The organism is Streptomyces sp. NPDC057287, from assembly GCF_042667905.1.
In the GTDB taxonomy this organism is placed as follows: domain Bacteria; phylum Actinomycetota; class Actinomycetes; order Streptomycetales; family Streptomycetaceae; genus Streptomyces.
Genome location: NZ_JBHUYV010000001.1, coordinates 261369 through 352310, shown reverse-complemented (window position 1 = coordinate 352310; position 90942 = coordinate 261369). Strand labels below are relative to the sequence as shown.

At 71.6% G+C, this 90942-nt stretch carries 68 protein-coding genes and 3 tRNA genes (1 of these 71 cut by a window edge); 34 read left to right on the top strand and 37 right to left on the bottom strand.

Annotation, left to right across the window (positions count from 1 at the left end; translation table 11 throughout):
- Positions 1-437: 437 nt before the first annotated feature.
- Positions 438-510, bottom strand: a tRNA-Arg gene (locus ACFUNE_RS01545).
- 317 nt (positions 511-827) lie between these two features.
- On the opposite strand from ACFUNE_RS01545, the gene ACFUNE_RS01540 reads away from it, so the two are divergent.
- The 7 genes from ACFUNE_RS01540 to ACFUNE_RS01510 all read left to right on the top strand — a co-directional run bounded on the left by ACFUNE_RS01540 (position 828) and on the right by ACFUNE_RS01510 (position 9660).
- On the top strand, positions 828-2471 hold the full coding sequence (locus ACFUNE_RS01540) for a dynamin family protein (RefSeq protein WP_383561027.1): 1644 nt from the start codon (positions 828-830) through the stop codon (positions 2469-2471).
- Positions 2468-4414 carry a GTPase gene (locus ACFUNE_RS01535; RefSeq protein WP_383561025.1) on the top strand — a complete coding sequence of 649 codons (1947 nt, stop codon included), beginning with the start codon at positions 2468-2470 and terminating at the stop codon, positions 4412-4414. The genes ACFUNE_RS01540 and ACFUNE_RS01535 overlap by 4 nt, the downstream gene beginning before the upstream one ends.
- A 155-nt stretch (positions 4415-4569) precedes the next feature.
- Complete coding sequence (locus ACFUNE_RS01530; protein ID WP_383561023.1) at positions 4570-4995, top strand: single-stranded DNA-binding protein; 426 nt, start codon at positions 4570-4572, stop codon at positions 4993-4995.
- Between the two features lie 233 nt (positions 4996-5228).
- The gene (locus ACFUNE_RS01525) at positions 5229-6668 is read left to right on the top strand and encodes a Cys-Gln thioester bond-forming surface protein (protein ID WP_383561670.1); all 1440 of its coding nucleotides are present in this window, start codon (positions 5229-5231) and stop codon (positions 6666-6668) included.
- Positions 6669-6875: 207 nt separating this feature from the next.
- The gene (ettA, locus tag ACFUNE_RS01520; protein ID WP_383561021.1) at positions 6876-8540 is read left to right on the top strand and encodes an energy-dependent translational throttle protein EttA; all 1665 of its coding nucleotides are present in this window, start codon (positions 6876-6878) and stop codon (positions 8538-8540) included.
- A gap of 5 nt (positions 8541-8545) precedes the next feature.
- Complete coding sequence (locus tag ACFUNE_RS01515) at positions 8546-8968, top strand: acyl-CoA thioesterase (protein ID WP_383561019.1); 423 nt, start codon at positions 8546-8548, stop codon at positions 8966-8968.
- The gene (locus tag ACFUNE_RS01510; RefSeq protein ID WP_383561017.1) at positions 8965-9660 is read left to right on the top strand and encodes a hypothetical protein; all 696 of its coding nucleotides are present in this window, start codon (positions 8965-8967) and stop codon (positions 9658-9660) included. Before ACFUNE_RS01515 ends, ACFUNE_RS01510 begins: the two co-directional genes overlap by 4 nt.
- A 14-nt stretch (positions 9661-9674) precedes the next feature.
- On the opposite strand, the gene ACFUNE_RS01505 is transcribed toward ACFUNE_RS01510, so the two are convergent.
- The 18 genes from ACFUNE_RS01505 to ACFUNE_RS01420 all read right to left on the bottom strand — a co-directional run bounded on the left by ACFUNE_RS01505 (position 9675) and on the right by ACFUNE_RS01420 (position 36713).
- The gene (locus tag ACFUNE_RS01505; RefSeq protein ID WP_383561015.1) at positions 9675-10631 is read right to left on the bottom strand and encodes an ABC transporter ATP-binding protein; all 957 of its coding nucleotides are present in this window, start codon (positions 10629-10631) and stop codon (positions 9675-9677) included.
- Entirely contained in the window at positions 10628-13399 is a 2772-nt protein-coding gene (locus tag ACFUNE_RS01500) for an FtsX-like permease family protein (protein ID WP_383561013.1), read from the bottom strand. The genes ACFUNE_RS01505 and ACFUNE_RS01500 overlap by 4 nt, the downstream gene beginning before the upstream one ends.
- Position 13400: 1 nt before the next feature.
- Positions 13401-16724, bottom strand: a complete 3324-nt coding sequence (locus ACFUNE_RS01495; RefSeq protein ID WP_383561011.1) for an FtsX-like permease family protein — start codon at positions 16722-16724, stop codon at positions 13401-13403.
- A gap of 159 nt (positions 16725-16883) precedes the next feature.
- Positions 16884-17288 (bottom strand): globin, encoded by a 405-nt coding sequence (locus tag ACFUNE_RS01490; RefSeq protein WP_383561009.1) that lies wholly within the window; start codon positions 17286-17288, stop codon positions 16884-16886.
- A gap of 84 nt (positions 17289-17372) precedes the next feature.
- The gene (locus tag ACFUNE_RS01485) at positions 17373-18830 is read right to left on the bottom strand and encodes an FHA domain-containing protein (RefSeq protein ID WP_383561007.1); all 1458 of its coding nucleotides are present in this window, start codon (positions 18828-18830) and stop codon (positions 17373-17375) included.
- Positions 18831-18941: 111 nt separating this feature from the next.
- A complete protein-coding gene (locus ACFUNE_RS01480) occupies positions 18942-20303 on the bottom strand; it encodes a VWA domain-containing protein (protein WP_383561005.1) in 1362 nt (453 codons plus the stop codon).
- Positions 20304-20481: 178 nt separating this feature from the next.
- Positions 20482-21840, bottom strand: coding sequence for a PP2C family serine/threonine-protein phosphatase (locus tag ACFUNE_RS01475; protein WP_383561003.1), 1359 nt, complete (start codon positions 21838-21840; stop codon positions 20482-20484).
- Between the two features lie 2 nt (positions 21841-21842).
- The gene (locus ACFUNE_RS01470; protein ID WP_383561001.1) at positions 21843-24587 is read right to left on the bottom strand and encodes a tetratricopeptide repeat protein; all 2745 of its coding nucleotides are present in this window, start codon (positions 24585-24587) and stop codon (positions 21843-21845) included.
- Positions 24584-25921, bottom strand: coding sequence for a hypothetical protein (locus ACFUNE_RS01465; protein ID WP_383560999.1), 1338 nt, complete (start codon positions 25919-25921; stop codon positions 24584-24586). The genes ACFUNE_RS01470 and ACFUNE_RS01465 overlap by 4 nt, the downstream gene beginning before the upstream one ends.
- Before the next feature lie 47 nt (positions 25922-25968).
- Entirely contained in the window at positions 25969-27003 is a 1035-nt protein-coding gene (locus ACFUNE_RS01460; protein WP_383560997.1) for a glutamate ABC transporter substrate-binding protein, read from the bottom strand.
- A gap of 11 nt (positions 27004-27014) precedes the next feature.
- Complete coding sequence (locus tag ACFUNE_RS01455) at positions 27015-28406, bottom strand: hypothetical protein (protein ID WP_383560995.1); 1392 nt, start codon at positions 28404-28406, stop codon at positions 27015-27017.
- Between the two features lie 232 nt (positions 28407-28638).
- The gene (locus tag ACFUNE_RS01450) at positions 28639-29613 is read right to left on the bottom strand and encodes an N-acetylglucosamine kinase (RefSeq protein ID WP_383560993.1); all 975 of its coding nucleotides are present in this window, start codon (positions 29611-29613) and stop codon (positions 28639-28641) included.
- On the bottom strand, positions 29604-30869 hold the full coding sequence (locus ACFUNE_RS01445; RefSeq protein WP_383560991.1) for a 6-phospho-beta-glucosidase: 1266 nt from the start codon (positions 30867-30869) through the stop codon (positions 29604-29606). Before ACFUNE_RS01445 ends, ACFUNE_RS01450 begins: the two co-directional genes overlap by 10 nt.
- 1 nt (position 30870) lies before the next feature.
- The gene (locus ACFUNE_RS01440) at positions 30871-31773 is read right to left on the bottom strand and encodes a carbohydrate ABC transporter permease (RefSeq protein ID WP_383560989.1); all 903 of its coding nucleotides are present in this window, start codon (positions 31771-31773) and stop codon (positions 30871-30873) included.
- Position 31774: 1 nt separating this feature from the next.
- The gene (locus ACFUNE_RS01435; protein WP_383560987.1) at positions 31775-32773 is read right to left on the bottom strand and encodes a carbohydrate ABC transporter permease; all 999 of its coding nucleotides are present in this window, start codon (positions 32771-32773) and stop codon (positions 31775-31777) included.
- Between the two features lie 11 nt (positions 32774-32784).
- Positions 32785-34125 (bottom strand): ABC transporter substrate-binding protein, encoded by a 1341-nt coding sequence (locus ACFUNE_RS01430; protein WP_383560985.1) that lies wholly within the window; start codon positions 34123-34125, stop codon positions 32785-32787.
- A gap of 127 nt (positions 34126-34252) precedes the next feature.
- Entirely contained in the window at positions 34253-35413 is a 1161-nt protein-coding gene (locus ACFUNE_RS01425) for an ROK family transcriptional regulator (protein ID WP_383560983.1), read from the bottom strand.
- 235 nt (positions 35414-35648) lie between these two features.
- A complete protein-coding gene (locus ACFUNE_RS01420; protein ID WP_383560981.1) occupies positions 35649-36713 on the bottom strand; it encodes a mechanosensitive ion channel family protein in 1065 nt (354 codons plus the stop codon).
- 316 nt (positions 36714-37029) lie between these two features.
- Between ACFUNE_RS01420 and ACFUNE_RS01415 the strand changes: the two genes are divergently transcribed.
- A complete protein-coding gene (locus ACFUNE_RS01415; protein ID WP_104785722.1) occupies positions 37030-37566 on the top strand; it encodes an HNH endonuclease in 537 nt (178 codons plus the stop codon).
- A gap of 28 nt (positions 37567-37594) precedes the next feature.
- On the opposite strand, the gene ACFUNE_RS01410 is transcribed toward ACFUNE_RS01415, so the two are convergent.
- Entirely contained in the window at positions 37595-40591 is a 2997-nt protein-coding gene (locus ACFUNE_RS01410) for a beta-N-acetylglucosaminidase domain-containing protein (RefSeq protein WP_383560978.1), read from the bottom strand.
- A gap of 306 nt (positions 40592-40897) precedes the next feature.
- On the opposite strand from ACFUNE_RS01410, the gene ACFUNE_RS01405 reads away from it, so the two are divergent.
- The 5 genes from ACFUNE_RS01405 to alc all read left to right on the top strand — a co-directional run bounded on the left by ACFUNE_RS01405 (position 40898) and on the right by alc (position 45906).
- Positions 40898-41230, top strand: coding sequence for a hypothetical protein (locus ACFUNE_RS01405; protein ID WP_383560976.1), 333 nt, complete (start codon positions 40898-40900; stop codon positions 41228-41230).
- The gene (malQ, locus tag ACFUNE_RS01400) at positions 41231-43378 is read left to right on the top strand and encodes a 4-alpha-glucanotransferase (protein WP_383560974.1); all 2148 of its coding nucleotides are present in this window, start codon (positions 41231-41233) and stop codon (positions 43376-43378) included. It begins immediately after the preceding gene.
- Positions 43379-43416: 38 nt separating this feature from the next.
- Complete coding sequence (locus ACFUNE_RS01395) at positions 43417-43629, top strand: hypothetical protein (RefSeq protein ID WP_329238607.1); 213 nt, start codon at positions 43417-43419, stop codon at positions 43627-43629.
- A gap of 82 nt (positions 43630-43711) precedes the next feature.
- Positions 43712-44635 (top strand): LysR substrate-binding domain-containing protein, encoded by a 924-nt coding sequence (locus tag ACFUNE_RS01390; RefSeq protein ID WP_383560972.1) that lies wholly within the window; start codon positions 43712-43714, stop codon positions 44633-44635.
- 122 nt (positions 44636-44757) lie between these two features.
- Positions 44758-45906, top strand: coding sequence for an allantoicase (alc, locus tag ACFUNE_RS01385; protein ID WP_383560970.1), 1149 nt, complete (start codon positions 44758-44760; stop codon positions 45904-45906).
- A gap of 153 nt (positions 45907-46059) precedes the next feature.
- Here the strand turns inward: alc and pepN (ACFUNE_RS01380) are convergent, their stop codons facing one another.
- Positions 46060-48636, bottom strand: a complete 2577-nt coding sequence (gene pepN, locus ACFUNE_RS01380; RefSeq protein WP_383560968.1) for an aminopeptidase N — start codon at positions 48634-48636, stop codon at positions 46060-46062.
- Between the two features lie 113 nt (positions 48637-48749).
- On the opposite strand from pepN (ACFUNE_RS01380), the gene ACFUNE_RS01375 reads away from it, so the two are divergent.
- Genes ACFUNE_RS01375 through ACFUNE_RS01365 form a run of 3 tightly spaced genes read left to right on the top strand, consistent with a single transcriptional unit; the run spans position 48750 to position 49861 of the window.
- Positions 48750-49262 carry a DUF1203 domain-containing protein gene (locus ACFUNE_RS01375; protein WP_383560966.1) on the top strand — a complete coding sequence of 171 codons (513 nt, stop codon included), beginning with the start codon at positions 48750-48752 and terminating at the stop codon, positions 49260-49262.
- 34 nt (positions 49263-49296) lie between these two features.
- Positions 49297-49521 (top strand): ribbon-helix-helix domain-containing protein, encoded by a 225-nt coding sequence (locus ACFUNE_RS01370; protein WP_383560964.1) that lies wholly within the window; start codon positions 49297-49299, stop codon positions 49519-49521.
- A complete protein-coding gene (locus ACFUNE_RS01365) occupies positions 49514-49861 on the top strand; it encodes a type II toxin-antitoxin system PemK/MazF family toxin (RefSeq protein ID WP_383560962.1) in 348 nt (115 codons plus the stop codon). Before ACFUNE_RS01370 ends, ACFUNE_RS01365 begins: the two co-directional genes overlap by 8 nt.
- Before the next feature lie 70 nt (positions 49862-49931).
- Here the strand turns inward: ACFUNE_RS01365 and ACFUNE_RS01360 are convergent, their stop codons facing one another.
- The 4 genes from ACFUNE_RS01360 to pepN (ACFUNE_RS01345) all read right to left on the bottom strand — a co-directional run bounded on the left by ACFUNE_RS01360 (position 49932) and on the right by pepN (ACFUNE_RS01345) (position 58318).
- Complete coding sequence (locus ACFUNE_RS01360; RefSeq protein WP_383560960.1) at positions 49932-50960, bottom strand: aspartate-semialdehyde dehydrogenase; 1029 nt, start codon at positions 50958-50960, stop codon at positions 49932-49934.
- 184 nt (positions 50961-51144) lie between these two features.
- Positions 51145-54453, bottom strand: a complete 3309-nt coding sequence (locus ACFUNE_RS01355) for a S8 family serine peptidase (protein WP_383560958.1) — start codon at positions 54451-54453, stop codon at positions 51145-51147.
- A gap of 144 nt (positions 54454-54597) precedes the next feature.
- Positions 54598-55605: a hypothetical protein gene (locus ACFUNE_RS01350; protein WP_383560956.1), complete on the bottom strand. Its 1008-nt coding sequence runs from the start codon at positions 55603-55605 to the stop codon at positions 54598-54600.
- Between the two features lie 124 nt (positions 55606-55729).
- Positions 55730-58318, bottom strand: a complete 2589-nt coding sequence (gene pepN, locus ACFUNE_RS01345; protein ID WP_383560954.1) for an aminopeptidase N — start codon at positions 58316-58318, stop codon at positions 55730-55732.
- A gap of 134 nt (positions 58319-58452) precedes the next feature.
- Between pepN (ACFUNE_RS01345) and ACFUNE_RS01340 the strand changes: the two genes are divergently transcribed.
- Positions 58453-59103 carry a DsbA family protein gene (locus ACFUNE_RS01340; protein ID WP_383560952.1) on the top strand — a complete coding sequence of 217 codons (651 nt, stop codon included), beginning with the start codon at positions 58453-58455 and terminating at the stop codon, positions 59101-59103.
- A gap of 57 nt (positions 59104-59160) precedes the next feature.
- Here the strand turns inward: ACFUNE_RS01340 and ACFUNE_RS01335 are convergent, their stop codons facing one another.
- Entirely contained in the window at positions 59161-59433 is a 273-nt protein-coding gene (locus tag ACFUNE_RS01335; protein ID WP_383560950.1) for a DUF3253 domain-containing protein, read from the bottom strand.
- A gap of 125 nt (positions 59434-59558) precedes the next feature.
- On the opposite strand from ACFUNE_RS01335, the gene ACFUNE_RS01330 reads away from it, so the two are divergent.
- The 3 genes from ACFUNE_RS01330 (at position 59559) to ACFUNE_RS01320 (ending at position 65778) form a co-directional block, all read left to right on the top strand.
- Complete coding sequence (locus ACFUNE_RS01330; RefSeq protein WP_383560948.1) at positions 59559-60932, top strand: MFS transporter; 1374 nt, start codon at positions 59559-59561, stop codon at positions 60930-60932.
- Entirely contained in the window at positions 60922-62394 is a 1473-nt protein-coding gene (locus tag ACFUNE_RS01325) for a pyridoxal phosphate-dependent decarboxylase family protein (protein WP_383560946.1), read from the top strand. Before ACFUNE_RS01330 ends, ACFUNE_RS01325 begins: the two co-directional genes overlap by 11 nt.
- Before the next feature lie 165 nt (positions 62395-62559).
- Positions 62560-65778 (top strand): penicillin acylase family protein, encoded by a 3219-nt coding sequence (locus ACFUNE_RS01320; protein WP_383560944.1) that lies wholly within the window; start codon positions 62560-62562, stop codon positions 65776-65778.
- Positions 65779-65903: 125 nt separating this feature from the next.
- Here the strand turns inward: ACFUNE_RS01320 and ACFUNE_RS01315 are convergent, their stop codons facing one another.
- Positions 65904-66545 (bottom strand): superoxide dismutase, encoded by a 642-nt coding sequence (locus tag ACFUNE_RS01315; RefSeq protein WP_383560942.1) that lies wholly within the window; start codon positions 66543-66545, stop codon positions 65904-65906.
- Positions 66546-66629: 84 nt separating this feature from the next.
- A complete protein-coding gene (locus ACFUNE_RS01310) occupies positions 66630-67700 on the bottom strand; it encodes a glycerophosphodiester phosphodiesterase family protein (protein WP_383560940.1) in 1071 nt (356 codons plus the stop codon).
- Positions 67701-67826: 126 nt separating this feature from the next.
- Between ACFUNE_RS01310 and ACFUNE_RS01305 the strand changes: the two genes are divergently transcribed.
- The gene (locus ACFUNE_RS01305; protein ID WP_383560938.1) at positions 67827-68288 is read left to right on the top strand and encodes a GNAT family N-acetyltransferase; all 462 of its coding nucleotides are present in this window, start codon (positions 67827-67829) and stop codon (positions 68286-68288) included.
- Between the two features lie 97 nt (positions 68289-68385).
- On the opposite strand, the gene ACFUNE_RS01300 is transcribed toward ACFUNE_RS01305, so the two are convergent.
- The 3 genes from ACFUNE_RS01300 to ACFUNE_RS01290 form a co-directional block, all read right to left on the bottom strand.
- Complete coding sequence (locus ACFUNE_RS01300; RefSeq protein ID WP_383560936.1) at positions 68386-69033, bottom strand: CatB-related O-acetyltransferase; 648 nt, start codon at positions 69031-69033, stop codon at positions 68386-68388.
- A gap of 37 nt (positions 69034-69070) precedes the next feature.
- Entirely contained in the window at positions 69071-70486 is a 1416-nt protein-coding gene (locus ACFUNE_RS01295) for an amino acid permease (RefSeq protein ID WP_383560934.1), read from the bottom strand.
- Between the two features lie 119 nt (positions 70487-70605).
- Positions 70606-71997 carry an amino acid permease gene (locus ACFUNE_RS01290; RefSeq protein ID WP_383560932.1) on the bottom strand — a complete coding sequence of 464 codons (1392 nt, stop codon included), beginning with the start codon at positions 71995-71997 and terminating at the stop codon, positions 70606-70608.
- A 258-nt stretch (positions 71998-72255) separates the two neighbouring features.
- On the opposite strand from ACFUNE_RS01290, the gene ACFUNE_RS01285 reads away from it, so the two are divergent.
- On the top strand, positions 72256-72849 hold the full coding sequence (locus tag ACFUNE_RS01285) for a biotin transporter BioY (protein WP_383560930.1): 594 nt from the start codon (positions 72256-72258) through the stop codon (positions 72847-72849).
- A gap of 200 nt (positions 72850-73049) precedes the next feature.
- Here the strand turns inward: ACFUNE_RS01285 and ACFUNE_RS01280 are convergent, their stop codons facing one another.
- A complete protein-coding gene (locus ACFUNE_RS01280) occupies positions 73050-74495 on the bottom strand; it encodes an amino acid permease (RefSeq protein WP_383560928.1) in 1446 nt (481 codons plus the stop codon).
- A 254-nt stretch (positions 74496-74749) separates the two neighbouring features.
- Here ACFUNE_RS01280 and ACFUNE_RS01275 point away from each other — a divergent pair, with 254 nt between their 5' ends.
- Together ACFUNE_RS01275 and ACFUNE_RS01270 are read left to right on the top strand one after the other, a co-directional pair.
- Positions 74750-75238 (top strand): ribose-5-phosphate isomerase, encoded by a 489-nt coding sequence (locus ACFUNE_RS01275; protein ID WP_383560926.1) that lies wholly within the window; start codon positions 74750-74752, stop codon positions 75236-75238.
- 75 nt (positions 75239-75313) lie between these two features.
- The gene (locus tag ACFUNE_RS01270) at positions 75314-76135 is read left to right on the top strand and encodes an Fpg/Nei family DNA glycosylase (RefSeq protein WP_383560924.1); all 822 of its coding nucleotides are present in this window, start codon (positions 75314-75316) and stop codon (positions 76133-76135) included.
- Between the two features lie 22 nt (positions 76136-76157).
- Here ACFUNE_RS01270 and ACFUNE_RS01265 read toward each other — a convergent pair whose 3' ends face one another.
- A complete protein-coding gene (locus ACFUNE_RS01265; protein ID WP_383560922.1) occupies positions 76158-77390 on the bottom strand; it encodes a GNAT family N-acetyltransferase in 1233 nt (410 codons plus the stop codon).
- 104 nt (positions 77391-77494) lie between these two features.
- On the opposite strand from ACFUNE_RS01265, the gene ACFUNE_RS01260 reads away from it, so the two are divergent.
- Positions 77495-78640, top strand: a complete 1146-nt coding sequence (locus ACFUNE_RS01260) for a PP2C family protein-serine/threonine phosphatase (RefSeq protein WP_383560920.1) — start codon at positions 77495-77497, stop codon at positions 78638-78640.
- A 114-nt stretch (positions 78641-78754) separates the two neighbouring features.
- On the opposite strand, the gene ACFUNE_RS01255 is transcribed toward ACFUNE_RS01260, so the two are convergent.
- Complete coding sequence (locus tag ACFUNE_RS01255) at positions 78755-79933, bottom strand: cation:proton antiporter (RefSeq protein WP_383560918.1); 1179 nt, start codon at positions 79931-79933, stop codon at positions 78755-78757.
- A 151-nt stretch (positions 79934-80084) separates the two neighbouring features.
- Here ACFUNE_RS01255 and ACFUNE_RS01250 point away from each other — a divergent pair, with 151 nt between their 5' ends.
- The gene (locus tag ACFUNE_RS01250; RefSeq protein WP_383560916.1) at positions 80085-80585 is read left to right on the top strand and encodes an HD domain-containing protein; all 501 of its coding nucleotides are present in this window, start codon (positions 80085-80087) and stop codon (positions 80583-80585) included.
- A gap of 48 nt (positions 80586-80633) precedes the next feature.
- Here ACFUNE_RS01250 and ACFUNE_RS01245 read toward each other — a convergent pair whose 3' ends face one another.
- Positions 80634-81797, bottom strand: coding sequence for an acyltransferase family protein (locus ACFUNE_RS01245; protein ID WP_383560914.1), 1164 nt, complete (start codon positions 81795-81797; stop codon positions 80634-80636).
- Positions 81798-82267: 470 nt separating this feature from the next.
- Between ACFUNE_RS01245 and ACFUNE_RS01240 the strand changes: the two genes are divergently transcribed.
- Both ACFUNE_RS01240 and ACFUNE_RS01235 read left to right on the top strand, forming a co-directional pair.
- Positions 82268-82462: a hypothetical protein gene (locus ACFUNE_RS01240; RefSeq protein ID WP_069172794.1), complete on the top strand. Its 195-nt coding sequence runs from the start codon at positions 82268-82270 to the stop codon at positions 82460-82462.
- A 114-nt stretch (positions 82463-82576) separates the two neighbouring features.
- Positions 82577-82924 carry a DUF1330 domain-containing protein gene (locus ACFUNE_RS01235; protein ID WP_383560912.1) on the top strand — a complete coding sequence of 116 codons (348 nt, stop codon included), beginning with the start codon at positions 82577-82579 and terminating at the stop codon, positions 82922-82924.
- A 61-nt stretch (positions 82925-82985) separates the two neighbouring features.
- Here the strand turns inward: ACFUNE_RS01235 and ACFUNE_RS01230 are convergent.
- A tRNA-Gly gene (locus ACFUNE_RS01230) sits at positions 82986-83059 on the bottom strand.
- Positions 83060-83236: 177 nt separating this feature from the next.
- Between ACFUNE_RS01230 and ACFUNE_RS01225 the strand changes: the two genes are divergently transcribed.
- The 5 genes from ACFUNE_RS01225 (at position 83237) to clpX (ending at position 87958) form a co-directional block, all read left to right on the top strand.
- Positions 83237-83313: transfer RNA gene (locus ACFUNE_RS01225), tRNA-Pro, on the top strand.
- A 150-nt stretch (positions 83314-83463) separates the two neighbouring features.
- The gene (tig, locus tag ACFUNE_RS01220) at positions 83464-84858 is read left to right on the top strand and encodes a trigger factor (protein ID WP_383560910.1); all 1395 of its coding nucleotides are present in this window, start codon (positions 83464-83466) and stop codon (positions 84856-84858) included.
- A 285-nt stretch (positions 84859-85143) separates the two neighbouring features.
- Positions 85144-85749, top strand: a complete 606-nt coding sequence (locus ACFUNE_RS01215) for an ATP-dependent Clp protease proteolytic subunit (RefSeq protein ID WP_383561667.1) — start codon at positions 85144-85146, stop codon at positions 85747-85749.
- Between the two features lie 67 nt (positions 85750-85816).
- Complete coding sequence (locus tag ACFUNE_RS01210) at positions 85817-86500, top strand: ATP-dependent Clp protease proteolytic subunit (protein WP_329228840.1); 684 nt, start codon at positions 85817-85819, stop codon at positions 86498-86500.
- A gap of 156 nt (positions 86501-86656) precedes the next feature.
- Positions 86657-87958, top strand: a complete 1302-nt coding sequence (gene clpX, locus ACFUNE_RS01205) for an ATP-dependent Clp protease ATP-binding subunit ClpX (protein ID WP_383560908.1) — start codon at positions 86657-86659, stop codon at positions 87956-87958.
- Between the two features lie 68 nt (positions 87959-88026).
- Here clpX and ACFUNE_RS01200 read toward each other — a convergent pair whose 3' ends face one another.
- Positions 88027-89037: a hypothetical protein gene (locus ACFUNE_RS01200; protein WP_383560906.1), complete on the bottom strand. Its 1011-nt coding sequence runs from the start codon at positions 89035-89037 to the stop codon at positions 88027-88029.
- Positions 89038-89174: 137 nt separating this feature from the next.
- Between ACFUNE_RS01200 and ACFUNE_RS01195 the strand changes: the two genes are divergently transcribed.
- Positions 89175-90942 carry the 5' portion of a valine--tRNA ligase gene (locus ACFUNE_RS01195; RefSeq protein WP_383560904.1) on the top strand. Its footprint extends 854 nt past the window's final position, so the window shows 1768 of its 2622 coding nt (coding positions 1-1768); its start codon is at positions 89175-89177; the stop codon falls past the right edge of the window.

Below are 90942 nucleotides of genomic sequence, written 5' to 3'. Positions count from 1 at the left end.
GGATCAACTACGCGGGTGACTCGCGGTCGAACGCCGAGATCAACTCCATCGGTGAGGACACGGGCACCTGCCCGCCGGTGAAGAAGTGAATCGCTGACGCCGAAGCGCGGGGCGCCGGCCGGACCGGTCGGCCACCGCGAAACCGTGACGTAGCCGGTCGGCCGTTCCCAGGCCCTTGATGTACTCGTTGATTGAGCTTGTTCTCCGGCACCGTGAACCGGAACCAGATCTCCGGGCTCGCTTCCAGGTCGGCCGGCTGCCCGAGACGCGTATCGCACCCGGAGCGCCCCGACCGGGGCGAGTGCGACGCCGCACATCTGTCACGGGTTCACCCTGCTGCCCGTTGTCGTGGGCGGTCAAGGCGCTTGGCGGACAAGCGATGTGCATCGGGCCAAGCAAAATCCTCACCGGCGTCTTCGCTGGTGAGGATGGGTTTGCGCCCCCGGCAGGACTCGAACCTGCGGCCAAGCGCTTAGAAGGCGCCTGCTCTATCCACTGAGCTACGGGGGCCGGGTGTCGGCCTGGTGCCCGGAAGGCGCTGGTTCAAGCCATCCGGGACCTTGCCGGGACAAGGATAGGGCTCAGATCACCTCGTCCCGGTTGCTTCACCTGCGTGGCACGATGTGGAGGTTCGGTGAAGCGAACCGATAATCGCAGGTGGGTGCGATTCATGCATCGCTTTTCGCGCCTCACGCCCCGGGTGTTGTGCAGTCGTTATGCCTGCGTCCCACTCGTCCCCTCTGTCCCCAAGGGTGGATCCGCCGCGCAGAGAGGCCTATACGCTTCAAAAAGGCGTCAAAATTGGGCATTCTTCACATGTGGTAACCATGGACGTACGGCCCCAGCTCATCGACGCACTTTCCGCCCTGCGCGACCGTGTCGCTGCCGTGCGTCTTCCACTTCCCCTGCCGGGGGCCCCGCGCGCCCGGCAGACGCGAACCGAACTCCTCGCCCAGCTCGACGACTACCTCGTACCCCGCCTCAAGGACCCCGAGGCGCCGCTGCTCGCCGTGATCGGGGGATCCACCGGCGCGGGCAAGTCGACGCTCGTCAACTCGCTCGTGGGATGCCGGGTCAGTGAGGCCGGTGTCCTGCGCCCCACGACGCGCACTCCCGTACTCGTCTGCCACCCGGACGACCACCACTGGTTCGCCGGTGTGCGGGTGCTCCCGCAGCTGACCCGGGTATGGCTGCCTCCGGGGCAGGTCACGGATCAGGACGGACTGGACCACCTCGGCGCCGACGGCGAGCGGGACGACGCCGTACTGCGGGTGGAGACCGCGGCGACGCTGCCCCGGGGGCTGGCGCTCCTGGACGCCCCCGACATCGACTCCCTCGTCGTGCGGAACCGGGTCCTGGCCGCCGAGCTCATCTGCGCCGCCGACGTGTGGGTCATGGTGACCACCGCGTCCCGGTACGCGGACGCCGTGCCGTGGCATCTGCTGCGCACCGCGAAGGAGTACGACGCCTCACTGGTCACCGTCCTGGACCGGGTGCCTCACCAGGTGATCGCCGAGGTGTCCCGGCAGTACGCCGCCCTGCTCACCAGGGCCGGTCTCGGCGAGGTGCCGCGCTTCACCATCCCGGAGCTTCCCGAGTCCGCGGGCGGCGGCAGCGGACTGCTGCCCACCACCGCCGTCGCGCCCCTGCGCGCCTGGCTGACCCACCGGGCCCAGGACCCGGCGGCCCGTCAGCAGGCGGTGGGACGGACGGCGTCGGGCGTCATCGACTCGCTCAACGTGCGGATGCCCGAGCTCGCCGGTGCGGTGGCCGCGCAGTACGCGGCGGCCGTGCGGCTGACCGGCGTCGTCGAGGAGGCGTACGGGAAGGAGCTCTCGCGCGTGAGGCGGAGGCTCCGGGACGGTGCGGTGCTCGCCGGCGGCGCCCGCACCCGGTGGCGCGGATATCCGCTCTACAGCAGTGCGGGTGAGCTGCTGGACGCCCTCGTGGAGAGTCTTGTGGCCCTGCTCCAGTGCGCCGTGGCGGCGTCCGACGAACAGATCCGCACGACCTGGCAGCGCGAGCCCGCCGCCGGGATGTTCCGGTTCGAGGACGCCGGCCGGGAAGCCGGCGGGTGGGGACCCGCCGAGGACATCCAGGGCCGTATCGGCATGGCCGTACGGCGCTGGCGGCGGGTCCTGGAGGAACTGGCCGAGGAGGAGACGCGGCTGCTCGAACGCAACGCCGCGCCCGACGCCGAGACCGTGGCGGCACTGCTGGCCGCAGCCCTGCTCGGCGGACGCCGTGCCAGGGGCGCCGGGGAGCAGCTCGCCGAGCGGATCGGCGCCCAGGGGGCGCTGCGCCTCCGTGACAAGGGCGGGGCGCTGCTCACCAGCTGTCTGGACCAGGTCATGCACGGCGAACGCGACCGGCGGCTCGCCCCGCTGGACGCGCTCGAAGTCGCCCCCGAGCCGCAGGCCGAACTCATTGCCGCGCTGTCCGTACTGCAGAAGGAGAGGTGGCAGCGATGACTGCCGTCACTGAACAGGGCCGGGACCACGGACAGGGACCGGAGAACGACGGCGTGGAGGAGGGCCGGGGGGACGAGGGGCGCCACTGGGACGACGGGCTGATCGCGCGCCGTGCCGCCGACGCCGTGCAGGACAACGGGGAGGGCGGGCAGGCCGTCCGGTCCGAGCCGGGGCCCCAGGACGAGCCCGGGCCGCAGGTCGAGGCGTACGGACTGCCCGGCAGCCCGTTGCGACCGCGGCTGGACGCGCTGCGTGAGCTGGTCGGACTCTCCCGCGCCCGGCTCGACGGCGACACCCTCGCCGAGGCGGGACGCGTGCTCGACGAGGCGTCGGCCCGCCAGCGGCTCTCCTCCCGGCACACGGTCGTCGCCATCGCAGGGGCCACCGGCAGCGGGAAGTCCACCCTCTTCAACGCGCTCGCGGGCGTCCAGATCTCCGACACCGGGCTCCGCAGGCCGACCACCTCGGCCCCGATCGCCTGCAGCTGGACCGACGGCGCCGCCGGGCTGCTCGACCGGCTGGCCGTCCCGGGCCGGCTGCGGCGCAGGCCGGTGCAGGGCGGCACGGCCACCGACGAGGCGCTCCAGGGGCTCGTCCTGGTGGACCTGCCCGACCACGACTCGGCTGCCACGGGCCACCGGGAGCAGGTGGACCGGGTCCTCGCCCTGGTCGACGCGGTGATCTGGGTCGTCGACCCGGAGAAGTACGCCGACGCGGCCCTGCACGAGCGCTATCTGCGACCGCTCGCCGGGCATGCGGAGGTCTCGTTCGTCGTGCTCAACCAGATCGACCGGCTCTCCGGTGAGGCAGCCGACCTGGTCCTGGACGATCTGCGCCGGCTGCTCGACGAGGACGGCATGGCGGTGGGGGAGCACGGCGAACCGGGCGCCACCGTCCTGCCCCTGTCCGCGCTGAGCGGGGCCGGGGTGGGCGACCTGCGCGAGCTGCTCGGCAGATTCGTCCAGGACCGCACGGCCGCGGCCCGCAGGCTCTCCGCCGACGTGGACGCCGCCGCCGCCCGGCTCCGGCCCGTGTACGTCGCCGAGGGCCGGCCGGGGCTGGGGGAGCGGGCCCGCGAGCAGTTCACCGACCGGCTCGCCGAGGCCGTCGGCGCGGCGGCGGCCGGGCAGGCGGCGGAGCGCGAGTGGCGCAGGAACGCGGGACGGGCCTGCGGGACACCCTGGCTGCGGCTGTGGCGCTGGTACGAGTCCACCCGGCAGCTGGGCGGTCTCGACCTGATGGCGCAGGCGCTGGCGCCGCCGGAGGAGGAGCTCACCGCGCGGCAGCGGGTGGAACAGGCCGTGCGGAAGCTGGCGGACGACGCGGTGGACGGACTGCCCGCCCCCTGGGCGCAGGCGGTGCGGGAGGCGGCGGTGAACGGGGCGAAGGGGCTGCCGGAGGCGCTGGACGAGCTCTCGCGGAACGCGCAGGCGGGGGCCGTCGGCCGGGGCCGCGGAGGCAACGGGGACACCGGATCCACGGCCCTGGGGACGGGAGGCAAGGGTGCGGCGAAGCGCGGCTCCGGTCTCCCGGTCACGGCCCCCGTCGCCGGTGTCCAGGGCGCCAGGGCCGCCAGGCCGCCGCGCCCGGCGTGGTGGCCCGCGGCGGTGCTCGCGCAGGCCTCGATGACGCTGCTTCAGATCTTCGGCGGGCTGTGGCTGCTCGGCCAGATCGTGGGCGTGATCGAACCCGGGCTGCTCGTCCCCGCCCTCCTCATGCTGGCCGGGGTGGTCGGCGGTCCACTCGTGGAGTGGTCCTGCGCGGCCGCGGCCCGCGGGCCCGCCCGCCGGTACGGGCAGGAGGCCGAACGGCGGCTCCGCGAGGCCGCCGCCGGCTGCGGCCGGGCCAGGGTCCTGGACCCGGTGGCGGCGGAGCTGGCGCGCTACCGCGAGGTCCGGGAGCGCTATGTGGCGGTGACGGAGTTGTCCACAACCGGCGGGTAATCCACAGGTCCCGGCAGGATTCCCGGTTCCCGTCCACCATGGTGTGCACGGGATCGGACAGACGCACCGGATCGTACTTCTTCGCACCGCATCGGTGCAGGGTGGACAGCGGGCCGGAAAGCGGACGGAATGTGGCAGGAATCGGGGGACGGGAAATGAACGAGACCTTGGTGACGCTGGTGGGAAACGCCGCGACGCCGGTGGACTTCCGGGAGACGGCGAGCGGATCGACGGCCAGATTCCGTTTGGCGGTGACGCCCCGGCGGTGGGACCGGGAGCAGCAGAACTGGGCGGACGGCCGCACCAGTTTCTACACGGTGTGGGCGCGGCGGACGCTCGCGGCGAATCTGTCCGGATCGGTCTCGGTCGGTGAGCCGCTCGTCGTGCACGGCCGTCTGAAAGTCCGCGAGGAGGAGCGGGACGGGGTGTGGAAGACCTCTGTGGACATCGAGGCCGTGGCTGTGGGGCACGACCTGACCAGGGGGACGGCCGCGTTCCGGCGGGTGGTCAGAGCCGATCCCACCCTTACGGCGCCTACGCATCGTCAGAAACCGGCCACAGAAATGGTATCGATGTCCTGAAGGAGAGGGGGCGCGCCGAACAGGGCGATAACGATTACGAGTCGGAATGCTTATGTGACGGCATGAGGGGGGATTCCTCTTCGCTCACTCCTTACGATTCCCCAGTACTCATGCGGCACTTGAGTTTGCTGGCGAGACACCTCCCACACGCACCTCAAGCGTGAAGGTCTCGCCCGGAGGGGAATTCTGTGTTTTCTGTGTCTTCAGCATCCACGTCGTCGACGGCGGCGGCGATGGAGGGCTCCCCAGGGGGCCGGAGCAAGGGCCACGGCCGCGGTCTCGTCAGGGCGGCCGCCGCGATGCTGGCCACCGGGCTGGTCGCTGCGGGAACGGTCATCGGAGCGACGGCCGCCACGGCCGCGCCGACGGACGAGTCGGGTCAGCACCAGGGTGGTGCGGTCGCCGTCCTGGACGGTCTGAAGACCTACGGCACCGCCGAGCTCAACACCGGTGAGGGCAAGAAGCCCCAGGAGCTGCCCGCCGGCCTGTTCGAGATGAAGGTCGACGGCGGCGGCACCATCCAGACGTACTGCATCGACTTCCACACGCCCACCAAGGACGACGCGAAGTACCTGGAGACCCCCTGGGACCAGTCTTCGCTCGGTGCCAACGCGGACGCCGGCAAGGTGCGCTGGATCCTTCAGCACTCCTACCCGCAGGTCAACGACTTCGCGGCGCTCGCCGAGAAGGCCGGCACCGGCCCGCTCGACGAGAAGACCGCCGCCGCCGGCACCCAGGTCGCCATCTGGCGCTTCTCGGACAAGGCCGACGTGACGGCCCAGGACGCGAACGCCGAGAAGCTCGCCGACTGGCTGGAGGCGAACGCCCAGAACGTCGCGGAGCCCAAGGCATCCGTGGGGCTCTCTCCGGCCGCGGTCTCCGGCAAGGCCGGTGAGAAGCTGGGTCCGATCACCGTCCACACCGACGCCGGCCAGGTCTCGGTGGCACCGCCCGCCGACGCCGCCGCCAGCGGGGTCCAGGTCACGGACAAGGCCGGCAAGCCCGTCACCGAGGCCGCCGACGGCACCGACCTGTACTTCTCCGTCCCCGAGGACGCCACCGACGGCTCCGCCTCGCTCTCCGTCCAGGCCTCGACCTCCGTGCCCGTGGGCCGGGTCTTCGCCGGGCTGATCAAGAGCCAGACGATGATCCTCGCCGGCTCCAGCGAGTCCACCGTCTCCGCGACGGCGACCGCCACCTGGGCCGAGAAGGGCGCCGTCCCGGCGGTGACCGCTGAGAAGAACTGCGCCAAGGGCGGCGTCGACATCACCACGAGCAACACGGGTGACGAGGCGTTCACCTTCGAGCTCGCCGGCACCGAGCACACCATCCCGGCCGGTGAGACCAGCACGGTGACCGTCCCGGTCGGCGAGGACGAGGCCTACGACTTCACGATCACCGGTCCGGACGGCTTCAGCAAGAACTTCACGGGCGTCCTGGACTGCGAGACCGCCGGCACCCCCGCCCCGGGTGACGACGTGACCACCCAGACCGGCTCCGAGCCCACGCCCGCGCCCGCCGCGAGCACGCCCGGCACCGAGGGTGACCTCGCCGCCACCGGCGGTTCCAGCGCCACCCCCGTCATCGCGGGTGTCGCCATCGCCCTCGTCGTCCTCGGCGGCGGCGCGGTCTTCTTCCTCCGCCGGAAGAAGACGCAGACCAGCGGTGAGTGACCGAACACGGGCGCAGCGGTAGGGCGCCGGTGAAGTGCCTGGTACGGACCCCCGTACCAGGCACTTCGCGTTCCCGGGCCCTCCGCGGGGACGTGAGGGGGGTGCGCCGGGCGTGTACCGGGGACCGGACGGGTTTCCTTCCGGGTGCGGACGTCAGGCAAGATGGGTGTATCTGCCCACACCTCTATTGCTGCCGGACGGTTTCTCTTGGCTGAGTTCATCTACACCATGCGCAAGACGCGCAAGGCGCACGGCGACAAGGTGATTCTCGATGACGTCACCCTGAACTTCCTGCCCGGCGCGAAGATCGGTGTCGTGGGGCCCAACGGCGCCGGTAAGTCCACGGTGCTGAAGATCATGGCGGGCCTGGAGCAGCCGTCCAACGGCGAGGCGTACATCACGCCCGGTTTCAGCGTCGGCATCCTCATGCAGGAGCCGAAGCTCGACGAGTCGAAGACCGTCCTGGAGAACGTCCAGGACGGCGCCGCCGAGATCATGGGCAAGCTCAAGCGCTTCAACGAGGTCGCCGAGCTCATGGCGACCGACTACTCCGACGCGCTCATGGACGAGATGGGCAAGCTCCAGGAGGACCTGGACCACGCCAACGCGTGGGACCTCGACGCCCAGCTGGAGCAGGCCATGGACGCCCTGGGCTGCCCGCCCGGCGACTGGCCCGTCAACAACCTCTCCGGCGGCGAGAAGCGCCGTGTGGCGCTCTGCAAGCTGCTCATCGAGGCCCCGGACCTGCTCCTCCTCGACGAGCCCACCAACCACCTCGACGCCGAGTCGGTGAACTGGCTGGAGCAGCACCTCTCGAAGTACGCGGGCTGCGTCATCGCCGTGACCCACGACCGGTACTTCCTGAACAACGTCGCCGAGTGGATCCTCGAGCTCGACCGCGGCCGCGCCATCGCCTACGAGGGCAACTACTCCACGTACCTGGAGAAGAAGCAGGCCCGTCTCAAGGTCGAGGGCCGCAAGGACGAGAAGCGCCAGAAGCGGCTCAAGGAAGAGCTTGAGTGGGTCCGCTCCAACGCCAAGGGCCGTCAGACCAAGTCCAAGGCACGTCTCGCCCGTTACGAGGAGATGGCGGCCGAGGCGGACAAGATGCGGAAGCTGGACTTCGAGGAGATCCAGATCCCGCCGGGCCCGCGTCTCGGTTCCATCGTCGTCGAGGTCGAGAACCTCTCGAAGGCCTTCGGCGACAAGGTCCTCATCGACGACCTGTCGTTCACGCTGCCGCGCAACGGCATCGTCGGCATCATCGGCCCGAACGGCGCCGGCAAGACCACGCTGTTCAAGATGATCCAGGGCCTGGAGACGCCGGACTCCGGCGCCATCAAGGTCGGCGACACGGTCAAGATCTCCTACGTCGACCAGTCCCGCGCCAACATCGACCCGAAGAAGACCCTCTGGGCCGTCGTGTCGGACGAGCTGGACTACATCAACGTCGGGAACGTCGAGATGCCCTCGCGGGCGTACGTCTCCGCGTTCGGCTTCAAGGGCCCGGACCAGCAGAAGCCGGCCGGTGTCCTCTCCGGTGGTGAGCGCAACCGCCTCAACCTGGCGCTCACGCTCAAGGAGGGCGGCAACCTGCTGCTCCTCGACGAGCCCACCAACGACCTCGACGTCGAGACCCTGTCCTCGCTCGAGAACGCGCTGCTGGAGTTCCCCGGAGCAGCGGTGGTCATCTCCCACGACCGCTGGTTCCTGGACCGCGTCGCCACGCACATCCTGGCGTACGAGGGCGACTCCAAGTGGTACTGGTTCGAGGGCAACTTCGAGTCGTACGAGAAGAACAAGGTCGAGCGCCTCGGCGCGGACGCGGCCCGCCCGCACCGCGCCACGTACAAGAAGCTCACGCGAGGCTGATCGAGTTGGCCCGTCACATCTACAGCTGCCCCTTGCGCTGGTCGGACATGGATGCCTTCGGCCACGTGAACAACGTGGTCTTCCTCCGCTACCTGGAGGAGGCGCGCATCGACTTCATGTTCCGGCTGGCGCCGGGGGACGGCTCGCCGTCCTTCTCGGGCGGGTCCGTCGTGGCCCGTCACGAGATCGACTACGTGCGCCCGCTGGTCCACCGGCACGCGCCGGTGACCATCGAGTCGTGGGTCACGAAGATAACGGCGGCGTCGCTGACGATCTCCTACGAGGTCAAGGACCCCGAGCAGGTCTACGTAAGGGCGTCGACGGTCGTCGTGCCCTACGACCTGGCCGAGGCGCGGCCCCGGCGGATCACCGCCGAGGAGAAGCTCTTCCTGCAGGAGTACCTCGACCAGGAGCCCGCCGTCGTATGACAGTGCCCGTACGGTCGCCGCGGTTCGCCGACGCGAGGGAGGCGGCGGACCTCGCCGCCTTCCTCGGCAGGCTGCTGCACTACGACCGCGCCGCCGCCGTCCGTCTCCAGGCGCGCGGCGGCGCGCTGGCCGTCTTCGGCCGGCCGCCGTCGTTCGAGGTCCTCGCGATCCGTACGGTCCGGCTGTCCGGTGCCCACGACTTCGACGTCACGGTCTCGGCCGGTGAACTCCTCGAAGCGGTGGACACGGACGGGGCCGGAGCAGCACCCGGCGTGAGCGCCCTGCCCGCGCCGGTCACGGGACCGCCGTGGGCGGGGATGCTGCCGCCCCGCGGCGGCTGGCAGGAACGCCCCGGACTGCCGGACCCCCTCGACCTGCGCACCGCGCTCACCGGCGCCGTGGCCGAGTTCCGGGCCCGGGACGCGGCACTGCCCGAGGACCGGCGCACCCGCGCCGAACGCGACCTGATCGGCCGCGACATCTGGTCCCGGACGGTCGGGGACACGGAGCTTCCGCTGCGCGCCGTGCACGCCGCCCAGTCCCTCGGCTTCCTGCGCTCCGCGCCCGGCTTCCCCGTCGCACTGCTCGCGGCCGGATCCTGGCTGCGGCTGCGCACGCCCTTCGGGTCGGTGGCGCTGCGGGGGGCGAGCGGCGGCCTCGGCACGCTCGCCGTGACCGTCGGTACCGTCTGAGGCGTGCGCCGCGCCTACTCCTTCGGCGCGTCCGGCCACACCCCGATGTGGTCCTGCTCCAGTTCGAGCAACACCCGGTGCTCCATGCCCAGCGCCTCGGTGTACTCCGCGGGCAGCTGCAGCCGGCCGGCCCGGTCGAGCATCGCGTACTCCCGCGCCACCTGGGACTCCTGCCCCGTCGCCGCGTCCACCTCGGTGCGCCGCAGCACCTCGGAGGACGTCCGGCCGTCGCGGATCGCGACCGTGCGGCGCACCTCGCTCGCCACCGCCTGGTCGTGGGTGACGATCACGATCGTCGTGCCGAGCTCCTCGTTGGCGCGGCGGAACGCCGCGAACACCTGCTCGCCCGTGGCGGAGTCGAGCTCACCGGTCGGTTCGTCGGCGAGCAGCACCGAGGGGTTGTTGGCCAGCGCCACCGCGATCGCCACCCGCTGCTGCTGACCGCCGGACATCTGGGCGGGGCGCCGGTCGCGGCAGTCGGCGACATCCAGCATCCCCAGCAACGACTCGGCCCGCGCGGCCCGTTCGCGGTTCCGCCCGCGACCGCGCAGCTGCATCGGCAGCGTGACGTTCTGGACGGCGGTCAGATACGACAGCAGATTGCGCGAGGTCTGCTGCCAGACGAAACCGACGATGTCGCGGCGGTAGCGCAGCCGCTCCTTCTGTCCCATCGCCAGCAGGTCGCAGCCCGCCACCTTCGCCGACCCGGCCGTGGGCACGTCCAGGCCCGCCAGGATGTTCATCAGGGTCGACTTCCCGCTGCCCGAGGCGCCGACCAGGGCCATCAACTCGCCTTCGGCCACCAGGAGATCGAGGCCCTGGAGTGCCTGCACCTCCACCCCGTCGGCGGAGAAGATGCGCACCAGCCGGTCGCAGGCGATCAGGGCGTCGTGCCCGTACGACGGCCGGTCGCGGCGCGCGGCGGCCCGCTGTTCGAGCTCCGCCAGGGTGGTCTCTGTCGACGATGTCACCGGGTGTCTCCTGCCCTGAGTTCCTTGATCGATCCGCGGCGGCTCGCCCACCAGGCCTGGACACCGGCCACGGTGGCGGCGAGGACGACCACGCCCACCGCCGGGAGCGCCAGCGACCGGAGGTCGGCCCGCAGCGTGGCCGCGTGCGAGGAGGAGGGGGCGCCGCCGGACAGTGCCAGTGCGCCCAGGTCGATGCCGGGGGCCAGCAGGGCGATGGTCGCCCAGCCGACGAGGAGCCCGCCGAAGGCGGCCAGCAGCGCCTGAGGCATCGCCTCGAACGCGAGCAGCCGCCGCCCCTGCCGGGTGGTGAGCCCCATGGTCCGCAGCCGGGCCAGGAGCGTGGTGCGCTCCGGCGCCGTCTGCAGGAGGGAGAGGAGCACGGCGAGCAGGGCGAATCCGGCGCCCGCGACGACCCCCGCTCCGTAGATCCGTTCGGCGCCCGACTGCATCGGGGTGTCCACGAACCGTTCGCGCTCCGCCGACCGCAGCCCCACCGTGACGACCGGCCCGGCCTCCTTCGCGGCGGCCCGCAGCCGCTCGGGGTCGAGAGGGGCTCCGGTGACCAGCAGCGTCGTGGGATCAGGCTGGGCGAGTCCCTTCGCGTCGACGATCAGGAACTCCGCGTCGCTCACCGCGGAGGTGCGTGCGAGCACCCCGGCGACCCGCACCCTGATGTCCCCGGCCTGCGACCGGATGGTGTGCGGGCGCTCGCCCAGCCGCTCCGCGAGCGCGGGCGAGACGACCGCCGGAAGGGCCTTGTCCCGTCCCGGCGCGCCCTTCAGCGCGGCCGTGGGGAAGGACGGCAGCCCGGTGGAGCGGGCCAGTCGCGCGTACGAGTCCGGTTCGACGCCCAGCAGGGTGGCGCGCTTCGTGGTCGACCTGACGTCCAGGGAGGCCGCGAGCGGAGTCGCGTACTCGATGCGTACGGCCGCCACGTCCTGGACCCCGTCCACCGCCCGCACCCGGCGGACGGTGTCCTCGGTGAGCGGGGAGAGCCCGCCCTCGCCGCTGATCCTCGCGTCCGCGCCGACCGCGCGCAGCGCCGCTGCGTCCCGCGCGTCCGCGACCCCCGCGAGGACCGAGCCGCCGAACGCCGCCGTCGTCAGCGCGATCAGCAGTGCCAGCAAGGGCAGTGTGCCGCTCGACGAGGCCCGGCCCGCGCGGGCCAGCGACAGGAAGCCGACCGCACCACGCAGCCGCGCCACGGGGCGGGCCGCCAGCCGCAGCGGCAGGGGGTAGAGCCGCACGAGGACGAGCGCGGCGATCAGCCCCACCAGGACGGGCGCGGCGCTCACCAGCAGATCGGCGCCGGAACCGGACGACGTGCCCCGCCGGCGCAACGCCGCGACCGCTCCGGCGGCCAGCACCAGCAGGGTCACCTCGGCCACCGTGCGGCGCCGGGTGGGCCGGGCGTTCATCATCTCGTCGCGGGCGCCGTGCAGCAGCGCCCTGCGGTGCTGCAGGGCCGTCCGCAGGGGCAGTACCAGGCAGACGAGCGCGGCTACGGCGGAGGCGCCCAGCAGGGCCGGCAGGAACCGGGCCTCGCCGACGAGCAGGACGGCCAACAGCAGCCCGAGCGCCGCCGCGGGCAGCACGGCCACCGCGGTCTCGGCGAGCAGCCGCCCGCCTATGCCCCGCAGCGAGCCGCCCCGGGAACGCAGCAGGGCCAGCTCGTGGTGGCGGCGGGCGCCGATCAGCCCGCCCGTCATCAGGAGGACCACGGCGGCCACCGCGCCGATGCCGACGGCGGCGACCGTGACGACGGGGCCGACGGCGGAGCGCATCGAGGAATAGCTGTCGAGGATCGCGTCCAGATCGGTCGTGAGCGTGGTGTTCGGCCCCGCGATGTCGCGCAGCTCCAGCAGACCGGGACCGTTCTCCACCGCCGCGACACCGGACTCCAGCGCGGGCACGTCGGCCGCTGTCAGCCCCGAGGCGTCCGGTGCCACGCGCCAGAACAGCTCCGGCTCCCCCGTGGTGGCGAGCAGAGCCGGGCCCGCGTCCGGGGGCAGGAGGAGCGTCGCCCGCCAGTAGAGGACGGGTGTCGGGGATCCGGGGTCCTGAACCAGGGACGGGGCGCGGAACAGCGGGTCGACCGCCCAGTAGGCGCTCTCCGGCCGCAGGGGCGCGACGATCCCGGTGATGCGTACGGTGAGCGGCTCTCCGCTCTGGGTGGGCACTCCGATGGTGGAGCCCGGTTTCATCCTCAGCGCTTCGGCCGTCTCCTCGGTGACGGCCGCCTCCACCTCACCGGTGCTCTGCGTCACCGGGCCCCGCGTGACGGGCAGGCGCCCCGACCGCAGAGTGCTGTGCTCGGGAAGAGCCGACGGGGCGGCGTAGGTGAGCTGGGGCGGAGACGCGTTGGGACGCGGGAGCCAGTCCTCGTCCGCGACCAGGGGCTTCGTGGTGTGCACGCCGTACGAGGAGTTGGGCAGGTCGGCGCGCACGGGGTCGGGGAGCGCCGCGACCAGCGCGTCGCCGGCGGACGACAGGGCCCTCTCCCGCAGCGCGCCCTCACGGACCGAGGCGGCCTGCCCGAGCGGGGGCGGCAGCGTCGTCACCTCGAGCACGCTCTGTCCCGGGGACGCGGCCGCGACGTCGTGCCGCAGCGCCTCCGTCTCGTACGCGTCGACGGAACGCGGGAACGCGGCGGCGAGGAAGGCGGTCAGGAGGACCAGGACGGCCAGGGCGGCGGAGACACCGGGGGCGGTACGCAGCCTCGTGCGCACCCAGGGAGCGCAGGCGGCCGGAATCTTGGCGGCGTTCATGTCAGTTGTCCCCCTGGTGGCGCAGCGATACCGCAGGATCGGCGCGGCGCAGTGTGATCGCGGCGACGATCAGCAGCGGCAGCGCGGCGACCGACGCCAGCAGGACCGCGACCTGCCCGGCCGGCAGCAGCACCAGCACCTCCGGCACCGGCCTGGCCGCCTGCCCGGTCAGCACGACGAGCGGCACGACGGCCCTGGTGAGCACCGCCCCGAGGGCGAGCCCGATCAGCAGGGCCAGGGTGATCAGCACCCCCTGTTCGGCCGCCATCATCCGGGCCAGTCGGCGCCTGGGCGCGCCCAGGGCCCGCAACACGGCGTTCTCGGCGGCCCGTTCGCGCTGCGACCCCACGAGGCCCACGGCGAATCCGACGGCCGCCAGGGCGGCGGCCACCACCGCGACGGCCAGCATCGCGGACTGCGGACCCGCCCCCAGCGGGTCGTCCGCCAGCTCCCGCGCCACCTCGTCCCGCACCCGCACCTGCGTAGGATCGGTCCCGGGCAGCGCACGCAGCTCCGCCGCCACCTCGGGGCCGTCGCCGGGCGCCGTGCTCAGCCACCATTCGGTGGGCGCGAGGGTGGCGCCGGACCGGTGGGCGAGCACCTGAGACACCGCTTCGAGGTCCAGCAGCAGGCTGCCGCCCGGCTTCGTGGACGAGTCCTCCGACGCACCCCCGGAGGCGTCCTGGGCCGCGCCGGGGCCGGTCGTCGGGAGCTCCCGCACCGCCTCGACCAGCTTCACCCGGACCGTGTTGCCCGCCAGCGTGAGGTCGACCTCCTGGCCCAGCTCCGCCCCCGCGTACGCCAGATACGCGTCGGTGGCCACCGCCCTGAGAGCGGGGGCTGCGGGGCGGGCCGCGGTGATCCGGAGCGTGCCGACCGCGTAGCCGCTGCCCCAGAAGGACTCGTCGGGCGGGACAGCCCCGGTGTCGTACCGGAAGGAAGGGGCGGCGCCCGAGCCGGCCACCCCCTGGGCCTTTTCGCCCGGGCGGGTCTCGCTCCCCTCGGACACGGTCGTGGCGGCGTTCCAGCGCACTCCGTCCGAGGCGGGTGCGGGCCGCTCGCCGCCGTCCGCGGTGCGGGCCCGGAGACCGGTCACCGAGACCAGCCGCTTCTCGGAGCGGGCCGCCGGCACGTCACCGTCCAGCTCGAAGCCGGTCACCGCCAGTTCGCCCGGCGCCGACACGGGGAAGGACAGGGTGTGCGCGCGGCCGTCGACGGGGACGGTTCCCGCCCCGATCCGGTAGCCGATCCCGTAACGGTCCTCCAGCAGCACGCTGACCATCGGTGCCGAGCCGGACGGCGACCTGCCGCCGGGTGCGGAGGTGTCCGTGATCCGCAGATCGAACAGCACCCGTTCACCGCCCCCGGGCAGCAGGACCCCGGCCCGCTCGGTCCTCGGCGGGGCTATCGCCGAGAACAGCTCCCGTGGCGACGTCCCGGAGAGGTCCTCCCGCATCAGCATCCGCTCGTCCGCGTGGCCGGTGTCCAGCGCGAGCACCTCGGCCGTCCGCCCGTCGGAGAGGTCGGCCGTCGTGCGGAACGCCGGAGCCGCCTCCCGCACGCCCGGCACGTCCGAGTACGCGGCGGCCTTCGCCGGGTCGCCGGACAGCGTGCCCACCACGCGCACCGACGCGCCCGACCTGAAGTCCGCCTGGTCGTCCTGCGATCGGTCCCAGGACGCGCTCTGGCCGATGGCCAGCATGCCCATCGCGGCCGACAGGACCAGCAGCAGCACCGGGCCCGCGCCGCGCAGCGGCCGGCGGCTGAACTGCCAGCCCGCCAGTGCCGACGAAAGCCCCCGTCCGCCGGCCGCCCGGCGCTCCGCGAGCCGGGCGGCGGGCGGGAGCAGGCGCAGGGTCAGGACGGTGCCCGCGAGCAGGGCCAGCGCGGGGGCGGCGACCAGCAGCGGATCGATGCCCAGCTCGCCCTCCCGGTCGCCGCTGAGGGCGCCGCCGCCCGATGCCCCGGTCTGCCGGTCCAGCTGCCAGTACGCAACCCCGGCGATCAGCAGCAGCCCGATGTCGGCGCCCGCCCGCACCGGAGCGGGCAGCGCAGCCGTCCTGCCGCCCCGGCGTCCGCCCGCGCCCGCCGCCAGCGCCGGGGCGACCACGGCGAGCGCGCACGCCAGCGCGACGGCAGACGCCGCCAGCCACACCGTGCCGTCCGCCCCGCCGTCGAGCCGCAGCCCGATCCTGCCGAGCTCGCTCCGCTCCGCGAGCAGCCGGGTCAGCGGACCGGCGAGCAGCGGAGCGACGACTGCGGCGGGCACCGCCAGGAGCAGCGCCTCGATCGCGGCCAACGAGGCGATCCGGCCCCGGGAAGCGCCCCGGGCCCGCAGGAGTTCGGTCTCGCCGCCCCGCTCGCTGGACAGCAGCCGGGCCACCAGCAGCAGGGCGTAGCCGGCGAGCAGGACGAGCTGCACGGCGACGATCATGATCGTGGAGCGGGACACCAGCAGGGCCCGCTCGATCTGGTCGATGACGGTCGGCAGCGAGGTGCGGACCGTGGCGCCGTCCCCGAACACCGCCGACGCGGACAGTGCCTTCGGCCCGTCCGTCGACGCCCGGCGCAGCGCCTCGGTCCGGCCGGTCGTCATCGTGCGGAAGTCGGCGGCGGCCAGCCAGGCCACCGGACCGGCGCTGACCCGGCCGGAACCGAGCACGGCCGGGTCGGCCAGCAGCGGGCCGTAGGTGGTGAAGACGACCTTGCGGGCGCCGCGCCCGCCGAGCGGATCCAGCCGCCAGTACGGGTCGGCCAGGTCGGCAGCCTCGTACAGGCCCGTGATCTCGATCGGCAGGGGCTTCTCGGCCAGCCGGTCCGTGAGGGTGAGCCGGGAGCCGGGCTTGAGCTTCAGCGCCTCGGCGGCGCCACGCTCCAGTGCCACCTGCACGGGTTGTTCCGCACTCCCGGCCCCGGCGTCCGGCATGCGACCCGCGGTCAGGCGCACACGGCTGCGGTCGACGGAGGCGAGGTGCGTCAGATCCGGCTGGCCGCGCTGTGCGGCGGACGCGCGCGGCAACGCGTACGGCCCCGAACTCTCCAGCTTCCGCACGGTCACCGGCAGCCCGTCGAACGTGTCGCGGGCCGCCCTGCGCACCGTGGCGTCGGCCTCCTCCCGCTGTTCGCGGTCCACCTCGGTCGAGACGAGGAGGGAGGCCTGCTCCGCGGAGCGGTGGGTGAGCGTGTGGCGCAGGGCGGCGTCGCCCGTCGAACCGGAGAACGCCGTAAGGGCGGCCAGCACACAGGTGGTGAGCAGCACGGCCAGGAGGGCGGCGGCAAGCAGGAGCCGGTGGGCCCGCGCCCGCAGAAAGACGAACCCCGTCACCTGATCCCCCGAACCTCAGCAGCCGCACGCCTCGCACGCCCCCCGGCGTGCTCCGGATGCTTTCAGAGTGCACGGGCTCCTGGGAACCGCTTGCGGGACGACCTTGACGGGATCGTGATCGTTATCCGGCCACGGAGCACCGGATTCCGCACAACGGCATCAGCCCTCGGTGTTGACCATCGAGGCGGCCGCGTAGGTCAGGTAGTCCCACAACTGCCGCTCGTGCTCCGGGGGAAGGCCGAGCTCGTCCAGGGCCACGCGCATGTGACCGAGCCAGGCGTCGTGCGCGGCCCTGTCCACCTGGAAAGGGGCGTGCCGCATCCGGAGGCGGGGATGCCCGCGCTGGTCGCTGTAGGTGCGCGGACCGCCCCAGTACTGCATCAGGAACAGGGCGAACCGCTCCTCGGCCGGGCCGAGATCCGCCTCCGGGTACATCGGCCGCAGCAGCGGGTCCTCCGCGACGCCCTGGTAGAAGCGGTGCACCAGGCGCCGGAAGGTCTTCTCGCCGCCGACCTGCTCGTAGAAGGTCTGCTCCTGAAGCGTGTCGCGCGGAATCTCTGTCACCCGTCCATGGTCGCAGACGCACCGGCCGAGGACCGGGGTCCTAGGACCCCGGTCCGTACCGGCAGGCTTCGTGGGCCCGCCGGATCAGTCGCGGCGGACCGTGATCGTCGTCCAGGCCCCGACGTGCACCTGGTCGCCGTCCTGGAGCGGGACGGGGACGTAGGGCTGGATCGGGTCCTCGGCGCCGTTGAGCGTGGTGCCGTTGGTGGAGTTCTGGTCGACGACGGCCCAGGTGCCGTCGGGCTGCTGCACCAGCACGGCGTGCTGGTGCGAGACACCCGGATCCTCCGGCGGCACGGCGAGATCGATGTCGGGGGACTCGCCGGTGCTGTGCCGGCGGCGGCCGATGGTGATCTGGTTGCCGGTGAGCGGGAGGTGCTGCTCCGGGGAGTACGCGGGCAGGTTCAGCCCGGTCGCCTCGGGGCCGCTGCGCTGCATCATCGCCAGGAAGTAGTCGCGGTCCGGGGCGATGACGGCCTTCCAACTGCCCGGTCCCTGGTCCGGTCCGCCCTGGCCAGGGCCCTGGCCGGGGAACTGCTGCTGGGGAGGCTGCGGGGCAAGAGGCGCCTGCGGGCCCTGCTGGAAGCCCTGCGGGGGCTGCTGCTGCGAGGGCGGCGGCAGCATCCAGTCGTCGCCACCGCCGGTCTGCGGTGCCTGCGGCCGCTGGGGCGCGGGCGGCGCGGACTGCTGCTGGAACGACGGCGGGGGAGGCGGCCCCTGCCGCTGCGGCTCGAACGGCGACGGCGGGCCGCCCTGGCCGGGACCCTGCTGGCCCGGGACCTGCTGACCGGGGCCCTGCGGGTTCGGTCGTCCCTGCGGGTCGAACGGCGAGGGCGGGCCGCTCTGCCCGCCGGGGCCCTGCGGGGCGAACGGAGAAGGCGGGCCGCCCTGCTGTCCGGGCCCCTGCTGTCCGGGCCCCTGCTGTCCGGGCCCCTGCTGTCCGGGCCCCTGCTGTCCCGGACCCTGCTGCCCGTGCCCCTGCGGGCCCGGGCCGCGCTGCGACTCGAACGGGGACGGCGACTGCTGCTGGAACGACGGCGGAGGCGGCGGCCCCTGCTGGAACGAGTGCGGGGGCGGCGGGCCCTGCCGGCCGTCCTGCTCCGGCGAGAGGGGCTCGGCCGGCCGGTTCATCTGCGAAGGCCGGGAGCCCTGGTACTCGAACGGATCCCGCTGCTGCTGCGGCGGGCCCTGCTGTGCCTGGAAGCCGGGCGGCAGGTTCAGCCCGGGCGCCGGTGCGCCGACGCCCCCCTGAGGGGCCAGCGGTGTGTACGACGTCGCCGTGTTCGTGAGGAAGTTCCAGCGGCACTCCTCGCAGTACGGAGCCATCGCCTCACGCGGGGTGCGGCACTGCGGGCAGAGCTCGGCCTGGGCGGTCGGCTCCCCGGAGCCGGGCCCCTGCGGATAGCCGTAACCGGGTGCGGGCGGCGGGGGAGGCGGCGGCGGGACCGCGCCCGCGGGCGCGTTCGTCCCGGCCATGCGATGTCCGCAGACCTCGCACCAGTCCTCGGAACCCGACTGGTGTCCGTTCGGGCAGGTCGGCATGTCGGCGCTTCCCCCTCTCCTCGTCCGGCCCGGAGGCCGTCATGCGTGTCGGTGCACCGCCCGGTCGGCCGGGCGGCTCTCCGTACGGTTGTGTCGTTGTCGACCGCGCCGCTATTTCTTGACGCGAACTGTCTTGGTCGAGCGCGTTTCGAGTGTCATCTCGTCCGCTTCCGCGACCCTTGCTTTCAGTCGCACAGTACCCGTCGCCGCATCGACGACGTCGACCACCTTCGAAAGCAGTTTCGCAGTATCCGCGTTACCGGAGGCCGACGCGAGCTGCACCGCGCGGCCCAGTTTGGCCGTCGCGCCGTCGAAGTCGCCCGATTTGCGCGCATCCAGTCCCTGCTGGATGACCTGCGCCAGTTCGGCCTGCCCCGTGTAGTGCGCCACCTGGGGGTTGATCGAGGTGGACGCGGCCATGTCGTCCGTCCACACGGCCCGCACGAGGCCCTGGGAGAGGGTTCGCGGAGCGCCGCCGTCGGACGGCGCCGGCAGGATCAGCGAGACCCGGGCCGCCAGCATCTCCTGGCCGATCCCGGCCTGCGGAACCCTCACGCACACGTGGTAGTCCCGGGACTCGTCGCCCCAGGACCCGGTCGGGTAGTCACCGGATCGCGGCCCCGACTCGGTGCGCCGGCCGGTCAGTTCGGCGACCGTCGGCGCCACCTGCTTGACGAACACGATCTCGACACCGACGGGCGTCCAGAGCCGCAGCGCCACGTCCGCGACCTCCTTGCCCATCGCGTTCTCCATCATCCGTGTGAAGTCCGCGGCCAGGCCGGAGGGATCGGCGACGATGTCCGCCGTGCCGAGCAGGGCCGAGGCGATCGCTGTGACCTCTTTCACCTCCCAGTCGGTGCCGACACCTCTCGCGTCGCAGGTGAACCGGCCCGCGCAGGAGTCCAGGGCGGCCCGCAGATCCTCCGGGGACTCGTGCTCGTTGCGCCCGTCGGTGAGGAGGATGCCGTGCCGGATGTCCACCTCGGCGGCGCCCAGCAGCCGGTCGGCCAGCCGCAGCCAGGTCCCGATGGCGGTGCCCCCGCCCGCGCTCAGCCGGCGCAGGGCCTCCTTCGCCTGCGCCTTGGTCCGCGGATCGGCCGTCGCCAACTGCCCGTTGCCCGGGTACACGTCGTTGGCCACATGCGTACCCGCGACCACGGCGAACCGCGTGCCGTCACGCAGGGTGTCGATGGCCGCCGCCGTCGCGTCGCGCGCGTTGCGCATCTTCGTCGGCGGGTAGTCCATCGAGCCGGAACAGTCGACCATGAGCACCACGGCGGCGTTCGGAGCCTGCCCCGGGACGCGCGCGGAGGCCGGGACACCGTCGGCCAGGGGCACACCGCCCGTCGTCCCCCCGCCCGTCGACGTGACGGTGACGATCGCGTTGACGTCACGGCCGCCCTCGGGCAGGAATTCGTTCTGGTACACCTCGACGGAGAACTGCGGCACGTTGGACTTGGAGAAGTTGGCCATCTGATCGGCTCCTTGAGGCTCCACGTATGTCAGACGAAGACAGGTGTGCGGACAGAGTTCAGAACGAAGGACGAAGGACGACGGGCGAACGACGACAGGGCACTGGGGCGCGCGAGGCAGGAAGACGTGGGAACGACGGGCCGGTCCGCCGGCCGGGCACCGGCGGACCGGGCGCGGCTCAGGCCGATCCTGCCCCGGGTGCCGCCACGGCGAACGGCAGCAGCGCCACTGTTACGTTGTCGTGGCCCCCGCCGTCGAGCGCGTGACCGACCAGCACCTGCGCGCCGTGCAACGGCCGTTCGTACGCGTCGGCCGGCACGGCCGCGGCCATCTCCGCGGCCGCCTCCGCGTAGTTCCACAGGCCGTCGGTGCACACCACCACCAGGCCGGGCCGGTCCGGTTTGAAGGACGCGGTGTGCGGCTCCAGTTCGTAGGCGTCGGCGCCGAGCCAGCCCGTGATGGCGTGGGCGCGCTCGTCGGCGTACGCCTCCGCCTCGTTCATCAGGCCGGCCGCCACCATCTGCGCGGCCCAGGAGTCGTCCTCCGTGAGCCGGGCCGGCGGATTGGCGCGGTCCTCGGGGACCCAGTAGACGCGGCTGTCGCCGACCCAGCCGACGACCAGCAGGCCGCCCGCCATGATCGCGCCGACCAGGGTGCACGCCGGGGCGTTCTGGTGACGGTGCTGATCGTGCTCCAGCGCCTGGCCGGGGTCCTGGGCCAGTGCGTTGACGGCCTCCGACGCCGCCAGGATCGCCTCGTGCATCGCCTGCTGCGGGTGGGTCCCGAGCGGCAGCGACTCCAGCAGCGCCTCGTTGGCCGCGCTCGCGGCCGCGGCCGACGCCTCGTCGGGTCGGCTCGCGGACGAGACGCCGTCGCACACGACGGCGACGACCGCCGGCGAGCCGTCCGGCAGGGCGGTGCAGGACACCGCGAACGAGTCCTCGTTGCGGTGGTGGCGCAGGCCCCGGTCACTGACGGCCGCCACCGAGCCGAGCTCCTGCTCCATGTGGTCACGCTCGCGCGGCTGGGCGTGGCCGCAGTTCTCGCAGTAACCGTCGGGGTCCACCTGGCCGGAGCGGCAGGCCACACAGACCTTGGCACCGGCCGCCGAGCCGCCCGCGGTGGCGTGCTCCACCGTGCGGGGGTCGGGCGCGGCCAGTTCGAAGTCGCCCGAGGACCCGTCCGTACCCTCCGGAGCGGCGCCGCCCGGCTCGTCGAAGCGGACCGCCGCCCGCTCCGCGGTGGGCAGGGGCTTGCCGCCCGAGTCCACGCCCGGGAGATCGGCCGGCCGGTGCGTCGGCGCGGGCAGGTCGGAGCTGTCCGTCCCGGAGGCCGTCGGCCACTCCACGGGACCGGCGGCGGATGCCGCCACTCTCTGTGCGGGCGCCGTGATGGCGACCGTCGGACGGTCGCCCGGCGGCGCCGGCACGGCCGAGAGGTCGTACCCGCACGCCCCGCAGAACAGGTCGCCCGATTCCAGCGGTTCCTCGCAGCTGGGGCACCCCGGCAAGGAGGCCTGCTGGTGGATCTGTGACATCTTCACACCCAGGTCCGGGGGCGGAAACGGTTGGCCCGCTCCACCAGTTCGATCCTCTCGTCGCCCCGCTGTGCGAGCCGGGCGAGCATCCGGTACGAGCGTTCGAGACCGAACCTGAGGCCCCGCTCGTCCAGCTCGCTGCCCAGCACCGTCCTCGGGGCCGCGGTCGCGGGGGAGGACGGAGCCGCCGGCTGAGCCGTCGGACTACCGGAGAGTACCCAGTCGAGTGCCGTACCCAGTACCTCGGTCGACAACCGTTCGCGTCTCACCGCGTCCAGGCCGTAGCCCTGCAGCGCGGTCACCTGGTCCGCGGCCGCGGACAGGTCGTGGATGAGCGGCTCGTGCGGGGCCCGCTCACGGAGCCGGGCCCGCACCGAGGCCACCCGGGCCGCCGTGTAGTGGATGGACGACTCCGGTACGGACTCCAGGGTGTGCACCGCCGCGGCCCTGTTGCCGGCGGCGATCTGCACCCGGGCCAGACCGAAGGCCGAGCTGACGAAACTCGGGTCGGTCGCCCACACCAGGCGGTAGTACTCCGCGGCGTTGTCCAGCTGGCCCAGCACCTCCGCGCAGACACCCAGCGCGAGCTTCGGCGCGGGCTCCCCCGGAAACGCGTCGTAGACCGCGTCGAAGGACAGCGCGGCGTTCTCGTGGTCACCGGTCACCAGTGAGGCGATGCCGCGGTACCAGACGACCCTCCAGTCGTCCGGGTGCTGCGACTCCACCACCGTCAGCGCCCGCACGGCGGAGGCGAGTTCGTTCATCTCCAGGCGGGCGCGCAGCTCCCGCAGCCGGGTCTCGAGCGAGGCCGCGGGCACGGAGTGCAGCGCGGAGATCAGCTCGGCCGGGGCCGAGGTCATCACCCCGGCCAGGAAACCGGCGTTGGGATCGTTGGGGTCGACCCGGGGGACCGGCAGGGCCAGCGAGGTCGCCCGGGCGTCGAACGCGGCGAGCCGGGGGCCGCCGCCCGGGGAGAGCCCCGGCAGAGGCGTGGGCGCCACGACCGCCGCGCGGGGTGCGGGGACGACCGGGAGAGGCGGTGCGTACGCCTGCGCGCCGGCCACCGGCCCGCTCCCGGTGCTGCCCCGGACGTGGGTGTCGGGCGCGTACACCGGACCCGCGCCGAACGGCGCTGCCGGCACCGCCGCGACAGCGGGGGCGGCGGGCAGGGCCGGAGCGGGGAGTGTGGTGGTGGGGCCGGAAGCCCTGCGGCGCCCGAAGCGCCCCGCACCGCCGGACGGGCCCGTCCGGGCACCGAGCCGGGACACGTCGTCGGTCAGCTCCGCGAACAGCTCCGTGTCCGTCACGCGCGGTTCCGTGCCGAAGAGGGTGGAGAGCGCCGGGCGCGGGCGGCCCGTCTGCAGGGCGACCACCTCCCGCAGCACCCCGGTCAGCTGTTCCGCCATCTCCGTGGCCGAGGAGAACCGGCGGGCGGGGTCCGGGTCCGTGGCCCGCACGAGCAGCCGGTAGAACGACTCGTACCTCCGGAAGACCTCGATGTTGTCCGGATCGGGCAGCGAGTCCACGAAGACGTTCGTGTACCCCTGGAAGTCGAAGGTCAGCACCGCGAGCGTCCGCGCCACCGTGTAGAGGTCGGAGGCGACGGACGGGCCCGTCTCGGCCACCTCCGGCGCCTGGTAGCCGACGGTGCCGTAGATGGCCGACTCGTCGTCGTCCATCCTGCGCACCGCGCCCATGTCGATGAGCTTGAGCTGGTCCTCGGTCTGGATCGCGTTGTCGACCTTGAAGTCGCAGTACAGGAGGTTGCGGCTGTGCAGGTGGCCCAGCGCCTCCAGCGCCTCGATCCCGTACGCGCAGGCCTGCTCGACCGGCAGCGGGTCGCGCCTCCCGGCCGGGGTGCGGCGCTCGTTGGCGATCTCCTTGAGCGCCTTGCCGCCGACGTACTCCATCACTATGTAGCCGTCGAGCGAACCGGTGCGCTGGTCCAGGTGCTCCACGAAGTTGTAGATGCGGACGATGTTGGAGTGCTCGATCTCCGCGAGGAAGCGCCGCTCGGAGATGGCCGCGGCCATGGCGTCCTGGTCCCCGGTGTCCAGCAGGCCCTTGAGGACCACCCAGCGGTCGGAGACCGCGCGGTCCACGGCCAGGTAGACCCATCCGAGCCCGCCGTGCGCCAGGCAGCCCGCGACCTCGTACTGACCGTGCACGATGTCGCCGCCGCGCAGCTTGGGCACGAAGGAGTAGGGGTGACCGCACTTGGTGCAGAACCCCTCGGTGCGGCCGGGCCGGTCCCCGCGGGCCCGGCCGACGGGCGCGCCGCAGTCGGAGCGTGAGCAGAACCGCTTCCGCTCGGGTACCTCGGGGTTCTCCATCACCGCCGCGTGCGGGTCGGGCCGCGGGACGTCGGGGACGAGCACCAGGCCTGCGCCCAGCCTGCCGCGCCCGGAGGTGGAGCCCGTGGAGGATCCCGAGGAGCGCACCGACACCGAGCGGGACGTGGAGTTGCCCGACAGGGACCGGGAGAGCCGCCCGGAGACCGAACGCCGGGAGGTCGACGAGCGGGACGAGGAGCGGGCGGACGCCTGCGAACCCGTCCGCTGCGAGGAACTGCTGCTCCCCTTGCCGCCGGCCGCCCTGCCGCCGCCCGCGATGCCGGTGGGCGGCGAACTCACCATGCCCGTCGGCGACACGACCGGCGCGAGCCCGCAGGTGCCGCAGTACAGCTCACCGCCGCCCATGTCCTCGTAGCTGCCCTCGCACGCGGGGCGCTGGCACTCCGTACTCATGATGTCTCCCCCTGTCCGTCGTGCCCGCCCGGACGGCGCGGTGTCAGCAGATCGGTGGCGGCGCGCTGGTAGCGCAGCACCGCCTGTTCGGCGACGCGCAGATCGCACGGCGCGCTCCACAGCATCCGGCGGGCGGCGTCGTAGCGCTCGATCAGCAGCGGGTCCTCGGCCAGGCCGTGCCGGGCCACCTTCGCCCTGTACGCGTCCAGCCTGCCGCGCAGCTCCGCCCGGACCGCGAGCGGCCCCGTGACGGACGTCAGCGACTCCCGGGCGCGCAGCAGTTCGTCCTCGGCCTCCCGCTCCAGCGATTCCAGCAGAGGCGACAGCCGGTTCCACTGGGCGTGCCTGCGGTACGCCGACGCCGTCGCGAGCCGCTCCTGCAGCACGGTCGGCGGTCCGCTGACCGCGGGCACCTCGGATGCGGCGATCTTCGCCAGCACCTCGCCGCGCGCCAACCGGGCCTCGGCGAGCGTGCGGTTCGCGCGCGACAGCAGGTCACGCACCTGGATGAGGCGCTGCTCGGCGTCCTGCCGGACCGCCAGCACCGCCTCGATCTCCCGGCGCACGTCCTCCAGTGCGAGTGCCGCGCGGTCGTAGCGCGTGGTGTCGGGCCGCCCTCCGCCGGGCGCGGCACTGCCGGGTGCCGGCACCCAGAACGCCAGTGGATCCGAGATCACCTGCTTCCGCAGCGCGGCCAGCTCCTCGGCGATCGACTCCAGGTCGTCACCGGCCGGATGCTCCCCGGGCCGCACCCCGACGGAGTGCGCCAGCGATCCGGTGCGGCGCAGCTCGGCGGCCAGCAGGTCTATCCGGGCGGGCAGCGCCGACCATACGGAGTCCGACGCGAGGATCATGTCCAGCGCCTCGGCGTACAGCTCGTTCATCCGGGCGACCAGCTCCTCCAGCGTGAACCGCTCGGAGAGCCGGGCCGGGCGGGTGAGCGAGACACCGGGGCCGGTCGCCCCCTGGTTCGCCACGGTCACACCGTCGCCGCGCAGCAGGTCGGTCAGGGCCACCAGATCGCTCCTGCCGGGGTAGCGGCGCCTTGACCGGATCTCACGGGCCGAGGCCAGCGCCTCGGTGTAGGCGTCGAAGTACCGCCAGAGCAGCGTGATCGACCGCTTGGTGGAGCCCCAGCGCTCCTTGGTGACACCGGCCAGGGTGGCGCCCTCCAGGAGCCGGCGGCCGGCATGCTCCTCCAGGGCGAGGAGCGAGGTCTCGATGGCCTCGTGCTCCGCACCGAGCCGGGCCAGCGTACGGTCCGCCTCGTCCCGGCCCATGACCGGGCCGGGGGGCCTCCCCGCGAAGCCGGGGAAGGATCCCGCCACGCCCATCGATCACCTCTCCGTTCCAGCCGCCGGACCCGAGGGCCCGGACAGGTTCAGTTGCTCCGGTACTTCGGCGCAGGGGGCCCTTCGATGCCGGGCAGCCCCTCCGCCAGCCAGGTGCGGTACGACTTCATCCAGGGGCTGTCCGCACCGCCCCGGCGGTAGCCGTCCAGCACGTGGTTGACCCGGGCCACCAGGTCGTCGGCGCCGAGCTTGGCCGCGACGCCGTAGTACTCGGTGGTGAACGGTTTGTCGCCCTTGAGCTCGACCGCCGGGTCCTGAGCCGCCTGACCGGCCGCCAGCGCGTTGTCCGTGACCACGGCGTCGACCTCGCCGAGCTGCAGCCGCACGAGGCAGTCCAGCTGGTTGGGGACGGTCAGCTGGTCCTCGTCCTGCTCGGTCTCGTCGTGCACGTCCTCGAAGACCGCGCCGAAGGACTTCTCCTTCAGCGCGTCGTTCGCCGTGGATCCCTCCGCCGTGCAGACACGCTTGCCCTTCAGCGACTCGTTGTAGCCGTCGATCCCGGACTCCTTGGGAGCCAGGACCTGCTGACCGGCCTGGAAGTACGCGGTGGAGAAGGCGACCTGGCCGGCGCGCTTGCAGTTGATCGTCATCGTGCGGACGACGACGTCGACCTTCCCGTTCTCCAGAGCGGCGATCCGCTGGTTGGTGGGGATGGCGCGGAAGATCACCGCGTCCCGGTCGCCGAGTATGTCCTCCGCGATGGCGTGCACCAAGTCGATGTCGAAGCCTTCGAGCGTGCGGCTCTCCGGATTCCGGTAGCCCCACTGGAAGCTGTTCTGGTCGACACCGGCGATCAGCTTCCCGCGCTCGCGGATCTTCTGGATGCTCGGGCCGTCGTCGGTCGAGGCCGGCACGCTCGCCTCCGGGTCCTTGCACGTGTCGGCCCTGGCCGGTACGGCCGAGGTGGCCTCCTGGCCCGCGCTCCGGCCGCCGTAGGTCCCGTCACCGTGCGCCAGCGGCAGCAGGGTGAGCGACGCCGTGACCGCGCAGGCCACCGCCATGCCCGTCACACCGCCCCAGCCACGCAGCCCGCTCCGTGCGGCCCAGCCCTTCGCCCTGGTCATCGCTCGTCCCCTCACCGGTACTCCGCGAGCCTGCGGTTGACCCCGACGATCGCGGCGACCGCACCCAGCAGGGCCAGAACGGCGGCCCCGGCGGGCAGCCCGCCCAGTGCCCCGCGTCCGCTCCCGGCGGCCGCGTCGAACTCGCCCTGCTCATGGGCGAGGGCCTGCTCCAGTGCGTCGTCGACCTGCTCGAAGGACTGTCCCGTGGTGCCCTCCGGCCCGATGACCTGCTTCAGCGCGGCCTCGTACTCGCCCCGGTCGTCCGTCGTCCGGGCCTTCCGGTGGCGGTCCTGCCACTGGGACACACCGCTGATGGCGTCCTTCACCGGTCCGCTTCCCGTCTCGTCGTCGCCGGCGAGCTTCTCCGCGGTGCCGAGCTGTGCGCCGAGCGCCTTCATGCCCGTGCTGTAGTCGTTCTCGTACTTGTCCCGCGTGCCGTCCGGGGTGAGGACAGCGCCCCGGGCGACCAGCGTGAGGTTCTCGTTCGCGCGCGCCTTGAGGGAGTTGATCCGGGCCTTGTTGAGGACGTCGAGCGACTCCTGCCCGTTCACCATCGCGCTCCGCAGCTCGGCCCTGGCCACCGTGTGACCCACGGCCAGCCACAGCAGCACCACCGTGGCCGCGGCCGTCGCCGCGAGCAGCCCGCGGTTGAAGACGCGGTGCGTCCTGCGGTAGTTGCGCCGCTGCATCCACACCAGCGCGGCCAGCGCCACGATCCCGGCGGCCAGTGAGAGGAAGGGCCACCGCCGCGCGTCGGCCGAGTCCGTGCCGAGCCGGCCGGTCTCCGCCGCGTACAACCGCTCGGCGGCCGGGAGGAGGTCGTTCGTCATCTTCTGGTTGGCGTACCGGAGGTAGGCGCCGCCGAGCGGGAGCCCCTGCCGGTTGTTGGCCCGGGCCCGCTCGATCAGGCCCGTGTACTCGGGGAGCGACTCGCTCAGCTCGGTGATCTCCCGGTGCGACGCGGTCGAGGCGTCGGTGCTCGCCGCGGCCTTCACCAGCAGCCGGGAGGCCTCCCTGATGTCCCTCTCGTACTGCTCCTGCACATCCTTGGGCTCCTCGGCTCCGGCGAGGAAGCCGCTCGCGGCCATCGTGTCGGCGTCGGCCAGCGAACGGTAGATGCTCGCGGCGTCGGCGCTCAGCGGCTGGCTGCGCTCCACCACGGCGTCGGCGGACGAGGCCCGTCCGGAGATCTCCAGGAAGGTGACCGTCCCGAACACCACGACCAGCAGGGCCAGTACGGCGCCGATGATCTGCAGCCTGCCCGGCTCGGTCGTCGCGGCGGCGCGCAGCCGTCCGGCGGCCTCGGACGCGGGACCACGGCGCTGCGCGGGCACGGTCACGGGCGCGGCCGACCGGTCCGGCCCGGGCTCCCGCAGCGCGGCCCCGCTCGGCGGGTATGTCACTCGACCTCCCCCTCGGTCACTGACGTCGGCCCCGGCCCCCGGCCGATCGGAGGACTGGCGCCCGGCCAGAAGTATGGCCGCAGGGACCGGCATTCACCAGGAATGCCCGGATCCCGCACCGAATCGATCTCCCCCACCATGAACACGTTCGGGGCATCTGATCGGTTCCCGTACGGAAGGGGCGTCTCCCGGCGACGCGCCGGGCAACGCCCCCACCTCTGTGACCAGTGTGTCAGTTGTAGTACGCGCGCAGCTTACGGTGCGCCCCGGCCGGCGCCCCCGTGCGGTCGAGGCCGAGCAGTGCGGCCCCCAGGACCGGAGGTTCCGTGACCACCTGGACCACCGCCTTCGGGGCACGCTCCGACAGCAGCCGGGCGATGCCCTCGTCCAGCCGGGAGTGCCGTGCGGCCAGGACACTGCCGCCCAGCACGACCGGCACCTCCTCGGCCAGCAGCCCGAGCCGGCCGAGGGCCACCGACGCCATGGAGACGACCTCGTCCGCCAGCCGGTCCACCAGGGCGCTCGCCACGGCGTCCCCCGCCGCGCTCGTCGCGAACAGCACCGGAGTCAGCTCGTGCCGGCGCCCGCCGGGGATCAGTCCCCGGTGCAGCGCCTCGATCAGCTCGTACATCGAACCGAGGCCGAAGTGCCCCGGCAGCGTACGCACCAGCTCCGTCGGCTCCCCGCGACCGTCCTCGGCCCGCGCGGCGAACCACAGGGCCTCCTCGGCGAGACCCGAACCGCCGCCCCAGTCACCCGATATCCGGCCGATCGCCGGGAACCGCGCCGTACGGCCGTCCGGGACCATGCCCACACAGTTGATCCCGGCACCGCAGACGACGGCCACCCCGCGGGGTTCGTCCAGCGCCGCCCGCAGGATCGCGAAGGTGTCGTTGCGCACCTCCACCGTGCGGCCCCAGCCCCGGCCGAGCAGGGCCTCGGCCAACTCGGCCTCCTCCACCGGGAGATCGGCGTTGGCCAGGCAGGCCGACACGTGCTCCAGGCTTCCGGCGGCCACCCCGGACGCGGCCAGGACCTGCCTGATCGCCGAGGCCAGGACGTCCACCGCCGCCTCCACGCCGACGACGGGCGGCTGGAAGCCGCCGCCGCGCGCCGTGGACAGGACCGTGCCGTCCTCGCCGATCAGTGCCACATCGGTCTTGCTGTTGCCCGCGTCGATGGCGAGGACCGAAGCGTTCACGCCCACGCCAGGTGCTCCCGGTTGTGCGCGATCAGCCGGTCGGTGAGGGCCTCGGCGTACTCGAACTGGCCGACGAGCGGGTGCGAGAGCAGTGCCTTGAACACCCGGTCCCGGCCGCCCCGGAGCGCCGCGTCCAGCGCCAGGTCCTCGTACGCCGTCACGTTGGCGATCAGCCCGGCGTACAGCGGGTCGAGCGAGGGGACCGCGAGCGGGGAGGCGCCCGTGCCGTCCACCCGGGCCTGGGTCTCGATCACCGCGTCGTCCGGCAGGAACGGCAGCGTGCCGTTGTTGTACGTGTTCACCACCTGCACCGCCGGGCCGCCCCCGCCGAGCAGCGAGGCGGCCAGGTCCACGGCCGCCTCCGAGTAGAAGGCCCCGCCCCGCTTGCCCAGCAGCGCCGGCTTCTCGTCCAGCGCGGGATCGCCGTACATGGCCAGGAGTTCCTTCTCCATCGCGGCGACCTCCGCGGCCCGGGACGGCTTGGTGCCGAGCTCCCGGACGACCTCGTCGTGCGCGTAGAAGTACCGCAGGTAGTACGACGGGACGACACCGAGCCGGTCGACGATCTGCCGGGGCATGCGCAGGTCGCCGGCGATCGCGTCGCCGTGCTCCGCGAGCAGCTTCGGCAGGACGTTCTCGCCGTCCGGGCCGCCGAGCCGCACGCCGAGCTCCCACGACAGGTGGTTGAGCCCGACGTGGTCCAGGTGGATCTCGCCGGGAGCCACGTCGAGGAGCCGCGCGAACTTCCGCTGGAAGCCGATCGCGACGTTGCACAGCCCGACGGTCCTGTGCCCGGCCTGCAGCAGGGCGCGGGTCACGATGCCGACCGGATTGGTGAAGTCGATGATCCAGGCGTCCGGATTGGTGCGCCGGACCCGCTCCGCGATGTCGAGGACGACCGGCACCGTGCGCAGCGCCTTGGCCAGGCCCCCGGCCCCGGTGGTCTCCTGGCCGACGCAGCCGCACTCCAGCGGCCACGTCTCGTCCTGGTTGCGTGCGGCCTGCCCGCCGACGCGCAGCTGGAGGAGCACCGCGTCGGCGCCCTCCACCCCGGCGTCCACGTCGGAGGTGGTGGTGATCCGCCCCGGATGGCCCTGCTTGGCGAAGATCCGGCGTGCCAGGCCGCCGACGAGCTCCAGCCGGTCGGCCGCCGGGTCGACGAGCACCAGCTCCTCGACGGGCAGGGTGTCCCGCAACCGCGCGAAACCGTCGATCAGTTCAGGTGTGTAGGTGGACCCGCCACCCACTACTGCGAGCTTCATGTCAGCCCTTAACTCCAGTCAGTGTGACGCCTTCTACGAAGGCCTTCTGTGCGAAGAAGAAAACGATGATGACCGGCGCCATGACGAGCAGGGTCGCGGCCATCGTCAGGTTCCAGTTGACCGCGTGGGCGCTCTTGAAGGACTCCAGGCCGTAGCTCAGTGTCCAGGCACCGGGGTTCTGCGCGGCGTAGATCTGCGGTCCGAAGTAGTCGTTCCAGCAGTAGAAGAACTGGAAGAGCGCCACGGCCGCGATCCCCGGCTTGGCCATCGGAACGACGATCTTGAGCAGGGTGCGGAACTCACCGCACCCGTCCACCTTGGCCGACTCGATGTACTCCTGCGGAATGGTCAGCAGGAACTGCCGCAGCAGGAAGATCGAGTAGGCGTCCCCGAACGCCATGGGGATGATCAGCGGCCACAGCGAGCCCGAGAGGTGGAACTGCTGGGACCACACCAGGTACATCGGGATGATGATGACCTGCGGCGGCAGCATCATCGTGGAGATGACGAGGATCATCGCGGTGCGCCGGCCGCGGAAGCGGAACTTGGCCAGGGCGTAGGCGACCGGCACCGAGGAGCACACCGTGAACACCGTGCCGGCCAGCGCGTACATCAGGGAGTTGCGCCACCAGTCGAGGAATCCCGGGGTGTGGAAGACGGTCGAGTAGTTCGACCAGTGCCAGGAGTCGGGCCACAGGTCCCCGCTCATCGCCTGGCTGTCGCTCATCACCGAGGTGAGGAGGACGAAGACGAACGGCAGGACGAAGAACAGGGCGAGCGCCACGGCCACGGAGTGGACGGCGATCCAGTTCAGGACGCGCTTCCGCCGGTGCGCTGCCGCGTCCGCGCCGCGTGGCCGGCTCGTCACGGGAGCTTCCGGCCTGGTCAGGGTGGTGCTGGTCATCTCAGTCCTCCGCCGGAATGAGGCCGACGCTCTTGCGCATCAGCAGAAGGGTGACGCCCATGGCGATCGCGAAGAGCACGAGGGAGAGCACGCACGCGGCACCGGTGTTGAAGTTCTGGAAGCCCATCGAGTAGACGAGCTGCGGCACCGTCAGGGTGGAGTGGTCCGGGTAACCGGGCTGGATCACCGTGCCGGGACCGATGGAGACGCCCGAGGCGAGCTTTCCCGCGACGAGGGCCTGTGTGTAGTACTGCATGGTCTGCACGACGCCGGTGACGACGGCGAACAGCACGATCGGGGTGATGGCGGGCCAGGTCACGTAGCGGAACTTCGTCCACGCACCGGCTCCGTCGAGATCGGCGGCCTCGTACTGCTCCTTCGGCACGTCCAGGAGCGAGGCCATGAAGATGACCATCAGGTCGCCGATGCCCCACAGGGAGAGCAGGACCAGTGAGGGCTTCGACCAGTTCGGGTCGTTGAACCAGCTCGGGCCGTGCAGTCCGACCCACGAGAGCACCTCGTTGACCGGTCCCGTGGACGGGTTGAGCAGGAAGACGAAGGCGACGGTGGCAGCGACCGGCGGGGCCAGGTACGGGATGTAGAAGGCCGTACGGAACAGCCCCACACCCGTCTTGATCTTGGTGATCAGCAGGCCGATGCCGAGACCGAACACCACGCGCAGCGCCACCATGACGACGACCAGCCAGAGCGTGTTCCACAGGGCCGGGCCGAACAGCGGCATCTGCTCGAACACGTACCTCCAGTTCCGCAGCCCCACGAAGGTGGGTGCCTTGATCTGGTTGTAGTGCATGAACGAGAAGTAGACGGTCGCGATCAGCGGATAGCCGAAGAAGACCGAGAAGCCGACCAGCCAGGGCGAGAGGAACCCCAGGGTGCGCAGTCGCTCGCGGTTCCGCTTGCGCCGCAGGGGGGTGTTGCGGGGGGCCGGTTCGGTCCCCCGCACGGCGGACTTCGCCGAGGTGGGAAGGGAAAGTGCCATGACCCGGCTCCTCAGTTCTCCGACTGGACGTTGTCGGCGTCGATCTGGTCGTCGAGGTCCTGCAGGGCCCTGTGCAGGTCCTTCGTCCTGCCGGCCTCGACGGACTGCGAGAAGTCCCCGAACGAGTTGATGTACTGCCCGCCGTTGTTCGAGGGGGGAACGGCCTGGCTGTGCGGGTTCTGAGCGATCGAGATGAAGGTCCGGAAGGCCGGATCGGCGTCCAGGTCGGGCGACTTGAGCGCCTCGAACGTGGAGGGCACGTTGTGGATCGCGTTGGCGAAGTGGACGACCGGCTCGGTGTCGATCGTCAGGTACTTCACCAGCTCCCACGCCGCGTTCTGGTGTTGGCTGCTGTGCGCGATACCGGCCACGGTGCCTGTCAGGTAGCCGCGTCCGTAGGTGTCCGCCTGGTCGTCGGGGACAGGCAGCGGGGCCACACCCCAGTCGAAGTCCGCCTTTGCCTCGTCGAGCATCAGCCCGCGCCACTCGCCGTCCAGGTGCATGGCGAGCTTGCCGGTGAGGAAGGCGTTCTGGGACGACATCTCGTCACCGAAACCGGCGCGGAGCCTTTCCATGGCGCCGTAGCCGCCCTGCGCGTCGGTGAGGCCGCGCATGGTGGAGAAGAACTCCTCGGTCTTCGGCTCGTCGGCGAGCTTCGCCTTGCCCTCGTCGTCGAAGTACCGCGGCCCCCACTGCGCGAACATCCGGTCGGGGGCGTTCTGGTAGAGCTGGAAGTTCGGCATGAAGCCGGCGCGTTCGAGCGAGCCGTCCTTCTTCTTCCGCGTCAGCTTGACCGCGTCGGCCTTCATCTCGGACATGGTGTGCGGGGGCCGGCTGATCCCGGCCTCCTCGAAGGCGTCCTTGTTGTAGTACATGCCGAACGCGTCGGCGAGCAGCGGCGTCGCGCACTGGACGCCCTCGTACCGGGTGTAGTCCAGCAGGGTCTTCGGGAAGACCTTCGTCTTGTCGATCCCGCTCTTCTTCAGGAAGGGGTCGAGATCCACCCACATGCCGGAGGAGCAGTACTGCCCGACGTTGTTGGTCGTGAAGGACGTGACGACGTCGGGTGCGTCGTCACCGCCGGCCCGCAGCGCCTGGTTGATGGTCTCGTCGCTCACGTTGCCCGTGGAGACGACGTCGATGTTGGGGTGGAGCTTCTCGAAGCGGGCGATGTTCTCCTTGATCGCCTTGGCCTCGCTCGGCGCCGACCAGCCGTGCCAGAACTTCAGCGTGACGGGCTTCGTGGGGTCGTCGGTGTTACTGCCGGTGCTCGGGTTCGCGCAGCCGGCCAGCAGCAGTGCGGCCGCGCCGAGCGCCACGGGCACACGGGTACGAATGTGCCATCGCGCCATGTCGGACTTCCTTAGCGGGGAGAGGGGAGGGGAGGTGGAGCACGCGGACGGGGATCAGGGAGCGGCAGGCATGGAGGTGCCGTACGGGCGACCGGACCGGGGTGCCGTCGCAGCGGTGACGGGTGGTTCAGACGGTGTCGAAGGTGCTGTCGCGGGCTTGGGCGAGGGCGGTGCGCAGGGCGCCGGTCAGGATCGGGTCTCCTTGGATGTCGCTGACCCTGAGCAGTGGCCGCGGCAGCGCCAGACCGGTCAGCTCGGCCTCGACCCGGGTACGGAGTTCCTCTCCGCCTGCCTGGGCCACGCGGCCGGAGAGGACGACCAGTTCGGGATCGACCACGGCGACCACGGCGGCGAGACCGGTCGCCAGCCGGCGGGCGACCTCGTCGCGGACGGCCTCGTCGGCGAGCGCTTCCGCCAGGGGCCTGCCCCCGGCCAGGGCGCGTATGGCGGGGCGGGAGACCAGGCTCTGGAAGCCGCCCCCGGCGTCCGGGCCCGCCCAGTCCCTCTCGCCGCCGCGGGCGAGCGGGGCGCCCGGCAGCGGCATGTAGCCGATCTCCCCCGCGCCGCCGGTGGCGCCGCGCAGGAGGGTGCCGCCCAGCACGATCGCCGCGCCGACACCCTCGTCGAGCCAGGCGAGGACGAAGTGGTCGTGGTCCTGCGCGGCCCCCTCGTACTGCTCGGCGACGGCGGCGAGGTTCACGTCGTTCTCGATGACGACCGGCCTGCCGACGACCTCGGCGAGGTCGTCGCGGAGGGTGCGCGAGTGCCAGCCGGGCAGATGGGGTGCGTAGCGCAGCTGTCCGGTGTGCGGGTCGAGCGCGCCCGGGGTCCCGATCACCACGGCGTCGAGGTCGTCGTGGCCGAGGCCGGTGCCGCGCAGGGCACCGTCCACCGCCTCGGCGACGAGCTGCGCGGTGCGGTGGCGCACGTCCTCCGCGACGGCCTCGGCCTCCACGCGGCAGGAGCCGATCACGGTGCCGGTGATGTCGGCGACGACGGCGTCGATGCCGGTGTGCCCGACGGAGAGCGCGGCGACATGGCCGGCGGCCGGATCGATCTCGTAGAGCACCGCCCTGGGGCCCGGACGGCCGCTCTGGCTGCCGGTCGAACGGACCAGGCCGGCCTCCTCCAGCCGCGCGAGCAGCTGGGAGGCGGTGGGCTTGGAGAGTCCGGTCAGCTCGCCGATACGGGTGCGGGTGAGGGGCCCCTGGGTGACCAGGAGATCGAGCGCCGCCCGGTCGTTCATGGCGCGCAGGACACGCGGGGTGCCCGGTGTGGTTCCGGCCATGAGCGGCGCACCTGCTCTCTGTTAGGAAACTTTCCTATTCGTGAGAGGAAGGTAGGACCCGCGTCCCCGGATCGTCAATGGGTTCCGGCGACACGGCTGCCGAAGCGTTACCCGGGCCGTGCGTCCCGGGAAACTGAAGGGGCGCCCCCGAGACACACGAAAGGGCGCCCCCCCAGGACGCACGAAGGGGCGCCCCGCCGTCTCGCGGGGCGCCCCTTCCGGTGGGTCCTGGGTCCTACTTCGTCAGGTTCGGCGGTGCTATCGGGGTCGCCGCCAGCGACTGCGGGGACGTCGTCGACGCGTACGCCGAGGGGGCCGCCATGGCCGCCGTGGGATCGGCCGTGGACTCGCCGTCCGCATGGAGGGGCAGGGCGCCGATCATCCGGATGCCCGCCGCGTCCAGCGCCTGCTTGATCCGCCAGCGCAGCTCCCGCTCGACGCCCAGCGACTTGCCCGGCATGGTCTTCGCCGTGACCCGTACGGTCATCGAGTCGAGCAGCACCGCGTCCAGGCCGAGGATCTCCACCGGGCCCCACAGCCGCTCCGACCAGGGCTCTTCCTTGGTCATGGTCTCGCCCGCCTCGGCGATCGCCTTGCGGACCAGGTCCAGGTCCTCCGTCGGGCGGACCGTGACGTCGACCCCGGCCGTGGACCAGCCCTGGCTGAGGTTGCCGATCCGCTTCACCTCGCCGTTGCGGACGTACCAGATCTCGCCGTTGTCGCCGCGCAGTTTGGTGACCCGCAGGCCCACCTCGATGACCTCACCGGAGGCGACACCCGCGTCGACCGTGTCCCCGACGCCGTACTGGTCCTCGAGGATCATGAAGACGCCGGAGAGGAAGTCGGTGACGAGGTTGCGCGCGCCGAAGCCCAGCGCCACACCGGCGACGCCCGCGGAGGCCAGCAGGGGGGCCAGATTGATCTGGAAGGCACCCAGGATCATCAGGGCCGCCGTGCCGAGGATCAGGAACGACGTGACCGAGCGGAGTACGGAACCGATGGCCTCGGAGCGCTGGCGGCGGCGCTCCGCGTTGACCAGCAGGCCGCCGAGGGCGGTGCCCTCCACCGCCTGCGCACTGCGGTTCATCCGGTCGATGAGGTTGGTGAGGGCGCGCCGGATCAGGTAGCGCAGCACGATCGCGATGGCCGCGATGAGGATGATGCGCAGACCGGTGTTCAGCCAGGTGGACCAGTTCTCCTCGACCCAGCCTGCGGCGTTCCCGGCCCGCTCGGCGGCTTCGTCCAGCGAGCCCGCGGCCCCGGGTGAAGGAGCCGCGGCCAGGAGGGCGGACAGGGACACGGCAGGGACCTCCAGGTGGGGCGACAGCAGACCAACCACAGTAACGAAGCCGGGGGAGTGGTTCGTTGCCGTCGACGGGGGAGATACACATCTCACCCGGGGATGTACGGAGTGTGACCGATCCCACAGCGGGGCCGGCCGCCCTGTCGGAGCGCCGGTTCCGGTGTGTCCGGGACGGCGTGCGGCGGACGGGTGAGAAAAATCCCTCCGGCCCGTTACCCGCACGTGGTGGCGCTCGGACCAGGCATGAGGAGAGACTGAGATCGGATCGTCCCGGCGCGAGCCACGCGTCGCCGGCGTACAAGGAGGCATCCACGTGCCGCACGTCCTGGTTCTCAACGCTTCGTACGAGCCGCTCGGCGTCGTACCTCTCCGCCGCGCGCTCGTCCTCGTCCTCGAGAACAAGGCCATCTGCCTCGAGGAGTCCGGCGCCTTCATGCACAGTGCCACCCGCGCCGTGCCCGCGCCGAGCGTCGTCCGCCTCAAGCGGTTCGTGCGCGTCCCCTACCGGGGGCCCGTCCCCCTCACCCGCCGGGCGCTCTTCGCCCGGGACGGTGGCCGATGCATGTACTGCGGCGCCGCCGCGACCAGCGTCGACCACGTCATCCCGCGCAGCCGCGGCGGGCAGCACGCCTGGGACAACGTCGTGGCGGCCTGCCGCCGCTGCAACCACGTCAAGGCGGACCGCCATCTGCCCGAGCTGGGCTGGCGGCTCCGCCATCAGCCGGCGCCGCCCAGCGGTCTGGCCTGGCGGATCATCGGTACCGGCCACCGGGACCCGCGCTGGCTGCCCTATCTGCAGCCGTTCGGCGCGGACGACGTGATGGCCCGGATCGACGGCGTTTCCGCCTGAGGAACGGGCCTTCGGCGTATCGGGGCCCTCAGGGGGCGTCCGGGTCCTCACCGGCGACGGCGTAGGCCTCGACCGACCACAGTGAGTAGCCGTACCGGGTCGCCCGGCCGTCGCCCTGGATCCTGATGAAGCGGGTGTCCTCCGCGTCCATACGGACCGACTCGCGCCCGCCCCCGCCCTCCCGCACGGTCGCCGCCGTACGCCAGGTACGGCCGTCCGGGGAGACCTGCACGCGGTAGCGGGAGGCGTAGGCGTCCTGCCAGCGCAGGACGACCTGGCCCAGCCGCACCGGTGCGGGCAGCTCGGCCTGCCACCAGGAGTTGTCATCGAGGGGCGAGGACCAGCGGGTCCCGGGGTCACCGTCCGAAGCCGCCGAAGCCGGGAAGTCCGGGGTCTCGTCACCGGACGAGGACGCCTCGGCCGTACGCACCAGATCGGGGCCCGCCGTGCGCGGGTAGGCGCGCACGGTCAGCGTGCTCTCCTCGCCCCCGAAGCTCAGCGGCACCTCGTACTCACCGGCCGGGGTGTCGGCCGGCACGGTGATGTCCACGGGTACGTCGGTGCGCGAGCCGCGCGTCACGGTCGACTGCTTCGGCACCTTGACCTCGATGCCCTCGGGCGCCTTCGCCTTCAGCTCGCCCTTCACCTCGCCGGGGCGCCCCCCGGCCAGCCGCGCCTCGACCCGCTGGGCGCCGCCACCGATCACGGCGTCCGTCCTGTCGCGGACGAGGGCGAGCCGGGCGGCCGGCTCGTCGCCGAACCACGGGACCAGCGCCCGCACCTGCGGGGCGTCCGAGGGCGCGGGAGCGGCCCCCGTGACACCCGGGGCCGGAGGGCCCACGAAGGCGGGGCGGCCGGACGGAGCGGTGACCCGGAGCGCGTCCGCCCGCAGACCGCGCACCGCTGTCTGTGTCCAGCCGGCCTCCGACAGGGAGCCGAGTCCGCGCCAGCCCTCGCCCGGCACATGGGCCTCCAGGACGGCGTCCGCGGCGCCGTCACCCGGCCGGGTCAGCGTGGTCACGGCCTCGACCGGGCGGGCCCGGTCGAGGCGGAGGGTGTAGCCGTGCGCGTCCCTGCTCGCGGTGCCCGCGTCGCGGTCGGTCCCGTTCCAGGCGCCGGCCTCCTTGAGGACGCGGTCCAGGAACGGGTCCAGGACGCCCTTGCCGACGGTGGCGGTGCTCGCCCCGATCTCCTCGCGCAAAGGCTCCAGCGCCAGCTGGGCCCGCCAGGCGGCCGCGCCGTCGCCGCGTTCCTGGGCCCGCAGCAGATCGACGGCGAGCTCACCCGCCCGGCCGTACCTGGCGAGCTGCCGGGTCCACGGCCGTACCTCGTCCCGGAGCCGGCCGCTCGCGGGCCCTTCCAGCCGCTCCGGTGCCTGCCGCATCACCCCGAACGCCGCGCGCAGCTCGCGTGCCGCCTTGTCGCGCCCCGCCGCGGACGGACGCGACGTCCAGAACGCCTCCAGCAGCGGCCTCAGGTACGCGGACTCGTCACCGCCCAACACCGACGTGGCGCTGTTGCCCGCCAGCGCTCCCAGGGCCGCCCGGGCGGCGGTGTCCCCGCCCGCCAGGTCGTCCAGGGCGGCCTGCCAGGACTCCTGAGGCTGGTACTGCTTCGGGTTCCAGGCGAAGTCCGCAGCCGTGAACAACGGGATGCGGGACGCCGACGGCTGCTCCATCGCGTTGGCCAGCAGCGCCGCCGATCCGCCGGCCACCGCGGGGTCACGGCCCGTGTAGGGGCCGAGGAAGATCCGGTCCTGCGCGTAGTCGTTGACCGGGTAGTTGTCCATGGTGACCAGGGGGTGGCGGAAGGCCGCCCGGGCGCCCGCCAGCTCCCGGCCGGTGATCGTCCTCGGCACGACCCCGACCCCGGTCCAGGCCACCTGTACCCGGTGGTCCAGCTCCGCCGCGAGCGCCGTGCGGTAGTCGGTGGCGCCGTCCTGGTAGTACTCGGTCGGCATGACCGAGAGCGGTTCGGCGTCCGGGTGCCGGTCCGCGAGGTGCCGGGCGACCGCGCTCGCGACCCGGGCCTGCGCCCCGGCCGCGGCCTCGGGCCCGCTGCCGAACGTCTCCGCGTCCAGGTCGCAGTGCCATTCGCTGTAGCTGACGTTCTGGAACTGCAGCTGGAAGGCCCGTACCCCCAGTGCCCACATGCCGTCGATCTTCCGGGTCAGCGCCCGCACGTCCGCGTCCGAGGCCATGCACATCGCCTGCCCGGGGGAGACGGCCCAGCCGAGCGTCACGTGCTCGGCACGTGCCTTTTCGGCCAGTGCGCGGAAGTCGGCGCGTTCCCCGGCGGGGTAGGGCTCACGCCAGCGGGACTGGCGGTACGGGTCGTCGCCGGCCGCGTAGAGGTAGCGGTTCTGCTTCGTGCGCCCCATGAAGCCGAGCTGGGCGAGCCGCTCCTCGTGGCTCCACGGTTCGCCGTAGAACCCCTCGGTCGTGCCGCGCACGGCGGTACCCGGCCAGTCACGGACCACGACTCCGGCGACGGTGCCTTCCCGCACGAGCTCCCGCAGGGTCTGCACCCCGTGGAACAGGCCGTCCTCACCGACACCGTCCAGCGCGACCGTGGGCCGGCCCTCGGCCCTGCCCACGGCGAGGCGGTAGCCCCCGGACGGCAGGTCGGCCCGCTCGGGCGCGTGCATGACCCGCAGGGCCCGCCCCGCGTCCGTGCCGCCGAGCCGGATCACCGGGCCCCTGCCCGGCAGGGAACCGTGCACCGTCCGGACGCCGGACTCGCGCAGGAGCGCCCTGAGCGCGTCCACGGCGTACGGATCGGCCTGCGCGTCGGCGAGGAGGGTGACCTCGGACCCCAGGGGCACCGGCTGCCCGGACGCCTTCATGGACTGCGGACGCGGCCAGACGGAGGGCAGCCGCGCCTCGTCGGCGCGGTCCGGACTGGTCGCGGCCGGGCCCGCGGGACCGACGGGGGCCGCCGCGGCGGCCGGCCCGAACGGGCCGAGCAGCCCGCCGATCACGGCGACGGCGACGGCTGTCGCATGCCTCCTGCGCCCGAGCTGCACGCCCTGCTCCTTCACCCTGACCTCGCCCCGGCAGTGACGTCCGAGCCCACCACCCGGGCGCGGGGGTGTCAATGTGCGTGGCTGTTTTGACTGATATGCCTGGTGTATTGCCTGGCGTGGCGCGTGGGTTTCCGGGGAAGTGTCGTCGGGTGGCCTAAAAGTGCTTATACCTGGCATGTCGGGGAACTGGATGTGACCCACGGCACGTTGGGCTCGTTGTCATAACGCCTGTGTCACGTCGATGCCTGCTCACGCGCCTGCTGGGTAGGCCTGCTGTGTCCTGTTGTCCACGGCCAGGAGGCCCACGTGCCCGCTTCCGCGCAGCTTCTGCTCTCCGCCCTCTCCAAACAGGTACCGAGCCTCACGGGTCCCGACCCGCTGTCGGGCGCGAAGTCCCCGACCCTCACCGCCCCTCCGATGATCAGTGAGCTCCCGCTCGCCGACGTCTCCCACCTGATCGGTGAACCCGTGTTCGCCGACAGCGCTCCGCTCACCAGTGAGCCCCCGCTCACCAGCGAGCCCCCGCTCGCCGACGCCACACCTCTCACGAGCGAGCCACCGCTCGCCGCCGTCGCCCCTCTGACCAGCGAGCCGACAGCACCCGGCACCGCAGGGGGCATGGAGTCCCCAGGAGTCTGAATGGGCTTGTCCCGGCTCGCCGCACTGCACGGCGTCGCCACCTCCTTCTCCCCGTCCGCGGACGTCACGGTGTCCGTCCCCGACGACACGGTCACGGCCGTGCTCGCCGCGCTGGGCGTCGACGCCGCCACCCCCGCGGATGTACGGAGATCTCTCGCCGCAGCCGAATCGGCGGCGGCCTCCCGACTGATCCCGCCGACGGTGGTGGCCTGGTCGGGGGAGCCGCTGCCGGCCGCGCTCACCGCGCTCCCGCCCGGCGCGGTCCTGACGGTCGACCCCGAACCGGTGGCCGACGTCGCCTCCGCGCCCCTGCGCATGCGTGTGCTCCCCGCGCCGGCCCCGACGGAGAACACGCCGGTCACGCCCTCCTGGTGGACCGAACCGCCCCTGGGAGTCCACCGGCTGACCGTCCGTACCCCGGACCGCCACTACGCGACCGCCACACTCGTCGTCGCTCCGGACCGCGTACCCCGGCCGCCCGCCCGCACGCACGGATTCCTCGTCCAGCTCTACTCGATGCTCTCCGCCCGCTCCTGGGGCATGGGCGACCTCGCGGACCTGGCCGACCTCGCCGCCTGGGCGGGCAGGACGCTGGGGAGCGGATTCGTCCAGGTGAACCCGCTGCACGCCGCCGTACCGGGCAGGCCGACCGACCCCTCCCCGTACCGCCCCTCCTCGCGCCGCTTCCCCGACCCCGTGCACCTGCACATCGAGTCGATCCCGGAGCACGGCCATGTCCCCGAGGCCGGCAGAGCGGCCCTGGACGACCTGCGCCAGGAAGCCGCGGCGCTGCGCGAGGCCGTGCTGAACAAGGGCGCGCTGATCGACCGCGACGCCGTCTGGGAGCTCAAGAGGCAGGCGCTGGAGCTCATCCACCAGGTCCCCCTGACGCCCGGCCGCCGCGCCGCGTACTGCGACTTCCTCGCGGGACAGGGGCAGGCGCTGGAGGACCACGCCCTGTGGTGCGCCCTGGCCGAGGTGCACGGCCCCCGGTGGCGCAGCTGGCCCGATGGGCTGCGTGACCCCCGCTCCCCGCAGAGCGCCCGGGCCCGCACCGAGCTGCTGGACCGGGTCGACTTCCACTGCCGGCTCGCCTGGCTGACGGACACCCAGCTCGCCACCGCGCAGAGCGCCGCGCGTGAGTCCGGCATGGCCGTCGGCATCGTCCACGACCTCGCCGTCGGGGTCCATCCCGACGGCGCGGACACCTGGGCCCAGCAGGACGCCTTCGCGCAGGGGATGTCCGTCGGGGCGCCCCCCGACGCCTTCAACGCCCACGGCCAGGACTGGGGGCTGCCCCCCTGGCGCCCCGACGCGCTGGCGGCGTCCGGTTACGCCCCCTACCGCGCCCTGCTGCGCGGCCTCCTGGCCCACGCCGGAGCCCTGCGCATCGACCACGTCATGGGCCTCTTCAGGCTCTGGTGGGTGCCCGAGGGGCGCCCGCCCACCGACGGCACGTACGTCGGTCAGGACGCCGAGGCGATGCTCGCGGTGCTCGTCCTGGAAGCGCACCGGGCCGGGGCCGTCGTCATAGGGGAGGACCTCGGGACCGTCGAGCCCGGTGTGCGCGAGGCGCTCGCCCGGCGCGGGGTGCTCGGCACCTCCGTGCTCTGGTTCGAGCGCGACTGGGCCGGTGACGGGCGCATGCTCGCCCCCGAGAAGTGGCGCGAGGGCTGTGTGGCCACGGCGACCACCCACGACCTGCCGTCCACCGCCGCCCGGCTGACGGGTGAGCACGTGACGCTCCGCCACCGGCTCGGGCTGCTCGGCCGGGACCTGGAGCAGGAGCTGGCCGAGGACGCGGCCGACACCGCCGAGTGGCTCGCCTACCTGGCCCGGCTCCGTCTGCTGCCCGAGGGGGACGGGGACGAGGAGGCGGCAGTCCGCGCCGTCCACCGCTTCCTGCTGCGCACCCCCGCCCGGATGACCGGGGTCTGGCTCCCCGACACCGTGGGCGACCGCCGCCCGCAGAACCTCCCCGGGACCTGGGACCAGTACCCCAACTGGCGCCTGCCCATCGCCGATGCGGAGGGCCACCCCGTCACGCTGGAGGAGATCACCGCGTCACCCCGGCTGCACAGGCTGATGGCCGTCATGCCCGACGGCCGGGAGTCCCGTACGGCACCCCCGGGCGCGCGCCCCTCGTAGGCGTTCGCTACGTTTGCACCGTGGACAAGAAGAACGCTATGCGCGCCGGCGCCGTCGCGGCCGGTACGACGCTGATGATGCTGCTCATGTCGTCCCCGGCGCTCGCGCTCACCCGCGACGACGGCGACGACCCGGGTCCGGGTCTGAACGTGATGGAGACCCTCGGCCTCTTCGTCGCGGCACCGATCGTCCTGTTCCTGGTCATCGCGGGACTCGTCATGGTCCTCGACAAGTCCAAGAAGCAGGCCTAGACAGCTGTTCTCCCGAGTGCGCCGCCGGTACGCAGTACCGCGCGGCGCATCGGCATGTCCGGTCGACCGGTAGGTTGCGGCCATGACCGAGTGGGACGTCAAGAAGCTCCGCATCCTGCGCACCCTGCGCGACCGGGGCACGGTCACGGCCACGGCCACGGCCCTTCTCATGACCCCGTCGGCCGTCTCGCAGCAGCTCAGCAACCTCGCCGGGCAGCTCGGTGTGCCGCTCCTGGAGCCACAGGGCCGCCGTGTCCGGCTTACCGACGCCGCGCATCTCGTGCTGCGCCACGCCGAGACGGTCTTCGCCCAGCTGGAGCGGGCCGACGCCGAGCTGACCGGCTATCTGCGGGGCGAGGCGGGCCAGGTGCGGGTCGGTGCCTTCTCGACGGCCGTGCCCGCCCTCGTCGTACCGGCCGTACGGCTCCTGCGGGCCGGGGACCGTCCGGGCCCCGAGGTGCGCGTCCGGGAGGCGGAGGCCGCCCAGGCGTACGAGCTCCTGTCCGCCGGGGACGTGGACCTCGCCCTCTCCCTGGCGGCGCACGCGCCGACCGCCCGGGACCCCCGCTTCACGCTGCTGCCGCTCCTGGCCGACCCGCTGGACGTCGCGCTCCCCCTGGACCACCGCCTCGCCCGCACGCCGGGCCTCCGGCTGGCCGATCTCGCCGCCGAACCCTGGATCTTCGGGGGCTCGGGCCCCTGGTCGGAGATCACGAGGGCCGCGTGCGACGCGGCCGGGTTCGTGCCCGAACAGGCGCACAGCGCTTCGGGATGGACCGCGATCCTGGCCATGGTGGAGGCCGGGATGGGTGTCGCGCTCGTCCCCCGGATGGCGTCCGCGGCGGACCGGTCGGGTGACGGGGTGGCCATGAGGGTCCTGGAGTCGGACCGCCCGCACCGCCATGTGGTGGCCGCCGTACGGCAGGGGGCGGAGCGGGGGCCGGCGGTGGCGCGCGTGCTGACGGCGCTCCAGCGGGTGGCGGGGGCCGGGGAGCACCGGAGCTGACCCCTGGCCGGGCTCCGCGGGGAGGCCGTCCGGGCCTCGGGCTCGACCGTTCAGGAGAACTGAAAGAACTGTACGGAAACTTTCGATGGACCTGACAGGTGTCTCTGGGTGACAGTCGTGTCATGACCGCCGACGCGAACGAGACCACATTCCAGGACACCGACCCCCACGCGAACGACGCGGCCCCTTACGGCGGGGGCGACCCCTACGCCGATTACCGTGCCGCCACCGGCCTTCCCTTCACCGACCTCGTCGACCTCGCGGACCGCCGCCTCGGCGCGGGCGTGATCGCCGCCAACGACGAGTTCTTCGCCGAGCGCGAGAACCTGCTGATCCGCGAACCCGCGGTCTTCGACCCCGAGCGCTTCGGCCACAAGGGCAAGATCATGGACGGCTGGGAGACCCGCCGCCGCCGCGGCGCCGACGCGGACCACCCCTTCCCCGCCCCCGAGGACCACGACTGGGCGATCATCCGCCTCGGCGCTCCCGGGATCATCCGGGGCATCGTCGTCGACACGGCCCACTTCCGCGGCAACTACCCCCAGCGCGTCTCCGTCCAGGCGGCAGCGGTCGAGGGCTCGCCGAGCCCCGAGCAGCTCCTCGCCGACGACGTGAAGTGGGAGGAGCTCGTCCCGCCGACGCCGGTACGCGGCCACGCGGCCAACGCCTTCGAGATCACCGGCGACCGCCGCTACACCCATCTGCGCCTCTGCCAGCACCCCGACGGCGGCATCGCCCGCCTCCGCGTGCACGGCGACGTCGTACCCGACCCGGCCTGGCTCGCGGCGCTGGGCACGGTCGACCTGATCTCGATCATGAACGGCGGTACCTACGAGGACGCCTCGGACCGCTTCTACTCCTCGCCGGCCCAGATCATCCTTCCCGGGACCTCCCGCAAGATGGACGACGGCTGGGAGAACCGCCGCCGCCGTGTCCGCGACACGAACGACTGGGTGCGCTTCCGCCTTCCCGCCCAGGGAGCGGTGCGCGCCGTCGAGATCGACACGGCCTACCTCAAGGGCAACGCGGCCGGCTGGATCAGCCTCCAGGGCCGCGACGGCGATTCGGGTGAGTGGTCCGAGATCGTCCCGCGCACCCGGCTCCAGCCGGACACGGTGCACCGCTTCCTCCTGGACGCCGAGGCCGTGGTCACCCACGTGCGCCTCGACGCCTTCCCCGACGGCGGAGTGGCCCGGATGCGGCTCCACGGCTCGCTGACGGACGCGGGTGCGGCCGAACTGCGCCGCCGCTACGAGGAGTCGGTGGCGTAACCCGCCACCTGCCAAGATCTCCGCCCGGCGGACGGCCGCGCTCCGGCGCCTGCCCGCCGGGCGGTTTCCATTTCGGCGACGCCGCGAGAGCGCTCCGAAGACACGGAGGGGGTGCCCCGCACGGGGCGCCCCCTCCGTCCGTACGCGGTACCGCTACGCGGTGGCCGCCGCGGCGTCCGCTGCCTGAGCCTTCAGCGCACGCTCCACGCCCGCCCGGGACTCCGACACCAGCCGGCGCAGGGCCGCACTCGGCTGCACCGCCCCGAGCCAGGCGTCCGTGGCGTCCAGGGTCTCCTGCGAGACGTGGAGGGACGGGTAGAGGCCCACGGCGATCTGCTGGGCCATCTCGTGGCTGCGCGAGTCCCAGACGTCCTTCACCGCCGTGAAGTACCGCTCCGCGTACGGAGCCAGCAGCTCACGCTGGTCGGTCTGCACGAAGCCGTCGATGACCGACTCCTGGAGGGAGTTCGGCAGCTTGTCCGACTCGACGACCGACGCCCACGCCTCGGCCTTCGCCTCCTCGGAGGGCTGGGCCGCGCGCGCCGACGCCGCGTGGCGCTCGCCGGCCGCCGTCCGGTCGCGCTCGTACTCGGCGGCGATCTCCTCCTCGTCGAGCAGACCGGTCGCGGCCAGGCGCTGCACGAACGCCCAGCGCAGCTCGGTGTCGACGGCCAGGCCCTCGATCTCCTGGGTGCCGTCCAGCAGCGACTGCAGCACGTCCAGGTGGAGCGGGCTGCGGGCCGTCGCCGCGAAGGCACGGGCCCAGGCCAGCTGGTGGTCGCTGCCCGGCTCCGCCGCGCGCAGGTGCGCCAGCGTCGCCTCGGTCCACTGGTTCAGACCCGCCTCGCGCCACTCCGGCGCGGCGTAGAGGTCCAGGGCCAGCTTCACCTGGCGGTGCAGCGACTGCACCACGCCGATGTCCGACTCCTTGCCGATCCCGGAGAGGACCAGCGCCAGGTAGTCGCGTGTGGCCAGCTCGCCGTCGCGCGTCATGTCCCAGGCCGAGGCCCAGCTCAGCGCGCGGGGCAGGGACTCGGCGAAGTCGCCCAGGTGCGCCGTGACGACCCGCAGCGACTCTTCGTCGAGGCGGACCTTCGCGTACGACAGGTCGTCGTCGTTGAGCAGGACGACCGCCGGGCGCGGCGTGCCGGACGGGAAGGGCACGGTGGTCCGCTCGCCGTCGACGTCCAGCTCGATCCGGTCCGTGCGGACCAGCTTCCCGGCCGCGTCGAGCTCGTAGCAGCCGATGGCGATCCGGTGCGGGCGCAGCGTCGGCTCGCCCTTCGCGCCGGCGGGGAGCGCGGGGGCCTCCTGCAGGACGGTGAACGAGGTGACGTGGCCGTGCTCGTCGGTCTCGATCTCCGGGCGGAGGATGTTGATCCCGGCCGTCTCCAGCCACGCCTTCGACCAGGTCTTCAGGTCACGGCCGGAGGTCTCCTCCAGCGCGCCCAGCAGGTCCGACAGGCGCGTGTTACCGAAGGCGTGCGCCTTGAAGTAGGCCTGCACGCCCTTGAAGAACGCGTCCTTGCCGACGTACGCCACGAGCTGCTTCAGGACCGAGGCGCCCTTCGCGTACGTGATCCCGTCGAAGTTCACCAGGACGTCGTCGAGGTCCTGGATGTCCGCCATGATCGGGTGCGTCGACGGCAGCTGGTCCTGGCGGTACGCCCACGTCTTCATGGAGTTCGCGAACGTCGTCCAGGAGTGCGGCCACTTCGAGCCCTCGGCGTCCGCCTGGCAGGCGATCGAGGTGTACGTGGCGAACGACTCGTTCAGCCAGAGGTCGTTCCACCACTCCATGGTGACGAGGTCGCCGAACCACATGTGGGCCAGCTCGTGGAGGATGGTCTCGGCCCGCGTCTCGTACGCCGCGTCCGTGACCTTGGAGCGGAAGACGTACTGGTCGCGGATGGTGACCGCACCGGCGTTCTCCATCGCGCCGGCGTTGAACTCCGGGACGAACAGCTGGTCGTACTTGGCGAACGGGTACGCGTAGTCGAACTTCTCCTGGAACCACTCGAAGCCCTGCCGCGTGACCGCGAAGATCGCGTCCGCGTCCAGGTACTCGGCGAGCGACGGGCGGCAGTAGATACCGAGCGGGACGGACTGGCCGTCCTTCTCGTAGCTGCTGTGCACCGCGTGGTACGGGCCGGCGATCAGGGCCGTGATGTAGGTGGAGACGCGCGGCGTCGGCTCGAAGGACCAGACGTCGTCCTTGGGCTCGGGCGTCGGCGAGTTGGAGATCACGGTCCAGCCCGACGGGGCCTTCACGGTGAACCGGAAGGTCGCCTTGAGGTCGGGCTGCTCGAAGCTGGCGAACACCCGGCGGGCATCCGGTACCTCGAACTGGGTGTACAGATATGCCTGTTCGTCGACCGGGTCCACGAAACGGTGCAGGCCCTCGCCCGTGTTCGTGTACGAGCAGTCGGCGACGACCTTGAGCTCGTTGGTGCCGGCGCGGAGGTGCTTCAGCGCGATCCGGGAGTCCCGGAAGACGGCGGCGATGTCGAGGTCCTTGCCGTTCAACACGACGTCGTGGACCGCCGGGGCGACCAGATCGATGAAGGTCTCGGCGCCGTCCTCGGCGGAGTCGAAGCGCACGGTGGTGACGGACCGGTAGGTGCCGCCCTCCTGCGCGCCGGAGAGGTCGAGATCGATCTCGTACGCGTCCACGGTCAGCAGGCGCGCCCGCTCCTGTGCCTCTTCGCGGGTCAGATTCGTGCCAGGCACGCGGTCATCTCCTTTGATGTGCGATGTTTTCGCCATCCTTCCACGCGGGGCGGGCCCAACGCGATGTCCGTTTTCCGCCGGACGGGCCCAGACACACGGGCCACCCTCGGAGCATGACCACTTACGAGGCGCTGCCCATCGGGCCGGACGCGCTGAAAGAGCTCCGCACGACCGACGACGCGGGCCGGCCCTGCGTCCCGTACACGGCGGCGGAGGGCGGCGATCCCCTGCGCTGCTGCCTGCGCGGAGCGGAGCCCGGGGAGAGGATCGCCCTGGTCTCCTACGCGCCGCTGCGGCGCTGGGCTGCGGCGACGTGGGCGCGCCCGGGGGCGTACGACGAGCAGGGGCCGGTCTTCGTCCACGCCGAGGAGTGCGAGGGCCCGGCGGAGGACCGGCCCGGCTACCCGTTCTCACGGGCGGGCGCCCTTCGCGCGGTCCGGCGCTACGACGTGGAGGGGCGCATCGTCGGCGGCAGGCTGCTGGAGATCCCGGCCGACGAGGAGCGGGGGTTCGACGAGGCCCTGACGGAGGCCTTCGCCGACCCGGAGGCGGTGCTCCTGCACGTACGGGCCGTGGAGTACGGGTGCTTCCACTTCGAGGTGCGAAGGGAGGGGCGCGTGAGGTAGCCACCCATTTCCTACCGTTGGTAGCATGGGTGGCATGAAGATCAGTGTGAGCTTGCCGCAGGAGGATGTCGCCTTCGTCGACGAGTACGCGGCGAAGACCGATGCGGATTCGCGGTCGGCGGTGATACACGCCGCCATCGAGCTGCTGCGCGATGCGGGGCTCGAAGCGGAGTACACCGAGGCCTTCGAGGAGTGGGACGCGAGCGAGGACGCCGCTCTCTGGGACCGCACGGTCGGGGACGGGATCGCCGGTGCGTAGAGGCGACATCCATCTGGTCGATCTGGAACCGGCCAGGGGGAGTGAGGCCAACAAGGTCAGACCGGCCGTGATCGTGTCGAACAACGCGGCCAACCAGTCGGTCGTGTCGAACGGGCGCGGTGTGGTCACCGTGGTGCCGCTGACGTCCAGCACCGCGCGCGTCCTCACCTTCCAGGCGCTTCTGCGGGCTTCGGAGAGCGGGCTGCCGAAGGACTCGAAGGTCCAGTGCGAACAGGTCCGCGCCGTTTCCCCGGACCGTGTGCTGAAACGCGTCGGCACCGTCCCCCGGCAGCGCATGAGTGAGATCGACGCCGCCCTGCGCAGGCACCTCGCGCTCTGAGGCGGGCAGGAGCACGCTGAAGGGCGGGCGCCGGGAACCCGGCGCCCGCCCTTTACGGGGGTGAAGGGCCTCAGCCCTTGAGCTCCGCCGCCACCAGCTCCGCGATCTGGACCGCGTTCAGCGCGGCGCCCTTGCGCAGGTTGTCGTTGGAGACGAACAGCGCGAGGCCGTGCTCGACGGTCTCGTCGTTCCGGATGCGGCCCACGTACGAGGCGTCCTTGCCGGCCGCCTGGAGCGGGGTCGGGATCTCGGAGAGCTCGACGCCCTCGGCGTCCTTCAGCAGCTCGTAGGCGCGCTCGACGCTGATCGGGCGGGCGAAGCGGGCGTTGATCTGGAGGGAGTGGCCGGAGAAGACCGGGACCCGGACGCAGGTGCCGGACACCTTGAGCTCCGGGATCTCCAGGATCTTGCGGGACTCGTTGCGGAGCTTCTGCTCCTCGTCGGTCTCGAAGGAGCCGTCGTCGACGATCGAGCCGGCGAGCGGCAGCACGTTGAAGGCGATGGGGCGCTTGTAGACGCCCGGCTCGGGGAAGTCGACCGCGCCGCCGTCGTGCGTCAGCTTGTCCGCGTCGGCGACGACCTTGGAGGCCTGGCCGTGCAGCTCCGCGACGCCCGCGACACCGGAGCCGGACACCGCCTGGTAGGTGGCGACCGTCAGCGCGTCGAGCTGCGCCTCGTCGTGCAGGGGACGCAGCACGGGCATGGCGGCCATCGTGGTGCAGTTCGGGTTGGCGATGATGCCCTTGGGGCGGTTCCTGATCGCGTGCGCGTTGACCTCGGAGACCACCAGCGGGACCTCGGGGTCCTTGCGCCAGGCGGAGGAGTTGTCGATCACCACGGCGCCCTGGGAGGCGACCTTCTCGGCCAGCGCCTTCGAGGTCGCGCCGCCCGCGGAGAACAGCACGATGTCCAGGCCGGTGTAGTCGGCGGTGGAGGCGTCCTCCACGGTGATGTCCTTGCCCTCGTACGTGAGGGTGGAGCCCGCGGAGCGCGCGGAGGCGAAGAGCCGCAGCTCGGCGACGGGGAACTTCCGCTCGGCCAGGATGCTGCGCATGACTGTGCCGACCTGACCGGTGGCGCCGACGATTCCGACCTTCACGAGAACTCCCTCACAGACGCGAACGGGCACGGTTGCCGGTCCATGATGTGTATGTCCCCGGCTTCCTTGTCCAATCCATTGTCCGGCAGGCGGACAGGCCGCGCGCAGCGCTGTGGGGCGGGTGCCCTTGCGAGCCCCCGCCCCACAGTGTTCCGGTGTCGTGCGGATCACACCGTCGCTACGGCTACGGCGTGACCTTCTCGATCACGACGCTGCCGGTGCCCGCCGCGGTGCCGCGGGCGTTCACGAGCTGGACCTCACCGAAGAACTGCCGGCCCTCGGGAGCGGCTCCGGCGACCACGACCTCGGCGCCGACCTGGGCGGACGCGCCGTTGACCAGGTTCACGGTCTTCGACTCGTCGACCTTGATCGCACCGAGCGACGGGGCGTAGTACACGTCCCGGTAGTCGTACTCGGTGGTCCCGGCCGGGACCGAGTAGCCGTCGATGACGACGGTGTACGTGCCCGCCGCCGGCTTCACCAGGCTGACCGACTCCTCCGAGCCGGCCGTCGTCGAGGCACCGACCTCGGTGTCGCCCTTGTAGACGTACAGGTCGATGTCGGCGTTGGCGTCCGAGGTGTTGCCGATGGCGACGTCCAGCTTCTCGACGCCCTCACCGATGGTGACCGTCCTGGTGTACTCGCCACCGGTCGAGATCGACGGGCGCTCGACGTCCGCCGAGCCCAGCGAGCCGCCCTTGAGCGAGCCCTTCAGGTCACCGGCGTTGTTGGTGACCGTCCAGTCCACCGCGGCCGGGGTGCCGATCTTCGCCTCGGCGATGGTCTGCACCGCCGGGTCGAAGGTGGCGCCCAGCAGCGAGACGTTCAGCTTGTACGGGTTGTCCAGCAGCGGCGACGTACGGCGCGACTCGACCTCGATCTCCCAGACGCCGGGCTGCGGGTCCTTGTAGGAGCGCGTGTCCGGGCGGCAGGTGTTGGCCGGGTTCTCGTAGTTCGGGTAGCAGTTGATCGTGGAGCTGTCCTCCACCGAGACCCCGTACGGGTGCAGGGAGATGAACCGCGTCTGGCTGCCCGAGCGCAGGGCGCTCAGCGCGACCTCGAGGGTCTTCGCACCCTCGGGGACGTTCACGAAGTACGACGTGGTGCCGTTGCGCTGCACCGAGCCGGTCGTGGAGAAGGCGTAACCGGGCTTCACCAGGTCCTTCGCGACGACCACCGTCGAGAGGATCTGCTGGTCGATGCCGGAGGTCTTCTTGTCGTCCAGCTGCAGGATCGCGCTGTGGACGCCGTCCGCGGCGGGCTTCGCCCTGACCTTGATCTTCACCGGGGTGTCGAGCGGCAGCGAGACGTACTCGGGGCTGCTCAGCCCGAACGTGCCGTCGTTGTTCTTCCACGACAGCTTGTGCTGGACGTCGCGGTCCGGGCCCGTGGTGCGGGTGACGGTGATGTCGTAGTACTTCGTCTGGCCGGCCTTCAGGCCGCCCTCACGGTCGTACAGCCCCGTACCGAAGCCCGGGTCCTTGAGCGCGAAGTCGATCGCGGTGTCGACCGGGGCCTTCACCGCGTACTCGTGCGCCGGGGTGCCCTGCTTCTCGATCTGCTTCCAGGCGCCGACGATGTTGATCAGACCGGAACCCTGGGCGTGCGCGGGCACGCCGTCGATGTGGGTGGCGGTGCTGGTCAGTGCGGTCCGCAGGTCGGCCGGCGGCAGCTCGATGTGCTTCTGCTTCGCGGCGGACAGCAGCAGCGCCGTCGCACCGGCGGCCTGCGGCGAGGACATCGAGGTGCCCTGCAGCATGGAGTAGCCGGCGGGGAGCGTGTAGCCCGACTCCTTGACCGGACCGCCCGGGAACCAGGTCTGCGTGGTGTTGATCGACGCACCCGGCGCCGTCAGGGTCGGCGTGAAGCCGCCGTCCTCACGCGGGCCGCGCGAGGAGAAGGGGAGCATGTCGTACTTCTTGGTGACGTTGGAGCCGTAGTTGGCGGCCCATGTCTCCTTGGAGATCGACGCGCCCACGGAGATGACGTGGTCGGCGAGGCCGGGGTCACCGATGGTGTTGACGCCCGGGCCCTCGTTGCCGGCCGAGATGACCAGCTGGACGCCGTAGATGTCGATGAGGCGCTTGTAGAGCTCGGCGCGCGCGTTGTTGCCGTCGTTGAGGGGCGGCAGGCCGCCGATCGACATGTTGACGACGTCGACACCGCGGTTGACGACGAGGTCGATCATGCCCTCGGTCAGCGCGATGTTGGTGCAGCCGCCGGACCAGGTGCAGGCACGCGAGGAGACGATCTTGGCGCCGGGCGCCGCGCCGTTCATCTTGCCGCCGAACAGGCCGTTGGCCGCGGTGATGCCCGCGACGTGCGTGCCGTGCTCGCTCTCGATGACGCCGATGTTGACGAAGTCGGCCTTGGCGCCGGCCGCGTTGTAGACGACGTCCTTGCGGGTCTCGACGACGAACGGGATGCGCTCGACGATCTGCGTCGCCGGGTTGTCCGTGCCGAAGTAGCCGACCTGGTGCTTGTCCTTGTACGGCTTGAGCACGGCTTCGTCGCCGAAGTCCGCGTCGTTGTCGAGGTCCACCCGCACGGTGCCGGCGACCGCGTCGTAGAGCACGGCCCACTGGTCGGTGGTGTCGCCGTCCCGGTTCAGGTCCCCGGCCATGTCGCCGCCCTTGGTGGCGGACTCGGAGAACAGCTGGATCTTGTAGGACCCCGCCGGCGCCGAGTAGGTGCGGCCCCCGATGGTGAACGTCGGGCCGGCCACGGAGGCCGTCATCGGCAGCCAGGTCTTGTCGGCGTCGTTGACCGGGTCCGTCGCCGTCACCCAGTCGACGATCTTGCGCTCGCCGGTGGTGGTCTTCTGCAGCGCGGGGTGGCCGAGGTCGACACCGGAGTCCAGGACGCCGATGGTGATCCCTCGGCCGTCGGCCTTCGGGTGCTGCTTCACGAAGTCGACCGCGCCCGTCTCGAAGGACGGGTTGTACGGGTTCCTGGCCGGGGTGTTCTTGCCCGGGGCCGCGTAACTGCCCGTGGCCTTCGGCTGCTTCGCCCCGGCGGCCCGGTCGCCCGCGGGCGTCGGGTCGTCCAGCTCGATCTCCTGCTTCAGATCGATGCCCTGGACGGAGGAGAGCTTCTGCGCCGCCTTGATGGTGGCCTCGGCGGCCGAGGTCGGCACGGTCGCCCGGACGTAGCCGAGCTTGTCGTACGTCTGCCCCAGCACGGACCCCTTGACGGCGTCCAGCTGTGCGGTGACCTGCTCGGTCGCACCAGGAGCGGTGGCGACCATCATCGTGATGTTCTTCTCGCCCTCGGCCTCGGCCTTCGCCAGCACATCGGCGTCGGCCTCGCCCAGCTTGTCGCCCTTCGCGCTCGTGGCGGCGGGCTTCACGGGCGAGGTCGCCGGGTCGTCGGCGGCGAAGACCGGGGCGGCGCCGGAGGCGGCCAGCGCGGCCGCCAGACCGGCCGCGGCGGCTATGCGTGCCGCGCGTCTCGTCCCGGGTATGGAGCTGGGGGATTCCTTGGTCATCAGCATCCCTGTTTTGTGAAAGAAAGAGAGAGTCCGGAATTCGGTACCCGATGACCGCTCAGCCTTTCGTAAAAGACAGGGTTTTGTGGAGAGTTGACGGTGATCAAACAGGTACATGGCGTAGATCCGCCACCGGTCCGATCGCGCCACTCACCGTGGCAGGACCACGACGTAGGCGGCCGGCTCGCGGTCCTCGGCCGCCATCATCGCCGTGCGCAGCACCACCGACAGCTGTGCCGTCGACTCGCGCAGTTGCTTCGGCGACACCCGCACCACCGTGACCCCGAGCCGCTCCAGGTGCTCCCGCTCCGCGGCGAAGACCACGTGCTCCTCCCGGGGCGAGCGGGTGCCCAGTTCGAGGGCGACCGCCTGCTCGGGCCAGTACGCGTCCACGCCGCCCAGGGAGCTGCTGCCGGGCAGGGCCAGCTCCACGTTCCACAGCGGCTGGGGCAGGCCGTGGGTGCGCACCATCTCGTACAGCCTGCCCTCCGCCACCGCCCGGCCCTCGACGAGGAGCGCCTCGACGGCGTCCACCACATGTGCGCGGCCCAGCAGCCTGGCGGCGTTCAGCTCCCGCACCACGGCCGCGGGGTCGCAGTGCCCGCCGCGCACCGCCTCCGTCAGGATGCGGCGCACCGTCGAGGCGTCCGTGAGCGCGGCCACCGCGTCGGCCAGCGCGCGCTCCACCGGAGCCAGCGGCACCCCGAGCCGGCGCAGCGGCCGGGGCAGGGCCGCGGACCGGGTCACCTGGACGAAGCGGGTGGAGCGCAGCCGCCTCGTGCGGGGCACGAGCACGTCGATCCGGTGCAGCGCGATCATCGGGGGCGCCGAGGCGAAGCCGTACAGGGCCAGGGCGGCCAGGCCCGTCACCATGGCCTCGCCGTAGCCGGGTCCGGACTGCGCGGGCACGGTCCGCCGGGCGCCGGCCGGGGGACGTCCGGCGTACAGCAGCGCGCCGCGCACCCGGTCGTCGTCGGTCGGCGGTTCCGGGTGCAGGAGGTACACGCCGGGGAGCAGCTGCTGCCAGGTTCCGCCGGGCAGGCACTGTGCGGCGGTCTGCGCGGCGGTCACGCCGCGGGCGCGCAACTGCGAGGCGGACTGCACGCGGTGGCTCACTTCGTGGACGGGGCGCGGGGAGAGCGGGGCGTTCTTGGTCATGCCGGGCAGGTTCCCGCACGTCCGGGGTGCGCTAACCCGTGTTACACGTCCGTCGACAATCCAGGACAACGCCGTCCTAAAGCACGGCAGTTCGAATGCCGAAAAGAGTGGTCGCGCCGGGATCTCACGCCCCCGCGTCGCGCGCCTGCCCCCGGAGCGCGCGCGCCAGGTCGTCCCGCGCCTCCAGGACCAGCCGTCGCAGCGCCGGTGCGGCGTCCGGGTGCGAGCTCAGCCACGCGTCCGTCGCGGTGAGCGTGGCGGGGTCGTCCTGCAGCCCGGGGAACAGGCCCTTGACGACGTCCATGCCGATCTGGATGGAACGCTCGGCCCACACACGCTCGATCGCCTCGAAGTACGACGCCGTGTACGGGGCCAGCAGCTCCCGCTGGGAGGGCTGCTCGAAGCCGGCGATCGTCGCGCCGACGAGGGCGTTGGACAGCTTGTCCGACTCCACCACCAGCGCCCAGGCCTGCGCCTTGACCTCGGCCGAGGGGCGTGAGGCCAGACACCGCACGTGGTGCCGCTTCCCGGACGCGGTGTCGTCGCGGGCCAGTTCGGCGTCCACGGCGGCCTCGTCGGCCTTCCCGTGCGAGACGAGAGGGGAGAGCAGCGCCCAGCGGAGCTCCTGGTCGATGTCCAGGCCGTCGATCACGGACGAGCCGTCGAGCAGCCCGCCCAGCAGCCCGAAGTCCGCGTCCGACACCGCGACGGCGGCGAAGAACCTGGCCCACGTCAGCTGGTGCTGGCTGCCCGGCTCCGCACGCCGCAGCTCCGCCAGCGCGCCCTCGGCCAGCGCACGGCCGCCCTCCTCGCGCCAGGCGGGCGCGGCGTAGTGCACGAGCGCCGACTGCGCCCAGGCGTGCAGCATCTGCAGGACGCCGATGTCCGACTCACGGCCGGCGGACGACAGCACGAGGGACACGAAGTCCCGGGCGGGCAGCAGCGCGTCCCGGGTCAGGTTCCAGAGCGCGGACCAGCACAGTGCCCGGGCCAGGGGGTCGGTGATGTCACCGAGGTGTGCGCGCAGGGTGGCCAGGGACACCTCGTCGAAGCGGACCTTGCAGTACGTCAGGTCGTCGTCGTTGACCAGGACCAGGTCGGGCCGCTCGGACCCGGCCAGCTCCGCGACCACGGTGCGCTCGCCGGCGACATCCGTCTCGGCGCGGGCGTACCGCACCAGCTCGCCCCCGGGGGAGAGCCGGTACAGGCCCACGGCGACCCGGTGCGGCCGCAGCTCCGGGTGGGAGGCGGCGGCCTCCTGGGTCACGGCGAGCTCCGCGATCCGCCCCTCCCCGTCGTACGTCACCACGGGCGTCAGGACGTTGACCCCGGCCGTCTGGAGCCATGCGCGCGACCAGGTCGTCATGTCGCGCCCGGAGGTCTCGGCCAGCACCGAGAGGAGGTCGCCCAGCTGCGTGTTGCCGAACGCGTGCTGCTTGAAGTAGCGGCGCGCGCCCTCCAGGAACGCGTCCCGCCCCACGTACGCGACGAGCTGCTTCAGCACCGAGGCGCCCTTGGCGTACGTGATGCCGTCGAAGTTCAGCTTGGCGTCCTCCAGGTCACGGATGTCGGCCGTGATCGGGTGCGTCGAGGGCAGCTGGTCGGCGCGGTAGGCCCAGGCCTTGCGGTTGTTGGCGAAGGTGATCCAGCCGTTGGTGAAGCGCGTCGCTTCCACCATCGAGAACGTCCCCATGAAGTCGGCGAAGGACTCCTTCAGCCACAGGTCGTCCCACCACTGCATGGTGACGAGATCGCCGAACCACATGTGCGCCATCTCGTGCAGGATCACGTTGGCGCGGCGCTCGTACGAGGCCGAGGTGACCTTGCCGCGGTAGATGTACTCCTCGCGGAAGGTGACGAGGCCCGGGTTCTCCATGGCACCGAGGTTGTACTCGGGCACGAACGCCTGGTCGTACTTGCCGAAGGGGTACGGGTAGTCGAAGTGGTCGTGGAAGAAGTCCAGGCCCTGCTTGGTGATCAGGAAGACGTCGTCCGCGTCGAAGTACCGCGCGAGCCCCTTCCGGCACATCGCGCCGAGCGGGACCTCCAGCTTCGAACCGTCGTCGAACGTGCGCGTGTAGCTGTCGCTCACGTAGTGGTACGGGCCCGCGACGACCGCCGTGATGTACGTCGAGATCGGCAGCGTCTCCGCGAACCGGTGGACCCCGCCCTCCTGCGACTCCTCCGCGCCGTTGCTCCAGACCCGCCAGCCCTCGGGCGCCGTCACCCGGAAGCGGTAGGGAGCCTTGAGGTCGGGCTGCTCGAAGTTGGCGAAGACGCGCCGCGCGTCGGCCGGCTCGTACTGCGTGTAGAGGTAGACCTCGCCGTCCTCCGGGTCGACGAAGCGGTGCATGCCCTCGCCGGTCCGGCTGTAGGCACACTGCGCGTCGACCACCAGGACGTTCTCGCCGCCGGCGAGGTCCTCCAGCGCGATCCGGGTCCCGTCGAAGACGGCCGAGGGGTCCAGTTCCCTGCCGTTCAGGCTCACCGCGGTCACGGAGGGGGCCAGCAGATCGGCGAAGGTCGACGCCCCGGAACGGGCGGCGCGGAAGCGGATCGTGGTCTGCGAGCGGAAGGTGCGCGGACCGGCCTCGTCGCCCCCGTCGGGCTCACCGACGGCGGAGCGGAGGTCGAGGACGACCTCGTAACCGTCGACGGTCAGCAGCTCGGCCCTCTCGCGGGCCTCGTCGCGGGACAGGTTCTCACCGGGCACGGAGCACTCCTTTGTGTCTCGTTCGAAGACTTTTGATCCTCCCATGCGCCTCCGGGAGGCGGCGCCCGGGAATGGGCGGAGGGCCCGGTGGTGTTCCGACACTCAGGTGCCAGACCGACCTCATGAGGAGAGACATGCCCGAGAACAGCACGGCCGGCGGCAAGGTCCCGGCCGACTTCTGGTTCGACCCGCTCTGTCCCTGGGCCTGGATGACCTCCCGCTGGATGCTGGAGGTGGAGAAGGTCCGTGACGTCGAGGTGCGCTGGCACGTGATGAGCCTGGCGGTGCTCAACGAGCCCAGGCTCGACGAGCTGCCCGAGGAGTACCAGGACATGATGCGCACCCAGGCCTGGGCGCCCGTCCGTGTCGTGGTCGCCGCCCAGCAGAAGCACGGCGACGACGTCGTCGGCCCGCTCTACACGGCCCTCGGCACCCGCATCCACAACAACGGCGAGGGCCCCACCCGTGAGGCGATCGCGGGCGCGCTGGCGGATGTCGGCCTGCCCGCCGAGCTCCTGGAGTACGCCGACTCCGACGCGTACGACAAGGAGCTGCGCGCCTCCCACCAGGAGGGCATCGACAAGGTCGGCCAGGACGTCGGCACCCCGGTCATCGCGGTGCCCGGCGCCGACGGCGAGCAGATCGCCTTCTTCGGCCCGGTCGTCACTCCCGCCCCGAAGGGCGAGGACGCGGCGAAGCTCTGGGACGGCACGCTGCTGGTGGCGTCGATCCCCGGCTTCTACGAGATCAAGAGGACCCGTACGCAGGGTCCCGTCTTCGACTGACCGGCCCGGCCGGTGCGGGCTCCGGAACAGGGGCCCCGCCGGCCGGCCCCGGGCGGGTCAGCGGGCGCGGCGGATGCGGATCGGACCGCGGGCCTCCGCCGGCTCGACGGGGTGGCCGCCCTGGGTGATCTCCACCTCGCCGGCCGTGACCAGGCGCCGGGCCGCGCGGCGGGCCGGTTCCATCAGCGCCCGCCAGCCGTCGTCGTCCCCTCCGTACACGGCCCGTGCGGCGTCCGAGGGGCAGATCGTCGCGGCAGGCCCCCGGCGCTCCAGCAGATCCAGGATGGTCCGCTCCAGGCGCCGGTCCGTCCGCCGGCCGTGGTCCGTCACCCCGCCAGTCTCGCACCGGCCACCGCGGGCGACCACGCGGAAGCCGCCCGCCCGCCGGATGGCGATCATGTTTCACGTGCGGCCCGGGTCTTGCCGAAAAGATGAACATCGTTCAGGATCTGCCCATGCCAGCGGCCGGTTCGGATCACCACGCGGCCCCGCCCCTCCCGCCCACCGTGCGGATCGGCTACGGGCTCGGCTCGCTCTGCACGGGCACCTTCGCGACCGTGCCGGGCCTGATCCTGCTCTACTACCTCACCGACGTCCTCGCCGTGCCGGCCGCCGTCGCGGGAGCCGCCGTCTTCCTGCCCAAGGCCTGGGACGTCCTGATCAACCCGCTGGTCGGCGCCGTCTCCGACCGCAGCCGGCTGCGCGGCGGACCGCGCAGGCCGTTCCTGCTGATCGGCGCGTGCACCCTGCCGCCGCTCTTCGCGCTGATCTTCGCCGCACCGCCGCTGCGGGGAGCCCCCGCGGCCGGTTACGTCGCCGTCCTGTTCCTGCTCGCCGCGACCGCGTACGCCGTCTTCCAGGTGCCGTACGTGACCATGCCGGCCGAGATGACCGAGGACCCGCACGAGCGCGGGCGGATCCTCGGCTGGCGGGTGGGGTTCCTGGGCGTCGCCATCCTGCTCTCCGGCGCGCTGGCCCCCGCGATCGCGCACGCCGAGGGCGACACCCCGGAGAGCTACCGGCTGATGGGCGCCGTCGTCGCGGTGCTGCTGGCCTTCGGCATGTTCGGGGCCTGGGCCGCCACCCGCCGCGCCCCGGCCGCCGTCCGGAGCGAGGCCGAGCCGTCCCTCCGGGCCCAGCTCGCCGCGGCCCGCTCCAGCAGGCCCTTCCTGTACCTGGCCGGAATGTGGTCGCTCCAGGCCCTCGCCATCGGCGTGATGCTCGCGGGCGTCCAGTACTTCGCCACCTACACGCTCGGCTCCCCGGGCGCGGTCACCCCGCTGTTCGCCTGCCTGATCGGCCCCCTGGTCCTCTTCATGCCGCTGTGGAACCGGCTGGCCCGCCGCAAGGGCGTGACGTACGCCCAGTGGTGCGCGACCCTGCTCTACACGGCCGGGGCGGTGCTCCTCGCCTTCACCGGGGTCGTGGGTCCCGCCGTCGGCTACGCGGCGGTCGTCCTCGTCGGAATCGCCTACGCCGGGCTGCAGCTGCTCCCCCTGACGATGCTCGCGGACACCCTGGCCGCCGACGCCGTCGCCACCGGCAGGCGCAGGGCCGCCACCTTCACCGGGCTGTGGACCGCGGCCGAGACCCTCGCCTTCGCCCTGGGCGCCGGGGTGTTCGCCCTCGTCCTCGCCCTGACCGGCTTCCGCTCCTCCGACGCCACGCACCACGTGCGTCAGCCGGACGCGGCACTGACGGGGATCACCGCCGGGATGAGCGTGCTGCCCGCCGTCCTCGCCGCGGCGAGCCTCCTGCTGCTCCACCGCTACCGCCGGACCCCGACCGTCTCCCGTCCCCTCCAGGAAGAGCCCGCCCGTGCCGACTGACCCCGCCCTGCCCGACGGCCGCCCCGCCACCGAGGTGCTCGCCGAGCTGCGTGCCCTGCGCGAGGCGGACGCGCCCACCCGCGGAGGCCGGACCTTCGCCTACGTCTACGACGCGGGGCTGGAGGGCCTCGACGAGCTCGCGGCGGAGGCCTACACCGCGTTCGCGACGGTCAACGGACTCGACCCCACGGTCTTCCCGAGCGTGGCCCGGCTGGAGAACGACGTGGTCGGCGCGGTCGCCGCGCTGCTCGGCGCCCCCGGCGCCCAGGGGACGTTCACCAGCGGCGGCACGGAGAGCATCCTGCTCGCCGTCAAGGCCGCACGCGACCACGCCAGGACGGTGCGCGGGATCACCGATCCCCAGCTGGTGCTGCCGTCCACCGCCCACGCCGCCTTCCACAAGGCCGCCGCGTACCTGGGTGTGGAGGCGGTCGTCGTCCCCGTCGACCCGGTCACCTTCCGCGCCGACGCCCCGGCCATGGCCGCCGCGCTCACCGGCCGCACCGCGCTGGTGGTCGCCTCCACTCCCTCGTACGCCCACGGAGTGATCGACCCCGTCGCCGAGATCGCCGCGGCGGCCGCCGCACGTGGCGTGCTCTGCCACGTGGACGCCTGCATCGGCGGCTGGATCCTGCCCTACCTGCGGCGCGCGGGGCGTCCGGTCGAGCCCTTCGACCTCTCCGTGCCCGGGGTCACCTCCCTCTCGGTGGACCTGCACAAGTACGCGTACGCCGACAAGGGCGCGTCCGTGGTCCTCTACCGCGACGCGGAGCTCCGCCGCCACCAGTACTTCGCGCACGCCGGCTGGCCCGGCTACCCGGTCGTCAACCCGACGGTGCAGGGCACCAAGTCCGGCGGTCTGCTGGCCCAGGCGTGGGCGGTCCTCCAGTACGTCGGCGAGGAGGGCTACACCGCACTCGCGGGCCGGGTCGCCGAGGCCTCCGACCGGCTGCTCGCGGGGCTGCGGTCCCTCGACGGCGTGCGGGTGCTCGGCGACCCCGCGGCCGGGCTCGTCGCCTTCACCGTCGCCCGGGAGGAGGCGGGCGCCCCCGATCTCGGCCTGCTCCTCCACCTCGCCGACGAGATGCGCGAGCTCGGCTGGTACCTCCAGCCGCAGCTCTCCTTCGACGGCCTCCCGCCCAACCTCCACCTCACGCTCACCCCGGCGACGGTCGGCCAGGTCGACGCCCTGCTCGGCGACCTCGCGACCGCGCTGACGAAGGCCCGCGGCCTGGAGCCGGTGACGGTGGACCCGGAGCTCGCCGCGTTCGCCTCCGAGCTCGACCCGGGCACCCTGGGGCCGGACGAGGTCGCCGGTGTCCTCGCCTTCGCCGGCCTCGGCGAGGGCGCCGGGCTGCCCGGCCGGATGGCGCCCGTCCTCGTCCTGCTCGACGCCCTGCCCGGAGCCCTCAAGGAACGGCTGCTCTCCGAGTTCATCGGTTCCGTCTTCCGCGTCCCGTAGCCGTCCGCCGGCTGTCGGGTCCACGGTGCGTTGGCGTCAACTCCCTTGCGTGAACGGGCTGTTGCAGTCGTGCGGACGATCTCGTCGTGGTCTGTCCGAGGGTGCCCGGGTGCGGTTACTGTTCCGGCGCCCCCCGCACTCCCGTTCCTTCCCGAAGAGGTTCCGGTGACCCCTGCACCCGTCCCCCCGCCACCGCGGCGCCGCGCGAGACTCCGCACCGCGCTGGTCTCCGTGCTCGCGGCGGCGTCCCTGCTCGCGCCGCTCGCCACGGCCGCCCCGGCCGGGGCCGCCCCGGGCGTCGATCCCGTGCCGGCGGCGGGCGACCCCTGCCTCGGCCAGTGCCAGGACATCCTTCCGGCGGGCCAGAACGGCCACGCGACCCTCGCGGGAATCCTGCTCCACCAGACCGTCGGCACCCGCCCCAAGCACTCCGCGGACCAGATCGAGGCGTACGACAACCTCCTGCACGACTACTCCGGTCTGACGGCGGACCAGCTCGCCGCCTACTTCAACGACGCCTCGTTCGGGGTGGCCCCCGGCCAGGTGGAGAGCACGGCCTCCCCGCGCGCCGATGTCACCATCACCCGCGACAAGGCCACCGGCACCCCGCACATCAAGGGGACCACCCGCTCCGGCACGGAGTTCGGCGCCGGTTACGCGGCCGGTCAGGACCGGCTGTGGCTGATCGACGTCCTGCGCCACGTCGGACGCGGCGAGCTGTCGTCGTTCGCCGGGGGCGCGGCGGGCAACCGCACCCTGGAGCAGAGCCTCTGGGCGGTCGCCCCGTACACGGAGGGCGACCTGAGGGCCCAGCTGGAGCGGGTCCGCGACTCGGGCGCCGCCGGGAACCAGGCCTACCAGGACATCCAGGACTACGTGTCCGGGATCAACGCGTTCATCGACGACACCCTCGGCGCCGACACCTACCCCGGTGAGTACGAGCTGACCGGGCACGGCTCCGCCATCCAGGACTTCACCGCCACCGACGTCGTGGCGATCTCCTCCGTCATCGGCGCCATCTTCGGCGGCGGGGGCGGAGGGGAGGTCGAGAACGCGCTCGCCGAGATCGCCTTCCGCAAGCACTACGGCGCCGCTGCCGGAACGGCCGCCTACAAGGCATGGCGGGCGCAGACCGACAGCGAGGCCACGACGACCCAGCGCAGCGGGACCTACCCGTACGCGAACTCCCCGGCCTCCCCGGTGGGGGTCGCCGTGCCGGACGACGGCTCGGTGGCCGCGTACCAGCACGCGAGGAACGGGACCGGGACGGGGGCCACGGCGTCCGCGACGAAGGCCACCGCCGAGGGGATCCTGCCCGCCGACCTGATCACCGCGAAGAAGGGCATGTCCAACGCCCTGGTGGTCTCCGGTGAACACACCGCGTCCGGCCACCCGGTGGCCGTCTACGGCCCCCAGACCGGCTACTACGCACCTCAGTTGCTCATGGTCCAGGAGCTCGACGGCCCCGGGCTCCGCTCGCGCGGCGCCTCCTTCCCCGGCCTGAGCTTCTACGTCGAGATCGGGCGCGGTCTCGACTACTCCTGGAGCCCCACCTCCGCGAACCAGGACATCACCGACACGTTCGCCGTCGAACTCTGCGAGCCGTCCGGAGCCACGCCCACCACCGCGTCGAAGCACTACCGGCTGCGGGGGGTCTGCACCCCGGTCGAGACGCTGACGAAGAGGAACAGCTGGTCCCCGACGACCGCCGACGCCACCAAGGCCGGGGCCTACGACCTCACCACCGAGCGGACGGCGTACGGCCTGGTCACCCACACGGGCAAGGTCGGGGGCAAGCCGGTCGCCTTCACCGCGCTGCGCTCCACCTACCACCACGACGTCGACTCGGTGATCGGCTTCCAGCAGTTCAACGACCCCGGGCAGATCACCTCCGCGCAGACCTTCCAGAAGGCCGCGCAGAACATCGGCTACACCTTCAACTGGTTCTACGCGGACGCCGACCACACGGCCTACTACAACTCCGGCGCCAATCCCGTGCGTGCGGCGGACACCGACCCCGACAAGCCGATCCTGGCCACGACGGCGTACGAGTGGAGGGACTGGAACCCTGCGCTCAACACCTCGGCCGTCACGCCTCCGGACCGGCATCCGCAGTCCGTGGACCAGGACTACTACGTCAGCTGGAACAACAAGCAGGCCAAGGGCTTCGCCTCCGCCTGGGGCAACGGCTCCGTGCACCGCGCGGACATCCTCGACGAACGGGTCTCCGCGCTGGTCGCGGCGGGCGGTGTCACCCGTACCGCGCTGGTGAGGGCGATGGAGGACGCGGCCACCGTCGACCTGCGGGCCGAGCAGGTGCTGCCGACCGTCCTCGACGTCATCGACTCCGCCGCCGTGACCGACCCGGCGCTGTCCGCCGCCGTGGAGAAGCTGCGCGCCTGGGAGGCGGCCGGCGGCCACCGCAGGGAGACCGCGAAGGGCTCGGGCACCTACGCGCACGCCGAGGCCATCCGCATCCTGGACGCCTGGTGGCCGCTGCTCGTCGAAGGGGTGTTCACCCCGGGGCTCGGCACCGGTCTCTACCAGGCGCTGACCGCGGTCGCCCCGATCAACGAGTCGCCGTCCGGCGGCCAGAACGGCAGCGGGTCCACCGGGTCGGGCATCGCGGCGAGCGAGGCGCACAAGGGCTCGTCCTTCCAGCACGGCTGGTGGGCCTACCTGGACAAGGACCTCAGGTCGGTGCTCGGCCGGAGCGTCGGCAGCCCGCTCAACGCCACCTTCTGCGGAGCGGGGGCGCTCGCCGCCTGCCGGCAGGTGCTGCTGTCGACCCTCACCACGGCCGCGGCCGCCCCGGCGGCGCAGATCTACCCGGCGGACAAGCACTGCTCCACCGCGGGCGACCAGGTGTGCGCCGACTCGATCGTGCACCGCGCGATGGGCGGCATCACCGTGCCCCGCGTCGCCTGGCAGAACCGGCCCACCTACCAGCAGGTCGTGGAGTTCCCGGCCCGGCGCACCGACGACCTGACCGATCTGGCCAGAGGGGCGGCCGTCACGGCCTCCGACTACCAGGACGCCGTGGTCGTCTCCTACCCGCCGAAGAAGGCGGTCGACGGTGACGTGTCGACGCGCTGGGCGTCGAAAACGGTCGCCACCGCGTGGATCACCGTCGACCTCGGCGCCGCCCGTCAGGTGGGCAGGGTCGCGCTGAACTGGTCCGACCAGTACGCCCTCCAATACCGGATCGAGGTGTCGGGGGACAACGCCACCTGGCGCACCGTGCACACCACCACGGCGGGACGCGGGGGCGTGGAGAACCGCGCGTTCACCCCGACCACGGCCCGGTACGTGAGGGTGTACGCCACCCAGCGGGGCACGGACAACCGGTACTCGCTCAACGAGATCGGGGTCTACGGCCGCTGACGGCCGGCCCCTCCGCGGGCATGGGAGAGCCCCCGCGAGTCATGTCCTCGCGGGGGCTCTCCGTTGATCCGCCCGCCCGTGAAGGTTGAGAAGACGATCACGAGGCAGGACGCTCTGGTTCTCCGTCAGGGGGCGAGCAGCAGCACGTCCGCGCGCTCCTTGGCGGCGGCGTAGCGCTTCGCCACGTCCTGCCAGTTGACGACGCGCCACATGGCCTCGATGAAGTCCACCTTCTGGTTCTTGTACTGAAGGTAGAAGGCGTGCTCCCAGGCGTCGAAGACCAGGATCGGGACCGAGCCCTGGCCGACGTTGCCCTGGTGGTCGTACACCTGCTCGACGATCAGCTTCCCGCTGACCGGCTCGTACGCGAGGACGCCCCAGCCGGAGCCCTGCGTGGTCGCCGCGGCCTTCGTCAGCTGCGACTTGAAGCCGGCGTAGGAACCGAAGGACTCCGCGATCGCGTCGGCCAGGTCGCCCACACCGTCCGCCGCCAGGGGCTCGCCGCCGCCGTCGCCGGTCATGTTGTGCCAGTAGATCGAGTGCAGGATGTGGCCGGAGAGGTGGAAGGCGAGGTTCTTCTGGAGGCCGTTGATCGCACCCCAGGCCTCCTTGTCGCGGGCCTCTTCCAGCTGCTCCAGGGTGTCGTTCGCACCCTTGACGTACGCGGCGTGGTGCTTGTCGTGGTGGAGCTCGACGATCTGCGGGTTGATGACCGGTTCGAGCGCCGCGTAGTCGTACGGGAGTTCCGGAAGCGTGTACGTGGCCATGGGTTCGAACCCTCCAACTGCTACCTGGTTGTTATTGCAAGTCTTTCGCAATTGCAGGCTAGCAGGAGGAGAGCCCGAAGGTGATCAGCCAATGGTCCTAGGGCCGAAACCGTCGCGCGCGGTCGCCGCGAGGTCGGGGAAGTCCGTCACGACCGCGTCCACCCCCTGCCCGAAGTGGAAGGCGTACTCGGCGAACGCGTCACCGAAGTCGTTCGGGACGGTGCCCCTGCGGTACGGGGCGGGGAGGTACTGGTTCTCGGCGCGGAAGGTGTACGCCCCTACCAGGAGCCCGGCCTCGTGGGCGTCGGCCAGCAGGGTGAGCGGGGGAACCAGGGACGACTTGTCCGGGCCGATCCACCGGGCGTAGGAGGCGATCTCGCGCAGCCCGGCCGGCGTCATCATGTCCGCGTACGTCACCGGATGGCCGTACGGTCCGCCGCTCGTCCCCAGCGCCTGCCAGAGGGGGAGGCCGAGGCCTGCCGCGGCGACCTCGCGGAGGCTGGACGGCTCGAAGGACTGGACGACGCAGTCGCGGGCGGTCAGCCGGTTGCGGCGGACGATCCGGATCAGCTCCGGCTCCAGCGGGAGGCCGGCCGACCGGAAGTACGCCGGGTGCTTCGTCTCCGGGAAGACCGCGATCCGGCGGCCGTGCTCCTTCGACAGGGCGCGGGCCAGGTCGACGACCTCCTGGAAGGTCATGACCGGCTCGCGGCCGTCGAAGACCGTGTTGCGGTTGCGGACCAGGGGGAGCCGCTCCACCGCCCGCAGCGTCTTCAGCTCGGCGAGCGTGAAGTCCTCGGTGAACCAGCCGGTGACGGCCCGGCCGTCCACCGTCTTCGTGGTGCGACGGCCGGCGAACTCAGGGTGCCGGGACACGTCCGTCGTGCCGGAGATCTCGTTCTCGTGACGCACCACCAGGACGTGGTCCTTCGTCGGGACCAGGTCCGGCTCGATCCAGTCGGCCCCGGCCCGCACCGCGAAGGTGTAGGCGGAGGCGGTGTGTTCGGGCCGCCATCCGGCGGCTCCCCGGTGGCCGATGACGAGCGGCCCCCTTCCGCCGCCGTGCTGCCCGGAGGCGCCGGCGGGGGCCGCCCCGGCCGCGGTGACGGCGGCTGCGGCCAGAAGAATCGAGCGGCGTCGCGGATGCTGGACCATGCGGGCTCCTCGGGGGGCGCGGAGCGACCTCCGGAGCCACACGGGGTCACGCCGGGGCGGACGGAACCTTGCTGCCTCATGTACGGCCACGCGTACGGTACTCGGCAGCCGACGGAGGAGGAAGGCATGGAACTGCGACCGGGACGGTCTTCGGACGCCGACACGCTCACCGCACTCGCCCTGCGGTCCAAGGCCCACTGGGGTTACGACAGGGCGTTCCTGGAGGGCTGCCGCGACGAACTGGCCGTCCGCCCCGGTGACACCGCCGGTGGCCGCGCGGTGGTCGCGGAGGAGGACGGCCGGGTGCTGGGATTCACCACCCTGGCCGGGGAACCGCCCGAGGGCGCACTGGCCATGATGTTCGTCGAGCCGGACACCATCGGTCGGGGCGTCGGCCGGCTCCTGTTCGAGCACACCACGGCGCGGGCCCGCAGGCTCGGTTTCGAGGCCCTCACCATCGACGCCGACCCGAACGCCGAGCCCTTCTACCGGGCGATGGGCGCGGTCCGGATCGGCGCCACCCCGTCGGGCTCGATCCCGGGGCGCGAACTGCCCCTGCTCAGGATCGCGTTCGGCCGGAACCGGTGAGCGACGCGCCGTCGCGGGGGAGGGGCTGCGGTCGGGCCGGACCCCCGGAGCGGGGGCGGCGCCGCACGGCGGAGGCCGCCGAGGTGTTCCTCGCCGCTCAGCCCGTCCGAGGGGCCGCCTTCTCCAGGTCGTCGACGCTGCCGGACATGATGACGCGGATGTGCTCGGTGATGTGCTCGGCGGGCCAGTCCCACCAGGCGACGGCGAGCAGCCGGGCGATGTCCGCGTCATCGAAGCGGGTGCGCAGCAGCTTCGCCGGGTTGCCGCCGACGATGCCGTAGTCCGGTACGTCCGACGTGACGACGGAACCGGCCGCGATGATCGCGCCGTTGCCGATCCGCACCCCCGGCATCACCGTCACCCGGTAGCCGAACCACACGTCGTGGCCGACCACGGTGTCGCCGCGGCCCGGCAGCCCGGTCAGCAGGTCGAAGTGGTCGGCCCAGGAGCCGCCCATGGTGGGGAAGGGAAAGGTGGACGGGCCGTCCATGCGGTGGTTGGCGCCGTTCATGATGAACCGCACCCCCGTGCCCAGTGCGCAGAAGCTGCCGATGACGAGCTTCTCCGGACCGTAGTGGTAGAGCACGTTGCGGGTCTCGAACGCGGTCGCGTCATCGGGGTCGTCGTAGTACGAGTACGCGCCGACCTCGATGAGCGGGGACGTGACCAGAGGCTGGAGCTGCACCACACGCGGCTGTCCGGGCATCGGGTGCAGCACGGTCGGATCTGCGGGAAGGGGACTCATGGGCGGCACCCTCGCAGAAGGACCGTGCCGCATGCACTCAGTTTTCGGCCGACGCGCCGCGCTCCGCCCGCTTCTGCCGCACCAGGCCGGTCACGATCAGCACGGCGGTCAGGGCACCGGTCGCCAGGAGCTGGTCACGCGTGTCGGGCTGCCGCAGCATCAGGACGAAGATGCCGGCCATGGCTGCCAGCGCCACGATCGTCAGGACCGGGAAGAGCCACATCCGGACGACGAGCTGCTCCGGGGCCTCGCGCTCCGTACGCCTGCGCAGGATCAGCTGGGAGACCGCGATGAAGATCCAGACGACCAGGATCACCGCGCCGATCATGTTGAGGAGCCACGGGAAGACGTCGTCGGGGCGCCAGTAGCTGAGCAGCACGCAGAGGAAGCCGAAGACGGAGGAGACGAGCACCGCGTTGCGCGGGACGCCCGAGGAGATCCTGCCGAGCACCTTGGGCCCCTGGCCGCGGGCCACGAGCGAGCAGGCCATGCGTGAGGAGCCGTAGATGTTCGCGTTCATCGCGGAGAGCAGGGCGACCAGGATGACCACGTTCATGATCTCCGCGGCGCCGCTGATGCCCAGGTGGTCGAGCATCGCGTAGAACGGGCCGACCTCCGCGACCTGGGGGTCGTCCCACGGCACGAGCGTCACGATGACCGCCATCGAGCCGATGTAGAAGACGGCGATGCGCCACATCGCCGTACGCACCGCCCTGGCGACGCCCCGGACCGGGTTCTCGGACTCCGCCGCGGCGATGGTGACGGTCTCCAGGCCGCCGTACGCGAAGACGGAGGCGAGCAGTCCGATGATGAGTCCCTCGGAACCGTGCGGCATGAAGCCGCCGTCCCCCGTGAGGTTGGCGGTGCCGGGGGAGTCCGTGCCGGGCAGGACGCCCAGGATCGCGAGGACGCCGAGCACCAGGAAGAGCGTGATCGCGATGACCTTGAGCGCGGCGAACCAGAACTCGAACTCACCGAAGTTCTTCACGGCGGCGAGGTTCGTGCCGAGGAAGATCACCATGAACAGGGCGACCCAGGCCCACTCCGGCGTACCGGGCAGCCAGCCCGTGACGATCTGGGCGGCGCCGATGCCCTCCAGGCCGACGGCGACACAGAGCAGCACCCAGAACGACCAGCCGGCGGTGAAGCCCGCCCACGGACCGATCGCCCGCTCGGCGTGGACGGAGAAGGACCCGGACGCGGGGTTGGCCGCCGACATCTCGCCGAGCATCCGCATCACGAACATGACCAGCAGCCCGGACACCGCGTACGCGACGACGATCGAGGGACCTGCCGCGGCGATGCCCGCACCCGAGCCGACGAACAGCCCGGCCCCGATCACACCGCCCAGGGCGATCATCGACAGGTGGCGCTGCTTGAGTCCTTGGGTGAGCGCGGAGTCGGCGGCGGGGGCGGCGGCGTCCGTGGGGGGCGGCGCGGAGGTCCGGGACATGGACGAACTCTGTTCACTGGTCGGGACGGGGGTCGGCCCACAGTCTGGCCACGTGCCCCGCCCACAGGGAACGGCTGTCCGCTATACGGTCACCAGGCTCACACAAGGTGCTCACCTGCCTACGCCTTCGCCCGCAGCTCCCGCACGGCCGCCACGAGCAGCACGAGCCCGGTGGCACCGGCCGACCACAGCACCTGAGGACGGGCCACGTCGTCGGTCAGCATCAGCAGCAGGACGGCCACCAGACCGGCCAGGGTCACCCAGGTCAGGCCGGGGAACCACCACATCCGCAGCTCCAGGGCGCCCGGCGACTCCCGCTCCAGCCGGCGCCGCAGCCGCAGCTGCGAGGCGGCGATCAGGCCCCACACGAACAGCAGGACCGCGCCGACCGAGTTGAGCATGTAGAGGAAGACGGTGTCGGGCCACCCGAGATTGAGCAGGACGGAGACGAAGCCGAAGGCCACCGAGGCCAGCACCGCCCGGCGGGGCACCCCGCCGCCCTGGCCGCCCGAGACCTTGAGCAGCCCGCGCGGCGCTTCCCCGCGCTCGGCCAGCGAGAAGATCATCCGGGACGAGCCGTACAGGTTGGCGTTGAGTGCCGAGAGCAGCGCCACGAACACCACGATGTTCATGATCTGCCCGGCCGACGGCACCCCGATCGAGTCCAGGACCTTCACGTAGGGGCTGAGACCGGCCTGCTGCGCGGTCCACGGCAGCACGGTCACGATCACCAGCATCGAGCCGACGTAGAAGAAGAGGATGCGCACCACCGCGCTGCGCACCGCCCGCCCCACGGCGCGTGCCGGATCGTCGGTCTCGGCCGCCGCGATCGTCACGACCTCCAGCCCGCCGAAGGCGAAGACCACCGTGAGCACACCGGAGACCACGCCGTCCCAGCCGTGGGGGAGGAAGCCGCCCCGGCCCGTGAGGTTCGTCAGGCCCACCGGGTCGGTGTCCGGGAGGACGCCGAGGACGGCCAGCAGGCCGAGCACCAGGAAGCCCACGATCGCGGCCACCTTCAGCGCCGCGAACCAGAACTCGAACTCGCCGAAGTTCTTCACGGCCGTCAGGTTGGCGACGGTGAACACCACCATGAACAGCAGCACCCAGAGCCACTGGTCCACCGCGGGTACCCATCCGTGGGCGATCTGCGCGGCGGCCGTCGCCTCCACGGCGAGCACCACCACCAGCATGAACCAGTAGAGCCAGCCCACGCTGAAGCCGGCCCAGCGGCCCAGCGCGCGCTCCGCGTGGACGGAGAAGGAGCCGGACGCGGGCATCGCCGCCGACATCTCGCCGAGCATCCGCATGACCAGCATCGCGAGCACGCCCGCGATCAGATACGAGACGACGACGGCAGGGCCCGCGACCGCGATCCCGGCGCCCGACCCGACGAAGAGCCCGGCGCCGATCACCCCGCCCAGGCCGAGCATCGTGAGATGGCGCTGCTTCAGGCCGTGGGCCAGGGGCTCGGGGCGTACGGGGGAGTGCGTGGGGGGCGCGTCGTGCATGAGCTGCGGATCACTCTCGGATCATTTATGGGGAACCTACAGTCTCACGGGATGGTGCCCCTGCCCCAACGGAGGTCGGGGCACACCCCCACCTCAGTGACCAGCATCACGCCCGTGCGTGATTGCGCAACGCTCTTTGTCCGAACCCGACTAACTCCTCAACCGCCGCTTTGTGGGCGGCTGATGGTGATCCGGCGACAGGGTGTCGGCTAACGTCACCCTCAGTCCTGCCTGCCGACCTCACCCGCGGAGTCCCCGATGAGCACTGCTGCCGCCCCCGCCCGTTCCGGAGCGGTCCTCGCCGACCTGCTGCCCGCAGCCCGGCACCGCTACGCCGTGGACACCGCGCTGGTCGTCGGCGGCGCCGCCCTCACCGGCATCGCGGCCCAGATCGCCGTGCCCGTCCCCGGCTCCCCGGTCCCCGTCACCGGCCAGACCTTCGCCGCGCTGCTCATCGGCACCGCACTCGGTGCCCGCCGCGGCTTCCTCTCCCTCGCCCTGTACGCGCTCGTCGGCATGGCCGGCATGCCGTGGTTCTCCGAGGGCACGTCCGGCCCGGGCGGCGCCTCCTTCGGCTACGTCCTGGGCATGCTCCTCGCCGCCACGGTCGTCGGCGGTCTGGCCCGCCGGGGCGGCGACCGGTCCGTCCTGCGCACCGCGGGCACGATGGCGGTCGGCTCCCTGATCATCTACGCGGTCGGCGTCCCCTACCTGGCCCTCTCCACCGGCATGTCGATGAGCGCCGCCGTCGCGGCCGGCCTGGTGCCGTTCCTGATCGGCGACGCCCTCAAGGCGGCGCTGGCCATGGGTGCGCTGCCCGCCTCCTGGAAGCTCATCGGACGTCGCGGCTGATGCCGTAGCGCCACCGAAGAGGCTCGCCGGGTCGTACGCGACACCAGACCGGCGAGCCTCTCGCGCGTCCCGGGCCCGTCCGGTCGCGTGGGCGGAGCCGGCCGGACACGAGGAAGGCTCTCCCTCGCCCCGCGGGATCGCGGGGCGAGGGAGAGCCTTCCGTGCACTGCCTGGTCCCACCCGTCAGGTGCGGGTGCCGGTCACTCGACCGGAGCCGCCGCCTTCGCCTTCCGGCCACGGGCGTCGCGCACCAGCGAGATGCCCACGACCAGGGCCGCGACCAGCAGCGAGAGCAGCACCTGCTCGCGTCCGGCGTCGTCGGTCAGCATGTAGACGAGGACGAAGGAGATCATCGCGATCGTCGCCCAGGTCAGGTACGGGAAGAGCCACATCTTCACGACGAGCTTCTCGGGCGTCTCGCGCAGGATGATCCCGCGCATCCGGAGCTGGGTGAAGCAGATGACCAGCCAGACGAAGAGGGCGACCGCGCCGGAGGAGTTCAGCAGGAACGCGAACACCGTGTCGGGCCACTGGTAGTTGAAGAACACGGCGACGAAGCCGAACACGACGGACGACAGGATCGCCGCCTGCGGCACGCCGCGCTTGTTCACCTTGGCGAACGCCTTGGGTGCGTCTCCCCGCTGTCCGAGGGAGAAGGCCATGCGGGAGGCCGTGTAGAGGCCGGAGTTCAGGCAGGACAGCACGGCGGTCAGCACGATGACGTCCATGACCTGCCCGGCGTGCGGGATGCCGATGACGTTCAGCGCGGCGACGTACGAACCGTCCTCGACGATCGAGGGGTCGTTCCACGGCAGCAGGGTGAGGACGACGAAGATCGAGCCCAGGTAGAAGATGGCGATACGCCAGATCACGCTGTTGGTGGCCTTGGAGACGGCCCGCTGCGGGTTCTCGGACTCACCGGCCGCCAGCGTCACGATCTCGCTGCCCATGAAGGAGAAGACGACCATCAGCACACCGGTGAGGATGGCGCCCGGCCCTTCGGGGAAGAACCCGCCGGTGTCCGTGAGGTGGGCGAGGCCCGACCCCGCGCTGTCCGAGCCCGGCAGCACACCGAAGACGGCGAGCAGTCCGACGACGACGAACGCGCCGATCGCCACGACCTTGATCCCGGCGAACCAGAACTCGAACTCGCCGTACGAGCCGACGGAGACCAGGTTGGTCGCGGTCAGCACCACCATGACGATCAGGGCCCAGGCCCACTGGGGGACGCCGGGGACCCAGCTCTCCAGGATCTTGGCACCCGCCGTCGCCTCGACGGCGAGCACCACGACCCAGAAGAACCAGTACAGCCAGCCGATGGAGAAGCCGGCCCAGCGGCCCAGGGCCCGGTCCGCGTAGGCGGAGAAGGAACCGGAGCTGGGCCGGGCGACGGCCATCTCACCGAGCATCCGCATGACGAAGACGACCATCGCGCCGACCAGCGCGTACGACAGGAGGATGGCCGGTCCCGCGGCGGCGATACCGGCGCCCGAGCCGACGAAGAGGCCCGCTCCGATCACGCCGCCGATGGCGATCATCGAGAGGTGACGGTTCTTGAGACCGGCCTGGAGTCCGTCGGGGGAGTCAGGCTTACCCGGCTCGCCGGGCTGTTGGCCCGGCCCGGCCAGAGTCGTCTGCGACGTCATGGATCGAATCCTTACGTTTTCTGATCACGTGTGTCGGGTGTTGCCCCCGCGGGGGGTGGTGCGAAGGCAAGGCCACGCATTCAAGCCCGGCCGACGCCGGATGCGGAACCCCCTCGTCCGGTTCCTTGACCTGATTGTTGCCCGAGTGGGATTGCACACAGGCCGCGTGCCCGAACCGGACGGCCCGCGAAAAGCCCGGCCGGTCCCGACCCCGCTGACGGTTACCCCGCCCCGCCCGTGCCACACTTCGCACCATGCGCGTGTACCTCGGCTCAGACCATGCCGGCCTCGAACTGAAGAACCACCTCGTCGAGTGGCTCACCGCCCACGGCCACGAGGCCGTCGACTGCGGTCCCCACATCTACGACGCCCAGGACGACTATCCGCCGTTCTGCCTCCGTGCCGCCGAGCGGACGGTCGCGGACAAGGGCAGTCTCGGCATCGTCATCGGCGGCTCCGGCAACGGGGAGCAGATCGCCGCGAACAAGGTCAAGGGCGTCCGCGCCGCGCTCGCCTGGAGCGAGCAGACCGCCGCGCTCGGCCGCGAGCACAACGACGCCAACGTCGTGGCCATCGGCGGCCGGATGCACACGGTGGAGGAGTCCACCAAGTTCGTCGAGATCTTCCTCGCCACCCCGTACTCGGGTGAGGAGCGCCACACCCGCCGCATCGAGATGCTCTCGGCGTACGAGAACACCGGCGAGCTCCCCCCGATCCCGGCCCACCACCCGCAGCAGGGCTGAACCGCCCCGCACCCGCTTCCCTCGTGCCGCCGGGACCACTCCCGGCGGCACGAGCGCGTTTCCAGGAGGCCCGCCGTGCCCGAGGGGCATACGATCCACCGCCTCGCCGCGGACCACCAGGAGCGGTTCGCGGGCGGTCCGGTCCGGGTGAGCAGCCCCCAGGGCAAGTTCTCCGACAGTGCGGCACTGCTCGACGGCCGGACCCTCACCGGCGTCGACGCCCACGGCAAGCACCTCTTCCTGGGCTTCGAGGGCTCGGCCTGGGTCCACATCCACCTCGGCCTCTTCGGCAAGCTCGGCTTCGGTACCGCCCCGGCGCCGCCCCCCACCGACACGGTCCGGCTGCGCCTGCTCAACGACGCCCACCACGCCGACCTGCGCGGCCCCACCACGTGCGCCCTGATCACCGGCCCCGAGAAGCGCGCGATACACGACCGGCTCGGCCCGGACCCGCTCCGCGCAGACGAGGACGGGGAGCGCGCCTGGCAGCGGATCTCCCGCAGCCGCGTCACGATCGCCGCCCTGCTGATGGACCAGAAGGTCGTCGCGGGCGTCGGCAACGTCTACCGCGCGGAAGTCCTCTTCCGGCACGGAATCGACCCGTACCGTCCGGGCAGGGACCTCTCGCGGGGCGAGTGGGCCGCGATCTGGAGCGACCTCGGCACGCTCATGCGCGAGGGGGTGCGGAACAACCGCATCGACACGGTCCGCCCCGAGCACCTGCCCGAGGCGATGGGCCGGCCCCCGCGCGTCGACGACCACGGCGGCGAGGTCTACGTCTACCGCCGGGCCAGGCAGGCCTGCCACATCTGCGGCACCGAGGTCCGCACGGCGGACCTGGCGGCCCGCAACCTCTTCTGGTGCCCGGCCTGCCAGCCGTCGGTGCCGGGCCGGTAGGCAGGCCGCGGGCCGCCCGGGTTCAGAACCCGTGCGGGCACCACGGCTCCACGTCCGAGGAGAACGCCAGGGCGGCCTCCGCCAGCGCGCCCGGTCGCAGTTCCCGCACCTGCCCGGCCGCCGCCAGTGTCGTCAGGGAGACCCCGCCCAGATAGGCGGAGCCCAACTCGGTGGCGGACAGGGCCAGTCCGGGCTCGTCGTCCGTCCGGCGGCAGGTGGCCGTGCCCTTCGCGTCGGCGGTCAGCCGCCAACGCCCCGCGTTCCAGGGGCAGAAGGCGTCCTCCACCTCCAGCACCACGTCGACCGGCGCCCGGTAGGTCCGTGCCTCCAGTGCCGCGCCCAGCTCGACCAGCCGCACGTACAGCCCGTCCCGCAGCCGCACCTCGCAGCGCCGGACGTCGGAGACCAGCCGGAGCACGGCGTCGTCCGCCGGCCGGTTGTGGCACTCGACGGCCGAGGTCAGGTCGATCCCGAAGAGGTAGCGCCACAGTGCCGCGTACGAAGCGGGGTCCAGCGCCGCCAGGTGCCGCACCGACACCGTGCCCCGGGGGCCGGCGTCGTCCCACGCGGGCTTCAGGCGGAACGTGACGTACCCCGTCACCTCGCCGTCCCGCTCCGCGAGGACGCACTGCAGCGGGGAGCCGCCCTCCCGGTTGCTCTCCGGGTCCTCGACAGCCACCCGCTCCCAGCCGGGCCGGCGCAGGGGGGTGCCGGGCCGGGCGGCCGCGAGCCGCCCGTACACCGCCTCGCAGGCGTCGAGCGCCTGCTCCGGGGACGAGCGGCGCACCCGCACCCCGTCCGTGCCCGGGGGCAGCGCGAGGCGGACCCGGGAGGTGTCGATCCGCAGGTTCATCTCGGCCGTGGCCGCGCCGTAGCCGAACCGGCCGTAGATCTCGGGCTCCGACGCCATCAGCACCGCGAGCGGCTCGCCCCAGGACCGGACGTCGTCCAGCTGGCGCCGCATCATCGACGTCAGCAGCCCCTGCCTGCGGTACGTCGAGGAAACGCTCACCCCCGTGACCCCCGCGGCCGGCACCGCGGCTCCTCCCGGCACGGTCAGACGGAAGCTGTACGCTCCCGCCGTCCCCACGCAGTCGGCGCCGTCCCAGTGGGCGATCGCACGCTCCGGCTCGGCCAGGGCGGCGTACATCTCGCGGCTCTCGGGCGCGAAGGGAACGCCGCCGAACGCCAACTCGAGGCTGCCGAACCAGGCATCCCATTCCGCCGCCGACAGCACTCGCAATTCCGTAGTCATGAGCCCTGCTTACCAGGGCCGCGAGACCCTGGCGAACCCGTTTCGAACACATTGTCACCGGGTCCCCCTGCACCGGAGGCCGTCGGGTGGATAAGGTCCCGACAATGGCCCGTCGCAGAGGAGCAGACAGCTACACCGCCCGGTGGCGAAGATCGATGCACCGGGCGCGCATCGCGCTGCGCCGGTCCGGCGTCGACTACTTCCGCGGTGACGGCTCCGACTGGATAGCCCTGGCCGGTCTCCTGATCATCATTCCGGTGATCACCTGCACCACGCTGCTCAACCCGGTCTGGTGCTCCCCGACCGCCCTGGCCCTGCCGATCGTCGCGGGCGGTCTGCTGTTGCGGCCGGCCAGCCTGCTGAGCCTCTACGCGACCGCGGCCGCCGCCCTGATCGTGGAGTCCATAGCCCTCGGTCCCTACGCGGACGGGCCCGCCCGGGTCACACCGGGCACCGTCCTGGTCGTCGCGGCCTGCGGCTTCTTCGGGCTGGTCCTGGCCCAGTTCCGCGCGAGGGTCGGGGTGCCGTGGCGTCGTGGCGGCACGATGCTCTTCGACCTGCGCGAGCGGATCCGGGTCCAGAGCGCGCTGCCGCGGCTGCCCGAGGGCTGGCACCGCGAGATGGCGCTCCGCCCGGCGGGCGGCCAGTCCTTCTCCGGCGACTTCGTCGTCGCCGCCCGCACCAACGGCGGACGCACCCTGGAAGTCGTGCTCACCGATGTCTCCGGCAAGGGCATGGACGCGGGCTCCCGGGCCCTGCTGCTGTCCGGTGCCTTCGGCGGACTGCTTGGCTCCCTGCCGCCGCACGGCTTCCTGCCGGCCGCCAACGGCTATCTGCTGCGCCAGGACTGGGACGAGGGCTTCGCCACGTCCATCCATCTCGTCCTCGATCTGGAGTCCGGCGACTACGAACTCCTCTCGGCCGGCCATCCGCCCGCCCTGCAGCTGCACGCCGGCAGCGGCCGGTGGGAGGAGAAGGCCGCCGAGGGCCCGCTGCTCGGGGTCTACGACGGGGCCCAGTTCGACGCGGTGAAGGGCTCACTGGCGCCCGGGGACGTCCTGATGCTCTTCACGGACGGCCTGGTGGAGGCGTCCGACCGGGACATGGCCGACGGCATCGACCGGCTGACCGGCGAGGCCGACCGCTACGTCGCGACGGGCTTCGAGGGCGCGGCCTGGCATCTGATCGAGGCCTGCGCGAAGGACGTCAACGACGACCGCGCGCTGCTGCTGCTGTCCCGTCGCGCCTGAACCGTACGGAAGTGGTGTAAACGGTGCAGGCGTCAACGCAGCTTTGGGTCATCACTCGAACGTGAAGTCATCCCGGGTGCGCGGACGCGGCCCCGCACCCGGGTCGAGCGCACCTCAGACGGGCACTGCCTCCTTCTCGGCCTCCTGCTCCCGTGCGCGCCCTCCGGGCAGGATCCGGGCGAGCCAGTGCGAGCGGCCGGCCGCCAGCGGTGACAGGACCGCGAGCAGGAGCACGTACCCGGCGATGAACGGGGAGAGCCGCTCGTCGAGGCCCGCACCCGCCGCCATGGTGGCGAGGATCAGCGCGAACTCGCCGCGTGCCAGGAGGGTGGTGGAGATGTTCGCCGTGGCCTTCGGGCCGAAGGCGTAGATCCTGGCCGTGGCCATTCCGGCGAGCACGTTCATCGCCACGGTCACCGCGACGGCGGCCAGCACCGGCCACAGCACGCTCGGCAGGTCGCCCGGGTTGATGGAGAGCCCGAAGGCGAAGAAGAAGATCGCTCCGAACGCGTCCCGCAGCGGATGGACCAGCTTCAGGATGCGGGCGCCCGAGGTGGTGCTGCCCAGCATCAGGCCGACCATGAAGGCGCCGATCGCGTCCGCGACACCGAACCACTCCGAGACCCCGGCCACGAAGACGGCGACACCGAGGAAGGAGATGACGAGGAGCTCGTCGTCCTTGGTGTTCATCAGCTTGCCGACGAGCTTCGTGCCGAACCGGGCCATCAGGGCGAGCAGCAGCAGGAAGCCGAAGGCCTTGCCGCCGTCGAGCACCGCCGCCCCGAGGCTGTCCGCGCCGGACAGGATCGGCTGCAGGGCTGCCAGGTAGAGGGCGAGGAAGACGTCCTCGACGACGATGATGCCGAGGATGGGCCGGGTCTCGGGACTTCCGATCCGGCCGAGGTCCACCAGGACCTTCGTGACGATGGCCGACGACGAGATGCCGAGCACACCCGCCAGGACCAGCGCTTCCGAGGTGCCCCAGCCGAGCGCGAAGCCGAAGCCGAGGCCCGCGCCGACGTTCAGCGCGAGATAGGTCCCGCCGGCGAGCGCCATCTTGCGCCCGCCCTCCTTCAGGTCGTCCAGATGGAATTCGAGACCGAGGTAGAAGAGCAGCAGGACCAGGCCGAGCGCGGAGAGCATCTCCAGGTCGTGGGGGTCGTCGAGAAGGACGACCCCGGGAGTGTGCGGGCCGAGCAGGATCCCGGCCAGGATGAACAGGGGGATGGTCGGCAGCCCGATGCGGCCGCCGACACGGGCGAGGACGGCGGCGGCGAGGAACGCGCCCCCCATGGCGATGAGCGTGTCTGCGTGTCCGATGAGCCTGTCTCCTTCGTCGGGTCAAGAGTGCGTCAAGGAATCGTCAGTAATTAGTTTACCGAACGATCGGGGATGCACGCGTGGACCCTTCGAAGGGGTGCCGCACCGGGCGTACAGTCGGCCCATGCCGATCCCGTATCTGACCCTGTCCCAGGTGGAGGCGATCGCCCGTGACGCCCATCGCGGGCAGACCGACAAGGCGGGGCGCCCGTACGCCGAGCATCTGGCCGCGGTGGCGGAAGGCGTACGGAGCCGGGGCGGCAGCGAGGAGCAGACGGCCGCCGCCTGGCTGCACGACGCGGTCGAGGACGGCGCGCTGTCCCGGGAGTGGCTGGACGATGCGCCGCTGCCCCGGCGGGTGAAGGAAATGGTCCTCGCCGTCACCAAGCGGGACGGGGAGGACCTCTTCGCGTACACCGGGCGGATTCTCGCCACGCCCGGCGCGCTGCTGATCAAGGAGTCGGATCTCGCGCACAACGCGGACCCCGGCCGGCTGGCGGCCCTGGAGCCGGCCACCCGTACCCGGCTGACCGAGAAGTATGCGCAGGTACGTGGGCTGTTGGGGCTCGACGGGGGTGCGGGGCCCACCGACCGGCGGGATCCGGCCAACCCCGCCACGGGCTGACGCGCCGACGGGACCGGCCCCGGTGGTACGGGGCCGATCCGGACAGGCTCAGCGCTTGACGGGGCTCCGGCGGAAGGCCCAGTTCATGTCCGGCTCGGTGGCGAAGCGCATCACGCGCCGGACCGGAGGGGTGCAGAGCAGGGTCACGGCGACCGCCGCGACGAGAGAGACGACGATCAGCCCCAAGGGGCCCGTGAGCCACTCCTGGTGGTCGAACAGGTCGTAGTAGTCGGCGCCCCTCACGAGGAAGCCGTGCAGCAGGTAGCCGCAGATCGTCCCGGCTCCCAGTGCGGTGAACCACATGTGGCGGCGCGGCACCCAGGCGAGGAACGCGACGGTCAGCACCAGCGCGCATCCGAACATCGCGAGGAACATCACGGCCCCCGACCACCAGGGAAAGTCCATCTCCTGGGCACTGTTGCTGCGGTAGAACCAGCCGAGCTGCATGCGCGGCGCGGCCCAGTACGCGAAGACCAGGGCCCCGGCGAACAGCGGGAGGGCCAGCAGCCGTACTTCGCGCCGCCGGATCATCTGGAAGTGCTCCGGCTTCATCAGCAGGCCGAGCACGAAGAACGGCAGCAGCTGGCAGACGCGCTGCAGGTCCAGATCGTCACCGATACCGGGCGTCACCGAGGCGAGTACGGCGATGCCGAGGGCCACCGGGAGCGGGTGGCGCAGCGACTGCCACACCGGTGTGGTGACGCGCCAGATGAACAGGGCGATCAGGAACCAGGTGAGGAAGAACGGGTCGAGCAGGGTGATGGGTGCGTCGCCCTCGCCGCCGGCGTACCGCTTGAAGAGCGAGTACGCGGTCTCGAAGAGCACGTAGGGCACCACGACACCGGTGACGAGTCGCTTCACCTTGGCCGGGCTCATGTCGAACGACCGGGAGAAATACCCGGATACGAGGATGAACGCCGGCATGTGGAACGAGTACACGACCATGTACAGCGCTCGCGCCGTGCGGCTGCCGTCCATCACCGGCTCCCACGCGTGCGCCACGGCGACGAGCACGATGGCGAGGTACTTCACATTGTCGAAGTACGCGTCACGGCGCTTGGCCGGTGCCTGTGCGGTGGTGCCGGCCGGAGCGGTCCTGTCGGTGCGGGAGGGGGCCCCCGTGGCCGTCAGGATCTGCTCATGTCTCGGCTCCGACTCCCGGCTCTCCGGGGTGATCGGGGCCCTCGTAATTTCGCTCGGAGCTTGGGACATCTCATGCACCTTAGACCCGTCGATCGGCATGCGTAAAACCCTGAAGAGATATCGCGTCTTCCCGGGTATTCGAAACTGAAACCACCGAGAGCTGACCGTTAGGTGCTGATTCATCCCCCTTAATTGGGGCATATCGGCGAGTGGTTGGCGAGAGTGAATTTCGTCGCACGAACTCCTGGCAAATCGCTGTGAATGAAGTGTGGGGATATGGAAACGATCACATCGGCGAATATCCGAACTCCCCTGCGCGCAGCGGGCGCACGGTCCGGCCCGGGCGCCCCGCCGGGCGCTGCCCACGCCGGATCACGCAGGGGCGTGCGCGGGCGGCGAGGATGGCGTGATCCGGCCATGTCTCTTCTTCACCCGGCAGCACTCACAGGGCAGTTGGTGGCACGATGGTCGCGACGGTGGCGTGCTGGGCCGCACACCACCGGGCCGGCAAGGCGGACCGACCAAGGGTGTGATCAGTCGTGGCCATTTCACTGTCTGTGGTGCTTCTGCTGGGGATCGTCCTGGTGGTGTTCATCCGCGGCGGGTCCCTCAAGGGCGGGCCGGCGGTCGTCGCCGTGCTCTTCGGCTTCTTCCTGGCTTCGACCGGCATGGCGCCGTCGATCAACAGATTCATGAACTCGATAGCCGACACGATCAATCAGATCAGCTTCTGAGACCGCGTGCCCGGGCCCGGCCGGCCGCCGGCCGGCCCTCCGCCGTGTCGTCGCGCGGGGTGAACGGGGCGCAAGCCCGTACGCCCCTGCGGAGCTCCCGACCGTAAGGACGTCATGCCCGCCTATGTCATAGCTCACCTGCAGGAAGCGGCTCCGCACCCGGACATCGCCGCCTACATGGAGCGGCTCCCCGTCACCTTCGAGGCGTACGGCGGGCGCTACCTCGTGCACGCCACACCTCACGAGGTGCAGGAGGGCAGCTGGCCGGGCCACGTCGTGATGATCGGATTCCCGGGCATCGCCGAGGCCCGGGCCTGGTGGGGCTCCCCGGCGTACCGGGAGATCGCGCCGTTGCGCTCGCGGCACATCGAGGGCGACATCATCATCGTCGAGGGAGTCCCCGAGGGGTACGACCCGAGTGCGGCCGTGAAGGCGGTGCGGGAGGCCCTGCCTCCCGGGTAGCCCACCGGGAACGCGACAGGGCCAGGCGGAGGAAAAAACCTCTGACCTGGCCCTGAGCCGTTGGAGCGGGCGACGGGAATCGAACCCGCGTAGCTAGTTTGGAAGACTAGGGCTCTACCATTGAGCTACGCCCGCGAGCACCGCGACACCGGCCCGGAAGGCCCGGCGGAACTCGGTACGGGAAGCATCGTAGCGGGTCGGGGATGGTGCGCGCACATCCGTATCGGCGTGCCCCCGCGACGGCCTCGGTGACGGCCTGTGCAAAACGGCCGACGCAGCGCTCGTCTCCATGTACCCTACGTGTCGCACCGACGGGGTGTGGCGCAGCTTGGTAGCGCGTCCGCTTTGGGAGCGGAAGGTCGTCGGTTCGAATCCGGCCACCCCGACCACCAGCAAGATCGCATTGTGGGAGTCCTCCACCTTGCCGTTACTATGCAAATTGCGTGCCCGTGTGTCTGATGTACCGGGCTCGATCCGCGAAGCCGCCTCTCGGCGGCCCAGCAGAACCCCAAGAAGTCAGCCACCAAGGAGACCGAACCGTGAAGAGCGCCGTGGAGACCCTGAACCCGACTCGGGTTCGGCTCAGCATCGAGGTGCCCTTCGAGGAGCTCAAGGACAGCCTCGACGCGGCGTACAAGAAGATCAACCAGCAGGTCACGGTGAAGGGCTTCCGTAAGGGCAAGATCCCCAACCGCGTCATCGACCAGCGGTTCGGCCGTGGTGCTGTGCTGGAGGAGGCCGTCAACGACGCCCTTCCGAAGTTCTACACCGAGGCTGTCAACGAGGGTGAGCTCAACGTTCTGGGCCAGCCCGAGGTTGACATCACCGAGCTCAAGGACGGCGAACTGCTGGCCTTCACCGCCGAGGTGGATGTCCGTCCCGAGATCGAGATTCCGGACTACTCCGGCATCGAGGTCACCGTGGACGCACTCGAAGTCAGTGACGAGGACGTCGACAAGGCCGTGGAGCAGCTCCGCGAGCGCTTCGCCTCGACCAACCCGGTCGAGCGCGCCGCCGCCGAGGGCGACGTCGTGACGATCGACCTCGAGGCCAAGGTCGACGGAGAGGTCCTCGAGGACGGCGTGGCCGCGGGTGTCTCGTACACCATCGGTTCCGGCGAGCTCCTCGAAGGCATCGACGAGGCCGTGACCGGCCTGGAGGCCGGTGGCGAGGCCACCTTCACCTCCGAGCTGAAGGGCGGCTCCGCCGAGGGCAAGGAAGCGGAGGTCACCGTCAAGGTCACCGCCGTCGCCTCGCGCGAACTGCCCGAGCTGGACGACGACTTCGCACAGATGGCGAGCGAGTTCGACACGCTCGCCGAGCTGCGCGAGGACAGCCGCAAGCGCCTCGAGAGCACCAAGCAGTACGACCAGGCCACCCAGGCCCAGGAGCGCGTCCTCGAGGAGCTGCTGAAGCTGGCCGAGGTCCCGATCCCCGAGAAGCTTCTCGCGGACGAGGTCCAGACCCGCAAGCACAACCTCGAGCACCACCAGCTCGGCCAGATGGGTCTCGACCTCGAGAAGTACCTCGAGATCCAGGGCAAGACCCTGGAGGAGTTCGAGAACGAGACCTCCGAGCAGGCCGTCAAGGGCATCAAGACCCAGTTCATCCTTGACGAGCTCGTCAACAAGGAGAAGCTGAACGTCAACCAGGAGGAGCTCACCGAGCACCTCATGCGGCGCGCGCAGTCCTCCGGCATGAGCCCCGACCAGTTCGCCCAGGCCGTCGTCGAAGGCGGCCAGGTGCCGATGCTCGTCGGCGAGGTCGCCCGCGGCAAGGCGCTCGCCGTCGTCGTCGAGGCCGCCAAGGTCGTCGACACCAACGGTGAGATCGTCGAGCTCGAGGACGACGAAGACGAAGCGGACGCAGTGGAGGCCTCGGACGAGGCCACCGAGGCGGCCGAGGAGAAGAAGGACGAGAAGAACGAGGCCTGAGCCCCGCTCCGCTCGTTGATCTGATCCGCACGACGGGCCCCGGACGTATCGCGTCCGGGGCCCGCCGTCATATCGGCCCGCGCCCGGGACGGAGCCCGGGAACCCGTGTGCGGACTGCTCACCTTGCGCTCCCAGCGAACAGTTGGGGAAGCGGGATGGCGTTGTCCCACCTGCGCGTTAGGGTCCATGAAGAGGAAGGGTCGGGTAGTCCCGGCCCACCCGGTACGAAGACGCTGAGACGGCCGGAGCCGTCAGAGACGAGCAGGTGGATACGTGACGAATCTGATGCCCTACGCCGCCGGAGAGCCGTCCCTCGGTGGAGGCCTCGGTGACCAGGTCTACAGCCGACTGCTCGGCGAGCGCATCATCTTCCTCGGTCAGCAGGTCGACGATGACATCGCCAACAAGATCACCGCACAGCTTCTGCTCCTTGCCGCGGAACCCGAGAAGGACATCTACCTCTACATCAACAGCCCCGGCGGCTCGGTGACGGCAGGCATGGCGGTCTACGACACCATGCAGTACATCCCGAACGACGTGGTCACCATCGGTATGGGCATGGCGGCCTCGATGGGCCAGTTCCTGCTCACCGGTGGCACGGCGGGCAAGCGCTTCGCGCTCCCGAACACCGACATCCTCATGCACCAGGGTTCGGCCGGCATCGGCGGTACCGCCTCGGACATCAGGATCCAGGCGCAGTACCTGCTCCGTACGAAGACGCGGATGGCCGAGATCACCGCTCACCACTCCGGTCAGACCGTGGAGACGATCATCCGCGACGGCGACCGCGACCGCTGGTACACCGCCGAGGAGGCCAAGGAGTACGGCCTCATCGACGAGATCATCTCGGTCGCGTCGGGCATTCCGGGCGGCGGCGGCACCGGCGCCTGATCCGGGCGTGCAGCACCCCGCTCCCTCTCGTACGCCGAGACCCCCAGCCCACAGTTACGCCACCAGGATGGTGAAGACCCACATGAACAACTTCTCCGGCGCCTCCGCGAGCGGCCTCTACACGGGCCCGCAGGTGGACAACCGCTACGTCGTCCCGCGCTTCGTGGAGCGCACCTCGCAGGGCGTGCGCGAGTACGACCCGTACGCGAAGCTCTTCGAGGAGCGCGTGATCTTCCTGGGCGTCCAGATCGACGACGCCTCGGCCAACGACGTCATGGCGCAGCTCCTGTGCCTGGAGTCGATGGACCCGGACCGGGACATCTCGATCTACATCAACAGCCCCGGCGGCTCGTTCACCGCGCTCACCGCGATCTACGACACGATGCAGTTCGTGAAGCCGGACATCCAGACGGTCTGCATGGGCCAGGCGGCCTCCGCCGCCGCCGTCCTGCTGGCCGCGGGCACCCCGGGCAAGCGCATGGCGCTCCCGCACGCCCGTGTGCTGATCCACCAGCCGTCCTCGCAGACCGGCCGTGAGCAGCTCTCCGACCTGGAGATCGCGGCCAACGAGATCCTGCGGATGCGCACCCAGCTCGAGCAGATGCTGGCCAAGCACTCCACCACCCCGCTGGAGAAGATCAGCGAGGACATCGAGCGCGACAAGATCCTTACCGCTGACGACGCACTCGCGTACGGTCTGGTGGACCAGATTGTCTCCACCCGTAAGACCACAGCCGGCGCGTCCGTCTGACGTCGGTCTTTCCCCTTGGCACATACCGTCCGCACGGCCACGGCCGTGTGAACCGTGCCAAGGGGGGCCCGAACGGGGGGCCAGGCAAGGTACCGTCGGATAGAGGCACCAGGAGCCGCTGAACCAGGCTGCTCCCAGGCGAAGGGGAATCACCTCGTGGCACGCATCGGTGATGGCGGCGACCTGCTCAAGTGCTCGTTCTGCGGAAAGAGCCAGAAGCAGGTGAAGAAGCTCATCGCGGGACCCGGTGTGTACATCTGCGACGAGTGCATCGATCTCTGCAACGAGATCATCGAGGAGGAGCTCGCCGAGACCTCCGAGGTGCGGTGGGAGGAACTCCCCAAGCCGCGCGAGATCTACGAGTTCCTCGAGGGGTACGTCGTCGGGCAGGAGCCCGCGAAGAAGGCCCTCTCGGTCGCTGTGTACAACCACTACAAGCGGGTCCAGGCGGGGGAGAACGGCGGCGGCGCGAATCGCGACGACGCGATCGAGCTCGCCAAGTCCAACATCCTGCTGCTGGGCCCCACGGGTTCCGGCAAGACGCTCCTCGCGCAGACACTGGCCCGCATGCTCAACGTCCCGTTCGCCATCGCGGACGCGACGGCGCTGACCGAGGCCGGGTATGTCGGCGAGGACGTCGAGAACATCCTGCTGAAGCTGATCCAGGCCGCGGACTACGACGTCAAGAAGGCCGAGACCGGGATCATCTACATCGACGAGATCGACAAGGTCGCCCGCAAGAGCGAGAACCCGTCGATCACGCGTGACGTATCGGGCGAGGGCGTGCAGCAGGCCCTGCTGAAGATCCTGGAGGGCACCACCGCCTCCGTGCCGCCGCAGGGCGGACGGAAGCACCCGCACCAGGAGTTCATCCAGATCGACACGACGAACGTGCTGTTCATCGTGGGCGGCGCCTTCTCGGGCCTGGAGAAGATCATCGAGTCGCGGGCCGGCGCCAAGGGCATCGGATTCGGCGCGACGATCCGCTCCAAGCTGGAGATCCAGGCCAGCGACCAGTTCCAGGAGGTCATGCCGGAGGACCTGGTGAAGTTCGGGATGATCCCCGAGTTCATCGGCCGTCTCCCCGTCCTGACCTCGGTCCACAACCTGGACCGCGAGGCACTGCTCCAGATCCTGATCGAGCCGCGCAACGCACTGGTGAAGCAGTACCAGCGTCTGTTCGAACTCGACGGTGTGGAGCTGGAGTTCGAGCGCGAGGCCCTCGAAGCAATCGCCGACCAGGCGATCCTGCGCCAGACGGGCGCGCGCGGTCTGCGCGCCATCATGGAAGAGGTCCTCCAGTCCGTGATGTACGAGGTCCCGTCCCGCAAGGACGTGGCCCGCGTGGTCATCACCCCGGACGTCGTCCGCAACAACGTCAACCCGACGCTGGTCCCGCGCGAGCCGCGCACGATCGGCAAGAACGACGGCGGCGGCCGCCACGAGAAGTCCGCGTAGCGGCAGCGACAACGGCATACGCGAAGGGGCGCCCGGCCAACGGCCGGGCGCCCCTTCGGTCTTGCGGATCAGACCTTGGTGCGCGAGGTGTTGTAGAGCTTGGCGGCGAGGGCGGCCACATCCGCCTGCGGCATGGCCTTGTTGGTCATCATCGCGCCGACGTCCACACCCACGACGATGCCGACCGTGCTGTAGTCGGTCCACACGCACACGGGTGTGACGACTTCCTTGGGGCCCTTCTCGACCGAGCCGTCGGCCTCATCGTTGACCGTCCTGAGGCTCTGGCACTTCATCAGCGCGCCCTCGAACCCTTCGGGCTCGACGGCCTCGGGGTCGCCGACGAGCGAGACCTTCTCGCTGTCCTCGCCCTTCGCCATCTCCAGCTCGGCGTTCTTGAAGGCGCCGTCGACCACCTTCGCGGGGTCGGTGACCTCTCCCCAGAAACCCGTGAGCAGCAGCTGCTTCATGGTGAGTGGGTTCTTCTCGTCACCACTCACGTACTGGGCGGTCACCTGGGTGGGGTTCTTGATCCCCATGGCCTCGGCCTCGGCCTTGTCCTTGCCTGTCAGAGGCTTCGAGGCCGCCGGCCGGGCGCTGTTCTGCTTGTAGTCGTCGACCGAGGCGGCCGGCGTGAGCTTGTACCCCTTGGTGGAGTCCGCGACGTCGCTGTTGCTGGAGCCCCCCGAGGTCATGAAGTACACCCCGCCCGCGATGACCGCCAGGGCCACCACGGCGCCGCCGATGATCAGGCCCGTCTTCTTCTTCGGGGCTCCCGGCTGGGGCGGCATGCCGGGGTACGCCTGCTGACCGCCGTACGGCGGCGTGGGCGGCTGCTGGCCGTACGGGCCGGGCTGCTGCGGGTAGCCGTAGCCCGGCTGCGGGGGCTGCTGCTGCGGCGGGACACCCTGGGGGGCCTGCTGCGGGTAGCCGTAGCCGGGCTGGCCCTGCGGCGGACCCTGCGGCGGCGGGCTCCCGTACGGGCCGGGCTGCTGGCCGTACGGACCCGGCTGCTGGCCGTACGGTCCGGGCTGGCCCTGCGGCTGCTGCCCGCCGTACGGACCCGGCTGGTTGTGGCTCATGGTGCTGTCCCCTCCAGAATGCTTATGCGTTCCGAACATCCTGACGGAAGCGGCGCTCACTTAGGGCATCCGGGCATACACCGTTACTCAACAAACCGGTTTCAGTGCACGACTGTGACGCCCCTAAACTGTCCTGCGTGACCGAGAACGCAGCGCAGCAGCCAGCCAGCATCCCCGAACTGCCGACCCAGTACGCGCCGGCCGAGGTAGAGGGGAAGCTGTACGAGCGCTGGGTGGAGCGCGGTTACTTCACGGCGGACCCGGAGAGCGAGAAGCCTCCGTACACGATCGTCATCCCGCCGCCCAACGTCACCGGCTCCCTCCACCTGGGCCACGCCTTCCAGCACACGCTCATGGACGCCCTCACCCGCCGCAAGCGGATGCAGGGGTACGAGGCGCTGTGGCTGCCCGGCATGGACCACGCCGGCATCGCCACCCAGAACAAGGTCGAGCAGCAGCTCGGCGAGGAGGGCAAGTCCCGTCACGACCTGGGGCGCGAGGCGTTCGTCGAGCGCGTCTGGCAGTGGAAGGAAGAGTACGGCGGCAAGATCCTCGGCCAGATGCGCCGCCTGGGCGACGGCGTCGACTGGTCCCGTGAGCGCTTCACCATGGACGAGGGCCTTTCCGCCGCCGTCCAGACCGTCTTCAAGAAGATGTACGACGACGAGCTGATCTACCGCGCCGAGCGCATCATCAACTGGTGCCCGCGCTGTCTGACGGCCATCTCGGACATCGAGGTCGACTACCAGGACGACGACGGGGAGCTCGTCTCCATCACGTACGGCGAGGGCGAGCAGACGCTGGTCGTCGCCACGACCCGCGCCGAGACGATGCTCGGTGACACGGCGGTCGCCGTCCACCCGGACGACGCGCGCTACACGCACCTCATCGGCAAGCGGATCAAGCTGCCGCTGACCGACCGCACGATCCCGGTCGTCGCCGACCACCACGTCGACCCGGAGTTCGGCACCGGCGCCGTCAAGGTGACGCCGGCGCACGACCCGAACGACTTCGCGATCGGCCAGCGCCACGGCCTGGAGTCGATGACCGTCATGGACGAGCGGGGCGTCATCACCGTCGCCGGCCCGTTCGAGGGCCTCGACCGCTTCGAGGCCCGGTCCGCGATCGTCGGGGCGCTGCGCGAGCAGGGCCGGATCGTGGCCGAGAAGCGTCCGTACGTCCACTCCGTCGGCCACTGCTCCCGTTGCCGCACGACCGTCGAGCCCCGGCTCTCCCTCCAGTGGTGGGTCAAGGTCGAGACCCTCGCCAAGGCCGCCGGTGACGCGGTCCGTGACGGCCGGGTCGCGATCCACCCCAAGGAGATGGAGAAGCGGTACTTCGACTGGGTCGACAACCTCAACGACTGGTGCATCTCGCGCCAGCTCTGGTGGGGCCACCGCATCCCCGTCTGGTACGGCCCCGAGGGCGAGGTCGTCTGCGTCGGCCCCGACGAGCAGCCGCCCGCGGGCGAGGGCTGGACCCAGGACGTCGACGTCCTGGACACCTGGTTCTCGTCCGGCCTGTGGCCGTTCTCGACGCTCGGCTGGCCGGAGGAGACCCCGGACCTCAAGAAGTTCTATCCGACCGACGTCCTGGTCACCGGACACGACATCATCTTCTTCTGGGTCGCCCGGATGATGATGTTCGGTCTGTACGTCATGGACGGCGAGGCCCCGTTCAAGACGATCGCGCTCACCGGCCTGGTCCGTGACGAGCGCGGCAAGAAGATGTCGAAGTCCTTCGGCAACGTCGTCGACCCGCTGGACTGGATGGACACGTACGGCTCCGACGCCGTCCGCTTCACCCTCGCCAAGGGCGCCAACCCCGGCACGGACGTCCCGATCGGCGAGGACTGGGTCCAGGCCTCCCGCAACTTCGCCAACAAGATCTGGAACGCGACCCGCT

Coding starts and splice junctions, on each gene's coding strand:
- ACFUNE_RS01540 (WP_383561027.1), top strand. CDS start 828: ATGGACGTACGGCCCCAGCTCATCGACGCACTTTCCGCCCTGCGCGAC.
- ACFUNE_RS01535 (WP_383561025.1), top strand. CDS start 2,468: ATGACTGCCGTCACTGAACAGGGCCGGGACCACGGACAGGGACCGGAG.
- ACFUNE_RS01530 (WP_383561023.1), top strand. CDS start 4,570: ATGAACGAGACCTTGGTGACGCTGGTGGGAAACGCCGCGACGCCGGTG.
- ACFUNE_RS01525 (WP_383561670.1), top strand. CDS start 5,229: ATGGAGGGCTCCCCAGGGGGCCGGAGCAAGGGCCACGGCCGCGGTCTC.
- ACFUNE_RS01510 (WP_383561017.1), top strand. CDS start 8,965: ATGACAGTGCCCGTACGGTCGCCGCGGTTCGCCGACGCGAGGGAGGCG.
- ACFUNE_RS01500 (WP_383561013.1), bottom strand. CDS start 13,399: ATGAACGCCGCCAAGATTCCGGCCGCCTGCGCTCCCTGGGTGCGCACG.
- ACFUNE_RS01485 (WP_383561007.1), bottom strand. CDS start 18,830: ATGCCGACCTGCCCGAACGGACACCAGTCGGGTTCCGAGGACTGGTGC.
- ACFUNE_RS01480 (WP_383561005.1), bottom strand. CDS start 20,303: ATGGCCAACTTCTCCAAGTCCAACGTGCCGCAGTTCTCCGTCGAGGTG.
- ACFUNE_RS01475 (WP_383561003.1), bottom strand. CDS start 21,840: ATGTCACAGATCCACCAGCAGGCCTCCTTGCCGGGGTGCCCCAGCTGC.
- ACFUNE_RS01470 (WP_383561001.1), bottom strand. CDS start 24,587: ATGAGTACGGAGTGCCAGCGCCCCGCGTGCGAGGGCAGCTACGAGGAC.
- ACFUNE_RS01465 (WP_383560999.1), bottom strand. CDS start 25,921: ATGGGCGTGGCGGGATCCTTCCCCGGCTTCGCGGGGAGGCCCCCCGGC.
- ACFUNE_RS01460 (WP_383560997.1), bottom strand. CDS start 27,003: ATGACCAGGGCGAAGGGCTGGGCCGCACGGAGCGGGCTGCGTGGCTGG.
- ACFUNE_RS01445 (WP_383560991.1), bottom strand. CDS start 30,869: ATGAAGCTCGCAGTAGTGGGTGGCGGGTCCACCTACACACCTGAACTG.
- ACFUNE_RS01440 (WP_383560989.1), bottom strand. CDS start 31,773: ATGACCAGCACCACCCTGACCAGGCCGGAAGCTCCCGTGACGAGCCGG.
- ACFUNE_RS01435 (WP_383560987.1), bottom strand. CDS start 32,773: ATGGCACTTTCCCTTCCCACCTCGGCGAAGTCCGCCGTGCGGGGGACC.
- ACFUNE_RS01430 (WP_383560985.1), bottom strand. CDS start 34,125: ATGGCGCGATGGCACATTCGTACCCGTGTGCCCGTGGCGCTCGGCGCG.
- ACFUNE_RS01425 (WP_383560983.1), bottom strand. CDS start 35,413: ATGGCCGGAACCACACCGGGCACCCCGCGTGTCCTGCGCGCCATGAAC.
- malQ (WP_383560974.1), top strand. CDS start 41,231: ATGGGCTTGTCCCGGCTCGCCGCACTGCACGGCGTCGCCACCTCCTTC.
- ACFUNE_RS01395 (WP_329238607.1), top strand. CDS start 43,417: ATGCGCGCCGGCGCCGTCGCGGCCGGTACGACGCTGATGATGCTGCTC.
- ACFUNE_RS01390 (WP_383560972.1), top strand. CDS start 43,712: ATGACCGAGTGGGACGTCAAGAAGCTCCGCATCCTGCGCACCCTGCGC.
- alc (WP_383560970.1), top strand. CDS start 44,758: ATGACCGCCGACGCGAACGAGACCACATTCCAGGACACCGACCCCCAC.
- ACFUNE_RS01375 (WP_383560966.1), top strand. CDS start 48,750: ATGACCACTTACGAGGCGCTGCCCATCGGGCCGGACGCGCTGAAAGAG.
- ACFUNE_RS01370 (WP_383560964.1), top strand. CDS start 49,297: ATGAAGATCAGTGTGAGCTTGCCGCAGGAGGATGTCGCCTTCGTCGAC.
- ACFUNE_RS01355 (WP_383560958.1), bottom strand. CDS start 54,453: ATGCTGATGACCAAGGAATCCCCCAGCTCCATACCCGGGACGAGACGC.
- ACFUNE_RS01350 (WP_383560956.1), bottom strand. CDS start 55,605: ATGACCAAGAACGCCCCGCTCTCCCCGCGCCCCGTCCACGAAGTGAGC.
- ACFUNE_RS01340 (WP_383560952.1), top strand. CDS start 58,453: ATGCCCGAGAACAGCACGGCCGGCGGCAAGGTCCCGGCCGACTTCTGG.
- ACFUNE_RS01330 (WP_383560948.1), top strand. CDS start 59,559: ATGCCAGCGGCCGGTTCGGATCACCACGCGGCCCCGCCCCTCCCGCCC.
- ACFUNE_RS01315 (WP_383560942.1), bottom strand. CDS start 66,545: ATGGCCACGTACACGCTTCCGGAACTCCCGTACGACTACGCGGCGCTC.
- ACFUNE_RS01310 (WP_383560940.1), bottom strand. CDS start 67,700: ATGGTCCAGCATCCGCGACGCCGCTCGATTCTTCTGGCCGCAGCCGCC.
- ACFUNE_RS01305 (WP_383560938.1), top strand. CDS start 67,827: ATGGAACTGCGACCGGGACGGTCTTCGGACGCCGACACGCTCACCGCA.
- ACFUNE_RS01300 (WP_383560936.1), bottom strand. CDS start 69,033: ATGAGTCCCCTTCCCGCAGATCCGACCGTGCTGCACCCGATGCCCGGA.
- ACFUNE_RS01295 (WP_383560934.1), bottom strand. CDS start 70,486: ATGTCCCGGACCTCCGCGCCGCCCCCCACGGACGCCGCCGCCCCCGCC.
- ACFUNE_RS01290 (WP_383560932.1), bottom strand. CDS start 71,997: ATGCACGACGCGCCCCCCACGCACTCCCCCGTACGCCCCGAGCCCCTG.
- ACFUNE_RS01285 (WP_383560930.1), top strand. CDS start 72,256: ATGAGCACTGCTGCCGCCCCCGCCCGTTCCGGAGCGGTCCTCGCCGAC.
- ACFUNE_RS01280 (WP_383560928.1), bottom strand. CDS start 74,495: ATGACGTCGCAGACGACTCTGGCCGGGCCGGGCCAACAGCCCGGCGAG.
- ACFUNE_RS01275 (WP_383560926.1), top strand. CDS start 74,750: ATGCGCGTGTACCTCGGCTCAGACCATGCCGGCCTCGAACTGAAGAAC.
- ACFUNE_RS01265 (WP_383560922.1), bottom strand. CDS start 77,390: ATGACTACGGAATTGCGAGTGCTGTCGGCGGCGGAATGGGATGCCTGG.
- ACFUNE_RS01260 (WP_383560920.1), top strand. CDS start 77,495: ATGGCCCGTCGCAGAGGAGCAGACAGCTACACCGCCCGGTGGCGAAGA.
- ACFUNE_RS01255 (WP_383560918.1), bottom strand. CDS start 79,933: ATGGGGGGCGCGTTCCTCGCCGCCGCCGTCCTCGCCCGTGTCGGCGGC.
- ACFUNE_RS01250 (WP_383560916.1), top strand. CDS start 80,085: ATGCCGATCCCGTATCTGACCCTGTCCCAGGTGGAGGCGATCGCCCGT.
- ACFUNE_RS01245 (WP_383560914.1), bottom strand. CDS start 81,797: ATGTCCCAAGCTCCGAGCGAAATTACGAGGGCCCCGATCACCCCGGAG.
- ACFUNE_RS01235 (WP_383560912.1), top strand. CDS start 82,577: ATGCCCGCCTATGTCATAGCTCACCTGCAGGAAGCGGCTCCGCACCCG.
- ACFUNE_RS01215 (WP_383561667.1), top strand. CDS start 85,144: ATGCCCTACGCCGCCGGAGAGCCGTCCCTCGGTGGAGGCCTCGGTGAC.
- ACFUNE_RS01210 (WP_329228840.1), top strand. CDS start 85,817: ATGGTGAAGACCCACATGAACAACTTCTCCGGCGCCTCCGCGAGCGGC.
- ACFUNE_RS01200 (WP_383560906.1), bottom strand. CDS start 89,037: ATGAGCCACAACCAGCCGGGTCCGTACGGCGGGCAGCAGCCGCAGGGC.